Source organism: Hanstruepera ponticola, assembly GCF_002940745.1.
GTDB lineage: Bacteria > Bacteroidota > Bacteroidia > Flavobacteriales > Flavobacteriaceae > Hanstruepera > Hanstruepera ponticola.
Genome location: NZ_POTB01000002.1, coordinates 57,672 through 173,014 on the forward strand (window position 1 = coordinate 57,672; position 115,343 = coordinate 173,014).

Annotated in this window: 109 protein-coding genes, 1 other RNA gene and 1 pseudogene (2 of these 111 cut by a window edge); 53 read left to right on the forward strand and 58 right to left on the reverse strand. The window is 34.2% G+C overall.

Features of this window, described 5'->3' with window-relative positions; all coding sequences use genetic code 11:
• A protein-coding gene (locus C1S72_RS11715) for a SixA phosphatase family protein (protein WP_104735918.1) crosses the window boundary here: on the reverse strand, nucleotides 1-395 show its 5' portion. Its footprint begins 91 nt before the window's first position; the window shows 395 of its 486 coding nt (coding positions 1-395); the start codon lies at nucleotides 393-395; its stop codon lies off the left edge, out of view.
• 459 nt (nucleotides 396-854) lie between these two features.
• Between C1S72_RS11715 and C1S72_RS11720 the strand changes: the two genes are divergently transcribed.
• The 4 genes from C1S72_RS11720 to C1S72_RS11735 all read left to right on the forward strand — a co-directional run bounded on the left by C1S72_RS11720 (nucleotide 855) and on the right by C1S72_RS11735 (nucleotide 12,229).
• Complete coding sequence (locus C1S72_RS11720) at nucleotides 855-8,375, forward strand: HYR-like domain-containing protein (RefSeq protein ID WP_104735919.1); 7,521 nt, start codon at nucleotides 855-857, stop codon at nucleotides 8,373-8,375.
• Between the two features lie 11 nt (nucleotides 8,376-8,386).
• Nucleotides 8,387-9,316, forward strand: a complete 930-nt coding sequence (locus C1S72_RS11725) for a PorP/SprF family type IX secretion system membrane protein (protein ID WP_104735920.1) — start codon at nucleotides 8,387-8,389, stop codon at nucleotides 9,314-9,316.
• A 12-nt stretch (nucleotides 9,317-9,328) separates the two neighbouring features.
• A complete protein-coding gene (locus C1S72_RS11730) occupies nucleotides 9,329-11,242 on the forward strand; it encodes an OmpA family protein (protein ID WP_104735921.1) in 1,914 nt (637 codons plus the stop codon).
• A 258-nt stretch (nucleotides 11,243-11,500) separates the two neighbouring features.
• Nucleotides 11,501-12,229: a hypothetical protein gene (locus C1S72_RS11735; RefSeq protein ID WP_104735922.1), complete on the forward strand. Its 729-nt coding sequence runs from the start codon at nucleotides 11,501-11,503 to the stop codon at nucleotides 12,227-12,229.
• Between the two features lie 182 nt (nucleotides 12,230-12,411).
• Here the strand turns inward: C1S72_RS11735 and C1S72_RS11740 are convergent, their stop codons facing one another.
• A complete protein-coding gene (locus tag C1S72_RS11740) occupies nucleotides 12,412-12,924 on the reverse strand; it encodes a fasciclin domain-containing protein (protein ID WP_104736146.1) in 513 nt (170 codons plus the stop codon).
• A 284-nt stretch (nucleotides 12,925-13,208) separates the two neighbouring features.
• Here C1S72_RS11740 and C1S72_RS11745 point away from each other — a divergent pair, with 284 nt between their 5' ends.
• Entirely contained in the window at nucleotides 13,209-13,601 is a 393-nt protein-coding gene (locus C1S72_RS11745; RefSeq protein ID WP_104735923.1) for a hypothetical protein, read from the forward strand.
• Between the two features lie 237 nt (nucleotides 13,602-13,838).
• On the opposite strand, the gene C1S72_RS11750 is transcribed toward C1S72_RS11745, so the two are convergent.
• Together C1S72_RS11750 and pdxH are read right to left on the reverse strand one after the other, a co-directional pair.
• A complete protein-coding gene (locus C1S72_RS11750) occupies nucleotides 13,839-14,333 on the reverse strand; it encodes a CAP domain-containing protein (RefSeq protein WP_230401641.1) in 495 nt (164 codons plus the stop codon).
• 165 nt (nucleotides 14,334-14,498) lie between these two features.
• Entirely contained in the window at nucleotides 14,499-15,146 is a 648-nt protein-coding gene (pdxH, locus tag C1S72_RS11755; RefSeq protein WP_104735924.1) for a pyridoxamine 5'-phosphate oxidase, read from the reverse strand.
• A gap of 92 nt (nucleotides 15,147-15,238) precedes the next feature.
• Here pdxH and C1S72_RS11760 point away from each other — a divergent pair, with 92 nt between their 5' ends.
• Nucleotides 15,239-15,655, forward strand: a complete 417-nt coding sequence (locus tag C1S72_RS11760) for a hypothetical protein (protein WP_104735925.1) — start codon at nucleotides 15,239-15,241, stop codon at nucleotides 15,653-15,655.
• Here C1S72_RS11760 and C1S72_RS11765 read toward each other — a convergent pair.
• The 8 genes from C1S72_RS11765 to lon all read right to left on the reverse strand — a co-directional run bounded on the left by C1S72_RS11765 (nucleotide 15,645) and on the right by lon (nucleotide 24,761).
• Complete coding sequence (locus C1S72_RS11765; RefSeq protein WP_104735926.1) at nucleotides 15,645-16,550, reverse strand: ribonuclease Z; 906 nt, start codon at nucleotides 16,548-16,550, stop codon at nucleotides 15,645-15,647. The genes C1S72_RS11760 and C1S72_RS11765 overlap by 11 nt on opposite strands.
• A 1-nt stretch (nucleotide 16,551) precedes the next feature.
• Entirely contained in the window at nucleotides 16,552-16,884 is a 333-nt protein-coding gene (locus tag C1S72_RS11770; protein ID WP_104735927.1) for a ribonuclease Z, read from the reverse strand.
• Between the two features lie 4 nt (nucleotides 16,885-16,888).
• Nucleotides 16,889-17,818 (reverse strand): aspartate carbamoyltransferase catalytic subunit, encoded by a 930-nt coding sequence (locus tag C1S72_RS11775; protein ID WP_104735928.1) that lies wholly within the window; start codon nucleotides 17,816-17,818, stop codon nucleotides 16,889-16,891.
• A 4-nt stretch (nucleotides 17,819-17,822) separates the two neighbouring features.
• A complete protein-coding gene (pyrR, locus tag C1S72_RS11780) occupies nucleotides 17,823-18,362 on the reverse strand; it encodes a bifunctional pyr operon transcriptional regulator/uracil phosphoribosyltransferase PyrR (RefSeq protein WP_104735929.1) in 540 nt (179 codons plus the stop codon).
• Nucleotides 18,363-18,459: 97 nt separating this feature from the next.
• Nucleotides 18,460-20,310: a 30S ribosomal protein S1 gene (rpsA, locus tag C1S72_RS11785; protein WP_104735930.1), complete on the reverse strand. Its 1,851-nt coding sequence runs from the start codon at nucleotides 20,308-20,310 to the stop codon at nucleotides 18,460-18,462.
• Between the two features lie 177 nt (nucleotides 20,311-20,487).
• Nucleotides 20,488-21,183: a (d)CMP kinase gene (cmk, locus tag C1S72_RS11790; RefSeq protein ID WP_104735931.1), complete on the reverse strand. Its 696-nt coding sequence runs from the start codon at nucleotides 21,181-21,183 to the stop codon at nucleotides 20,488-20,490.
• The gene (gene porQ / locus C1S72_RS11795) at nucleotides 21,184-22,203 is read right to left on the reverse strand and encodes a type IX secretion system protein PorQ (RefSeq protein ID WP_104735932.1); all 1,020 of its coding nucleotides are present in this window, start codon (nucleotides 22,201-22,203) and stop codon (nucleotides 21,184-21,186) included.
• 107 nt (nucleotides 22,204-22,310) lie between these two features.
• A complete protein-coding gene (gene lon, locus C1S72_RS11800; RefSeq protein ID WP_104735933.1) occupies nucleotides 22,311-24,761 on the reverse strand; it encodes an endopeptidase La in 2,451 nt (816 codons plus the stop codon).
• 227 nt (nucleotides 24,762-24,988) lie between these two features.
• Between lon and C1S72_RS11805 the strand changes: the two genes are divergently transcribed.
• From C1S72_RS11805 to C1S72_RS11820, 4 genes are read left to right on the forward strand one after another with little or no spacing between them, the layout of a single operon-like run.
• Nucleotides 24,989-25,552 carry an RNA polymerase sigma factor gene (locus C1S72_RS11805; RefSeq protein WP_104735934.1) on the forward strand — a complete coding sequence of 188 codons (564 nt, stop codon included), beginning with the start codon at nucleotides 24,989-24,991 and terminating at the stop codon, nucleotides 25,550-25,552.
• Nucleotides 25,553-25,562: 10 nt separating this feature from the next.
• Nucleotides 25,563-26,120, forward strand: a complete 558-nt coding sequence (locus C1S72_RS11810) for a hypothetical protein (protein WP_230401642.1) — start codon at nucleotides 25,563-25,565, stop codon at nucleotides 26,118-26,120.
• Nucleotides 26,098-27,192: a hypothetical protein gene (locus C1S72_RS11815; protein WP_104735936.1), complete on the forward strand. Its 1,095-nt coding sequence runs from the start codon at nucleotides 26,098-26,100 to the stop codon at nucleotides 27,190-27,192. The genes C1S72_RS11810 and C1S72_RS11815 overlap by 23 nt, the downstream gene beginning before the upstream one ends.
• Nucleotides 27,193-27,214: 22 nt before the next feature.
• Nucleotides 27,215-27,940: a head GIN domain-containing protein gene (locus C1S72_RS11820; RefSeq protein ID WP_104735937.1), complete on the forward strand. Its 726-nt coding sequence runs from the start codon at nucleotides 27,215-27,217 to the stop codon at nucleotides 27,938-27,940.
• 72 nt (nucleotides 27,941-28,012) lie between these two features.
• Here the strand turns inward: C1S72_RS11820 and C1S72_RS11825 are convergent, their stop codons facing one another.
• From C1S72_RS11825 to C1S72_RS11835, 3 genes are read right to left on the reverse strand one after another with little or no spacing between them, the layout of a single operon-like run.
• Nucleotides 28,013-29,209, reverse strand: a complete 1,197-nt coding sequence (locus C1S72_RS11825) for a hypothetical protein (protein ID WP_162919980.1) — start codon at nucleotides 29,207-29,209, stop codon at nucleotides 28,013-28,015.
• A gap of 29 nt (nucleotides 29,210-29,238) precedes the next feature.
• A complete protein-coding gene (locus C1S72_RS11830; RefSeq protein ID WP_104736148.1) occupies nucleotides 29,239-30,594 on the reverse strand; it encodes an MFS transporter in 1,356 nt (451 codons plus the stop codon).
• A gap of 55 nt (nucleotides 30,595-30,649) precedes the next feature.
• Nucleotides 30,650-31,480 (reverse strand): M48 family metallopeptidase, encoded by an 831-nt coding sequence (locus C1S72_RS11835; protein ID WP_104735939.1) that lies wholly within the window; start codon nucleotides 31,478-31,480, stop codon nucleotides 30,650-30,652.
• Nucleotides 31,481-31,722: 242 nt separating this feature from the next.
• On the opposite strand from C1S72_RS11835, the gene msrB reads away from it, so the two are divergent.
• Nucleotides 31,723-32,202 (forward strand): peptide-methionine (R)-S-oxide reductase MsrB, encoded by a 480-nt coding sequence (msrB, locus tag C1S72_RS11840; RefSeq protein ID WP_104735940.1) that lies wholly within the window; start codon nucleotides 31,723-31,725, stop codon nucleotides 32,200-32,202.
• A 76-nt stretch (nucleotides 32,203-32,278) separates the two neighbouring features.
• A complete protein-coding gene (locus tag C1S72_RS11845; RefSeq protein ID WP_104735941.1) occupies nucleotides 32,279-32,833 on the forward strand; it encodes a DUF1572 family protein in 555 nt (184 codons plus the stop codon).
• On the opposite strand, the gene C1S72_RS11850 is transcribed toward C1S72_RS11845, so the two are convergent.
• Nucleotides 32,828-34,123, reverse strand: a complete 1,296-nt coding sequence (locus C1S72_RS11850) for a TlpA family protein disulfide reductase (protein ID WP_104735942.1) — start codon at nucleotides 34,121-34,123, stop codon at nucleotides 32,828-32,830. The genes C1S72_RS11845 and C1S72_RS11850 overlap by 6 nt on opposite strands.
• 133 nt (nucleotides 34,124-34,256) lie before the next feature.
• On the opposite strand from C1S72_RS11850, the gene lpdA reads away from it, so the two are divergent.
• Nucleotides 34,257-35,633, forward strand: a complete 1,377-nt coding sequence (gene lpdA, locus C1S72_RS11855; protein WP_104735943.1) for a dihydrolipoyl dehydrogenase — start codon at nucleotides 34,257-34,259, stop codon at nucleotides 35,631-35,633.
• 56 nt (nucleotides 35,634-35,689) lie between these two features.
• Here the strand turns inward: lpdA and C1S72_RS11860 are convergent, their stop codons facing one another.
• The 8 genes from C1S72_RS11860 to C1S72_RS11900 all read right to left on the reverse strand — a co-directional run bounded on the left by C1S72_RS11860 (nucleotide 35,690) and on the right by C1S72_RS11900 (nucleotide 40,705).
• A complete protein-coding gene (locus C1S72_RS11860; protein WP_104735944.1) occupies nucleotides 35,690-36,172 on the reverse strand; it encodes an outer membrane beta-barrel protein in 483 nt (160 codons plus the stop codon).
• Between the two features lie 386 nt (nucleotides 36,173-36,558).
• A complete protein-coding gene (locus tag C1S72_RS11870) occupies nucleotides 36,559-37,368 on the reverse strand; it encodes a mechanosensitive ion channel family protein (RefSeq protein ID WP_104735946.1) in 810 nt (269 codons plus the stop codon).
• Between the two features lie 22 nt (nucleotides 37,369-37,390).
• Complete coding sequence (locus tag C1S72_RS11875; RefSeq protein WP_104735947.1) at nucleotides 37,391-37,570, reverse strand: hypothetical protein; 180 nt, start codon at nucleotides 37,568-37,570, stop codon at nucleotides 37,391-37,393.
• Between the two features lie 2 nt (nucleotides 37,571-37,572).
• Entirely contained in the window at nucleotides 37,573-38,154 is a 582-nt protein-coding gene (locus tag C1S72_RS11880; RefSeq protein ID WP_104735948.1) for an RNA polymerase sigma factor, read from the reverse strand.
• 124 nt (nucleotides 38,155-38,278) lie between these two features.
• Nucleotides 38,279-38,698, reverse strand: coding sequence for a type II 3-dehydroquinate dehydratase (gene aroQ / locus C1S72_RS11885; RefSeq protein WP_104735949.1), 420 nt, complete (start codon nucleotides 38,696-38,698; stop codon nucleotides 38,279-38,281).
• 65 nt (nucleotides 38,699-38,763) lie between these two features.
• Entirely contained in the window at nucleotides 38,764-39,291 is a 528-nt protein-coding gene (locus C1S72_RS11890; protein WP_104735950.1) for an outer membrane beta-barrel protein, read from the reverse strand.
• Nucleotides 39,292-39,367: 76 nt separating this feature from the next.
• Nucleotides 39,368-39,913 carry a hypothetical protein gene (locus C1S72_RS11895; protein ID WP_104735951.1) on the reverse strand — a complete coding sequence of 182 codons (546 nt, stop codon included), beginning with the start codon at nucleotides 39,911-39,913 and terminating at the stop codon, nucleotides 39,368-39,370.
• Between the two features lie 111 nt (nucleotides 39,914-40,024).
• Complete coding sequence (locus C1S72_RS11900; protein WP_104735952.1) at nucleotides 40,025-40,705, reverse strand: porin family protein; 681 nt, start codon at nucleotides 40,703-40,705, stop codon at nucleotides 40,025-40,027.
• Nucleotides 40,706-40,921: 216 nt separating this feature from the next.
• Between C1S72_RS11900 and xerD the strand changes: the two genes are divergently transcribed.
• Entirely contained in the window at nucleotides 40,922-41,818 is an 897-nt protein-coding gene (xerD, locus tag C1S72_RS11905) for a site-specific tyrosine recombinase XerD (RefSeq protein ID WP_104735953.1), read from the forward strand.
• A gap of 60 nt (nucleotides 41,819-41,878) precedes the next feature.
• Here xerD and rny read toward each other — a convergent pair whose 3' ends face one another.
• The 4 genes from rny to C1S72_RS11925 form a co-directional block, all read right to left on the reverse strand.
• Nucleotides 41,879-43,453 carry a ribonuclease Y gene (rny, locus tag C1S72_RS11910; RefSeq protein WP_104735954.1) on the reverse strand — a complete coding sequence of 525 codons (1,575 nt, stop codon included), beginning with the start codon at nucleotides 43,451-43,453 and terminating at the stop codon, nucleotides 41,879-41,881.
• 52 nt (nucleotides 43,454-43,505) lie between these two features.
• Nucleotides 43,506-43,612, reverse strand: a non-coding RNA gene (gene ssrS, locus C1S72_RS11915) — 6S RNA.
• A 54-nt stretch (nucleotides 43,613-43,666) separates the two neighbouring features.
• Complete coding sequence (locus C1S72_RS11920) at nucleotides 43,667-43,960, reverse strand: cell division protein ZapA (protein ID WP_104736149.1); 294 nt, start codon at nucleotides 43,958-43,960, stop codon at nucleotides 43,667-43,669.
• Nucleotides 43,961-43,974: 14 nt separating this feature from the next.
• Complete coding sequence (locus tag C1S72_RS11925) at nucleotides 43,975-44,265, reverse strand: hypothetical protein (protein WP_104735955.1); 291 nt, start codon at nucleotides 44,263-44,265, stop codon at nucleotides 43,975-43,977.
• 176 nt (nucleotides 44,266-44,441) lie between these two features.
• Here C1S72_RS11925 and C1S72_RS11930 point away from each other — a divergent pair, with 176 nt between their 5' ends.
• Together C1S72_RS11930 and C1S72_RS11935 are read left to right on the forward strand one after the other, a co-directional pair.
• Nucleotides 44,442-46,133 (forward strand): M23 family metallopeptidase, encoded by a 1,692-nt coding sequence (locus C1S72_RS11930; protein ID WP_104735956.1) that lies wholly within the window; start codon nucleotides 44,442-44,444, stop codon nucleotides 46,131-46,133.
• Nucleotides 46,087-48,601 (forward strand): annotated as a pseudogene (locus C1S72_RS11935) (TonB-dependent receptor). Before C1S72_RS11930 ends, C1S72_RS11935 begins: the two are co-directional and overlap by 47 nt.
• Here C1S72_RS11935 and C1S72_RS11940 read toward each other — a convergent pair.
• Nucleotides 48,598-49,743, reverse strand: coding sequence for a cysteine desulfurase family protein (locus C1S72_RS11940; RefSeq protein ID WP_104735957.1), 1,146 nt, complete (start codon nucleotides 49,741-49,743; stop codon nucleotides 48,598-48,600). The pseudogene C1S72_RS11935 and the gene C1S72_RS11940 sit on opposite strands and share 4 nt — an antisense overlap.
• 136 nt (nucleotides 49,744-49,879) lie before the next feature.
• Here C1S72_RS11940 and C1S72_RS11945 point away from each other — a divergent pair, with 136 nt between their 5' ends.
• Nucleotides 49,880-50,860 carry a hypothetical protein gene (locus C1S72_RS11945; RefSeq protein ID WP_230401644.1) on the forward strand — a complete coding sequence of 327 codons (981 nt, stop codon included), beginning with the start codon at nucleotides 49,880-49,882 and terminating at the stop codon, nucleotides 50,858-50,860.
• Nucleotides 50,861-50,863: 3 nt separating this feature from the next.
• On the opposite strand, the gene C1S72_RS11950 is transcribed toward C1S72_RS11945, so the two are convergent.
• Together C1S72_RS11950 and C1S72_RS11955 are read right to left on the reverse strand one after the other, a co-directional pair.
• The gene (locus C1S72_RS11950; protein WP_104735958.1) at nucleotides 50,864-51,418 is read right to left on the reverse strand and encodes a Smr/MutS family protein; all 555 of its coding nucleotides are present in this window, start codon (nucleotides 51,416-51,418) and stop codon (nucleotides 50,864-50,866) included.
• Nucleotides 51,408-51,608, reverse strand: a complete 201-nt coding sequence (locus C1S72_RS11955; RefSeq protein WP_104735959.1) for a hypothetical protein — start codon at nucleotides 51,606-51,608, stop codon at nucleotides 51,408-51,410. Before C1S72_RS11955 ends, C1S72_RS11950 begins: the two co-directional genes overlap by 11 nt.
• Before the next feature lie 197 nt (nucleotides 51,609-51,805).
• On the opposite strand from C1S72_RS11955, the gene C1S72_RS11960 reads away from it, so the two are divergent.
• The 4 genes from C1S72_RS11960 (at nucleotide 51,806) to C1S72_RS11975 (ending at nucleotide 55,314) form a co-directional block, all read left to right on the forward strand.
• Complete coding sequence (locus tag C1S72_RS11960; RefSeq protein ID WP_104735960.1) at nucleotides 51,806-52,822, forward strand: tail fiber domain-containing protein; 1,017 nt, start codon at nucleotides 51,806-51,808, stop codon at nucleotides 52,820-52,822.
• 34 nt (nucleotides 52,823-52,856) lie between these two features.
• Nucleotides 52,857-54,638: a T9SS type A sorting domain-containing protein gene (locus tag C1S72_RS11965; protein WP_104735961.1), complete on the forward strand. Its 1,782-nt coding sequence runs from the start codon at nucleotides 52,857-52,859 to the stop codon at nucleotides 54,636-54,638.
• Between the two features lie 116 nt (nucleotides 54,639-54,754).
• Nucleotides 54,755-54,976, forward strand: coding sequence for a DUF2752 domain-containing protein (locus tag C1S72_RS11970; protein ID WP_394338532.1), 222 nt, complete (start codon nucleotides 54,755-54,757; stop codon nucleotides 54,974-54,976).
• A 5-nt stretch (nucleotides 54,977-54,981) separates the two neighbouring features.
• On the forward strand, nucleotides 54,982-55,314 hold the full coding sequence (locus C1S72_RS11975; protein ID WP_104735963.1) for a CCC motif membrane protein: 333 nt from the start codon (nucleotides 54,982-54,984) through the stop codon (nucleotides 55,312-55,314).
• A gap of 82 nt (nucleotides 55,315-55,396) precedes the next feature.
• On the opposite strand, the gene rocD is transcribed toward C1S72_RS11975, so the two are convergent.
• Entirely contained in the window at nucleotides 55,397-56,677 is a 1,281-nt protein-coding gene (gene rocD / locus C1S72_RS11980; protein ID WP_104735964.1) for an ornithine--oxo-acid transaminase, read from the reverse strand.
• 183 nt (nucleotides 56,678-56,860) lie between these two features.
• Between rocD and rlmD the strand changes: the two genes are divergently transcribed.
• The 5 genes from rlmD to C1S72_RS12005 all read left to right on the forward strand — a co-directional run bounded on the left by rlmD (nucleotide 56,861) and on the right by C1S72_RS12005 (nucleotide 60,561).
• The gene (gene rlmD, locus C1S72_RS11985; RefSeq protein WP_104735965.1) at nucleotides 56,861-58,270 is read left to right on the forward strand and encodes a 23S rRNA (uracil(1939)-C(5))-methyltransferase RlmD; all 1,410 of its coding nucleotides are present in this window, start codon (nucleotides 56,861-56,863) and stop codon (nucleotides 58,268-58,270) included.
• Between the two features lie 5 nt (nucleotides 58,271-58,275).
• Complete coding sequence (locus C1S72_RS11990; protein ID WP_162919981.1) at nucleotides 58,276-58,815, forward strand: DUF6452 family protein; 540 nt, start codon at nucleotides 58,276-58,278, stop codon at nucleotides 58,813-58,815.
• On the forward strand, nucleotides 58,787-59,518 hold the full coding sequence (locus C1S72_RS11995; protein ID WP_104735967.1) for a DUF6048 family protein: 732 nt from the start codon (nucleotides 58,787-58,789) through the stop codon (nucleotides 59,516-59,518). The genes C1S72_RS11990 and C1S72_RS11995 overlap by 29 nt, the downstream gene beginning before the upstream one ends.
• A 126-nt stretch (nucleotides 59,519-59,644) precedes the next feature.
• Entirely contained in the window at nucleotides 59,645-59,878 is a 234-nt protein-coding gene (locus C1S72_RS12000; RefSeq protein WP_104735968.1) for a thioredoxin family protein, read from the forward strand.
• An 83-nt stretch (nucleotides 59,879-59,961) separates the two neighbouring features.
• Complete coding sequence (locus C1S72_RS12005; protein WP_104735969.1) at nucleotides 59,962-60,561, forward strand: MarR family winged helix-turn-helix transcriptional regulator; 600 nt, start codon at nucleotides 59,962-59,964, stop codon at nucleotides 60,559-60,561.
• A gap of 310 nt (nucleotides 60,562-60,871) precedes the next feature.
• Here C1S72_RS12005 and C1S72_RS12010 read toward each other — a convergent pair whose 3' ends face one another.
• Nucleotides 60,872-61,123, reverse strand: coding sequence for a hypothetical protein (locus C1S72_RS12010; protein ID WP_104735970.1), 252 nt, complete (start codon nucleotides 61,121-61,123; stop codon nucleotides 60,872-60,874).
• Between the two features lie 486 nt (nucleotides 61,124-61,609).
• Between C1S72_RS12010 and C1S72_RS12015 the strand changes: the two genes are divergently transcribed.
• The 5 genes from C1S72_RS12015 (at nucleotide 61,610) to C1S72_RS12035 (ending at nucleotide 67,300) form a co-directional block, all read left to right on the forward strand.
• The gene (locus C1S72_RS12015; RefSeq protein WP_104735971.1) at nucleotides 61,610-62,227 is read left to right on the forward strand and encodes an SIMPL domain-containing protein; all 618 of its coding nucleotides are present in this window, start codon (nucleotides 61,610-61,612) and stop codon (nucleotides 62,225-62,227) included.
• The gene (locus tag C1S72_RS12020) at nucleotides 62,228-62,878 is read left to right on the forward strand and encodes a hypothetical protein (protein ID WP_104735972.1); all 651 of its coding nucleotides are present in this window, start codon (nucleotides 62,228-62,230) and stop codon (nucleotides 62,876-62,878) included.
• Nucleotides 62,879-63,521: 643 nt separating this feature from the next.
• The gene (locus C1S72_RS12025) at nucleotides 63,522-66,323 is read left to right on the forward strand and encodes a S8 family serine peptidase (RefSeq protein ID WP_104735973.1); all 2,802 of its coding nucleotides are present in this window, start codon (nucleotides 63,522-63,524) and stop codon (nucleotides 66,321-66,323) included.
• Nucleotides 66,324-66,638, forward strand: a complete 315-nt coding sequence (locus tag C1S72_RS12030) for a hypothetical protein (RefSeq protein WP_104735974.1) — start codon at nucleotides 66,324-66,326, stop codon at nucleotides 66,636-66,638.
• A gap of 5 nt (nucleotides 66,639-66,643) precedes the next feature.
• A complete protein-coding gene (locus C1S72_RS12035; protein WP_104735975.1) occupies nucleotides 66,644-67,300 on the forward strand; it encodes a T9SS type A sorting domain-containing protein in 657 nt (218 codons plus the stop codon).
• 100 nt (nucleotides 67,301-67,400) lie between these two features.
• Here the strand turns inward: C1S72_RS12035 and C1S72_RS12040 are convergent, their stop codons facing one another.
• Nucleotides 67,401-68,558: a THUMP domain-containing class I SAM-dependent RNA methyltransferase gene (locus C1S72_RS12040; protein WP_104735976.1), complete on the reverse strand. Its 1,158-nt coding sequence runs from the start codon at nucleotides 68,556-68,558 to the stop codon at nucleotides 67,401-67,403.
• 93 nt (nucleotides 68,559-68,651) lie between these two features.
• Between C1S72_RS12040 and C1S72_RS12045 the strand changes: the two genes are divergently transcribed.
• The 4 genes from C1S72_RS12045 (at nucleotide 68,652) to C1S72_RS12060 (ending at nucleotide 71,641) form a co-directional block, all read left to right on the forward strand.
• Entirely contained in the window at nucleotides 68,652-69,383 is a 732-nt protein-coding gene (locus C1S72_RS12045) for a class I SAM-dependent methyltransferase (RefSeq protein ID WP_104735977.1), read from the forward strand.
• Between the two features lie 2 nt (nucleotides 69,384-69,385).
• A complete protein-coding gene (locus tag C1S72_RS12050) occupies nucleotides 69,386-70,057 on the forward strand; it encodes a ZIP family metal transporter (RefSeq protein WP_104735978.1) in 672 nt (223 codons plus the stop codon).
• 3 nt (nucleotides 70,058-70,060) lie between these two features.
• Nucleotides 70,061-70,489, forward strand: coding sequence for a DUF4268 domain-containing protein (locus C1S72_RS12055; RefSeq protein ID WP_104735979.1), 429 nt, complete (start codon nucleotides 70,061-70,063; stop codon nucleotides 70,487-70,489).
• Nucleotides 70,490-71,071: 582 nt separating this feature from the next.
• Nucleotides 71,072-71,641: a GNAT family N-acetyltransferase gene (locus tag C1S72_RS12060; RefSeq protein ID WP_104735980.1), complete on the forward strand. Its 570-nt coding sequence runs from the start codon at nucleotides 71,072-71,074 to the stop codon at nucleotides 71,639-71,641.
• 51 nt (nucleotides 71,642-71,692) lie between these two features.
• Here C1S72_RS12060 and C1S72_RS12065 read toward each other — a convergent pair whose 3' ends face one another.
• From C1S72_RS12065 to C1S72_RS12080, 4 genes are all read right to left on the reverse strand, one after another.
• Nucleotides 71,693-72,253 carry a YceI family protein gene (locus C1S72_RS12065; protein ID WP_104735981.1) on the reverse strand — a complete coding sequence of 187 codons (561 nt, stop codon included), beginning with the start codon at nucleotides 72,251-72,253 and terminating at the stop codon, nucleotides 71,693-71,695.
• 114 nt (nucleotides 72,254-72,367) lie between these two features.
• Nucleotides 72,368-72,904 carry a Crp/Fnr family transcriptional regulator gene (locus tag C1S72_RS12070; protein ID WP_230401645.1) on the reverse strand — a complete coding sequence of 179 codons (537 nt, stop codon included), beginning with the start codon at nucleotides 72,902-72,904 and terminating at the stop codon, nucleotides 72,368-72,370.
• Between the two features lie 508 nt (nucleotides 72,905-73,412).
• Nucleotides 73,413-74,039 carry a PAQR family membrane homeostasis protein TrhA gene (gene trhA / locus C1S72_RS12075; protein WP_104735983.1) on the reverse strand — a complete coding sequence of 209 codons (627 nt, stop codon included), beginning with the start codon at nucleotides 74,037-74,039 and terminating at the stop codon, nucleotides 73,413-73,415.
• The gene (locus C1S72_RS12080) at nucleotides 74,039-74,716 is read right to left on the reverse strand and encodes a DUF4294 domain-containing protein (RefSeq protein ID WP_104735984.1); all 678 of its coding nucleotides are present in this window, start codon (nucleotides 74,714-74,716) and stop codon (nucleotides 74,039-74,041) included. Before C1S72_RS12080 ends, trhA begins: the two co-directional genes overlap by 1 nt.
• A 113-nt stretch (nucleotides 74,717-74,829) precedes the next feature.
• On the opposite strand from C1S72_RS12080, the gene C1S72_RS12085 reads away from it, so the two are divergent.
• The 8 genes from C1S72_RS12085 (at nucleotide 74,830) to C1S72_RS12120 (ending at nucleotide 82,899) form a co-directional block, all read left to right on the forward strand.
• A complete protein-coding gene (locus C1S72_RS12085; protein WP_104735985.1) occupies nucleotides 74,830-75,918 on the forward strand; it encodes a M42 family metallopeptidase in 1,089 nt (362 codons plus the stop codon).
• Between the two features lie 31 nt (nucleotides 75,919-75,949).
• Entirely contained in the window at nucleotides 75,950-76,501 is a 552-nt protein-coding gene (locus C1S72_RS12090; RefSeq protein ID WP_104735986.1) for an NUDIX hydrolase, read from the forward strand.
• A 27-nt stretch (nucleotides 76,502-76,528) separates the two neighbouring features.
• Nucleotides 76,529-77,200 (forward strand): PrsW family intramembrane metalloprotease, encoded by a 672-nt coding sequence (locus tag C1S72_RS12095; protein ID WP_104735987.1) that lies wholly within the window; start codon nucleotides 76,529-76,531, stop codon nucleotides 77,198-77,200.
• Nucleotides 77,201-77,236: 36 nt separating this feature from the next.
• A complete protein-coding gene (locus C1S72_RS12100) occupies nucleotides 77,237-77,719 on the forward strand; it encodes an acetyl-CoA carboxylase biotin carboxyl carrier protein subunit (protein ID WP_104735988.1) in 483 nt (160 codons plus the stop codon).
• Nucleotides 77,720-77,914: 195 nt separating this feature from the next.
• Nucleotides 77,915-79,357: an acetyl-CoA carboxylase biotin carboxylase subunit gene (gene accC / locus C1S72_RS12105; RefSeq protein WP_104735989.1), complete on the forward strand. Its 1,443-nt coding sequence runs from the start codon at nucleotides 77,915-77,917 to the stop codon at nucleotides 79,355-79,357.
• Between the two features lie 65 nt (nucleotides 79,358-79,422).
• Nucleotides 79,423-80,964, forward strand: a complete 1,542-nt coding sequence (locus tag C1S72_RS12110; RefSeq protein WP_104735990.1) for an acyl-CoA carboxylase subunit beta — start codon at nucleotides 79,423-79,425, stop codon at nucleotides 80,962-80,964.
• A gap of 38 nt (nucleotides 80,965-81,002) precedes the next feature.
• The gene (locus C1S72_RS12115; protein ID WP_104735991.1) at nucleotides 81,003-81,560 is read left to right on the forward strand and encodes a DUF1579 domain-containing protein; all 558 of its coding nucleotides are present in this window, start codon (nucleotides 81,003-81,005) and stop codon (nucleotides 81,558-81,560) included.
• A gap of 115 nt (nucleotides 81,561-81,675) precedes the next feature.
• Complete coding sequence (locus tag C1S72_RS12120) at nucleotides 81,676-82,899, forward strand: multidrug effflux MFS transporter (RefSeq protein ID WP_104735992.1); 1,224 nt, start codon at nucleotides 81,676-81,678, stop codon at nucleotides 82,897-82,899.
• On the opposite strand, the gene C1S72_RS12125 is transcribed toward C1S72_RS12120, so the two are convergent.
• The 4 genes from C1S72_RS12125 to C1S72_RS12140 all read right to left on the reverse strand — a co-directional run bounded on the left by C1S72_RS12125 (nucleotide 82,874) and on the right by C1S72_RS12140 (nucleotide 85,997).
• Nucleotides 82,874-83,506, reverse strand: a complete 633-nt coding sequence (locus tag C1S72_RS12125) for a MarC family protein (protein WP_104736151.1) — start codon at nucleotides 83,504-83,506, stop codon at nucleotides 82,874-82,876. The genes C1S72_RS12120 and C1S72_RS12125 overlap by 26 nt on opposite strands.
• 78 nt (nucleotides 83,507-83,584) lie before the next feature.
• Nucleotides 83,585-84,766, reverse strand: a complete 1,182-nt coding sequence (locus C1S72_RS12130) for a C45 family autoproteolytic acyltransferase/hydolase (protein WP_104735993.1) — start codon at nucleotides 84,764-84,766, stop codon at nucleotides 83,585-83,587.
• A gap of 24 nt (nucleotides 84,767-84,790) precedes the next feature.
• Complete coding sequence (locus tag C1S72_RS12135; RefSeq protein WP_104736152.1) at nucleotides 84,791-85,234, reverse strand: DinB family protein; 444 nt, start codon at nucleotides 85,232-85,234, stop codon at nucleotides 84,791-84,793.
• A 1-nt stretch (nucleotide 85,235) separates the two neighbouring features.
• Nucleotides 85,236-85,997 carry an NYN domain-containing protein gene (locus C1S72_RS12140; RefSeq protein WP_104735994.1) on the reverse strand — a complete coding sequence of 254 codons (762 nt, stop codon included), beginning with the start codon at nucleotides 85,995-85,997 and terminating at the stop codon, nucleotides 85,236-85,238.
• Between the two features lie 489 nt (nucleotides 85,998-86,486).
• Here C1S72_RS12140 and C1S72_RS12145 point away from each other — a divergent pair, with 489 nt between their 5' ends.
• Together C1S72_RS12145 and C1S72_RS12150 are read left to right on the forward strand one after the other, a co-directional pair.
• Nucleotides 86,487-86,858 carry a DUF2200 domain-containing protein gene (locus C1S72_RS12145; protein ID WP_104735995.1) on the forward strand — a complete coding sequence of 124 codons (372 nt, stop codon included), beginning with the start codon at nucleotides 86,487-86,489 and terminating at the stop codon, nucleotides 86,856-86,858.
• 17 nt (nucleotides 86,859-86,875) lie between these two features.
• Nucleotides 86,876-87,241 (forward strand): TfoX/Sxy family protein, encoded by a 366-nt coding sequence (locus C1S72_RS12150; protein ID WP_104735996.1) that lies wholly within the window; start codon nucleotides 86,876-86,878, stop codon nucleotides 87,239-87,241.
• Here the strand turns inward: C1S72_RS12150 and C1S72_RS12155 are convergent, their stop codons facing one another.
• Both C1S72_RS12155 and C1S72_RS12160 read right to left on the reverse strand, forming a co-directional pair.
• Entirely contained in the window at nucleotides 87,242-88,192 is a 951-nt protein-coding gene (locus C1S72_RS12155; RefSeq protein WP_104735997.1) for a phosphoribosylaminoimidazolesuccinocarboxamide synthase, read from the reverse strand. It abuts the gene before it with no gap.
• Complete coding sequence (locus tag C1S72_RS12160; RefSeq protein WP_104735998.1) at nucleotides 88,192-89,145, reverse strand: PhoH family protein; 954 nt, start codon at nucleotides 89,143-89,145, stop codon at nucleotides 88,192-88,194. The genes C1S72_RS12155 and C1S72_RS12160 overlap by 1 nt, the downstream gene beginning before the upstream one ends.
• A 111-nt stretch (nucleotides 89,146-89,256) precedes the next feature.
• Between C1S72_RS12160 and C1S72_RS12165 the strand changes: the two genes are divergently transcribed.
• From C1S72_RS12165 to dnaN, 4 genes are all read left to right on the forward strand, one after another.
• Nucleotides 89,257-90,093: an SAM hydrolase/SAM-dependent halogenase family protein gene (locus tag C1S72_RS12165; protein ID WP_104735999.1), complete on the forward strand. Its 837-nt coding sequence runs from the start codon at nucleotides 89,257-89,259 to the stop codon at nucleotides 90,091-90,093.
• Nucleotides 90,094-90,098: 5 nt separating this feature from the next.
• Entirely contained in the window at nucleotides 90,099-90,395 is a 297-nt protein-coding gene (locus C1S72_RS12170; protein ID WP_104736000.1) for a putative quinol monooxygenase, read from the forward strand.
• Nucleotides 90,396-90,466: 71 nt separating this feature from the next.
• Nucleotides 90,467-92,857 carry a gliding motility-associated ABC transporter substrate-binding protein GldG gene (gldG, locus tag C1S72_RS12175; RefSeq protein WP_104736001.1) on the forward strand — a complete coding sequence of 797 codons (2,391 nt, stop codon included), beginning with the start codon at nucleotides 90,467-90,469 and terminating at the stop codon, nucleotides 92,855-92,857.
• An 87-nt stretch (nucleotides 92,858-92,944) separates the two neighbouring features.
• A complete protein-coding gene (gene dnaN / locus C1S72_RS12180; RefSeq protein ID WP_104736002.1) occupies nucleotides 92,945-94,063 on the forward strand; it encodes a DNA polymerase III subunit beta in 1,119 nt (372 codons plus the stop codon).
• Nucleotides 94,064-94,148: 85 nt separating this feature from the next.
• Here dnaN and C1S72_RS12185 read toward each other — a convergent pair whose 3' ends face one another.
• The 5 genes from C1S72_RS12185 to C1S72_RS12205 all read right to left on the reverse strand — a co-directional run bounded on the left by C1S72_RS12185 (nucleotide 94,149) and on the right by C1S72_RS12205 (nucleotide 98,597).
• Entirely contained in the window at nucleotides 94,149-95,078 is a 930-nt protein-coding gene (locus tag C1S72_RS12185; RefSeq protein WP_230401646.1) for a mechanosensitive ion channel family protein, read from the reverse strand.
• Nucleotides 95,062-95,505, reverse strand: a complete 444-nt coding sequence (locus tag C1S72_RS12190) for a hypothetical protein (RefSeq protein WP_104736003.1) — start codon at nucleotides 95,503-95,505, stop codon at nucleotides 95,062-95,064. The genes C1S72_RS12185 and C1S72_RS12190 overlap by 17 nt, the downstream gene beginning before the upstream one ends.
• A 32-nt stretch (nucleotides 95,506-95,537) precedes the next feature.
• Complete coding sequence (locus tag C1S72_RS12195) at nucleotides 95,538-96,008, reverse strand: hypothetical protein (protein ID WP_104736004.1); 471 nt, start codon at nucleotides 96,006-96,008, stop codon at nucleotides 95,538-95,540.
• Between the two features lie 146 nt (nucleotides 96,009-96,154).
• Entirely contained in the window at nucleotides 96,155-96,493 is a 339-nt protein-coding gene (locus C1S72_RS12200; RefSeq protein ID WP_104736005.1) for a DUF4870 domain-containing protein, read from the reverse strand.
• A gap of 73 nt (nucleotides 96,494-96,566) precedes the next feature.
• Nucleotides 96,567-98,597, reverse strand: a complete 2,031-nt coding sequence (locus tag C1S72_RS12205) for an adenylate/guanylate cyclase domain-containing protein (protein WP_104736006.1) — start codon at nucleotides 98,595-98,597, stop codon at nucleotides 96,567-96,569.
• A gap of 123 nt (nucleotides 98,598-98,720) precedes the next feature.
• On the opposite strand from C1S72_RS12205, the gene C1S72_RS12210 reads away from it, so the two are divergent.
• The 3 genes from C1S72_RS12210 to C1S72_RS12220 all read left to right on the forward strand — a co-directional run bounded on the left by C1S72_RS12210 (nucleotide 98,721) and on the right by C1S72_RS12220 (nucleotide 104,820).
• Nucleotides 98,721-100,571 carry a sigma 54-interacting transcriptional regulator gene (locus C1S72_RS12210; protein ID WP_104736007.1) on the forward strand — a complete coding sequence of 617 codons (1,851 nt, stop codon included), beginning with the start codon at nucleotides 98,721-98,723 and terminating at the stop codon, nucleotides 100,569-100,571.
• Nucleotides 100,572-100,757: 186 nt separating this feature from the next.
• On the forward strand, nucleotides 100,758-101,312 hold the full coding sequence (locus C1S72_RS12215) for an OsmC family protein (protein ID WP_104736154.1): 555 nt from the start codon (nucleotides 100,758-100,760) through the stop codon (nucleotides 101,310-101,312).
• An 82-nt stretch (nucleotides 101,313-101,394) separates the two neighbouring features.
• Nucleotides 101,395-104,820: a 4Fe-4S binding protein gene (locus C1S72_RS12220; RefSeq protein WP_104736008.1), complete on the forward strand. Its 3,426-nt coding sequence runs from the start codon at nucleotides 101,395-101,397 to the stop codon at nucleotides 104,818-104,820.
• 197 nt (nucleotides 104,821-105,017) lie between these two features.
• On the opposite strand, the gene C1S72_RS12225 is transcribed toward C1S72_RS12220, so the two are convergent.
• From C1S72_RS12225 to mnmE, 8 genes are all read right to left on the reverse strand, one after another.
• The gene (locus C1S72_RS12225) at nucleotides 105,018-105,659 is read right to left on the reverse strand and encodes a DUF6266 family protein (RefSeq protein ID WP_104736009.1); all 642 of its coding nucleotides are present in this window, start codon (nucleotides 105,657-105,659) and stop codon (nucleotides 105,018-105,020) included.
• Nucleotides 105,660-106,015: 356 nt separating this feature from the next.
• Nucleotides 106,016-106,750: a hypothetical protein gene (locus C1S72_RS12230; protein WP_104736010.1), complete on the reverse strand. Its 735-nt coding sequence runs from the start codon at nucleotides 106,748-106,750 to the stop codon at nucleotides 106,016-106,018.
• An 842-nt stretch (nucleotides 106,751-107,592) separates the two neighbouring features.
• Nucleotides 107,593-108,726, reverse strand: a complete 1,134-nt coding sequence (locus C1S72_RS12235) for a hypothetical protein (RefSeq protein ID WP_104736011.1) — start codon at nucleotides 108,724-108,726, stop codon at nucleotides 107,593-107,595.
• Between the two features lie 140 nt (nucleotides 108,727-108,866).
• Nucleotides 108,867-109,715, reverse strand: a complete 849-nt coding sequence (locus tag C1S72_RS12240) for a nucleotidyl transferase AbiEii/AbiGii toxin family protein (protein WP_104736012.1) — start codon at nucleotides 109,713-109,715, stop codon at nucleotides 108,867-108,869.
• Between the two features lie 163 nt (nucleotides 109,716-109,878).
• Nucleotides 109,879-110,679: a type IV toxin-antitoxin system AbiEi family antitoxin domain-containing protein gene (locus C1S72_RS12245; protein WP_104736013.1), complete on the reverse strand. Its 801-nt coding sequence runs from the start codon at nucleotides 110,677-110,679 to the stop codon at nucleotides 109,879-109,881.
• Nucleotides 110,680-111,414: 735 nt separating this feature from the next.
• A complete protein-coding gene (locus C1S72_RS12250) occupies nucleotides 111,415-111,600 on the reverse strand; it encodes a hypothetical protein (RefSeq protein WP_104736014.1) in 186 nt (61 codons plus the stop codon).
• Between the two features lie 580 nt (nucleotides 111,601-112,180).
• Nucleotides 112,181-112,501: a hypothetical protein gene (locus C1S72_RS12260; RefSeq protein WP_104736016.1), complete on the reverse strand. Its 321-nt coding sequence runs from the start codon at nucleotides 112,499-112,501 to the stop codon at nucleotides 112,181-112,183.
• A complete protein-coding gene (gene mnmE / locus C1S72_RS12265) occupies nucleotides 112,502-113,893 on the reverse strand; it encodes a tRNA uridine-5-carboxymethylaminomethyl(34) synthesis GTPase MnmE (protein WP_104736017.1) in 1,392 nt (463 codons plus the stop codon).
• A gap of 109 nt (nucleotides 113,894-114,002) precedes the next feature.
• On the opposite strand from mnmE, the gene C1S72_RS12270 reads away from it, so the two are divergent.
• Entirely contained in the window at nucleotides 114,003-115,130 is a 1,128-nt protein-coding gene (locus tag C1S72_RS12270; RefSeq protein ID WP_104736018.1) for a TlpA disulfide reductase family protein, read from the forward strand.
• A 51-nt stretch (nucleotides 115,131-115,181) separates the two neighbouring features.
• Here the strand turns inward: C1S72_RS12270 and C1S72_RS12275 are convergent, their stop codons facing one another.
• Nucleotides 115,182-115,343, reverse strand: partial view of a rhomboid family intramembrane serine protease gene (locus C1S72_RS12275; protein WP_104736019.1) — the end only. 489 nt of this gene lie beyond the right edge of the window; the window shows 162 of its 651 coding nt (coding positions 490-651); its start codon lies off the right edge, out of view; it ends in the stop codon at nucleotides 115,182-115,184.

Here is a 115,343-nt window from a genome sequence, read left to right on the forward strand (position 1 = left end):
CCACTTGTGGGTACATTATCAATGAACTTACTACCATAACTATTCACAAAATTAGTTAACGCGTAATTATGACCAAAAATCATTAATGAGTCAATATTATTATTACAATTCTTTATAACATTTACTAAACTCTCACCTGAAAAATCGTAGAGTGCGTGTTTCAAACTAAAATCAATTTCAGAAATTTTTAATACATCTTTAAATATTTCCGCTGTGGTCATTGCACGTACAGCATCACTTGAAAACACAGCATCAATTTGAAAATTGTAAGTATCAAAAGACTCCGCTATCAATCTAGCATCATTAAAGCCTCTTTCCTTTAAAGGCCTATTGATATCACTCAAATCGTGCTTCCAAGATGATTTAGCATGTCTAACTAAAATTAATTTTTTCATATTCAATCGATTAAATTCAAAAAATATCGATAAAGTGTTTGATATATCAGACAAATGACATATATTGGCCCAATAAATTAAAAGTAAAAAAAATATTAACCAAATCTAGAACTAATTTATTAACCAATGGTAACATCCTGTATTATAGACTGCAAAAAAGTCATCCGTTAAATTATCTCAATAATCCGATGAAAGGTTTTTCTCATACTTTTTATCGAATTTATGAGTTATTTGGCATTTTTATTTGATTTGATAGCAATATCGCTATTTATTTGTGTCGTAAGCTATTAATTAATTTATGACCCCAAATCAAAATGAAATATCTTAATCCATTCGCATTATTACATAATGCACTTCCCTCAATAACATTTTATTATATCATTTATTTGTTCAACAACTAACATTGTTTTAGCATTTAAATAAAAACAGTTTTTGCAGTAAATACAAATCTACAATCTTATGAAGACAATTACTCATAAAATTAATCTGCCTAGCTATGTGATAATATTTATATTATTTGTACATAGTTTCGCAATGGGGCAAACACCAAGTAAAGAAACCACACTGTTGGTTGATTCAGGTGTTACTAACACGGATTCGCTATCATCAGCACTCAATGTTGATTCATGTTCAGCGAACGATTTTACATTAGGTAACTTTTATCTAGCAGACATCAATGGTAATCCGTTAGACAATAACTGTACACCAGGCACACCACAGACTGCCTATATTTTTGCATTCTTTAATGCGAATACAGGTGCTGGTCGTTATAGTCTATATATAGATTATGATGTATTCATTAATGGTGTTTTCAGTTATCATGTAAACGATTGTTTATATGAGGGACAAGCTTTACCAGTTGGACAAAATGTGCAAGTCCAACAAGTAAACTGGAATTGTGGTGATCAAATACAATTACGAAACTTTTACATGTCATGGCAATCAAATGCTGGAAGAGCATGTGGTCCGAATCCATCTAAGTGTTACTTTGACGCAAATGGTTTTCAGGTTAACGCACCTTTAATTGCGAACTTCAGTTCTGCAATTGTTTGTAATTCGTACCAAATACAATTTACTGATGGCACTACGGGAGGTGATGTTGATAATCCATATAATTATGTATGGAATTTTGGTGATGGTAGTCCAAACTCTAATGCTCAAAACCCATTACACACATTTCCTGGTCCAGGTGATTATACAGTTACCCTAACAGTTACAGATAATGATGGTGTTATAGATGATCAATCTTATGTAGTCACGGTTTATCCGTTATTAGTTGGATTGACTCTTGATGTTACGCATACACCTTGTAATGGCGGAACCACTGGAGCAATAACTGCAAACGGTGTTTCAGGCGGTTTTGGTGCTTATACCTATAGTATCAGTCCTCAACCTGGAGGTTCTGTTCAAAACGGAAATGAATTCACAAACCTACCATCAGGTACTTATACTGTTACGGTTACAGATGAAAATAATTGTTCAATAAGTGAAGATGCTACAATTGTAGTTGGTGACGATACGGCACCAATTATTGACGCACCTGTTGATATAAATGTTGAAGGATGTGATGCCAATGATGTTACGAATGGCTCATTGACCTCTTTACCATACAGTACAACACCATCAGTTATTTCTGAATTGCAATTTTTAGCAGAAGGCGGAACTTTTACTGAAGATAATGTTGCTGAAATTACATATCAAGATTCAGCTTCAGGTACTTGTCCAACAATAATTACAAGAGTATTTACTATTTCTGATGATTGTGGACAATCTGCTTCAGATACGCAAACTATTACAATTGATGATACGGTTGCTCCATCTGCACCAAGTGCACCTGCTGACATCGCTTATCAATGTTTGACTGACGTTCCTGCTCCAGGAGACTTAACAGCCACTGATGCATGTGCAGGAGATATTACGGTAACTGGTGTAGATTCAACTGATAATTCTGATCCTTGTAATGTGGTTATTACACGTTCTTGGACATTTACTGATAGCTGTAATAATGAAACAGTTATTTCGCAAACTATTACAGTTGCTGATACTATTGACCCTGTGGCTCCTAGTGCACCTGCTGACGTTGCATACCAATGTTTAACAGATGTTCCTGCTCCTGGTGATTTAACGGCTACTGATAATTGTGCTGGTGACATTACTGTGACTGGTTCAGATTCAACTGATAATTCTGATCCTTGTAATGTGGTTATTACGCGTACTTGGACGTTTACTGATAACTGTAATAATGAAACAGTTATATCGCAAACTATTACGGTTGCTGATACTATTGATCCTGTGGCTCCTAGTGCACCTGCTGACGTTGCATACCAATGTTTAACAGATGTTCCTGCTCCTGGTGATTTAACGGCTACTGATAACTGCGCTGGTGACATTACTGTGACTGGTTCAGATTCAACTGATAATTCAGATCCTTGTAATGTGGTCATTACGCGTACTTGGACGTTTACTGATAGCTGTAATAATGAAACAGTTATTTCTCAAACTATTACAGTTGCTGATACTATTGATCCTGTGGCTCCTAGTGCACCTGCTGACATTGCTTACCAATGTTTAACAGATGTTCCTGCTCCTGGTGATTTAACAGCTACTGACAACTGTGCTGGTGACATTACTGTGACTGGTTCAGATTCAACTGATAATTCTGATCCTTGTAATGTGGTTATTACACGTACTTGGACATTTACTGATAACTGTAACAATGAAACAGTTATCTCTCAAACTATTACAGTTTCTGATACTATTGACCCTGTGGCGCCTAGTGCACCTGCTGACGTTGCATACCAATGTTTAACAGATGTTCCTGCTCCTGGTGATTTAACAGCTACTGACAACTGTGCCGGTGACATTACTGTGACTGGTTCAGATTCAACTGATAATTCTGATCCTTGTAATGTGGTTATTACACGTACTTGGACATTTACTGATAACTGTAACAATGAAACAGTTATATCGCAAACTATTACAGTAGCTGATACTATTGCGCCTACTATTACAACTGTTGGTGCAGATCAAACTGTATTATGTGATGGATTAGGTAATACGAATGAATTCCAAGCTTGGTTAGATACAAATGCTGGAGCAAATGCTACAGATAATTGTGGAACAGTGACTTGGACAAATGAAATATTAAATGTTATAGACCAATGTGGTGAAACATCTAGAACATTAGTTCGATTTACAGCTACAGATGATTGTAACAATTCTAGTTCAACTACAGCATTATTTACTATTATTGATTTAGTACCTCCTACTTTAGATTCTCCAGCAACTGATTTAACAGTTGAATGTGATGGATCTGGAAACACAACCGATTTAAATGATTGGCTTAATACTAATGGTGGTGGAACAGCAACTGATATATGTGGAAATGTAACATGGACTAATGATTTTACTGGATTATCTGATGATTGTGGAGAAACTGGTTCAGCTACAGTGACATTTACTGCTACTGATGACTGCGGAAACGCTGTTTCAACTTCAGCAACATTTACAATTCAAGATACTCAAGCCCCAGCAGCTCCTAATGCTCCTGCCGATATTACTTATGAGTGTATTGGTGATGTACCTGCAGCTGGTGATTTAACTGCTTCAGATGATTGTTCAGGTAACATTACGGTTACTGGTGTTGACGTTACTGATAATTCTAATCCTTGTAATATAGTTATTACACGTACTTGGACGTTTACTGATGATTGTAATAATTCATCTTCAGTATCGCAAACTATTACAGTAACTGATACTATTGCGCCAACCATTGATACACCTGCTAGTGATATTGCAATTGAATGTGATGGTTCTGGTAATAACGGTGCTATTGAAGATTGGTTAAATAACAATGGTGGTGCAGTTGCTTCTGATAACTGTAGTACGGTGACTTGGACTAATAACTATGGCGGAACAGCTTCTGATTGCTCTGCTGCTATTGAAGTAATATTTACAGCTACTGACGCTTGTGGTAATTCAATTTCTACGACTGCATCATATGCTATTCAAGATACTGAAGCACCTGAAATTACTCCAGCTTCCGATGAAACTGTTGAATGTGATGGTTCAGGTAATTTAACTGATTTAAACAATTGGTTAGATACTAATGGTGGTGCAACAGCAACTGATGATTGTTCTGCTGTTTCATGGTCAAACGATTTCACTGGATTATCTGATGACTGTGGCGAAACAGGTTCTGCTACGGTTACTTTTACAGCTACTGATGGTTGTGGTAACTCAAGCTCTGTAAGTGCTAATTTCACAATAGAAGACACAACACCTCCAACTGCACCTAGTGCGCCTGCCGATATTACTTATGAGTGTATTGGTGATGTACCTGCTGTTGGTGATTTAACAGCTACAGATATTTGCTCTGGCGACATAGTTGCCACTGCTGTTGACAGTATAGATAATACTAACCCTTGTAATATTGTAATTACACGTACTTGGACATTTACAGATGACTGTAACAATTCATCTTCTGTATCTCAAACAATTACAGTGGCTGATACGATTCCTCCAGTAGCACCTGGTGCTCCTGCTGATATTACTTACGAGTGTGTGGGTGATGTACCTGTTGCTGATGATTTAACTGCTGTTGATAACTGTGCTGGTGATATTATTGCTACCGCAGTGGATGCTACTGATGATACAAATCCTTGTAATGTAGTGATTACGCGTACTTGGACGTTTACTGATGATTGTAATAATTCATCTTCAGTATCGCAAACTATTACAATAACTGATACGATTCCTCCGGTAGCACCTAGTGCTCCTGCCGATATTACTTATGAGTGTATTGGTGATGTACCAGCTGCTAGTGATTTGATTGCTGTTGATAACTGTACTGGTGATATTGTTGCTACCGCAGTGGATGCTACAGATGATACAAATCCTTGTAATGTAGTGATTACTCGTACTTGGACGTTTACTGATGATTGTAATAATTCATCTTCAGTATCGCAAACTATTACAGTAACTGATACTATTGCGCCAACTATTGATACACCTGCTAGTGATATTGCAATTGAATGTGATGGTTCTGGTAATAACGGTGCTATTGAAGATTGGTTAAATAACAATGGTGGTGCAGTTGCTTCTGATAACTGTAGTACGGTGACTTGGACTAATAACTATGGCGGAACAGCTTCTGATTGCTCTGCTGCTATTGAAGTAATATTTACAGCTACTGACGCTTGTGGTAATTCAATTTCTACGACTGCATCATATGCTATTCAAGATACTGAAGCACCTGAAATTACTCCAGCTTCCGATGAAACTGTTGAATGTGATGGTTCTGGTAACTTAACTGATTTAAACAATTGGTTAGATACTAATGGTGGTGCAATAGCAACTGATGATTGTTCTGCAATTTCATGGTCTCATGATTTTACAGCATTATCTGATGATTGTGGTGAAACAGGTTCTGCTACAGTTACTTTTACAGCTACTGATGGTTGTGGTAACTCTAGTTCTGTAAGTGCTACTTTCACAATTGAAGACACAACACCTCCAACTGCACCTAGTGCACCTGCTGATATTGCATACGAGTGTATTGGTGATGTACCTGCTGCTGGTGATTTAACAGCAACGGATGAGTGTTCTGGAGATATTACGGTTACTGGTGTTGATGTGACAGATGATTCAAATCCTTGTAATGTAATTATTACACGTACTTGGACATTTACAGATGACTGTAACAATTCATCGTCTGTAACGCAAACAATTACGGTGGCTGATACAATTGCACCAACAGCATCTAACCCAGCTGGTATTACAGTTGAGTGTATTGGTGATGTGCCTGCTGCTGATATTTCAGTAGTAACGGATGCAGCTGATAACTGTTCAGTACCTGTAGTAGCATTTGTTAGTGATAGCTCGGATGGTCAATCTTGTCCTGAAACGATTACAAGAACATATAGTGTTACTGATGATTGTAACAACTCAATTAACGTAACTCAAACTATTATTGTTGGTGATACTATTGCGCCTACAGCTTCTAACCCAGCTGGTATTACAGTTGAGTGTATTGGTGATGTGCCTGCTGCTGATATTTCAGTAGTAACGGATGCAGCTGATAACTGTTCAGTACCTGTAGTAGCATTTGTTAGTGATAGCTCGGATGGTCAATCTTGTCCTGAAACGATTACAAGAACATATAGTGTTACTGATGACTGTAACAACTCAATTAACGTAACGCAAACTATTATTGTTGGTGATACTATTGCGCCTACAGCATCTAACCCAGCTGGTATTACAGTTGAGTGTATTGGTGATGTGCCTGCTGCTGATATTTCAGTAGTAACAGATGCTGCCGATAACTGTTCAGTACCTGTTGTTGCTTTTGTTAGCGATAGCTCGGATGGTCAATCTTGTCCTGAAACGATTACTAGAACTTATAGTGTTACAGATGACTGTAACAACTCAATTAACGTAACGCAAACGATTATTGTTGGTGATACAATTGCGCCTACAGCATCTAATCCTGCTAGTATTACAGTTGAGTGTATTGGTGATGTGCCTGCTGCTGATATTTCAGTAGTAACGGATGCTGCTGATAACTGTTCAGTACCTGTTGTTGCTTTTGTTAGCGATAGCTCGGATGGTCAATCTTGTCCTGAAACGATTACAAGAACTTATAGTGTTACGGATGATTGTAACAACTCGATTAACGTAACGCAAACTATTATTGTTGGTGATACAATTGCACCTACAGCATCTAACCCAGCTGGTATTACAGTTGAGTGTATTGGTGATGTGCCTGCTGCTGATATTTCAGTAGTAACAGATGCAGCCGATAACTGTTCAGTACCTGTTGTAGCTTTTGTAAGCGATAGCTCGGATGGTCAATCTTGTCCTGAAACGATTACGAGAACATATAGTGTTACAGATGATTGTAACAACTCAATTAATGTTACTCAAACGATTATTGTTGGTGATACAATCGCGCCTGCTGAACCTGATGTACCTGCAGATGCTACATATAGTTGTATAGTTGATGTGCCAGACATGATGCCGTTATCAACAACTGATAACTGTGATGGTGAATTAACATCGCAAGGTGTTGAAACCATGGACAATTCCGATTTATGTAATGTCGTAATTACACGTACATGGGAATTTGTTGACTCATGTAATAACATGACAAGTGTATCACAAACTATTAACGTGATTGATACGACGCCTCCATCGGTGACAAATGATTTATCTGATATTACAGTAAGTTGTGATGCTATTCCAGAACCTCCTGTTCTTGATTTTGATGAATGCTCTACTAATGTTGTAATAGTTGGTGACAACCCACAAGTAACAAGTACGTTTGATATTAACAACCCTGGTGATTACCAAATAGTTTGGACTTGGAATGTTATTGACAATTGTAACTTAAAAGCAGTATTCGTACAAAATGTTTTTGTAACTCTACAAGATTTTGTGACAACGGTTACAGATGATAGATGTACAGATGACGGAGCAATTGATTTATTTGACTATTACTCTGGTAATGATACCTCTGGCACATGGGAAGTGATTTCTGGTGACACAGTATTAGACGAAAGCATATTTGATCCGTTAGAAGTTGAGCTTGGAGATTATATATTCAGCTATTCTGTTGAAGACAATGGTTGTTTAAGTACTACTGAAGTTGTTATCACAGTTAATGATGATTGTGTAGTATTACCTTGTAATGATATTACGTTCTCAACCGCAGTAACACCTAATGGTGACCAGTGGAATGAATACTTTGAAGTACTTGGTGTGGAAGAATGTGGTTTTGACATAGATATTAAGATATTCAACCGCTGGGGAGCTGTCATCTTTGAAGCCAACAGCTATCAAAATGACTGGAACGGTACGGCTCATAACTCATCGTTTGGAAATTCAGATAAAGTCCCAACAGGAACATACTACTATATTATTAATCTAAAGAATAGTGGATTGAAACCTTTCACAGGTTACTTCTACGTAGGAACCAAATAAAACTTAGACCTATGAAACTTATAAAACATTATATAATTGCATTGGCATTATTAAGTTGTACGGTTGGAATTGCACAACAGTTACCGCAATTCACTCAATACATGTATAATACCATCTCGATTAACCCAGCCTACGCTGGTAGTAGAGAAACTTTAAGTGTAGTTGGTCTACATAGAAGTCAATGGGTTGGCTTTGATGGTGGTCCAATAACCCAAACCCTTTCTGTTCATTCACCTTTAAGAAATGATAAGATTGGTATAGGAGCTTCATTTATCAATGACAAATTGGGTGATGAGCGATTCAGCTATTTTTATGGTGATTTCTCATATACTATTAAAACAGGTGAGCAAACTGAATTAGCCTTTGGTGCTAAAGCTGGTCTTACTAGTTATAGTCTTGACAGAGCTAATACAGATCCAACGGGACAAGATCCTTTGGTTTTTGGAGTTGAAGATCGCATGAACTTTAACATTGGTGCTGGTTTGTACTGGCACAGCCAACGTTGGTATTTAGGACTTTCAGCACCAAGACTTCTAACTAATGATTATAGTAATGAATCACCTGATGGACAAGAATACCAAGCTTTAGAACGTGTAGGTTATTATTTTACAGGTGGATATGTGTTTGACCTAGGTGAAAATACAAAATTAAAACCCGCTTATTTATTAAAAGCAACCAATGGTGCTCCGCTATCATTTGACATCACTGCTAACTTTTTGTTTTACGAAAAGTTCTGGTTAGGTGCTGGTTACAGAATTGATCAAAATACTTCAGCTTTAGCTGGTATTGCTGACTTCCAAGTATCAAAACAGTTACGTATTGGATACTCATATGAATATCCTTTGTCTGACTTAAATGATTACACTGGAGGAACCCATGAAGTTTTAATAATGTTTGAATTATTTAAAACAAAACGAATTAAATCACCTAGATATTTCTAAAAATAAAATCGTATGAAAACTAAAGTAATATTCACAATAATTGCATTAAGTAGTACTTTTCTATTTTCGCAAAAAAAAGTAGCTGACAGATTTTTTGACAACTACGCTTACCTAAAAGCGGCCGAGTTGTACGAAGAAGCAGTCATGAAAGGTGATAGTTCAGAACACGTTTTGACTAGATTAGGAGATTGTTACTATAACAATTCGTTAACGCAACAAGCTTCAAAGTGGTACAACCTGGCTCTACGAAAGTATGAAAAGGTTAACCCAGAATACATTTATAAATATATTCAATCCCAACGTAGTTTAGGAAACTATGAAGAAGCTGACAAGTGGTTGGTAACATTTAAAGAAATACAGGATGATGATAGTCGTGCTGAAGAATTAGATGGCAGTAACATTCACTTATACAAAGAATTAGAATCTAAAAAAGGTATTGTTGTTGAAACTAAAAACCTAGACGCTAATTCCAGTTATTCAGATTTTGGTGGTTTTGTACATGAAAACAAACTATACTTTGCTTCAGCTAGAAATACTGAAAATGACATTTATAAATGGAATGGAGAGCCGTATTTAGATATCTATTCAGGTGAAATAAGTAATGATGAAGAAAACAAATACGAACTTGGCGATGTTACAGGCGTAGAGTTTGACGAAGTAAAGCGTGATGATATTCACGAAGCTAGTGTTTGTATTACTAATGATGGTAACACCATGTACTTTACAAGAGATAATGTTGATAAAAGAAATAAGCCTCGATATGACAAAAAAGGAACTTCTCACTTAAAAATTTACAAAGCCACAAAAACCGACGAAGGTTGGGGCGAAAGTGTAGAATTACCATTTAATGACGAAGTATTTTCTACAGGTCATCCAACATTGAGTCCAGATAATAAAACGCTTTATTTTGTTTCTGACCGTGAAGGTGGTTATGGACAAACTGATATCTACAAAGTATCCATTGATGGTGACAGCTATGGCACTCCAGAAAATTTAGGAGAGTCAGTAAATACAGAAGGACGTGAAATGTTCCCATTTGTTGCTAAAGATAGTACCTTGTACTTCTCTTCTGACGGATTCTTAAATTTAGGATTATTAGATATTTTTAAATCTAATATTATTAAAGACGACTCTGCGGAAACAGAAAACCTTGGTGCACCATATAACAGTGGTTACGATGATTTTGCTTTCTACATCAACAGTGATACTAAAGAAGGTTATTTTACATCAAATAGACCAGGTGGTAAAGGTGGTGACGACATTTACAGTTTAAAAGAAATGCCTTGTAAACAAATGATTAAAGGTATTGTAAGAGATAGTTTAACCCTAGTGCCATTGGTTGGTGCTAAAGTTCAACTTATTGACGAAGCTGGTAAAATTGTTTCTGAAACTGAAACCAATGAAGAAGGCGAATACGAAATTGAAGCCGATTGTGATCAGAAATATACCGTTCTTGGTAGTATGGCAGACTACAAAGATGACAAGAAAGATGTAACGACTTCTGATGTTAATGGTGAAGAAAATGAAGTTGATTTAAACTTAATACCATTAATTATTGGTGGTGAAATAGTAATCAACCCAATATTCTTTGACTTTGATAAGTGGAATATACGTCCAGATGCAGCCTACGAACTTGAAAATATCGTATCTGTAATGCGTGCACATCCAAATATGGTTATTAAAATTGAATCGCATACTGATAGTCGTGGTAGTGACCGTTACAACATGAAATTGTCTGACAGACGCGCCAAATCAACTCAAAAGTATTTATACTCTAGAGGAATTGAAGAGGAACGCATTGAAAGTGCCATTGGTTATGGTGAAACACAATTGGTTAACGAATGTTCTAATGGTGTATCATGTACTAAAGAACAGCACCAAGCTAACAGACGATCTAAATTTATCATCTTAAGTGATAATCAATAACATACCCTTATGAAACGCTAGTTAAGCTGCTACAAGCAGTTTAGCTGGTGCTTTCAATTACAATACTAGTTACATAAGATTTAAGTAAATTGATTTAATATGCTTACAATATTAAAACCTTCCTAACAATGATCTTATTAACTAAAAAGCCACTCCTAGCGAGTGGCTTTTGAATTTTAAAAATATTAGATTTGTAGGTACATGGAATAAATATAACATTACGAGTAATGTTATTTATGTGTTTTACAACATTAGAAAATGACAAAAAAGTTACTGATAATAATAATTTCGGGAATTCTATTTCATTCTTGTCAAGAGAAAGAACAATCGAATCCGGTTGTTCAAACAGTTAAAGAAGAGAATTGGGATATTGAAAAGTTAAACAATAGAGCTGTTCAACATCTAGATACTACTAAATGGGATATAAAGCTATTTAATCAAGACATTGAAACATATAATAAGTATTCTAAAATTTTTCAGAGTTATCCATTAAACAAATCGCCTTTTCCAGTAGCTGAATATGATTATGCTGTATCCAGTATTCCGTTTGTAATGGACATGGACTCTACAGTTTTTAAAGGTGTTAGAATTGGAGAGTATGAAAACCCAGAAAGTGAAATAATAATCGATAAACTAACCTTAATTATTTTAACAAATGACAAGGATGCAGAGGAAACCACATTGGTTGATTCTCGTAATTATCCGTATTTAACAGCACAAGGAATATTTAAAGTAAAAAACAATGAATTTGATTGGGTGTTTTCCGCAAGTCCAGATAGATATTCTACATTGCTTATAAATATGAAACTTTTTGATTTAAGATTTGGAGAAACAATCATAATTTATCCCCAAACGGACAAATCATTCCTATATGATCAAATAAAAGATTCACCGAATAACTATGGAAATTTTAAAGACTTCAAGAAATCAATAATGACTAATCCAAAAGTGAACAAACAATTGATTTCTAAAAAAAATATTAAATAAAAACATTGAACAACAGTGGCAATAAGTAATTCTTCTTCTAGCCTACTTTGGTCTTTGTTTGTAAAGTTAAGTGCTAACCCACCTAACGAAAATATGGCTAAGCCGTTGGCTATATTTTTTAAAAAAAGTTAAAAAAACCTCGAATTATCGAGGTTCTTTTATTAATATCAATGTATTGCTGATTATTTTGGCATTACCACTGTATTTATTACATGAATGACACCATTGCTACCCATAACATCTGTGGTAGTAATTTCACTGAAATTTCCATTTGAGTCTTTTAGCCAAATTTTGCCGTCTTTTTCCAAAACAGTAAGCATCTGACCATTTAAAGTTTTTAGTTCAACCATGCCATTACCTTTCTTCAAGGCAGCAACTACATCAGTCGCAGTAATTTTACCAGGTATTACATGATAAGTTAAGATATTAGCTAATGCTTTTTGATTTTTTTGTTCTAAAAGAGAATTTAATGTTTTTGAATCAATTTTAGCGAACGCATCGTTTGTTGGTGCAAAAACTGTAAAGGGTCCATCTCCTTGTAAGGCACTAACTAAATTCGCAGCCTTTAAAGCTGTCACTAATGTTGTAAAATCTTCATTACCAACAGCAACTTCGACTATCGATTCTTGGGCACTAGCATTGGCAGTAACACCTAATGTCAGAGCAATTGTTAAAATAAGAACTAATTTTTTCATAATATTTTTTTTTAAATTCATGTAAAGATATAACTAATATTATTGTTTGTCTAACTTTTTAACTTATATTTTAGACAAAAAAATAAATGACTTATTATAAACTTCAGTCATAAACGTTTATTATTTAATTCTACTAGTCTCCTACTTACGAAATTTATAGCGTCAGCTTGAATACGCTTATTTAGCGAACTTACTATCTGTGATTTATTTATTAACTTTAGAAGATCAACACACAACGAAATCATACACAAATACTTCTTGCTTCATTTAGAAAAATTTAAATTATGATAAGAAAACTTAAAATTATCTGTTTACTTTTATTACTGCCAATTTATTTAGTTGCACAAGAACCAAGTACTAATTCATCTAATCAAAATGATCTTTTAACTGGAAAATGGAAAGTTGATTTGCGACCTGCACCGAATTCTGATGAATATTATCAACCCTTTTTAGTAAAATCTATAAATAATAATACGTTTACAGGAACATTCTATGGTAGTGACATAAAAAATGCCCTGATAAATGAAAATTGGTCAAAACTTTATTTCGCATTTTCTACATCAGATCAAAGTAATGACTATTATCACTCCGGTTATCTCGAAAATGGTAAGCTCTATGGAATAACATATTGTCCAAATCGAGAATTTACTGCTCCTTGGACAGCGACCAGAGATTAAAACGAGCGTTCAATAACACGTTCAGTTCGTTGTGTAAAAATTTCTTCTCGGATATCCTGCGTATTTACTAATTGTATTTTACGACTGAAAAGTCCGCTAGACATTTTCTAAAAAGTGCCATACAATATATAGTTGAGAAAACATAAAAAAAGACTACCAGAACGGTAGTCTTTTTCAGTTAAGTAAATTGATTTAGGTTGCTATTAATCTATCTATATACTAACAATTATGAGTCGGTTATTTCTTTACAAAAATATTGGTATAATACCATCTACCTTCACTATTCTGCTCGGCAGATATTTCAAAATCTGTGTAATTTCCTTCAATGTTTTCTCGGTGACCATCACTATTTAACCAGGCATTTACAACAGACTGTGCAGATGTATAGCCATAGGCCACATTCTCCGATACTCTATTGGCTCCTACACTATTTACCAAATAGTTTTTACGTTGGAAAAAATTATCGTGTGAGACGTTATTTTGAGCAATCATATAATCCGTATGACTATAAGCTTGGGCCTTTATAACGTTCATATTATCTAGCGGGTTTAATCCAAGACTTAATCTGTGATCATTAATAAGTTCCATAATCTCCACTTCAATAGCTTTGGTTTCAGGAACAATTAATTCAGCATGTGCGTTGTTTGCATTTTCATCTAATGATTCTGATGAACACGAGGTTGCGAGCATGATAAGCAATACCATAACAGGCAATAAAGTAGGTCTTTTCATTGTTAGGTTATTTAGATTTGGGATAGTAAAATTAACTTCCTAACCGAAAGAGAGTGTTAAAGAAATGTTAAAATCGATAAAAGACATGCTTTTTGTCGATTGTTTATGTTTTTAATCGATGAAATGCACGTTTTGAAGTGAAAATAGTGTTTTTAATCGGTTTTTTTATGGCGATAATCGATTTTTTGACCAATTGAATTCTGCATCTAGTTTATAGCGAATTCGATCGTGCAATCTATTAGGTCTCCCTTGCCAAAATTCTATTTCAACAGGTTTAACAAGGTAACCACCCCAAAAGTCAGGACGTTGAATAGTTTTACCTTCATACTGCTTTTCAAGTGCTTTCAATTCACTTTCAAGGGTTTCTCTGTCTGAAATAACAGCACTTTGTTCAGATACTATAGCACCTAACTGGCTACCTCTAGGACGTGACTCAAAATAGCCATCACTTAAATTTTCAGCAATTTTTTCAGCTTTACCCTTAATAATAATCTGACGTTCGGCCCCATGCCAAAAAAAGGATAGGCTTACATTTGGATTATTAGCTATTGCCCTACCCTTTTCACTATTGTAATTTGTAAAAAATATAAAGCCTTCATAAGTATAACGCTTAAGCAAAACAATTCTATTTTTGGGATAACCATCCAGACCAATAGTAGATATGGTCATAGCATTAGTTTCATCTTCTGGAAAATGGGTATCAACCTCATGAAACCAAGTACTAAATAACTCTAATGGATTATCAGGTGATTGCTCCAGTGATAGTTCTCCTTTTTCGTAAGATTTTCTGTAATTGCTTAAGTCTGCATCCATTAGGAATACTGGTTATTTAAATTAATAATTAATTAAGGTCTATATTTTTTAACTACTGAAATTTCTTATAAATTTAAGCAATATTTGATGAAATGAATTTTGAAAAGAGTAATTATTTTAAGCTTTTAAATCACAAGAAATTAGCGCTTTCTTTTGGTGATTTTTATTTAATGGATAGATTTATTATTTCAGAATTACATGAAGGTATTCACTTTGATTGGGATAAAATTCAAGTTTTAGCTGCCGAGCTCATTAGACATTATGGCTACGGACTGAAAATTGGGTATATATCAAATAGAATAAACCCTTACTCGCTTGATCCGCATTTATGGACACAATTTAATCAAGAGTTTGGATTTATTATAGCCAGTGCTGCAGTTGTTTATGATGATATAAGCTATATGAATGCTACTTTAGAAAAGCAGTTTACAAGCAATAGTTTAAAACGTTGCTCTAGCCTAGAGGAAGCTATTTATTGGATGCAAAATATTGAAGAGTTTAAAATTTAAACACTTTTCCAGCTTCTGCTAGTTCAACATTTTCAAAAACGGTTTTTGCTTCTTCTTTAAAACTTGAGATATCGTCATACCGTGTGGAATAGTGCCCCAGTATTAAAGTACCAACTTCTGCCTTTTTTGCAATAGTGGCTGCTTCAATGGCACTGCTGTGCTTTGTTGGGTTTGATAAATGTGCGTGTTTTTCTAAAAATGTAGATTCATGATACAAAACATGAGCCTTTTCAATTACAGGTAGAATGGTTTCTGTATAAGCCGTGTCACTACAATAAGCATAACTTTTAGGAGTATTTGGCTCTTTGGTAACAGTCGCATTTTTAATTAACACACCATTTTCATTGGTTACATCAAAACCTTGCTTGAGTTTTCTATAGTAGGCAACATCAATATTAGCATTTAAGACGGCATTGATATCCAACTTGCGTTCTCCCAATTTTTCCTGAAACAAAAAACCATTAGTATAAATCCTATGCTTTAACGGGATAGTGCGGACTAAAACTTTGTCATCTTCAAAAATGATTTCTGATTCTGTAGATGTCAACTCATGAAAAATAAGTTGGTAATTAGTCCAAGAATTGCCAAGCTTTAACTGTAGGGTTATGGCTTCTTTTAATCCTTTAGGTCCATAGATATGTAAATCGGTTTCTCTGGTCAATAATCTAAACGTAGATATCAGGCCAATCAATCCGAAAAAGTGGTCTCCATGCAGATGGGAAATAAAAATGTGCTTAATCCTGGAGAATTTGACTTTATTTCTGCGAAGTTCCACTTGAGTCCCTTCACCACAATCAATTAAAAAGATATGGTTTTTAATTTCTAAAACCTGTGACGTTGGGTTTGTATCAATACGAGGTGTTGCACTATGACAGCCTAAAATGGTTAACTTCATTTTAAAATCCTAAATCGCGCTCCATTTCCTCCATTTCTATGATATCATAAGCTTCCTGCATGGTAGGTACAACAACCAATTCATCTGGCATTTCGTCTAAATTGACTTTATCCGTAACAATGACAAATGAGTTTTTGGCTTTCCTATGAATGTTTGAAATTTTTAAAAATTCAACTATTTCATTTAGCGCAATTGGTTTTAAACTAGTTAAAGAAACGATGACATTATCATTTTTGAAACGATTGTATAAAACATCTAGCTTTTTTACTAATTCTACAATTGAAGCTTTCTCTTGAGTAATAATTGTAATATTGTCTTTCTTGTCAAAAATCATAATACTATTGTTTAATTTTTGATGCTAATAAATAAATAACAGCCATTCTAATTGCCACACCGTTTTGTACTTGGTCTAAAATAATGGCTTGATCTGAATCTGCAACATCGCTGGTGATTTCAACACCACGATTAATAGGTCCTGGGTGCATAATGGTAATTTCTTTATCCAAAGAATTCAGTAATTCCATATTTACACCATATTGTTGGGTATATTCTCTAGCCGATGGAAAATAGCTCACAGCCATACGTTCATTTTGAACACGAAGCATGTTGGCTACATCACACCAGTTTAAAGCTTTTCTTAAATTGGTTTCAACCGTTACACCAAGTTTATCAATATATTTTGGTATTAAAGTTTTGGGACCACAAACCATGACCTGTGCGCCTTGCGTTTTTAATGCGAATATATTTGATAAGGCCACACGACTATGCAATATATCTCCAACTATTACAACTTTTTTACCCTTTACTTCCCCTAATCTCTCACGAATGGAATACGAGTCCAATAATGCCTGTGTAGGATGTTCATGCGCACCATCTCCTGCATTTATAATACTTGCATTTACATGATTAGACAAAAATACACTGGCACCAGGATTTGGGTGTCTCATGACTACCATATCCACTTTCATGGACAGGATATTGTTAACGGTATCAATTAAAGTCTCTCCTTTTTTTACGGATGATTGTGATGCCGAAAAATTAATAACATCGGCCGAAAGTCGCTTTTCAGCTAATTCAAATGATAACTTGGTTCTAGTTGAGTTTTCGAAAAATAAATTGGCAATGGTGATATCACGAAGTGAAGGTACTTTTTTGATTGGTCTATTAATAACCTCTTTAAAATGGTCAGCAGTTTCAAAAATAAGCTGAATATCCTCCTTGTTAAGATATTTAATTCCCAATAAGTGATTAACACTTAACTCGCTCATACTATTATTTATTAATTAAGTAAACAGCATCCTCTCCTTGTTCTTCTTGCCAATGCACAATTACTTTTTCTTCGTTAATAGCATCTACCTGTCTCCCTTTATAATTTGGCTGGATAGGCAAATGTCTGCTAAAACGTCTGTCAATTAAAGTTAATAATTCTATTTCGTTTGGTCTTCCAAATGATTGAATAGCCGTCAAAGCTGCTCTAATACTTCTTCCGGTGTACAGAACATCATCAATAAAAACAATTTTTTTACCTTCTACAAGAAAATCAATTTTGGTGGTATTAGCTTCCAAAGGTTTGTCACTTCTTCTAAAATCATCTCTAAAAAAAGTGATATCTAAATGGCCCAATTGCACATTTTTCACCTTATAATCCGTTTTTAGCATTTGCGTCAAACGATTGGCTAAATATTTACCTCTTGGCTGAATACCAATTAAAACCGTATTAGTAAAGTCGTTGTGATTCTCAATAAGTTGCCAAGCCAATCGATGAAGAATGATGTTTACCTCTTTTGCGTTAAGTAAAACTTTTTGACTCATAAACTACCCAAACGTGTTTGGAGTACAAAGATAATGCAAAAAAATAAAAAAGCCTTCCAAAAATTGGAAGGCTTTTACTTTATAATAGAATGGGATATTATTTCCCTTCCATTTTATCTTTAAGAGCTTGCAATGTGTCATTAGCGTCACCAAGTGTTGGTTTTGCTTCAGCAGCAGCATTATTAGCAGCAGCTTTTACATTGGCAGCTTCTTCTTCTCTAAAGATAGCCGTATGCGATGCAACTACACGTTTAAACTCTTTGTTAAATTCAATGATTTTGAATTCTGCTTCTTCACCTTTCTTAAGTTTCTTACCGTCTTCTTTTTCCATATGACGAGAAGGAACAAAAGCTACAATATCTTCATTAAAATCAATAGTAGCACCTTTGTCAACTATTTCAGTTAATTCAGCTTTATGTACAGTACCTACAGCGAATTCTTTTTCATATTTATCCCAAGGATTGTCAGTTGTTTGTTTGTGACCTAAACTTAATTTACGTCCTTCAACGTCTAATTCTAGAACCACAACGTCTAACTTATCACCTACGTTACAAAACTCACTTGGATGCTTAATTTTCTTCGTCCAAGATAAATCTGAAATATAGATTAATCCATCAATACCTTCTTCTAACTCTACGAATACACCAAAGTTAGTGAAGTTACGTACAGTTCCAGTATGTTTAGAACCTACAGGATATTTTTTAGTAATATCTGTCCATGGATCTGGCGTTAATTGCTTAATACCAAGTGACATTTTACGATCTTCTCTATCTAAAGTTAAGATTTGAGCTTCAACTTCATCTCCAACAGAAACGAAATCTTGTGCTGATCGTAAGTGTGTTGACCATGACATTTCAGAAACGTGAATTAATCCCTCAACACCATCAACAACTTCAATAAATGCACCGTAGTCTGCAATAACAACTACTTTACCTTTTACTTTGTCACCAACTTTTACGTCTTCGCCTAATGCATCCCATGGATGTTTAGATAATTGCTTAAGACCTAATTGGATTCTTGATTTATCTTCATCAAAATCAAGGATAACTACGTTTAATTTTTGATCTAACTCAACAATCTCATTTGGATGGTTAATACGTGACCAAGAAAGATCGGTAATATGGATAAGACCATCAACACCACCAAGGTCAATAAACACACCATAAGAAGTAATGTTTTTAACAATACCTTCTAATACTTGTCCTTTTTCTAACTGACCAATAATTTCTTTCTTTTGCTCTTCAATATCCGCTTCAATAAGCGCTTTATGAGAAACAACAACGTTTTTAAATTCGTGGTTGATTTTAACCACTTTGAATTCCATTGTTTTATTTACGTACTGATCGTAATCGCGAATTGGCTTAACATCAATTTGAGAACCTGGTAAGAATGCTTCAATTCCAAAAACATCTACAATCATACCTCCTTTAGTTCTACACTTAACAAAACCGTTAACGATTTCTCCAGTATCATGCGCAGCATTAACACGATCCCATGCTTTGATAACACGAGCCTTTCTGTGTGATAATACTAGCTGACCTGTAGCGTCTTCACGAACATCAATTAATACTTCTACTTTGTCTCCAACTTTTAAGTTAGGATTGTAACGGAATTCGTTTAATGAAATAACACCTTCAGACTTAGCATTGATGTCAATTATGGCATCACGATCTGTAATGTGAATAACTTCACCTTCAACAACTTCATCATCTAAAGTGTCAACGAAATTTTCTGCTACTAATTTTTCAAATTCTTTTAATTGAGAATCTTCAACTTCATCAATACCTTCTTGGTAATTGTGCCAATTAAAATCTTTTAAGAATTTTTCGGGATTTTTTTGAGCTTCAGATACCTCTGGAGCTTCAACTGTTTGAATTTCAGTTTCAGTTGTTTCAACTGCTTGTGCTTCAGTTGCTTCAACTTCCGCTTGTTTTGCTTTTTCAGCCATGTGCTGATAATAATTTGTATTCTGTTATGTTTTGGAAAATTTAAGCAATTAACACACAGAAGTGTTATGTTTTATTTAGTTTTTCCTTTTCAATTTCCAACGCATTGCTAAAAAGGAGTGCAAAAATACTACTTTTTACTTAATAAAACAATAGCTTAATTACTGAAAATTAATTATTTATTCTAAATCCTTTAAAGTCTTAAGTGTAAGTTGCAACACTTTTTGAAATTGTTCATCTAAAGTCATGTCTGAATTATCAATTTCAATAGCATCATTTGCCTTGATTAAAGGGGAATCAGCACGATGCGAATCAATGTAATCGCGCTCTTGAATGTTTTTTAAAACAGCCTGGTAGTCCACATTATCACCTCTATCTATCAATTCGTTGTAACGTCTTTGCGCTCGTTTTTCGGCTGAAGCAGTCATAAATATTTTCAATTCTGCATTCGGAAACACTACCGTTCCTATATCGCGACCATCCATAACAACCCCTTTCTCCTCTCCCATCTTTTGTTGTTGTTTTACCAACATACTTCTCACCTCTGACACTGCAGCTACTTGACTTACAAAATTTGAAACTTCTAATGTTCTTATCTTCTTTTCAACGTTGATACTATTTAAATAAACATCAGCAATTTGCGTATCCTGGTTTAAGGCAAAAGAAATTTCAATAGTATTTAAATTCAAAATCAACCCTTTAACATCAAAGTTATCCTCATTAATATATCCTTCTTCCATTGCAAACAACGTTACTGCACGATACATAGCTCCAGAGTCCACATATATGTAACCCAAAAACCTCGCAAGTTCTTTTGCTACAGTACTTTTACCTGTTGATGAAAAACCGTCAATTGCAATGGTAATTTTTCGCATTTATCTCAAATCTATTTGCATTCCAAAAAAATTAGCGTTGGATGCACTCGTATAACGTGCATGGGTAAAGCTAAATCTAAATTTATTAAGTTTTAATCCAATACCTGCAGAAATTCCTGAAAAATTTCTTTGGTCAACTATTCGTAACTCCTCACCTCTTCTAAAATTATAACCCAGTCTAATATTAAAAGCTCCAGCTGGAAAAATTTCTGCACCCAGAATTGTATGACGTAATACATTTCCAAAAAAACCAACTTCCTCCTGTGTTTGATTACCTTCCAAGTCAGTTTCTGCTCTTGCCGGATTACCAACACCTATAGGCCATTGTTGAAGATTCTCAAAAGTCAAGTGCCATCTTAACGGTACATTTTCTAGTGTTTGAGACATACCAAAAGCAATTTCAAGTGGTAATGGTTCATTTTGACCAGCATATGTTGTGATTTGCATTCCCAAATTTCTAACAACTAGTGTTGCTTGAAATTCAATATCTTCATCAACATACATTAATGCAGCATCAATAGCGCCACCAAATGATGAATACTGCTCCAGCTTTGAAGTTATCAATTTTACAGTACCTCCAAGATAAAAATCAGAATAACCAATTTGTCTGGAATGTCCAAATGATAAGGATGCTTCGCTTCCGCTGAAAGTCCCGGTTGAATTCCCTAATTCATCATAACCGTCAAAACTTCCGTAATTAATGTAAGAAATTCCACCAAAAAATGTTAACACACGTCTATCCCAAGTGTAACCATATGCAGCCGTTCCGTAGCTAATTCCTCCTAAATAACTAGAATAATTGACAGCCAATTGATTATCCATTTCTACATTTATGGCAGACGGATTGGTCAATGCTTGGGACACATCATAATCAATGTTGGTAAACACTTTTCCTCCTAATGCAGCTTGCCTTGGAGATGCAATTAAGTTTAAAAACTGGTAGGTTGATTCACCACCAAGTTGCGCACTCGTGTATGTGCTTATTAGTAAGCAAAATAAGGTGGTAATTCTTTTCAACATAAACGCTGCAAAGTAACTAAATCTATATTAAAACGAATGCAAGAATAATTTATTTTTGGAGTAAGAAAAAACCTCGAAAAATATCCGAGGTTTTATATTCATTTATATTATAATTTCTTGGCGTTTTTAACCTTTTGATTTGTCAATGCCAATTTAATTACATCGCTCATGTCAGTAACATAATGAAAGGTTAAGCCTTTTAAATATTCAGGTTTAATTTCTTCTATATCACGCCTATTATCCTCACATAGCAAGATTTCTTTTATTCTAGCGCGTTTAGCGGCTAGTATTTTTTCTTTAATACCACCAACAGGTAATACTTTTCCTCTTAATGTTATTTCACCAGTCATAGCGATACTTTTCTTTACTTTTCGTTGTGTAAATAGAGATACTAAAGACGTTAACATGGTAATACCTGCACTAGGACCATCTTTTGGTGTCGCTCCTTCTGGAACGTGAATGTGTACATTATATTTATCAAAAATATCTGAATCAATACCTAGTTCATCTGCATTGGATTTTATGAACTCCATAGCAATGGTTGCCGATTCCTTCATAACTTTACCCAAGTTTCCAGTAATATTTAAATTACCCTTTCCTTTGGATAATATAGACTCAATAAATAAAATATCACCTCCTACTCTTGTCCAGGCTAATCCTGTGACAACACCAGCCACATTATTGTTTTCATATTTGTCACGCTCTAGTTTTGGACCACCAAGCACTTCAATTATATCAGCATTAGTTACTTTTATGTTGTAATCTTCTTCCATGGCAATATTTTTCGCTGCATGCCTCACCATCTTGGCAAGCTGCTTTTCCAAACCACGAACTCCTGATTCACGTGTATAACCTTCCACAATTTTTTCCAATTGTGGTTTTGCAATTTTAAGGTGTTTTTCAGTCAAACCATGTTCCTTTAACTGCTTTGGTAGTAAATGACGCTTGGCAATCTCAACCTTTTCTTCAATAGTATAACCCGTGACATTAATAATCTCCATTCTATCTCTTAACGCAGGCTGAATGGTAGATAAACTATTGGAAGTTGCTATAAACATAACTTTAGATAAGTCATAGCCCATTTCCAAGAAATTATCATAAAACTCACTATTTTGTTCTGGATCTAAAACCTCTAACATTGCTGAAGATGGATCACCTTGATGTGAATTTGACAATTTATCAATTTCATCCAATACAAATACTGGGTTTGAAGTTCCAGCTTTTTTTAAATTTTGCAAAATACGTCCTGGCATGGCACCAATGTAGGTTTTACGATGTCCTCGTATTTCAGCTTCATCACGTAAACCACCCAAAGACATGCGCACATACTCTCTACCCAAGGCTTCAGCAATTGACTTTCCTAAAGATGTCTTACCAACTCCTGGAGGTCCATATAGACATAAAATAGGCGATTTCATATCATTACGCAGTTTAATAACTGCTAAATGTTCAATAATTCTACGTTTCACATCATCCAATCCGTAATGATCACGATCGAGAATTCGTTTTGCACGTTTTAAATCAAATTTATCCTTACTGTACTTATGCCATGGTAGATCTAAAAATAAGTCTAAATAATTTCTTTGAATCGAGTATTCTGCAACTTGTGGATTCATACGTTGCATTTTGGCCAATTCTTTTTCAAAATGTTTACCAACTTTCTCTGGCCATTTTTTCTTTTTGGCTCGTTTCTTCATTTCCTCCAACTCTTCGTCATGACTCACACCACCCAATTCTTCTTGGATAGTTTTCATTTGTTGATGTAAGAAATACTCACGTTGTTGCTGGTTCATATCACTTTGAACCTTTAACTGTATATCGTTTTTTAGCTCTAATTTCTGGAACTCAATGTTCATATATCTCAACGTTTCCATCGCACGTTCTTTCAAATCATTTATCTCTAATAACTGTTGTTTTTCAGTTACTGAAAGATTCATGTTTGAAGACACAAAATTGATTAAAAACGAATCACTTTGTATATTCTTTATGGCAAATGATGCTTCACTAGGAATATTTGGACTATCCTTGATTATCTGCAGCGATAATTCCTTGATAGAATCGATAATGGCATTAAACTCTTTATTTTTTTCAGCAGGTCTGGCTTCGGGTACTTCACTTATTGTAGCCTTTAAATAAGGTTCTTCTGAAACAACATCGTTGATTTGAAAACGCTTTTTACCTTGTATAATAACAGTCGTGTTACCATCTGGCATTTTAAGCACTTTTAAAATACGCGCTACAGTACCTGTTTTGTAAATATCTTTTCCTGTTGGATCCTCAACAGATTCGTCTTTTTGTGAAACAACACCAACAACCTTACTGCCGTTGTTTGCATCCTTTATGAGTTTGATAGATTTATCACGACCAGCAGTTATAGGGATTACAACTCCAGGAAATAATACCGTATTCCTCAAAGATAGTATTGGTAAAGAATTTGGTAAGTCTTCTTTTCTGATTTCTTCTTCATCTTCAGGAGTCATTAAAGGAATTAACTCCGAATTTTCATCAAAATCTTGTAATGACAAACTGTCAAGGCTTAAAAAATTAGATTTCTTCATAGTTCTATTTAGGTCATTCTGTCATTAATGTACGTAATAACAAAATTTCTATTGTATTTTTATTAATTATCAATATAGCTATAAGTTTGATTCTCAATAATTTAAACTAAAAACAATTCAAATAGCCACTCTATTAGTTCAATTAATGTGCCATGACTTAAAACTTTTTTATCGAAAAGTGTAACAATTAAATAAATATATAATCTTTATAATAACAATTTGAATTTTTGACACTAACCACCAAAAATATCGAAGAACTCGTTGAGTTGTGTAAAGCTGGCAACCAATCCGCGCAATTGGAAGTTTACAACCGATACTATAAAGCTATGTACAACACAGCTTTAAGGATTGTAAAAGACAGTTTTGAGGCTGAAGATATCATGCAAGATTCATTCTTGTCTGCATTTACAAAACTTGACAGCTTACACGATACAGTGACTTTTGGTTCATGGTTAAAACGAATTGTTGTTAATAACAGTATTTATCATTTTAATAAAAATAGTAAATACCAAAACGTTCCTTATGAAAATGTGATGTATAAAGTTGAAGATGATAATCAGGGAATAGAATCTGAATTATCAACCTCCAACGAAAAAGCGAAATTAGTATTAAGTACTATGAGCCAATTAAAAGACAATTACCGTGTTGCCTTAACATTACATTTAATAGAGGGTTTTGATTATGAGGAGATTAGTTCATTTATGAAGATATCCTATGCTAATTGTAGAACAACAATTTCTAGAGCAAAAGAAAGCTTGAGACAAAAATTACAACCTATGGTTAACAATTAATTGTAGCATTATGAGTGATAATTTAGAAAACATATTTAAAAAGCTGAATGACAATTTTGATATTGAAGAACCAGCTGCTGACCATAAACAAAGGTTTGCATCAAAATTGAACAATCAAAACTATGTAATTCGTATAAATGATAAACCTAGCTTTAATTGGAAGCCTCTCGTTGGGATTGCCGCATCAATAGTTCTCATTATAGTGTTAGTCCTTGGCAACAGTCATGAAGTTAATGCCAAAGGCCTGGCAAGTGTTTCACCAGAAATGGCAAAAACACAAGATTTCTTTACATCAACTATTTCTGTTGAGTTAAAAAAATTAGAGAATGCCAAAAACCCACAAACCAAATTGTTGATTCAGGATGCACTAAACCAATTAAAACGATTAGAAATTGAATATGAATCCCTTATCAATGATTTATCGCAAAGTGGTAATGATCAACGTGTGATTTATGCCATGATATCAAATTTTCAAAACCGAATAGAAGTATTACAAAATACTATAAAGCAAATTGAAATTGTAGAACAATTAAAAAACAGCAACAATGAAAACAACAATACTATCTAAAACCCTTTTTCTCCTTTTACTGATACCTTCCGTTATCTTGGCATCAACAAATCCAAATAGTGTTGCCAAACACAAAAAGGAAAAAACTATTAAAAAGTCATTTAATGTCAATGCCAATGCTGAATTAAAAATAGATAATAGTTACGGCAATCTAGATATAGTTACTTGGAATGAAAATCGTATTGAGATTGAAGTTACTATTACAGTTGAAGGCAGCAATGAAGATAAGGTTTTAAAGAAATTAGACGAAATTACTGTTGATTTTGAATCTAGCTCTAATATGGTTTCTGCAAAAACTATATTTAATAAAAATAAATCAAAATCTTGGTGGAATTGGAATAGCGGAAACAACTCAAGTATGAGTGTTAACTATGTTATAAAAATGCCCATGACAAATTCCGTAGATTTAGATAATGATTATGGAAGTATCCATTTAGATAAATTAGAAGGTCGTGCTAAAATTAGCTGTGATTATGGAAAAATTACTACCAAGGAACTAATGGGCACAAACAATGTTTTAAACTTTGATTACACTCAGAATTGCTATTTTGAATTTATAAATGGTGGAACTATTGATGCTGATTACAGTGGTTTTACCGTAGCCAAAGCAAAAAACATAACCCTTTCAGCTGATTATACCAAATCTGTTTTTGAGATAGCTGAAGACATTACTTATGACTGCGATTATGGTTCACTTAAAGCTGATAAAGCGAATAGCGTAACTGGAAATGGTGATTACCTAACTGTTGTATTAGGTGACATTTATAAGAACGTCACTATTGATGCTGACTATGGATCCATTAAAATAAAACGCATGACTGCAAATGCAGGAAACATCACTATTAATTCTGATTACGTTGGCATTAACATTGGCTATGACAGCGGTTATAATTTCAATTTTGATATCAATCTAGATTATGCTTCATTGCGAGATGCTGATGGCTTTGAGTTTAACAAAAGACGCGAAGAATCAAGCGGTAAATATTATTCAGGTTATCACGGCTCGCAAAACTCCGGTAACCTAGTAAAAATTAATTCAGACTACGGAAGTGTGACTTTCAACAAAAACTAATAACAATCAAAAAACTTAAACCATGAAAAACAAAATTTTATTTACGGTATTCCTATTGAGCGCCATTTCGTTTAGTTGTGCCCAATCTTGGAAGAAAGTATCTGGAAACGGCAACGTAACAACTATTAATCGAACAACCAGTGATTATGATGCTATTAGTTGTGCTGGTTCTTTTGACTATATATTGGTATCTGGAACCGAAGGCCAATTAAAAATTGAAGGCGAGGAGAATTTATTAAAGCACGTTATTACTGAAGTTAAAAACGGAAAACTTGTGGTAAAAACTGAAAGAGGTATTAATCTTAAAACGAGCATGGGCAAAACCATAACTGTTACAATTCCGTTTAGGGATATAAATGCCGTATCCCTCTCTGGCTCCGGTGATTTATGGACAGAAGATACCATATCGACCACAAGTTTAGATGTTTCACTTGCTGGATCAGGTGATATGAAATTAGATATCAAAGCAACCTCTGTTGAAAGCAGTATAGCTGGTTCTGGCGATATTGATTTAAAAGGTAAGACAACTAATTTGGAGGTCAGTATTGCCGGATCAGGAGACTACAGTGGATTTGGTCTCGAAGCGGATAACACTGAAGTATCTATTTCTGGGTCTGGTAATGCTGAAGTGGTTAGTAATTTAAGTCTTAAAGCACGAGTGTCTGGTTCTGGAGACATAGAATACAAAGGTAATCCTGATAAAGAAGATACTAAAGTATCGGGTTCAGGAAGTGTGAGTAGTCGATAATAATGAGATTATATGAAATAAAAAAAGCCACTTTATGAGTGGCTTTTTAATTTTTTTACACCAAAAAAGAAATTAATAATAATAGTATTCAGTTGTAAAAGTGTTTTCTTCAGCTGTGCCTTCGTTTTCGACAGTTGTTGATGTTAATGGATAATCATCTGAATTATAAGTGTAGGTAATGTTTTGATTATCTGGATAAGAAGAACCACCTGTATCAAGTTTAGTTAATAGGTTATTAGATCCTGTACGTTCAGAAAACAATCCAATAATCTCACGAGCATAAACATTCTTTCCATATGAATTTTTATTGTCATAGGTATTGACATAATAACCTGGACCATTTGTATGATATTGAGTAACTAAATTACCATTCCCATCAAATGTCAATATATATATTTCCTCTCCTCCTTCTGTTAAAGTAATCGTTCCATCACTATTATGCTCATATGTGTCTACCTGCGTATTTGTAGAAAAATAAATGGTTTCAGATATCAATCGATTATTGGAGTCATATTCAAAAATGGAGTAACTAGTTTCAGGATTACCTCCTGAATCAGTAGTATTTTCATCTATTCTAACCAATAAATCGTTCTCATAAGTATAGTCATAGACTTCCATCTCGCTTGGCGATCCCACATAATTATATGTAATTTCCCATTTAACCAATCTATTTCCAGTAAAAGTGAAATTTTGAATAACTGTAGAGCCATCACCATAAGTTTCTATTATCTGTCTAGGCAAAAGTCCATTGTTGGAGCTGCTACAATCCAATCCATCAATAATAGCCTGTAATTCACCATTGGCATCACCACAAAATGAAATCTCTGCTTGAAGAGCAGCTTCATATGCATTACACAAAGCCGAATTGGAAGTGTCAGCATTATACGCAGCTTCTGCTGATTGTGTAGTTGCTTGAGCCGATTCACAATCATCAGGCGGATTACCTGTACAATCTAAACTATCTATAATAGCTTGTATAGTTCCAGAAGTGTCGCCACATAAGCTTTGAAATTCCTGTAAAGCTGTTATGTAATCGTTACATACAGTACTATAATTAGGGTTTGAACTGGAAATTTGATTAAAATTAGTGGTAGCAGTCGCCAAATTATTGGTAGCATCTGCACAGTTCGTAGCATTTCCATTGTTGTCCCCTCCTCCATTTTCTGTACCATCACTAAACTCACCTTCTAAAGGTTCATTATCACAAGATGTTATTGAAAACATGACAAACGCCATGATGAAAATGGAAACAAATTTTATATTCTTCATATCTAGATTAATTAATTAAAGCAAACATATTAATTTTTTAAAAATTCATTTTTACTATCCTTTGGAACTCTGAATAACAATAAAATGCCAACCAAAAAGAAAAGAAACAAAAACAAAATAGCATTACGCATACTTCCTGTTATTTGATCAATAGTACCATAAATTATCATCCCAATAACAATACCTACTTTTTCTGCAACATCGTAAAAACTGAAAAAGGATGTAGTATCATCTGTTTCAGGTAAAAACTTTGAATATGTAGATCGTGCCAATGATTGAATGCCTCCCATGACTAACCCTACCAAACTGGCAGCTATATAAAACTGCATGGGTGTTTTCATAAAATAGGCGTAAAAACATAGAGCCATCCAGATAAAGTTAACCGCTATAAGTGTTTTTATATTTCCAAATTTTGCAGATGCTCGTGAGGTTAATATAGCACCCACAATAGCTACTAATTGAATAACTAAAATACTAACGATTAATCCCATGGTTTTTTCACCATCGGTGCCCCAAGAAATCTCTTCTTCACCAAAGTAAACAGCTACCAGCATTATGGTTTGAACCGCCATACTGAATACAAAAAAAGCATATAGATAGCGTTTTAATCTTAAGTTTTGCTTTAGCTGCTTCCAAACTTGACGCAATTCTCTAAAACCATCAAATATAATTGCTCTCGTAACTTTGTGACCTGATGAGGAGCCTTTTGGCAAAATATAAAATGTGTACTGACTAAATAATATCCACCATAAGCCAACTGTGATAAATGCAATTTTCATAGCTTCAAACTTGGCTGTATTCAATTCTTCTTCAGTAGTACCAATATCAAAACCAAACCATTCAGGCTTCATAACCATTGCCAAATTGATTATTAGCAAAAGAACACTTCCCAAATATCCCAGACTAAAACCCTTGGCACTAATAGCGTCTTGTTGTTCCTTGAATGCAATATCTGGCAGATACGAATTATAAAACACCAAACTACCCCAATAGCCTATTAAACCCATAAAGTAAAATAGAAGGCTCAAATAAATACGACCAGGTTCTATACTAAACCAATACAAGCCAATGCAGCCCAAACCTCCAACATAACAAAAGAATTTCATAAAATTCTTTTTATTACCTACATAATCAGCTATGCCTGATAGAATTGGTGATGTGAAAGCAACTACCAAAAATGTAAAAGCAGTTACGAAAGTTATCAAAGCGGTGCTTTTGAACTCGAATCCAAATGCCATAACTGTTTTACTATCACCAGAAAATAAAGCTGAATAAAAAATAGGAAATATTGAAGATGCTATAGTTAATGTATAAACCGAGTTTGCCCAATCATAAAACGCCCAAGCATTGAGTAATTTTTTACTTCCTTTTTGTAATTCTGCCATAAAAAAAGCTGCTCTTTTTTGAGCAGCTTCTAAAGTAAACAAATATTTTTAAAATCTAGTATTTTCCAAGTGGCCTAAAAGAGTTGACGCCAAATTTTCGGGCTTCGGCTTTAGCTTGAGGTGCTAATGCTGATAAGTTTTGAATTCTACTTTCATTGGCAGGGTGCGTACTTAACATTTCTGGTGGAGCTTGTCCATTACTCATCGCTTCCATACGTTTCCATAATTCAGCAGCTTCATCTGGATTATAACCAGCTATAGCCATTAAATACACACCTATTTTGTCTGCTTCAGTTTCATGTGCGCGACTAAAAGGCAACACACCTCCTACTGTGGTACCTATTCCATAAGCTTGATTGTATAGTGCAATGTTTTCAGAATCTTGCAAAGCCACATTCAAACCAATAGCTCCAGCTTGCTGTAACAATCCAGCGCTCATTCGCTGTTGCCCATGATTAGCCAATGCATGTGCGACTTCATGACCCATAATTGCAGCAACACCAGTTTCGCTTTCAGCAACAGGCAAAATACCTGTATAAAAAGCAATTTTTCCTCCTGGCATGCACCAAGCATTTACAGTTTCTGATTCAATTAAGTTATATTCCCATTTATAGTCTTTCAAATAACCTTCGTAACCATTAGCATTTAAATAGCGTTCTGCAGCTATAGCTATACGCTGTCCCACTCTTTTTATCATTTCAGATTGAGCCGTTCCTTTTATTACTTTATTTTCTGCCAAAACTTGATTGTATTGCTGAAAAGACGTAGGGAACAACTGATCATTGGAAACAAAAGCCATAGTTTGTTTTCCTGTAAAAGGGTTTGTTGCACAAGATAAAAACAGTGCAGTTACAACTAGTGTGATAATAATATTTTTAGATTTCATTGAGTTAATGGTTTTTATGTAATTCAAATTTACAATTATTTGTAATTTAGATTAACACATTTAATTTATATTTTATTTCATTTAAGATTTAAATAGTCATTTGTGTTTAAGACACATAAAACATAATTAGTCACATACAGGAATTCAAAAAACAATATGTAATTAATATACGGTTGAAACTATTAATTAGGACTTTGTAATCATTTACTAATCGTTTCGACTTAATACAAAAATTGAATGTTATGAAGAAAATATTCCTGATAGCAATAACGACGGTATTTTTTAGTTGTAATTCATCAGCTCAAAAAAAAGAAGCCAAAGAAGAATTTCCTATTTCAAAAACAGAAGCCGAATGGCGTAGCGAATTAACCCCTGAAGAATATTACGTTTTGCGTGAATCAGGTACAGAACGATCCTTTTCAAGTCCATTGAACAAAAATTATGAAAAAGGCACATATGTTTGTGCTGCATGCCAAACACCTTTATTTAAAAGTGAACATAAGTTTGATTCTGGTACAGGCTGGCCAAGTTTTGATAGAGAAATTCAAGGTAATGTTGCCTACACCAAAGAGGGTTCTTCAGAGTTTTATGGTATTGAAGAACATTGCGCTACCTGCGGTGGACATTTAGGTCATGTGTTTAATGATGGCCCTAGAGATACAACCGGAAAAAGGCACTGCATTAATGGAGTTGCATTGGATTTTGTTCCCAGTGAAAAATAACAGTTGCTAATTATGTGATAAAATGTATTTATAAAATTGCATTATTTCATAAACTATCTCTACGTATATTTATAATATGGAAGGAGCCTATATTGCCGGTACTGTTAAACAGTTTAAATATTACAAGTCTTTAGGTGATAAAACCATTTCACAACTCTCTTTTAGTGAACTTCAGTGGTCACCTAATGTTGAGTCCAACAGCATTGCAATTATGGTCAAGCATATTGTAGGAAATATGTTAAGTAGATGGACTCATTTTTTGACTGAAGATGGTGAAAAAACTTGGAGAAACCGTGATGATGAATTTGTAGATTCCTATAATTCAAAAGATGAACTTCTAGAAGCATGGCATAATGGTTGGGATTGTCTTTTTGAAGCAATCATGCCTTTAAATGAAATAGATTTAGAAAAAATAATATTTATACGAAATCAAGGTCACACTGTTACCGAAGCCATTAACAGGCAATTGGCACACTACTCCTATCATGTGGGACAAATAGTGTTTTTAGGAAAACTCATTAAAGGTTCCCAATGGCAATCATTGTCGATTCCTAAAGGAAAATCGACAAACTATAACCAAGAAAAATTTAGTAAACCAAAAGGCAAACGTCATTTTACAGACGATTTATAACTTTATTGATTGATTTTTAAGCCTATCTTTCAAAATAGATTTCACCTCATCTGCGCTTGGATCAACCGCTAAAATTTTTCCTGAACCATCAATCAAGAACATGCCGCCTCCACCATTCATAACATTGTACTTTTCCCAAATTTTATTTCTTTTGTCCAATTCAATTAAACTTTTCCAAGGCCATTGTTCTTTAGCCATAAATTTCTTGTAAGCATTCAGATTTTTGTTCTCTCCAGCCACACCAACGATTTCAAATCCTTTATCTTTATATTCATCATAAACAGGTCGCATTAATCTGGATCGTGCAATACAAGGCCCACACCAAGTAGCCCATAAATCTAATAGCACGATATCATTTTTATCTACAAAAGACTTGAGTTCATAAGAAACATCGTTTATGTCTGGCGCATTAAAGTTTATATATTGTCCTCCAGGTTGCAATTCAGTAAATCCAATCCACAAATTTTCGGCTAAAGCAGAATAAGTATGATTCGGGTACTTGTTCTTTAGTTCATTTAAAGCCGTGATAATTTTTTCCTTTGGAGCAGGATTATATTCCAAACTCATGATATCGTCAATTAACAATGAATAAGAAACAATTGATGGGTTTTTACTAATGAAGGCATACTTTTTATCCCAATAGGCGTTTTGAATCACATTAACTTGTGAATCTATTTGTTTTCCAAAATCACTTCTATGCAGATTATTAGCTTTAAGGTCGTCCATACTTTTGTATAAAACAACTTTTTCCTCTTGCATTTCTGCTATTTGTAATTTATTTACAAGGTCATTATAGGCTGACGAATTTACGGTATTATAAGGAATACTGTCAAATATTTTATAAAACTCATTCAATTCAGTCATATATGGTATTGAAATCTCTTTTTGATAATTATCATACATGATATTTGATTTGCCACCAGTAATTTCAGTATTTCGATAAGCATCCATACTATACAATGTCATAATAATGGTATCCTTTTCAGGAAAAAACCTAATTGGCATCCAACCGCCATTATCAAACTCATCTTTAAATATCAGGTCGTAGGCTTGGATAGTGTCTGTTTTAAACTCAAAATTAAACTCCCAATTAACTATAGGAATGCTAGCCAAGGTTTCGCTCCGAGCGTCACCAATAGACTTGACCAACAACAATGTATCACTATCCCTTCCTATGACACAACCTTTCAAAATAGTTTTATCTAACTTGGGTGTTTGTTCTCTATCAACTTTTTTACAAGAAAAAACAATGAAAGTCAGTATTGAAAATAAAAAAACAAGACGCTTCATTTTCTAAATTTTATTTAAACATAACTTAAAAGTAAGGGTTTTCGTATAGTATAATTTTAAAAATGATAAATATTTATTATTCAATTACGATTTCGTAAATTCGTAGCTTCAAAAAACGATTAAAAATAGACGAATGAGTAAATACGATATTATTGTTCTTGGAAGTGGTCCTGGAGGCTACGTGACTGCCATACGCGCATCACAATTAGGTTTTAAAACAGCTGTTGTAGAGAAAGAGAGTTTAGGCGGTGTCTGTCTGAATTGGGGTTGTATTCCTACTAAAGCCCTTTTAAAATCGGCTCAAGTATTTGAGTATTTAAAACATGCTGAAGATTATGGCTTATCTGTAAAAGATGCTGACAAGGATTTTGATGCTGTTGTAAAGCGTAGTCGTGGCGTTGCAGATGGTATGAGCAATGGTGTTAAGTTTTTAATGAAAAAGAACAAAATTGATGTCATTGAAGGTTTTGGAAAACTAAAAACTGGAAAGAAAATTGATGTTGATGGAAAGGAATATAGTGCCGACCATATTATTATAGCTACTGGAGCACGTTCTCGTGAATTACCTAGCTTACCACAAGATGGTAAAAAAGTAATTGGCTATAGAGAAGCCATGACGCTACCTAAACAACCTAAAAAAATGATTGTTGTGGGATCTGGTGCCATTGGTGTTGAGTTTGCTTACTTCTATAACTCTATGGGTACCGAAGTAACTATTGTAGAATTCTTACCCAACGTTGTTCCTGTTGAGGATGAAGATGTATCTAAACAATTAGAGCGCTCTTTCAAGAAAAGCGGCATCAAAATCATGACGTCATCTGAAGTAACCAAAGTAGATACTTCTGGTAGTGGTGTAAAAGCCACTGTTAAGACAAAAAAAGGTGAAGAAACACTTGAAGCAGATATTATTTTATCGGCAGTTGGTATTAAATCAAATATCGAAAATATTGGTTTAGAAGATGTTGGTATTGCTGTAGATCGTGATAAAATTTTAGTAAACGATTATTACCAAACCAATATCCCTGGTTATTATGCTATTGGTGATGTAACACCTGGTCAAGCTTTAGCACATGTGGCTTCTGCTGAAGGTATCTTATGTGTTGAAAAAATTGCTGGACAACATGTTGAAGCATTAGATTATGGAAATATTCCTGGTTGTACCTATTGCTCACCGGAAATTGCTTCAGTTGGTTTAACTGAAAAACAAGCTAAAGAACAAGGTTTAGATATAAAAGTTGGTAAATTCCCGTTCTCTGCATCTGGAAAAGCTAGTGCTGGAGGAAATAAAGATGGATTTGTAAAAGTTATATTCGATGCCAAGTATGGTGAATGGTTAGGTTGCCACATGATTGGTGCTGGTGTTACTGATATGATTGCCGAAGCTGTTTTAGGAAGAAAACTTGAAACAACTGGTCATGAGGTGCTTAAAGCAGTTCACCCTCACCCTACTATGAGTGAAGCGGTTATGGAAGCTGTAGCAGATGCCTATGGTGAAGTTATTCACTTATAAAAGAAAGATACATATTTGTAATATAAAAGTGGTTCAAGATAGTTGAGCCACTTTTTTTATAATCTAAAACCTAACCCTATAAATAAACCATTAGGTGTGACCTCTTCAAAACCTAATGTATATTTCATATGCACATCTAAAGCTTTTGTGAATTGATAAGCAACACTTAAGTCGGCTCGGACTTTAAACTTATTTGAGAAGAAATCGAAAAAATAATTCAGACTAGGTCCAATTAAAATATAAAACCTATTAGCTGCTTGATAATTTAAATAAATAGGTGCATTGATAAACCTAAAATCATTGAGACCAATATATAATACTTCGGGCTGAATTGACAAGTTATTCTCAATAGGTACATCCACAAACACACCTCCATAATATCCAGCTTTAACTTCAATATTATCACCAAAATTTGCTTCTTGTACTTTTATAAACGTAAGGTTTAAACCACCTTTTATTCCAAAATCTGTCGTTGATTGTGAATAACTGAAATGACAAAAACACACACTTATTAATAGCAAATAAACAAATGATTTCATAATCGAATCAAATTACTTTTTTATTAAAGTAATGTTTTATTTTAAAAAATGATGATTTAAAATAAAAAAAGAGCCTAGTTTAGGCTCTTTTTATTTAATAACATCCATAAGATATCGCCATATCATAACATCTTCATTCAGATAGTTATTTTCCTTTTTTCTTTGATTTATTTGGTAGTTTCTTATCTTTTTCTTCGATAATAGATTTATAAAATTTAAATGATGATTTATGGTCTTTTAAAACTTTAATGCTTAAAACTAGTAACATTATTAAAACGGCTATCAATAAAAAAATAATAACGATTTTAATAATTGTATTTACAGCCATAAATGCTTTAAAGATTGGTTATAATTTTTAGACACCCAACAATCTTCAAAGTCACATTTTAATCGATAATTTCAATCTTTTTATTACTTATATATTTAATTGGGTAAACCACTTTTGCATCATTAAAAACAACTACCATACTTATGTTATCAATAGCATCAATAACACCTTCTTTATCATCCAGCACTATTTTTTGTCCCACCGAAAAATTACGCTTCGAATAAAAGCCTAACAACAATCTATATACTATATCGCGTGATCCAAAACCAAATGCTATTGTAAAAGAAGCCAGAATGGCTCCAAGAATTAAAAATAGATTATTCGTTATGATGTCCGTATTAAAACCTGCCTGATTTAAAGCCATTATTGACACCATTACCACCAAAATTAGAAAAAGAATATTACTAATTACTTTAGAGCCATTAATATCAATAGCTTTCAATAAGGTACGTAGCGTCTTTTTTAAATAATTGGCTCCATATATTCCTAGTACAAAAATTAATAATGCACTAAAGAATTTTGGTAAATAATGAATAAGCTTACCTACTTCATTAGATATTAAATTAAAGTTTAATATTTCGGCACCTACTATGATAAAAATTAATATTAAAAACCATTTAACAAAAACGAGTATGATTTTTTCTGGATCAATTTTGAAATCAGCATTCAAAAATGATATGCTATTTAACTTTTCTGTCAAAAAACTAATTCTCGTAAACTTCAGCGATTTTTTTACTATAAACAGTAAGAGTTTTAATAAGAGCCATGCTAGAACTACAAACAGTACTCCAAAAATTATTTTTGGTAAAAACTCATAGGTATTTCTCAATAATTCATCTAAAAGATTAAAATTTAAATCGGTTTTCATGGTATACTAATTTAGTTGGAAATTACTTTTTGTTTTTTCTAGAAAGGTTAAAAATATCATTTATCGCTTCAGGGTATTTAATGGTAAGTAAATCCGTAACATCAAGGGCCAATTTAACCACATTGATGTCATCCATTACCTTTTCCTTAATAATGTCTGGCAGTTTTTCGCTGTTTATTACTTTTTTAAACGGATTTTCCATAATCAAATGTTTTCATAAACTTTAACCAGTCTATTTTTAGCTCTACTCAATCGCATTTTTACAGCGCTCTTCCCCAAGTCTAAAACTTCTTGAATATCTTCAATACTCATTTCGTCTTGGTATTTCATAAATAAAATAGATTTATCATTTGGATCAATTAACTCAAGAGCTTTGGTTAACTTTTCCGAATCCATATTACTTATTATTTCATCATTAATTTTATTTTGTACCGCATTCAGGTAATCTTGTTCCGTTTCGCTATCAGTATATATAAATTTACTTTTGCGCTTGTTCAAATCACGTTGTACATAATTTACACAGTGATTGTATGTAAAGGAATAAAGCCAGGTAGAAAATTTAGATTTATGTCCAAAAGTTTTAATCTTTATAAAAAGTTTGACAAAGATATCATGTGTTAAATCTTGAGCCTCTTCCTTGTTCTGCACAAAACTTATGCACTTATTATAGACCAAATGAGCATACCTGTCATATATAATTGAAAATAACTCTGAACTTTTAGTTTTTACTATAAGTTCTACAAGTTTTTCGTCGGAAATTGAGTTGTCTATTTTTAAATCTTCCAATTATGAAAATTATAATCATTCATTTAGACACAAAACATAAAATAAAGTCACAGGTATGTATTAATAGTTATGTCCTTATACTAAATTAATGATTTGACACGAAATTGAATTTTGTAGAAATGAATTAACCAAGAAAACTTTGAATGGCCAATTCGTAGCTTTGTAAACCAAAGCCAACAATTACACCTTTGGTATGTGGTGCTACATAAGATTGATGCCGAAATTCTTCTCTATCAAAAGTATTGGATATATGCACCTCAACAACAGGTGTTTGAATTGCAGCTACGGCATCGCCAATTCCTACTGAAGTATGTGTATAAGCCGCAGCATTTAAGATAATGCCATCATATTCAAAGCCAACTTCATGTAACTTATCAATTAGTTCACCTTCAATATTAGACTGAAAATGACTAATAGATACGTTTTTATATTTGTTTTTAACTTCGTCTAAAAACTCTGTGAAAGATAAACTACCATAAATTTCAGGTTCGCGCTTACCCAATAGGTTTAAATTTGGACCATTTATAATCATGAGTTTCTTCATAAAGTAAAGGTATAAAAAAAACCGAAGCATAAACTTCGGCTTGATGAATTATATACATTCCATTATTAGTTAAGATTAACCATAAAGCCTAGGTTAAAGGCTGAATAGTAGAAATAATCATCACTTATTCCAATATAATTGATATTCAGCTGCATCTTATCATTTAAATTGAAGCCTACCATAGGTCTCCAATAAAAACCACCAGTATAATAATCTCTGTTAAAGCCATCTTTGGCGCTGGAAACTGATAAGGCATAACCTACATCAGCACCAAAAACAAGGCGACTATTTAAGTTAAAACGTGCTGCTGCAGCTAATGGTACGTATTGGTAGTCTGGTGTTTCAAAATTTATTGGTCCAAAAAAGAAGTCTTCACCAAAGGCTTGACCATAACCCGTTGCGAAACCCAAATTGAAGGCAGAATTGACTTCAAATAAATAATTAGCATCAATATTAAAAGCAAAAGAATAATCATATCCTTCATAATTCTCGTAAGGAAAGCCTATACTCACACCTAAATTCAATCCAGATTGAGCATACGTACTTAAACTTAATAATAATGCGGCTACTATTGTAATAACATGTTTTTTCATGATTTTTCAATTTTAATTAAAAAAAAAGAGTAAACACAAAATTTGATTACTCTTTTTATGATTAAACTTTTATTTATTAAAATCCGAATTCAACACCAAAATTAAATGATGTAAAACTACTATAAGATCTGTAATAGTAAGTTCCGTTGTTTCTATAATCTGTACCACCTGATATACTTTGAAAAGAGGCAATTAATGCTACAGTTCCTAAATCAAATCCAAACTTTGGACGTGCATAGAAACCAGATTTAGCATCACCAGCAGCATTGATTCCGACACCTAAATCGACACCACCAAAAAATCGATGGTTAGCAAAATAGTACCTCGCAGAAGCTGCAATAGGAATGAATGATGCATCTTCATATTTGGTGCCAAAAAAGTCGTCACCAACAAAATGGGTATAGCCAAGTAAACCACCCACTTCTAAATTATCAATAAGTTCAAACAAGTAAGCAACATCAAAACCAAAATTAAACGTAGAAATATCACTTGCACCACTTATTGGTAACCCAATGTTTGCACCAACGTAAAAGCCACCGCCTTTTATTTTTTCTTCAATATCTTGTGCTTTAGCATTCAAACTAAATATTACAAGAGCTACAAATAGTAATAATTTTTTCATAATTGTTTTAGTTTTAATTGATTAATATTACTAAATATAAGATTTAAAAGTTAAAACAAAAAAAAACCGAAGTGATTAACTTCGGTTTTTTTTTGTTTTATTATAAAAATATTAGAACATAAATCCAACAGAAACTTGAATGACACCATTAGAAATTTTAAAGTCATCAGAATCATCTGCATCATTAACGTTAGATAATCCTAAATTATAACGTGCTCCAAAATTTAAGCCATTATCCATTTTGTAGCCTAAACCAAAATTTAATCCAAAATCAACTGAAGAAACCTCATCATCAATATCTACTTCAGCCGAACCACTTTCAGTAGTAGTACTTCCACCTATCGTAGTTCTTTCTTCATATTCAAACTCTGCTTTAGCTGATGCTAAAATACCTACTTGAGGACCAACTTCAACATTAAATCCATTAACTATATAATATTTAAACATTACTGGGATATTAATATAGCTCAACTTTACCTTTTCTTCTTCTTTATAGTAAAATTCATTACCTCCAACATTACCGCTTTCAGTGTACTCATTTTTCGCACCTTGAGTAGAGAATAATAATTCAGCCTGTAATCCCATGTTTTCATTAAACATGTATTCTGCAGCACCACCAATGTGGAAGCCTAACTTCATTTCGGCGTCTTCAATATCGCCTGTTAAAGTTGCGAAGTTAACACCAGCTTTTGGCCCAAAGCTAAAACCTTGACTAGCAGCACCTTCTTCTTGAGCATTAACATTTGTAAATCCAAATACTGCTAAAGCAGCACATAAAATTAATTTTTTCATAATCGTTAAGTTTTTATAATTGATTTGATGCAAACTAAATACTTTTTTTTGAATTATTAACAACCGATTTTGAGTTTATTAACATTTTTATAAACAATCAAGTTCAAACTATTGATTTATAATATTTTAAAAATTATAGTTATTAACAATTTAAAAGATGTCATACTATTCATCAGCATTTTCATACATTTATATGCTATTTATAATTACTGCTGAATGAATTGGAATAATGCCATCAAAGATTATCAAATGTACTTAAAAATTGAGCGTGGACTTTCTTCTAATACTATAAGTAGTTACTCACTTGATATTGAAAAGCTCATTGAATTTCTTGATGCCAAAAAGATTACTGAAAGTCCTTTAAAAATAGACGCTGAAGTTATCCAACAGTTTATTCATGAAGCTGCAAAGCATTTGAATGCCCGATCAAGAGCACGCATTATTTCTGGGCTACGCAGTTTTTTTAATTATTTGGTTTTTGAAGATTATAGACAAGATAATCCACTAGATCTTATAGAATCACCTAAAATTGGCAGAAAACTACCTGACACCCTAAGTGAAGAAGATATAAACAACATCATTGCAGCAATTGATTTAAGTAAGCCTGAGGGTGAACGCAATAGAGCGATTTTAGAGACCTTATACAGTTGTGGTTTACGTGTAAGCGAGTTGACCAATCTTAAAATTTCAGATTTATTTTTTGATGAAGGCTTTATAAAAGTCACTGGAAAAGGTGATAAACAGCGCTTTGTACCAATTGTAAAATCTACCCAAAAATACATTACTATTTATATCAATGATATACGACGGTTAATGCCTATTAAAAAGGACTATGAAGACACGCTTTTTTTAAACCGAAGAGGCAGACAACTCACTCGCGCTATGATATTTACTATTATAAAACAATTAGTTGAAAAAATAGGCTTAAAAAAGACTGTATCGCCACATACTTTCAGACATTCCTTTGCAACACATCTTTTAGAAAATGGTGCTGATTTAAGAGCCATCCAATTAATGCTTGGTCATGAAAGCATTACTACTACTGAAATTTATATGCATATAGATAGAAGCCAACTGACCAAAACCGTGGAGACTTATCATCCTAGAAAATAAAAAAAGCCCACATTTAGTGGGCTTCTCAATAAAGTGCTGCATTCGTAAAAATGACAAATATTATTTTGCAATATTTACTGCTCTGGTTTCTCTAATTACTGTGACTTTAACCTGTCCTGGATATGTCATATCGGTTTGAATTTTTTGAGAAATACTGAAAGAAAGATCGGCTGCTTTTTGATCATCAACTTTTTCACTTTCAACTATAACACGCAACTCCCTACCTGCTTGAATGGCATAAGCTTTTTTAACACCTCCAAAACCAAAGGCTATATCTTCTAAATCTTTTAAACGTTGGATATAGCTATCAAGCACTTGACGTCTTGCACCTGGTCTCGCGCCAGAAATGGCATCACAAACTTGTACAATTGGTGCCAATAGTGATTTCATTTCTATCTCATCATGGTGAGCACCAATAGCATTACACACATCATCTTTTTCACCATATTTTTCAGCCCATTGCATTCCTAATATAGCGTGTGGTGTTTCCATATCTGCTTCAGCATCTGGTACTTTTCCAATGTCATGTAAGAGTCCAGCTCGTTTGGCCAATTTTGGATTTAAGCCCAATTCGGCTGCCATAACACCACAAAGTTTTGCTACCTCACGTGAGTGTTGCAGTAAGTTCTGTCCATATGAAGAACGATACTTCATACGTCCAACAACTTTTACCAATTCAGGATGTAGATTATGAATACCCAAATCAATAACGGTACGCTTACCTACCTCAATTATCTCCTGCTCTATTTGTTTAGTTGTTTTCTTAACAACCTCTTCAATTCTAGCAGGATGAATACGACCATCTGTAACTAATTTGTGTAATGATAATCTAGCTATTTCACGTCTTACGGAATCAAAACAAGACAATATAATTGCCTCTGGAGTATCATCAACAATTATTTCTACACCTGTTGCCGCCTCAATCGCTCTAATGTTTCGTCCCTCTCTACCAATAATACGACCTTTAACATCATCTGACTCAATGTTGAAAACAGACACGCAGTTATCTACAGCTTCTTCTGTTCCAATTCGCTGTATGGTATTTATAATTACTTTTTTAGCCTCTTGTTGTGCTGTAAGCTTCGCTTCTTCCAAAGTACTTTGAACATAAGCCATGGCATCATTCTTGGCTTCCCCTTTAAGAGATTCAACCAATTGGGCTTTAGCATCTTCAGCGGAAAGACTAGAAATAACTTCTAGTTGTTCTACTTGACTTCTGTGAAGCTTCTCTAGCTCATCTTTTTTCTTCTCTATTAAATCAAGCCTATGATTGTAATCTTTTATTTTAGCCTCTAGATTATCGTTGAGCTTTTTGTTTTTAGACAACTCACCTGAAACTTGTGATTCTTTGTCTCTTGTACGTTTTTCAGCTTCAGCCATTTTTTTGTCTCTTGACAAAATAACCTTCTCGTGCTCAGACTTTAATTCAATAAACTTTTCTTTTGCTTGAAGAATTTTATCCTTCTTTATTGATTCTCCTTCACTATTGGCTTCCTTAATTATTGAAGCTGCTGTTTTCTTGGCACTTTTCACCAATTTTGATGCATTGTTTCTTTCTAAAACTTTTGCAACAATAAATCCTATGATTATTCCTAATAATATTCCTCCTACAATTAATATAATTGTGTTATCCATATTCACTTTATTAATTTATAAAAAAAGCCTGCACCAGTATAAAGTTTTGTATAAACTCCTTAAAACAAGTTTAGGGATACCAAGCTGATCAAGTATCTGCTCAAAGACAGCTCGCTTTTACAACTTAAACTCACCCTTTTTAAAGAATTAGTGTTGAGTTTATCAAAAAAAATAACTAATGCAGGCAGTAACCTTAGTCTATTTTAAAGAACGTTAAGAGTTTAAATGATCTTTTAACAGGCTGTTTAAAGCATTTAGCTTTTGTTCAACATGTTCATTCACATTTTCTTTATCTATTGATTTCTGTTCAACTTGTGACGCAAATTGTAAAGCGCACATAGCTAAAACATCTTGTTTATCTTGAACAGAATAACTTCGCTCAAATTGTTTAATCATAGATTCAATATTTTTAGCCGCTTTTCGTAAACCTTCTTCCTGACTAGGTGTAATAGTCAACGGATATACTCTATTGGCTATAGAAAGCCTTATTTTAAGCTTGTCTGACATGTAATCTATGTGCATTATTCAGAAAGTTGGGCAATACAATGATCAATTTCCCTAATTAATGCGTTTATTTTAAGCTTTGTTTCTCTTTTATTATTATCACTGCCAAGCATGGTATTTGCAAATTTAAGCGCTTCATACTTTTCTTGCCAAGAAACTAAATCTTGTTTCTGTTCTTGAAGCGATTTTTGAGTTAATTGTAATTCTTGCTCTAATTTTAGATTAGCTTGTTTTAAAACTTCCTGTTTGTGTAAAACTTTGCTGATTTTATTCTCTAAAGCATCTACAATTTCTTCAATATTACTCATTTACAATATCAATACTTATCTCACAAAGTTAACATACCTAAAGATAAATAACAATAGTTTTTCAATAAAAATTAATATCTAGACGTTATTATTCATAATCAATGCGCTAGCACAGAAACTGCATTTGCTTTTGGAAATTTAATTCAAATTAATACTTTAGCATCAACAACATTTTTATGCAAAAAAACCTATTTCTACTATTTTTAATTTCATCTTTTTGTTTTTCGCAAAACCCTTATCCGCAAGATTATTTTAGGGCACCATTAGATATCACTTTAATTCCTTCTGGCACATTTGGCGAACTACGCTCAAATCATTTTCATTCCGGTTTAGATATAAAAACTCAACAACGAGAGGGTTTGAATGTTTATGCTGTTGCTGATGGTTATGTAAGTCGCATAAAGGTATCACACTATGGCTATGGTAAGGCTTTATATATTACCCATCCAAATGGCTACGTGTCGGTTTACGGCCATTTGCAGAAATTTTCACCAACTATTGAGGCTTATATTAAAAAACTTCAATACGAGCAGGAAACATTTGAGATTGAAGTATTTCCAACTGCTGCTGAATTACCACTTTCAAAAAATGATATCGTTGCCTTTAGCGGTAATACAGGTGGTTCTGGCGGTCCACATTTGCACTTTGAAATAAGGGATAATGAGGAAAGACCTATTAATCCTTTGTTATTTGGACTAGACATACAAGATGGTGTTAACCCAACTATTAAAAATGTTTATGCATATCCAATATCCAAAGATGCTCATGTGAATAAATCTAGGGAGAAACAAAAATTACGATTGGTCGCTCTACAAAATGGTGATTACACTGTTGAAAATATTGAAGCGTATGGGAAAATTGGTTTTGGAATAGAAGCTATTGACAGGCAAGATTTAGCAACTAATCAAAACGGTGTCAGCAATATTCAAGGTATTTATAATGGTAATTTAAAATTTGAAATGGATTTTAAACGTTTTTCATTTGATGAAACCAGGCATTTAAATCGTTTTATTGATTACGAGCATTATAAGAATAAAAAAGAGCGAATTCAAAAACTTTTTGTTGAGCCTGAAAATCCGTTGAGCATGTATACAAATTTGGATAATAATGGTTTTATTAATGTGGAAGACAGCACAAGTTCAGTTTACAAAATAAAGGTTGGTGACTTCCATAATAACAACTCGTGGCTTACCATTAATATTGAAGGGAAGCAAGCTTCAGAAATGAAAGCAAAACCAGATTCAGTGACACCTTATTTTATTTATGCTAAAAAAAACAACGAATTAATTAACAAACACATCTCTGTCAATATCCCTGAAAATACGTTTTATGATGATTTTTTCATAGATTTTAAAGTAAGTAATGATACGCTTTCGCTCCATGATGATATCATTCCTGTAAGAGATAATTTCTCAATATCCTACGACATTACAGGCTATAAAAACCCCGAAGCCGAGAAACTCTACATTGCCAGATTGGTTGGTTATAGAAATCAATATGCATTATATTCTCAAACCTATAAAAAGGAAAATGTTTTAACAACTTATACCAAAACGTTGGGTACTTATGCTTTGGTTATGGATACTGTAAGTCCAAAAATTAAGCCTTTAAATTTTTCTAAAGGAAAGTGGTTAAGCAAGTATCGTTTTTTAAAAGTAAAGATTGAAGATGATGAATCTGGCATATCAAATTATAGGGCTACTATTAATGGGAAGTGGATTCTTATGGAATATGACTATAAGAAAAATGAGTTGACTTATGATTTTAACGATGCCATATCTCAAGAAACCGAAAATAATTTAAAGATAATTGTAACCGATAATGTTGGAAATAGTTCTACTTTTGAAACACTATTCTACAGAAAATAAAAATACCTTGATTACAAAGTTAAATTTTTGCTTGTTCTTATTGTTTTGCTTACCATTACTAGTTGTAGCGCAAACGGGAACACTAAAAGGTGTTGTTTTGGATCAATCCAATGTACCTATTGCCGATGTTAATATTTCCACAAATGATATTGGAACCACAACCAATGAAAATGGTTTTTTTACATTAAAAATTCCAGCAAATCAAGAAGTTACTGTTGTTTTTACCCATTTATCTCATGAACGTATTGTAGCTACTTTCAATTTAAAAAACGGTGAAGAAGTTGAGTTTCATCCCGTGATGGATGAATCTGTTGAACAAATAGCTACAGTAGTTATAACCAGTAAAAAACGAAAAGATGTTGAAGGCATTACAACCCTTGAACCCGAAACTATTAGAAAAATACCTGGAGCGAATGCAGGTGTTGAAAACCTCCTAAAAACGCTCCCAGGTGTTAGTAGTAATAACGAATTAAGTACACAATATTCAGTACGTGGCGGCAATTACGATGAAAATTTGGTCTATGTTAACGGCATAGAAGTGTATCGTCCATTTCTTATTCGATCCGGTCAGCAAGAAGGTCTAAGTTTTGTAAATACAGATATGGTTCAAAATGTTGATTTTTCAGCAGGTGGATTTCAAGCAAAATATGGTGATAAATTATCGTCTGTTTTAGACATTACCTATCGTAAACCTTATCGTTTTGGTGTAAATGCTGATTTAAGCTTATTAGGTGGTAGTTTATCTGTTGAAACAGCAAGCAAGGATACGCGTTTTACAGGCATTGTTGGCGTTAGATATCGTGATAATAGTTTATTGGTTGACGCTCAAGAGACTGAAGTTAACTACGACCCTAAATTTGCTGATATACAAACCTACTTAACGTATAAATTTACAGATAAATTCCAATTGAGTTTTTTGGGAAATGCCTCCATAAACAAATATAATTACCAACCCAAAACCCGACAGACTAATTTTGGAACACTACAAAACCCGTTAGCGCTTTTAGTTTTTTATGAGGGTCAAGAGCGTGATTCTTACCAAACCTATTTTGGAGCTTTAAAAGGCACTTATTTTGCCAATGATGATCTAACACTAAACCTTGTGGCTTCAGCATACCATACCATTGAAGAAGAACATTTTGATATTTTAGCACAATACCGACTTGGGGAAGTAAATACTAATATTGGTGACGAAGATTTAGGTGAGGTGGAGTTCAGCGAAGGAATTGGCGGTCAATTAAACCATGGTAGAAATGATTTGGATGCTTTAATCACAACCATAGAACATCAAGGAAATTACACCCTAGAAGATCATGATTTTGCATGGTCAATAAAATATACAAATGAAGACATAAGAGATCGCCTAGTTGAGTGGGAAGTTATTGACTCTGCTGGATTCTCAATTAATCCACCAAGTAGTGATGCTTTTAATGAGCAACCCTACACACCTTATGAAGGCCCTCTTGTACCCTTTCAAAATGTAAGAGCAAAAAACCAAACACAAATAGACAGGGTTCAAGCATATATTCAATGGAGTAAACGTGCTGATATTGGCGAACATGAAGCATGGTTTAATGTTGGTGGTCGTGTTCATAATTGGACCGTAAGTGGTGTCGGAATAGAAAGTGTTAATCAAACTGTGATAAGTCCCAGAGCACAATTTGCCATCAAACCTAATTGGAAGCATGATATGCTCTTTAGAATTGGTGCTGGCTTATACTACCAACCGCCCTTTTATAGAGAATTACGCGATTCATCTGGAACAGTGAGACCTGACGTAAAAGCGCAAAAATCTACGCACATTATTAGGTAATGATTACAGTTTTAAAATGTGGGAACGGCCATTCAAATTGACTACAGAGGTTTACTACAAGAAGTTAGATGATGTAAACCCTTACACCATTGAAAATGTACGTATTCGCTATCGTGCAAGAAATAATGCTACAGCTTATGCATATGGTTTAGATATGCGCTTAAATGGTGAATTTGTTCCTGGAACTGAATCCTGGTTTAGTTTTGGATATCTTAAAACAGAAGAAAACATTGATAATCGAGGTTATATTTCAAGACCAACTGACCAGCGATTAAAATTTGCAGCCTTATTTCAGGATTATGTGCCCAATTTACCCAAACTTAAAATGTATTTAAATTTGGTTTACAACACAGGATTACCAGGTGGTTCTCCTAGTTATGCTGATCCTTATCAATATCAAAATAGGCTTCCTGATTATCGTAGGGCTGATGTTGGTTTCCAATATGTCATTGTTGATGATAAGGATGATTATCAAAGTGGCTGGCGAAAACCCTTCAAATACTTGTCACTAGGGGTTGAGATTTACAACATTTTCGACAACCAAAATTCAATTACCAATACTTGGGTAAGAGATGTTTACAGCAAGCGTCAATATGCTATACCAAACTATTTAACACCTCGTGTATTTAACATAAGAACGACTATGAAGTTTTAAGAACTTACAAATTCTTCTAATACTTTAATCAAATAATCAATTTCAGTTTTGGTATTGTATTTACTAAATGAAAACCTTACTGAAGGCCTAGTCAAAGTATCTGTCTCTAAAATTTCCGCTAAAACATGAGACCCTTTAGCGCTTCCACTTTGACAAGCACTTCCTTTAGAGCAAGCTATGCCTTTTAAATCCAATTGAAACATAAGCATCAACGCTTTTTCAGCTGATATTGGTAAACATACATTCACTAACGTATAAGTGCTTTTTTCCAAATCACCAGACAGACCATTATAAGACACTTCAGGGATGGTTTTGTTCAATTGCTCAATAAAATAGGTTTTCAAACCTAATACGTAATTACGCTCATGGTTCAAATTATCATAAGCGAATTGAAAGGCTGTTTCAAGTCCAACAATATTATGAACAGCTTCAGTTCCTGCACGTACACCGCGTTCTTGTTCGCCACCAAATATCAAAGGTTTTAAGCCCGTATTTTTTCTAATAAACGAAAACCCAACACCTTTTGGCCCATGAAATTTATGAGCACTAGCAGCGAGGAAATCAATGTGAATATCTTGTAAATCCCATTTAAAATGCCCAATTGATTGTACAGCATCGCAGTGAAATAATGCTTTATAAGATTGACACAAATCGCCAACACGTTTCACGTCTAAAATATTGCCTATTTCGTTATTGACGTGCATAAGACTCACCAAAGTTTTGCTCTCTGACCCAAGTAATCGCTCTAAATCGTCATAGTCTATTTCACCGTGCTTATTTAGTTGAACAAAACTTAATTTTACATTATGCGCCTTGTTTAACTGCTGTACAGTATGCAAAACTGCATGGTGTTCAATTTTGGAAGTGATTATATGTTTGACACCTAAATCACGAACAGCACATTGAATAGCCAAATTATCAGCTTCGGTACCACCTGAAGTAAAAATAATTTCACTTGCTGAAGCATTTAAATAACGCGCAATTGTTTTTCTAGACTGTTCAATTAAAACTTTAGATGACCTTCCAAAACTATGTGTTGATGAGGCATTTCCATATTCATTTTTCATGACTTCAATCATACTATCAATCACCTCATCACGTACTTGTGTCGTGGCTGCACTATCAAAATAAATTGGTTTCATATTCAAACTATAACTTCTAAAACAAGTAGCTTTATTCCTATTAAAAAGACAACTGTTAATTTGGTGCAAAAATACTTGAAATAAAATTATTTATCAGGGCTCACGTTGTATATTTAGCAAATCTTTTACTTTTGTAATGAATATGAATACACCAAGTATTATGCGTAAACTGATTGCCCTTTTTCTGTTAATTTGTGTGTCATCTTGTGATGATGGTGATATCATAACCGTTGAGTTTGATTTTGATGATACGTTTTCAGCATGTGGTGAACTCGTTTTTTACAAAATCAAGTCTGACCCACCGGAATCTTTATCATTACTTATTGGTGACCCAAATATAACTCTTGAAGACTTATTGGAAGTTGAACAAATTGAAGGAGATACGATGCGGGTGCAACTAGTCACTACCGAATGGATTATAGATATTGATGATCCTGATAACCGCTTTAATTATCGTTCATACAATACAAATCCTACTGGTTTTTTCTGCACTGATGTTCCACCAGCTGATGTCATTGTACAGGAAAATTTAGTAAGTGCAGGCGGTCAAGCCCTAATAGAAGTTACGCTTATTGAAGATGACAACGATGGTATTCCTGCAGAATTGGAAGACCGCAATGGAAATGGCGATTTGACCGATGACGATACCGATGGTGATGGTATTCCAGACTATATAGATGTTGATGACGATGGTGACAATGTCTTAACCCGAGTTGAAATTGACACCGATAATGCTGACGGTGATGACAACCCATTAACCAACCCATTAGATACTGATGGTGATGGAATCCCAAATTATTTAGATACTGATGATGACGGTGATTTAGTTGATACTATAGATGAAGAAGAAGAAAATAATAATGGGGAAACTGACAATAATCCACATAATGATTATTCAGATCCCGACAACCCAACTACTCCCAACTATCTTAATCCTGATTGGTCAGTTTTAGTAGCTGCAACAGCATATCGAGAGCACACTATTGGGCAAGTGTTCACAGTAGAAATGACTGTAACAGGTCTATCCTTCTCTACGATAAATCAGGATTTTTTTGATTTCGGTACGCTAGAAGATTCTAGGTTAAACGCAACAAGATTGGTTACACCTGAATTTTAAAATTTAGGGATTAGCATTTTGATAAATATATACTTCTGTGGCGCCTAAACCATATTTTTGATAGTTGGCATCATAATATTTCACATTGTTATACCTGCCAAATAAGTACTCCAGTTCTGTTTTAAGTACACCAGCTCCTACTCCATGGATAAAAACCACTTTTTGAATACGCTTTTTTATAGCAAAATCTAATTGCCTTTGAGCCGTTTCCAGTTGTAAAGAAAGCATATCGTAATTACTCATACCTTTTTGATTCGTTAATTGATGGATATGTAAATCAACTTCCATTGGTGGCTGAAGGCGTTCTTTGCTTTTTGTTTTCTTTTGAGGATTTCGTTTGGGACGCTCTTTTTCATGAACAATTTCAACAATGGAAGATTTAGAAAAAATATCACCTGATAATTCTGAAGTGTTTACAAGAACCAATTCACGCTTGTTAAACTCCAGTTCAAAACCATCGTCTGTTTCAATAATAACAGCAGCTCCTTCAATCCTTACAATAGTTCCTGTTATGTCTTCATCTAAAACTGATACGTTATCTCCAATTTTATACTTCATGATTATCTTCCTCGTTGTCTTGTTGTTTTTCGCTCTTACTTGGTATTTGACTTGCGATTCTGTAGATACCAAACATAAGGATTACCATTCCTAGAATTAAAACTACAGTGTTTTGTTCTTCAGTCGCTTGTGCATAGATAGCAACAACACCTCCAGTAAGAATTAACAAATAATTGAGCAGATTCTTCATTAAAAAGTGGTTGAATTCATTTTATGATTTTTATGCAAAATGCAATTTCTTTATTTATGAGCAAAGAAAAAACCTATAAAATTATGTGTTCAACCGTCTGAATTTACTTTTAATCGAATAATCAAAAATTTGGTTTTATAAAATTAGCAAATAAGTTGATTAAATCCTTATTTTTAGTCCTACCTAAATGCTGTATTATGTTGAAAATTAACGAAATAATTCAGCCTCAAATCTTAATTATATTTTTTTTAGTGTGCTTACCTAATTTTGCCCAAGTTGGTATTGGTACGTTAAATCCTACTGCTTTATTAACCGTTACTGAAGATGCTATTTTTAATGAATCCGGTGGTTCATTTGATTTTAGGGTTGAATCTGCTGACTCTGAAAATATGTTTCTGGTCAAAGGAAGTGATAATCGAATAGGAATAAATAATGACAACCCTGCGTACCCCATTCATTATAGAGCGTTTTTATTAGGAGGTTGGCATAGCTATTACGAAAACAACAACACTACTTTGGGAGCTGTTGCTTTGTTTCAAAATACAAATGCCAATAATGGTCAACGTGTTGTGCTAGGAGCGACCAATTATCAAGGTAGCTCTTTTGAAGCACCAGGGATTTTAGGTATGAGCTTAAATGGAACTACAACCGGAAGAGGTGGTATTGGCGTTTTAGGTTCTGCCAATAATGAACGTGGAAATGCTTTTGAAGGTCAATTATACTTTTCAGGAAGTTATTGGGGATGGGCTGGTTACTTTAATGCTGATTTGTATTGTGCTGGAACATTCTATGGGTCAGACAGAAGACTTAAAAGAGACATATTACCTATCACTAACGCTTTAGATGCCATTAATGAATTGGAGCCAGTTTCATACTTTTACGATACTGAAACCTACCCAGAAATTGGTTTAGATGAAAACAGAAAATCTTTTGGTTTTATAGCTCAAGATCTTGAACTTATTTTCCCTGAAATGGTAAAGGAAAAATTATTAGTAACAAATTCTAATAGAAAAAAAGATTTAAATACGGTATCTGAGAGAGAAACGGATTTGTTTAAAGTTGTAAATTACACTTTGTTAGTGCCTATTTTAACACAAGCTATTAAGGAGCAACAAACCATCATCCAATCTCAAGAAAATAGAATTCAAACTTTAGAGGACAAGGTGAATCTTTTAGAAAGTCGTTTAAATCAACTAATTGATAGTCAGAATTAATTGACTAACTTTATGATGTAAAAACAATAATGACATGAATAAAATTTTATTATTTTTTATGCTTCTCTGTTTTGAAATTTCATTTGCACAACTTTCAGTGCGTAACAATGCCTACGTTTATGTTAATGATTTAGTCCTTTACGTTGAAGATGATGTCAATATTGAAGAAAGCACGGCTCATGTTTATCTGCGAAATGAATCACAATTAATACAAGGATCAGGGACCACAGGAAATTCAGGTGTTGGAAAATTAAGTATTTATCAAAACGGTAAAGCGAGTGCTGCAGCATACAATTATTGGTGCTCTCCAGTGGGTAATGTATTAGGTGATGATAATAACAACAGACCATTTAGAGCTAATAATAATATATATGATGTTGTTTCATCACCAATTACCAGTAATTTAGCTACTTACATGCAAGCACCAAACTACAACGGAACAACAGCCCCTTTGGTTATTGCCGATTATTGGTTATGGTCATATAACCCAGGAACGCAATATAGTGAATGGGATCATGTTTTATCTACCGGTGATGTTGCTTCTGGTTATGGGTTTACCATGAAAGGCACTCTAGGATCTAGCAACAACCAATTGTACGATTTTAGAGGAAAACCTAATAATGGTACGATTTTTACAAGTGTTCTTAATGGTCAAGAAACTTTAGTGGGTAACCCCTATCCTTCTGCTCTTGATGCTAGAGATTATATCCATGACTCTAATAATGCATCACTATTAGATTCTGGTACACTTTATTTTTGGGAACAAGATTTAACCATAACATCCCATGTAATAATCAATTACAGAGGCGGCTATGCAACATACACCATAAATTCAGCAGGTACGGTTGAAACATTCATCCCTGCAACATTTGATTCTTATAATTATGATGGCACGCTAAATACAGGAGGCTCATCCAGTACAAGTGGCAAAGCTGTATTCAGATATATACCAGTTGGTCAAGGATTTATGGTAAAAGGCTCTGGGAGCGGAAATCTAAGAACCACAAATTCAATGCGAAAGTTTGAAAAAGAAGCACCAAATGTTAGTGAATTTTTCAGACAACAGCAAAACAACAGCCGTACTGATTATATTCAATACAACGACGAAGGTTTACAAGTTGTACCTGATGACTATAAACGTTTTAGAATAAATGTTGATTTCAACGACACTTATACTAGACAACTTTTACAAAATTTTCATCACACAGCATCCGCTGAAAAAGATTATGGTCTTGAAAGTAAAAGTCCTGAATTAATTGAATCTGATGCGCATTGGATACAAGATGGTGAAGCTTATTCAGCTCAAGCATTTAATTTTAATGTTGATTTGACTATTCCACTTCATGTGATAATTGAAAATCAGCAATTGGTTCGTTTTAGAATTTTCGACGTACAGAATTTTGATGATTCGCAACCAATCTTTATTCATGACATTGAAAACGATTTGTATGTTGATTTACGATCTCAAAATTATGAGTTGAACTTGGAACCTGGTAATTATACTAACCGTTTCGAAATCACTTTCACTTCAAACGCCTTAAGCACTGAAGATGTAACTATTCTAGATGATTTTTCGGTATTTCAAAACAACAACTTGTCTGAACTCCACATTCTAAATCCTAATCAAATAGAAATCAAGAGCGTTAACCTTTTTGATGCCAATGGCAAACAAATTTTTAATAAAATTGATTTACCTATTGATTCCAGCTACATGTATTCTACCAAAGGCTTAAGTAATGGTGTTTATATTGTAAAAATAACATTTGATTCTGGTCAAGATTTAAGCAAAAAAATAATCATTGCAAATAAGCAATAAACTTTCTATTTTCTTTTTTACTTTTGAGTAATTAATTTCAAAAACAGCCTTTCATGTCTTCATTGGAAGATTACATGTTACCGTGTTTAAACAAAAAACTGTTGGGTTTTGATTGTATGGGATGTGGACTCCAAAGATCCTTACTGCTTATTTACCAAGGTGAATTTGTTTCAGCTTTTTATATGTATCCTGCAGTTTATACCCTAATCCCTTTGTTTTTACTCATAGGCCTTAATTTATTCTTGAAAGTTAAACGCTTAAACAAAATCATTAATTTATTAGCCATACTTTCAATCTCTATAATTATTATTAATTTCATCCTTAAATTTTTAAACTAACTCAAATGGAAAAACAGAAACTACCCAATGCAACAGTCGGACTTATATTAGGAATATTATCATTTATTGGCTGTTGTTGCACAAGCGGTTTTGGTGGTGTATTACTCTCAGGAATTGCGCTATTTTTAATTAATAAAGACAAAAAGAAATATATTGAAAACCCTGAACTTTACGATAATTACGGCCAACTGAATACAGCGAGAATTATTTCTATTATTGGACTGGTTTTAAGTTTAATAATTGTTGGTGTTTATATTTACTTACAAGCAACAGGTCAGTATGACGATATGCAAAATGAGTATATGAAAATGCTGGAAGAGATGCAGGAGAATCAATAATCAAAGAATCCTATATAAAAAAGCGACTGGTCACTGAAGTTCTTTTAGTGCAGTCGCTTTTTCTTTATAATTAAATTACAGATTAATCTTCAAATTGTTTAAGCGTTTCAGTAATAATTCGTACACAATCTAACAGCTGGTCTTCTGTCATGACTAAAGGTGGTGCAAATCGAATGATATTACCATGTGTTGGTTTTGCCAACAAACCATTATCACGCAGTGCTAAACAAATATTCCAGGCCGTATCACTTTCTTCGTCATCGTTTATTACAATGGCATTCAATAAGCCTTTACCTCTTACCAAATTTACAATTGAACTTGATTCAATATACTTATTAATTTCACTTCTAAACAGTTCACCAAGTCTAAACGCGTTTTCAGCTAATTTTTCATCTCTTACAACTTCTAAAGCCGCAATAGCCACGGCTGCAGCTATAGGATTACCTCCAAAGGTACTGCCGTGATTTCCTGGTCTGATAACCTTCATAATAGGGTCATCAGCCAAAACAGCACTCACAGGGTAAGCACCACCACTCAAGGCTTTTCCTAAAATTAGAATATCTGGTTTTACTTCTGGTTCATTAGAACAATTTTTATTGGCACAACTACAATTTCCGCAAGTAGCTAATAAGCGACCTGTTCGCGCTATACCTGTTTGCACTTCATCAGCAATAAACAAAACATTAAACTGCTCACATAATGCTTTTGCTTTACTTAAATAATCTTCACTAGGCACATAAACCCCAGCTTCACCTTGAATAGGTTCAACCATAAATCCAGCTACATTGGGGTTGTTTTTTAACGCCTCTTCCAAAGCAACTAAATTATCGTACTCAATTTTTATAAAACCTTTGGTATAAGGACCAAAGTTTTTTCTGGCCACAGGATCATTTGAAAAAGAAATAATAGTTGTTGTACGCCCGTGAAAATTGTTTTCGCAAACAATTATTTCTGCTTCATTTTCTTCTATACCTTTTACTTCATATGCCCATTTTCTACAAAGTTTCAAAGCTGTTTCTACAGCTTCGGCACCTGTATTCATAGGTAACAATTTATCAAATCCAAAAAACTCACAGGCAAACTTTTCATATTTACCCAGCATATCATTGTAAAATGCTCGTGATGTTAATGTTAATGTTTGAGCCTGACTGGTCATAGCACCTACAATTTTAGGGTGACAATGCCCTTGATTAACTGCCGAGTAAGCCGAAAGAAAATCATAATATTGTTTTCCTTCAACATCCCAAACGTGTACACCTTCTCCTCTACTTAATACTACTGGTAATGGATGGTAATTGTGTGCGCCATACTTGTTTTCTAAATCTATCGCCTGTTGCGAATTTAATTGGTCTAAAACAGCCATTTTAATTTGTTTTAAATTAATAAATAACCATTCCTTATCTACCTTTATCCTTTCGAAAAGATTCGAAAATTCAGCGTGGGAAAGAAATCATCCCTAGGGCTTGCAAAATACTAAATATCTGCTGCTTCTTAAAATTATTATGAGTTGATTTTTTGCTTAAGAAAAAGAAACTACTTTTGCATCATGTCAAGAAGAAACAAAAAACAGGTATTCACAAACCTTGAAGTGATTGATGCAGGTGCTAAGGGCAAAACTATTGCCAAGGCACCAGATGGAAAAGTAATTTTTTTACCCAATGCTGTTCCTGGCGATGTTGTAGACGTTCAAACGTTTAAAAAACGTAAGGCCTATTATGAAGGCAAAGCCACCGTTTTTCATAAGCTTTCAGACAAACGTACTCAACCCGTTTGTGAACATTTTGGTACGTGTGGTGGTTGTAAATGGCAAGATATGGGCTACAAATACCAATTGTTTTATAAAGAAAAAGAAGTCATTAATAACCTTACGCGACTTGGGCATATTGAATTACCTGAAACCACACCTATTCTAGGTTCAGAAAAACAGTATTTCTACCGTAATAAAATGGAGTTCTCTTTTAGTGACAGTCGATGGCTTACACTAGAAGAAATTCAATCGGATAAGGATTTAGGAGATAAAAATGCTCTGGGGTTTCATATACCAGGTATGTGGGACAAAATTTTGGATGTCAAAAAATGTCACCTACAAGCGGATCCGTCTAATGCCATCCGTAATGCTGTAAAGCAATTTGCAATTGATAATGATTTAGATTTCTTCAATACCAGAAACCAAACGGGTTTATTACGGACTATGATGATTCGTACGGCTACAACTGGTGAGATTATGGTTTTAATTCAGTTTTTTAAAGAAGACCAACACAAGCGCGAATTATTGCTCGATTTTATTGCTGATACCTTCCCAGAAATAACCTCATTGCAATACGTTATAAACGGCAAGGCTAATGATACCATTTACGACCAGGAGGTTATTTGTTATAAGGGCGAGGATCATATTTTTGAAAATATGGAAGGCTTACGTTTTAAAATAAACGCCAAATCCTTTTATCAAACTAACTCAGAGCAAGCCTACGAGTTGTATAAAATCACTCGTGAATTTGCTGGATTAACCGGAAGTGAATTGGTTTACGATTTGTATACCGGAACCGGAACCATTGCTCAATTTGTATCTAAACAAGCTAAAAAAGTAATTGGTGTTGAAGCGGTTCCTGATGCCATAACTGCGGCTAAAGAAAATGCCGAACGCAATAATATTACCAATTGCGAGTTTTTTGTGGGTGATATGAAAACCGTCTTTAACCAAGATTTTATTAATGACCATGGTAATCCAGATGTGATTATTACCGATCCACCTCGTGATGGTATGCATAAAGATGTTGTTAATCAAATATTAAACATAGCACCAGATAAAATAGTTTATGTAAGTTGCAATAGTGCTACGCAAGCCCGTGATTTAGCGTTAATGGATCATATATATAAAGTAACCAAGGTACAGCCTGTAGATATGTTCCCGCAAACGCATCATGTTGAAAATGTTGTACTTTTGGAAAGAAGATAATGTTTATGAAAAAAAGACTTATAGCTTTCATTTTAATTTCCTGTATCGCCTTTAGCTGCGAACGCGATGACATTTGTGATAGCGATAATACAACGCCAAGATTGGTTTTGGCTTTCTATAATATTGAAAACCCTGAAGATTTAAATCCTAAAAATGTCGTTAAATTTAGAGTTCAAGGTGTTGATAATGACGAAACCTTACCAGATTTGGACGGTACAAAACAAAGACAAGAAATATTATTACCACTAAAGACCACTGAAAACATTACAGAATACAAACTCCATAAAAATTACAGTGTAAATGATAATGGTACTCCAAATGACCCTAGTGATGACACCTTGCGTGGCAATGAAGACATTATTACTATAGAATATGTAAGAGAAGAAGTTTATGTGTCACGAGCATGTGGATTTAAAACCGTATTCAAGAATATAAGGATAACTGTTGCTGATGATGGTGACCGTTGGATTCAAAATTATAGATCAGTAGATGATAATCAAATAGTAGAAAACGAAGATGCACCACATTTCAGATTATTCCATTAAGACACTACTATTATGCCTTTTTTTGAGTGTTGTTTCCTATGCTCAAAATGATAGTATTCCTGAAGTAAAACAAACCGTTGATACCCTTAAAATCAAACAAAAATACGGTATTCGTATTGGTGGTGATTTAAGTAAATTAGTTCGTTCATTTATTGATGATGATTACAAAGGTTTTGAGGTAAATGGTGATTACAGACTTACTAAAAAATGGTATTTGGCAGGTGAAATAGGTGTTGAAGAAAAAACCACTGATGCCGAATTTATAAATGCCACAACCCAAGGCACCTATTTTAAAGTAGGTGCTGATTATAATGCCTATGAAAACTGGTACGGTATGGAAAACATGATTTACGGTGGTTTGCGAGTTGGTGCCAGTACCTTTAACCAAACTCTAAACAGCTATGGTGTGTATTCTGATACCCAATACTGGACACCGCAATTTGCCACAAGTGAATCTATAGAATTCAGTGGTTTGAGTGCTATTTGGGCCGAAATAATTACAGGTATCAAAGTAGAGGTTTTAAATAACCTGTATTTAGGTGCCAACTTACAGTTCAAGTATATCGTTACACAAGACCAACCTGATAATTTTGAAAACCTGTACATTCCAGGTTATAATAAAACCTATGACAGTGGTAACTTTGGGTTTGGTTATGGCTACAATATTTCCTATTTAATTCCTTTGTTTAAAAAGGATAAATAAAAAGACGATAACTTAAAAAACATCCTAACACTACTCTATAAACTGTTAAAATTTCAACAATATTTTTATTAGTTAGGATTCCTTACTATATTTGTTAATGAATAGTAATCATTAAAATAAAACATTATGAGTAAATCCATTTTTTATCACGCAGGATGTCCTGTTTGTGTTAGCGCAGAACATGACATTGTAGAATTAGTTGGTGCCAACAATGTAGAAGTCGTTAATATTGGTGAAACCAGAAATCGTATTGCAGAAGCCGAAAAAGCAGGTGTACAATCAGTGCCAGCAATGGTTACGCCAAACGGTAATGTGCTTCACATTAATTTTGGTGCTTCTATGGCCGATGTTAAAGGCTAATTTTTTTAGATTTATTTGTTAGGAATCCTAAATTTATTAGATTTGCCTATCGACTTTATGAGTCGATAGGCATTTTTAAAATTATGAGTCACAATCCTTTTAATCCAGATAATCAAAGCACCAACAGTAAAATTGTGGTGGCATTGCAACGTATTTCTGAAGCGTTTAAAGTATTGCTTTGGGATAAGGCCAAGGCGTTAGGCTTAAGTCCTATTCAAATTCAAATATTGTTGTTTGTTGACAATCATAAGGATGCCTTATGCAATGTGAGTCATCTAGCGGACGAGTTTAATGTTACCAAGCCCACTATTAGTGATGCTGTGCGCGTTTTAAACAAAAAAGGATTAACCCAAAAAGGTCTTTCTACTTCTGATAGTCGTAGTTATAGCATTCAATTAACAGCAGCAGGAAAAGATATTGTAACACAAACCGAACAATTTGCCAATCCTATTCAGGCTACGTTACATGGTATGGGTACTGATTCTCAAGAAGCCTTGTTTAAAACTTTAAGCGACGTTATTTACAAGCTCAATCAACATGGTATTTTAACCGTACAGCGTACCTGCTTTGGTTGTAATTATTATACAAAGCATGGTAGCTCCCATTTTTGTAATCTTTTAAATAAGCCGCTTTTAGATAGTGAGATTCGTTTAGACTGCCCAGAATTTGAGAGTACCGTTTAGGACGACAACCCCATGTTAATGGTTTTGGGTTCTCGATACCTGTCTACCGACAGGCAGGCATTCCGACGCTGCGGTCGTTACACTCGAACTGACGTGGCACATAAACTTAAAAACAACTTGTCATCCTGAACTTGATTCAGGATCTAATGACCTTATTTACATTTACTGGATTCCGCATCAAGTGCGGAATGACAACGAGTATGGTTTGGTGTTTTGTAGGATTTTTCGATAGCAAACACCAACTAAATACCAAGTAAATACCAACTAACTACGACGGAGATATGGAGGAAGTATTAGAATACCTTTTTGCTTATTGTTTTCTGTTCTCTATCTTTTTTGCATTGCCCAAAAAAGAAACAAAAAACGCTAGACTTACTAAATCTTGTCTAAATAGTCCAACGTATCCTAAACCTTCTGACCTTTTCAGCTTGCGCTGAATTCGAACAAGCAGAAGTTTTTTAATGTTTTCTTTTGGACTATTTTTAACGACTAGATTTAGTAGGTCGCTTTTTTCCTGCTGCGCAGGAATTGAGGTTTTGGGTTCTCGATACTTGTTTGCCAACTGGCAGGTTTGATATGACAAAGGTTACTAAACGTCATTGCGACCATGAGGCACGAAGTGGGAAGCCTATCTGCCGACAGGCAGGCAATCTCATTGGGATAGGTTGAATAAACAGATTACTTCGTCGCAGGCTCCTCGTAATGACAACGGGTTTGGCTTGGTGTTTTGTAGGCGTTTTCGATAGCTGACCCGAAGCACACCCGAAGGAAACCCGAAGGAGATCGCAAGGAGCACCTAGGGAAACACTTTTAAAATGCATTTTTTGTAGGAATTTTCACGAGTTGACCTGAAGGAGACCTCAATTAGACCTTAATAAAACCTGACGCAGACCTTACGGAACTATTAACCAAAATTACGTACAAGTACGTATTGAATTTTAGGTTTTAAAAACCTAAATTCGCTTAATGGTGGATATGTTTCCTTAAAACAAAGGCATATCCCAAATACTGTCAATACTAACTCAAATTAAATATAAAGAATAAACGAATGAAAAAAGCAATTCAAATTCTATTCCTCACTCTACTAGTTTCATCATTTTCTTATGCTCAATCTACTGAACGATTCATAAGAATTATTGGGAATGCTAAAAAAGAATTAAGTGCGGATAAAGCAAAAATTCAAATTACCATAAGTGAACAAAAAGCCAATAAGTATCAAGAGGACAAAAAAGATATTTCCTTTGAGGAAGTTTATAATTCGGTTATAACAGAACTGTCAAATATTGGTATAGAAGAACGTGACCTAGAACTAGTTATCCAAAACAAAGGCTACTCAAGATTGACTAGCAAAAGTTATTACGTTATTACTGATTTTGAGACGCTAGAAATGATTTCAAACCTTCAAGTTGAGGGATTCAGAGTTAAGCAGATAAGCTATTTATTTGATATATCTGATGAAAATTTAGAAACTGAATTAAGCCTTTTGGCTATTAATGATGCAAAACGTAAAGCAAAGGCGATATGTGACGAGATTGATATGGAGGTTGGAAAAATATTAAACATAGAAGTTAAAGAATCTAGCTATGGTACGGACAAAATTGAGAATAAAAAAGAAGATATAATCAAGTCGTACCGAGTTGCTATTACATTTAAACTTGTTGATTAAATGAAACTATTCTTTCTATTTATATTTTTTACTATAACTGTTAATTATGGTTTAGCTCAAGACATAACTTTACGTGTTTTAGGCTACTCTAGTTACACTGAATATGCAGAAAGTAATGTTGCACTCATATCAACTAATGATTCAAGTCTTGTAAAAATCAATAAACTTAAAGACTCTATTTCAGCCTACAGAATAAATAGTGAATTGATAGAAATCAATAGTTTAAAAAATCAAAATAGCAGTCACTTTAAAATAGAACATGCGGACATAAACGAATTTGACAAACTATTGGTTTTGTGCAGTGCATTAGAAATATCCGTTAATAAGGTGTATTTTAAAATGCCCGAACATATTTTTGAAGAAGAAGATCAAAAAGCAGTCTTGGCTCTGAATAATGCCAATTCTAAAGCAAAACTCATAGCCAATCATTTAGGCTATAAAATTGACAACATACTAAATATAGATGACGATACGACTTATGCCAGTTCAATATATGATGCCGTAGATTTTGATAGTGAGCGAGTTGAAGTCGTGTTAAGGTTACTGGAATTATTAGGTAGCGGTAATTCACAATATGAAACCGAAAGCTCAAAACCAATTAGAAGCGGTGGCTATAATTTATGGGTAACGTATAATCTAAAAAAGAAATAAGACTCAAAAATCTGCTATATTCATTGCACTGGTAACGCATGCATGAATTGGTTTTGGGTTCTCGATACATCACGCCTTTGGCGTGACACTCGAACTGACGTGGTATGTAAACTTAAAAACAACTTGTCATCCTGAACTTGATTTAGGATCTACTTCCTAACTTATGCTTTGAGATTAGCTTCGCTGAATCTTCGATTTCCTGCCGGAGTTTATCTTGAGCGTTTGTCGAAAGGCAGGAATTGGGTTTGGTGTTTTGTAGGATTTTTCGATAGCTGACCCGAAGCACACCCGAAGGAGACCGCAAGGAGCACCTAGGGAACCCGAAGTAGCTCTATGGGAAACCTATTTAAACAACTTGTCATCCTGAACTTGATTCAGGATCTACTTCCTAACTTACGCTTTGAGATTCCTGCCTTAGCAGGAATAGCAACGGTTTGACCTTAAGGAGACCTTAATAAAACCTGACGCAGACCTTACGGAACTTTTAAGCAAAATTACGTACAAGTACGTATTTTATTTTTGGTTTTAAAAAGGTAACTTACTTACTTGTGCTGAACGAACTTCAGTATCGAAACGATTTCATATCAAGTGTTATCCAACGTGCAGGAAACAAAAAAATAACTAACTTTAAAAAATCTGAATTATGAAAAAACTAGTACTCGTGATTACTCTTCTTACATTGACAACAGTTTCAATATTTGCACAAAGCAACTATTACTACTATTACAAAGGAGGGAAAGTTTTTTTAAATTTAGATAAGTCCTCATTATACATTAATACTGACAATACATTCCTAAAATCCTCTGTGGATAATCAGAATCTTTTAGACTATAACTTAAAAACCGAAAGTAGTCCAATAAATGGTGAGATAAACAAGTGGTCTATTATCGATTTTGCAACCATACCGACTGATATAGAATACTACCAAAAAATAAACACCATAAAAAGTGTAAGTACCGTAAATGTAGTCGCGCCAAGTTTTACAACCATGACTGGAAAGAGAATAGTTTTGTCCAGACATTTTTTCGTAAAACTCAAACAAGCTAGTGACTTAAATTTATTACAACAAAAAGCAAGTGAAAACAATATACTTATTAAAGGCCAAAACCCTTTTATGCCACTATGGTACACATTAGTTTGTACTAAACACACATTAGAGAATTCTTTAGATATAGCAAATCAATTTCATGAATCCAATTTTTTTGAAACAGCCATTCCTAATTTTATTTCAAGACAAAACCAACTCAATTTAGACGCAGCAGAAGAACCTTCTAATTCTGCAAGTACATGTGTCAACGACTCATATTTTGGTAATCAGTGGAATTTAGAAAACACTGGGCAAGTAGTATCTACAAATCCTACAATTAACGCAGTAGCAGGAATTGATATAAATGCCTGTGATGCTTGGACATTAACAACAGGAAATAGTTCTATAAATATTGCTGTTTTAGATAGTGGTGTAGATTTAAACCATCCTGATTTAATCAACGCAATTAACGATACTTCTCCAAGTATTTTTGATTGGTTTCATGGCACAGCATGTGCGGGAATTATTGGAGCTACTCAAAATAATACTATTGGTGTTTCTGGTATAAGTCCTGATTGTAAAGTGATGTCAATCTACATCTCACTTTTTGACCAAGAAAGTATTGCCAATGGTGTTAATTGGGCTTGGGAAAATGGCGCTGATGTTCTTAATAATTCATGGAAAACATTTACACAGTCGGATTTGGTTGATGAAGCATATGAAAATGCTTTAACACAAGGTAGAAATGGAAAAGGATCTATCATTGTTTTTTCTTCTGGAAATAATGAAGGCCTTATTACAGAATATCCTGCCAATTTAGATGAACGCTTTATTGTTGTTGGTGCAATATCTCCTTGTGGTGAAAGAGCCAACCCAAATTCATGCGACCAACAAGATTCTTGGGGAAGTGCTTATGGAATAGAATTAGATGTAATTGCTCCTGGCGTTTTTATACCAACTACAGATATCTCAGGAACAGATGGATTAGATAATGGAGATTATATCTTAACTTTTAACGCAACTTCTTCTGCTGCACCACATGTAACTGCTATTGCAGGCCTGATTCTGTCTGTTAATCCTTGCCTAACCAATATTGAGGTTAACAACATTATAGAAAGTACAGCCCAAAAAGTGAATGAAAATGCTCCTTATTCCTATCAAAACCATCCTGAAAGACCCAATGGCACATGGAATAATGAAATGGGTTATGGTTTGGTTGATGCTCATGCTGCCGTGGTCATGGCGCAAAGTATGTACTCAACAGATTTGGATTTATATGTTAAGGACAGTCCAGACGATGATGGTTCAGAACCCAATTCAGTCACCCAAAATATGTGGACCAGTCAGGATATTTGGGTAAGAAATGTCAATGATGATGGTTTAACCCATCAAAATCCCGAATATAAAAGTAATAATGAACCTAATTTTATAAATGTAAGGGTTATTAACAAAAGTTGTGTAGCTTCCACAGGCAGCGAAACACTTGCAATAAATTGGGCTAAAGCCAATACTTCTCTTGCATGGCCTGAAAATTGGGATGGTACTTTAACTAATTCTGGAAATTATTCTTTAGGTGGAGCATTACCAGAAGTTTCCATTCCTGTCATTCAAGCAGGTAGCGAAGCCATTGTAAAAATTCCTTGGGTGGTTCCCGACCCAGAAAATTACACAGATAACCCCAACCCTTGGCATTTTTGTTTATTGGCTAAAATTAATGCAACCGACGACCCACTCGCATCTCCCATGACATCCAATCCCAACTACATGGTTAGGAACAACAACAATTTAGCCTGGAAAAACCTAACGGTTGTAGATTTGGAAACAGAAACAACAAGTGCTATAGTCATGGTATCCAACCCTTTAAACATACCTAAAACATATTATTTTGAACTTCACAAAGAAATCAACGAAGGAGGTAAGGCTATTTTTGATGAAGCAGAGGTCACCTTAAAAATGGATGATGTTTTATTTAATGCTTGGGAGCGTGGTGGCAAGAAATCACAATTGTTGGATGATAAGCCAGATGAAAAAGTTAAATTGGTAAAAGGTGATAATGTTGTATTAGATGATATATTGTTCGAACCCAATGAAATGGGATTGTTAACACTGAAATTCAATTTTTTAACCGAAGAGTTAACTGATAAAACAAAATATACCTATCATATAATACAAAAAGAAAAATCTACAGATGAAATAATTGGTGGTGAAACCTTTGTAATTAAAAAAATACCTCGTCCACTTTTTTTGGCCAATGCTGGCGATAACCTAGCAATAAACCAAAACGAAACCATAACCTTAAGCGCAGAACAGATTAATGAAGCTGCTGTTTATAATTGGTATGATATGGAAGGTAACTTAATTTATCAGGGTAAGGATCTAACGGTTTCGTCAGATGTTACAAAAAAGTATAGATTCTAGGTGGTCGCAGAAACTGATGGTTATAAGGACTATGATGACATAGAAGTAACATTAAATCCAAGTGTTATAGAGATGATTTATCCTAACCCATCAACCAGCGAAATACAGATAGATTATAAGCTTAATGGTGTGGATTCTGCCTATTTGATGATAATTGGCCAATACGAAACCAATGGAGAATCAAACAATTACATATTGGAACCAGACTCTGCTCAAACTGTTATCAATATTTCAAATTATTTACAGGGTTTTTATACCATTGCATTGGTTTGTGATGGTACAATTGTTGATGTAAAAACATTACTTAAAAATTAGAACTTATGAAAAATTTACTTTCTACTTTATTTATTTTATTTAATTGTTGGTTTATTAATGCACAACTTATATCTAGTTTAAATATTTCACCGACTGTTGATGATGCAATTGTTGATGTGAATATAGACGTTTTTATTAGTACTAGTCCATCATCATTTATTATTAAAGAACATTCAATAGAGAACAATATTATCACTATGAATATCTGCTATTTTGTAAATGGATTTCAAGTTCCAACGCCAGTCTACAACCATACTTTCCCTGTTACTGTGCCTACAAACAACAATTACAGTATAATTATAAATTTATATCGGTCTGAAACAGAAACTGTTTGCGATTATACAGAACTAACAGACACGGCAACAATGCAGTTTACAACCCCTCTAACCGAAACTATCTATTTGGGCATAGAGGACTTTGAACTTTTGGAAAACGAAATTAGTTTATATCCAAATCCAGTAAAGGCAGTATTATTCATAGATACCCCAGAGGATTTAATTGTTAGCAAAATATCTATATACAATATACTTGGTACAAAAATCAAGAACTATTTCACCGATTTTGAGAGTCTGGATTTTAGTAATTTTAACAGTGGAATATACTTCTTGGAACTCAATACAAACAAAGGAATGATAACAAAAAAAATAATTGTGAACAACTAAAAAAATGAGTTGGGTAACAATATATATAATTAATTACTTCTTTAAGGCTTATACCTTTGGCTATTGTGTAGTTGAAAACCGATAAGCTTAACACTAAAAACTACTCATTAAACTTCGCCTTTTTACTCCCTTCGTACATGACGTACTTAACCAAACGGGATTCCAGTTTGGCATTAAACAAATGGATTTTTCGGGAGGGTCGCAACCCTACATGTTTTAGAGCATCGAGATTGGAGGTAATAAACCAGGCATCGGTACCTGGGTAGCCTTGTTTAAGGGTATCGCCAATGTCGACATAGAATTTTTCCATATCAATATCCAGACGCTCGCCATAGGGTGGGTTAAACAGCATATGCAGCTTTCCCTCACCTGCTTTTTGGGTTTTAAAGAAGTCTTCGTGCTGGATGGTGATAAACTCGTCTAAATGGGCATTTTTAATATTGGCTTTGGCTTTGGACACCGCAGATGGTGATTTGTCATAGCCTATCATTTTATAATGGAAATCGCGTGTTTTCTTTAATAGGGATTCTTCAATGGTTTCAAATAATTCGACATCCCAATCTTGCCAGCGTTCAAAGGCAAACTCTTTACGCATGAGGTTTGGTGGAATGTTACAGGCTATCATAGCGGCTTCTGCTAAAATAGTACCACTACCACACATGGGATCCATAAAATCACACTGGCCATCCCAACCCGACAACATGACCAAACCTGCTGCCAATACTTCATTTATAGGTGCTATGTTGGTGGCTGTTTTATACCCACGTTTGTGTAAGGACTCACCAGAACTATCTAAAGATATGGTGCATTGTTGTCTGTCTATATGCACATTGATTTTTAAATCGGGGAAGCGTAAATCAATATTAGGACGTTCTTTGGTGGTATCCCGAAACTTATCGACAATAGCGTCTTTGGTTTTAAGGGCTATGTATTTGGAGTGGGTGAATAATTGAGAATGTATCGTAGCGTCAATAGCCAAAGACCCTGTTGGTTTGAGGTATTGTGACCAGTCCATCTTATAGACCTTGTCATATAAATCCTGTTCGTTATTAACCCGAAAGGATTCAATAGGTTTTAAAATTTTAATGGCTGTACGCAGGCCTAAATTGGTTTTGTACATAAAGCCTTTGTCTCCTACAAAGCTCACATTTCTAACTCCTTTTTGGATGTCTTGAGCACCTAACTGCAAAAGTTCTTTTTCTAACAATTCTTCAAAACCAAATAAGGTTTTTGCCACCATTTTAAAATTATTCTCCATCACGACTATTAAATAGATTGCAAAAATACAGTATTTTTGTTGCAACTTTAGAGTATCTAAAATTAAAAGATTCTCATTTTTGTGGGACATACTATGACAAAAGACACAACAGCTTGGTTTGCATCTTGGTTTGACACACCTTTTTATCACATTCTTTACAAGGATAGGGATTATGAAGAGGCGCAATTGTTTATGGACAATCTTACGGAATACCTGAACATTCCTGAACAGGGCTCTATTATGGATTTGGCTTGTGGCAAAGGGCGTCACTCGGTGTATCTCAATTCATTAGGTTATGATGTTACTGGTGTTGACTTGTCGGAAAACAGTATAGCCCATGCCAAACAATATGAGAATGAGAGCTTACACTTTCAGGTGCATGACATGTGCAAACCGTTTGGCAAACGCTTTGATGCGGTTTTTAATTTGTTTACCAGTTTTGGGTATTTTGAAAACGAAGTGGATAATTTGAAGACTATTCAGGCTATTCAAGCCAATTTGAAACCTTTTGGATTTGGCGTGATTGATTTTATGAATACGGATTTTGTGATTGACAACCTGGTACCAAACGAAACTAAAACGGTTGATGGTATTGATTTTAATCTGAAGCGAACTGTTGAAAACGGCTATATTATTAAGGATATTTCATTTATACATGATGGCGAAGCATTTCATTTTCAGGAACGTGTGAGAGCCTTTACACTAGATGACTTTGAAGCTTTATTTGAGCAAGCAAACGTTTATTTGCTGGATGTTTTTGGCGATTATAAATTGCGTAAGTTTGACAGGAAAACTTCTGAACGCCTAATCATGATTTTTAAATAAACATGCTCAATTACTTACTACCCATTATTTCGGTGCTTTTAGGCTTTTTTGTGGTGCTTGTTTTAAAGCCTTCAGATGTTAGGCATTTAAAATTGTTATTAGCCTTTAGTGGTGCCTTTTTATTATCTATTACGGTATTTAGTTTTTTACCGGAAGTTTACGAACACAAAGATTCCAACGTGGGCATTTTTATCATGATGGGTATTCTGTTCCAAATTATTCTGGAGTTTTTCTCAAAAGGTGCCGAACATGGGCATATGCATCTGGATAAGTCTAAAACTATTTTTCCTTGGGTATTGTTCATTAGTTTGAGTATTCATGCCATTTTAGAAGGTATTCCTATTGAAGCGCATGACAATTTGGTATATGGTATTATTGTACATAAGCTTCCTGTTGCTATTATATTGGCAACGTTTTTTATGCAATCGCAACTATCAAAGCTTAAAATAGCCTTGTTTTTAATCTTATTTGCATTGATGACACCTCTGGGTGTTTATATGTCAGATTCCATTGGTTTTATAAAAGATTACTACAATGAGATTTCGGCTATTGTGATTGGTATCTTTTTGCATATCTCTACAACTATTCTTTTTGAAAGCAGTGAAGGACATAAATTTAATTTAACCAAAATTCTAACCATTATATCAGCGATCATTATTGCCTATTTTATCTAAATCATGTTTAGTAAAGAAGAAAGTCGGAAATTACGCGAAACGTTTTGGATAAGCTTTGGAAAATCATTCCCGAGAAAGTGGCTGTTATACAATACCAAAATAAAAGGCTTTAGTTTTAAGTTTCATTTTGATACCAAAGAGGCTTTGGTGGCTTTGGATGTAGAAAGTGATTTGGAAAACCGTATTAATTATTGGGAAAAACTACTGGCATTAAAAAGTATTCTCAAATCTGAATACCTTCCCACTGCCCTATTTGAGGAAATCTATTATTTGGAAAACGGTAAGGAAATATCACGTATTTATGTGCCGCTGGATGCCAAGGTGAGTATTCATAATAAAAATAGCTGGCAACAGGTGATGGTGTTTTTTAATGAAACGATGGGTTTGTTTGAGGCGTTTTTTGAGGAGTATAAAGATGTGATAAAGGGTTAGATTTGTTCTTGATGCATGCTAATGATTGTGTGGATTTTTAATGTTCTTTTATAAGCACACAAAAGAACCAAAAGGTGCTTTTGCTATCGTAGGTATTTTTTCGGTAAACCGAAAAACCAAGCATCCATACCTAAATTTTACTCATGAATGTTTATTTAATAAGTATTCGTGAATCTTCGATTTTTCCAAGGCTTCAAAAATTATTAACGGTATGTATGCTTATATACTGACGATAGCATGGGTTTAGTCTTATTGGAATACCTAGATAGGTTGATTTATATTTAATAATGCGCTCCGCAGGAATTAGTGTTTTGTGTTATCTATACTGACTACAGCGGGTTCCTGCTTCGCAGGAATTAGGTTTTAACTTACTTCTCATCCTGAACTTGATTCAGTATCTAAAAATGGATTAGCTTAATTGTATGTTCGATCTTCAAAACTGATTTGTGTTTGTAACAGACCACTCCAAAAAACAAGTAAAAGAAGGCTATTTTGTTTCATAAATTTTTAATTTACCGAAAATTAAAATTGTTTAACTCAATGATAAGGGATATCCGCTAATTATTTTTAAAGTTGCATGATATGAGTCTTCAGATTAATGATTCCGTTTTTGAAGCGTTTCCCGAATTGGAAAGCGAGAGACTCCTTTTTCGTGATTTTCAGGCACGTGATGCTGAAGATCTATTCTTTCTGAAAACGGATGATCAGGTTATGGCGCATATGGATTCTAAAAAGCATCAAAGCCTTGAGGACACTTTAGAGCTGATTCGTAACAATCAGACTTCATTTGTTGAGCAAACTGGCCTTAACTGGGCTATTATTGACAAGGCTGCGAATAGATTTATTGGTTATTTTGGTTATTGGCGATTAGACAAAGCCAATTGTCGTGGTGAGATTGGGTATAGTCTGCATCCCGACTATTGGGGACACGGTTATATGAAGGAAACCTTTTCAACCCTCATTCCATTTGGATTTAAAACCTTACACCTGCATAGTATTGAAGCCAATATCAATCCTAATAATGCAAACTCTGAAAGGCTTTTAGTTAGTTTTGGGTTTCAGAAAGAAGCCTATTTCAGAGAAAACTATTTGTATAATGGGGTGTATTTAGATAGTATAATTTATTGCCTGTTGGAAGAGGATATAAAATAACTAAAAAACCACCCTTTCAGGTGGCTTTTCAATGACATTGTTTGCTATTAATTAGAATTGCAAGTCAGCTATGATATCAAATTCATCATAGATTACTTTGTCCTGTAAATTGTCAAAAAAGCTACTAGATCCGTATCTAACATCATACTTGCTACGATCAATTTTTAAGTTTGCTGTAGCTTTACTTCCATAAACCGAAAGTGTAAATGTTACTGGATGCGTTGTTTCTTTAATTGTTAAATCACCTGTAATTTGGTAAGCGTTTTTCCCACTTGCTTGAACTTCTGTAAAAATCAAACTTGCTGTTGGGTATTTTTCTACACCAAAAAAATCATCGGATTTTAAGTGTCCATCCAATTTACCTTTATACTCCCCAGATAAATCAGTTGATCCGATAGTGGTCATATCCATGACGAAATTTCCTCCTGTAAGAGTTTCACCATCAAATACCAAATTACCTGATTTAATGGCTATGGTACCTTCATGTGAGCCAGTAACTTTATAACCTTTCCAGGCTACTTCACTTTCTGATTTCTTAATATCTTTTTTTTGAGCATTCATAGTTGCTGTAAAGGTTGCAAATGCAACAATAATTAAAGTTGATTTTTTCATTTTATTTTTATTGTATATGATTTTACCTTACAAAGGTGCAACAAGAGTAGACTAAAAAAAATGAACTGGTTTATTAAAAAATATTAAACTAGTTTAACTAAATTATAAAACAGCCTATTGGGAAGCCAATTGGCTTTTAATTTTACTCAAAAACTCTTTGGTTATACCTAAATAAGATGCCAATAAATATTGTGGAATACGTTGCTCAATGTTTGGATAGGTATTTTTGAAATATAAATAACGTTCTTTGGCAGTCATACTGAAATTTCTAATAATACGCTTTTGGGAAGCCGCCAAACCACGCTCCAGTAATTTTCTGAAAAAGCGTTCCAATGCTGGTATTTTATGTAAGACTTCATCAATAGTATCGACATGAAACTGTGCCAGAACTGTATCTTCTATGCATTGTATATTGAATTGGGCTGGCTTTTGTTCAATAAAACTACCAATATCCGAAACCCACCAATCTTCGACGCCCAACATTATGATGTGCTCCTGACCTGTATCATCAACATAGAACATTTTAGTACAACCCTGTAGAATGAAGCTGCTATGCTTGCAAACGTCTCCTTGCTGCAAAATATATTGTCCTTTTAAATATTTCCTTTCAGCAACATAATTGGATAAGGTATTGATCTCCTCTGAAGTCAAATCAATATATTGTCTGATATAGTTTAGTAATGATTGAATAGTAGTGAGCTTATTTTATATTATTTCAAAAATAGTAAAATAACATGATTAAAAATCAAAGTTTTTCTACCGCTATTTACGTAAATTCATTAATTCTAATTTTGATGTTTTAAATAAGATTCCAAATGGTTACTAGTTCTTATATAGTCGTTTTGAAACTTTCGTAAATGGGTTAAATTCGCTACCCAAAAAGGAAGCCTATTTTAGAGAGAATTATCTTTTTGAGGGACAATTTCTAGATAGTATTATTTATTGCCTGTTGGAAGAGGATAATACAGAATTTCTATAAACAAAGTATATTGCAAGTAAGTCTTAAAGGCATTCCACTCTTTTTATTTTTGAACTGAAGGTCATAAAACGACATTCTGTTATTTAGATTCCTGCCGTCATTTCGACAAGCTCAATATGACAGGCAGGAATGACAGTTTTATCGCAAACCACGACGCAAACGTCGAGGAATTCTTTTCGATTAAATGATATATAGAAACACCATAAAGAAATGGCTAATAGCACCACCTAAAACAAATAGGTGCCAAATGACGTGGTTATACGGAATGCGCTCAATGGCGTAAAAAACAATTCCTAAAGTATAAAACAAGCCACCAGCAAATAACCACAAGACACCATTGGGACCAATAGATTCTGATAAGTAAGTGAAATCAAAAACCACCAGCCAGCCCATAGCCAAATAGAGCAATACCGATAAGAACTCAAATTTCCCTGTAAAGAAAATTTTTAAGATAAGCCCAAAAGCTGCGATACCCCAAACAACCCAAAACATTGACCATCCGTGACTGTTTTCAAGAGCAATGAGCGTAACTGGCGTATAGGTTCCCGCAATTAATAAGTAGATACTTATGTGGTCTAAAATTCTAAAATAGTGCTTGTGCTTTTCACGTTTAATGGCGTGATATAATGTAGAGGCTGAAAAGAGTACCACAATGGAAATACCATAAACTATCACACTAAATAAGCTCCAATCGGTTTTATTAGTGTTATAAACCACTAACAATACTAATGCAAGAATACCCAGAAGCGCACCTATGCCATGGCTCCAAGCATTCAGGTTCTCTTCAAGTTGCGTTTGCTTTCGCATTAGGGTTTGTTCTTTTCATTCATCCACTTTTCAGTCAGTTCCAAAAAGTCAAAATTTAAAGCCGATTGTTGTTCTTCCAATCGCCCACTCTGAAAATTTCGTTGTAATATATCTTCAATTAAGTAGTCTTCTTTGTTATTTAAAGGATCAAACTCTTCCTTTAAGGAAATATCAAACAAACGCGCTGTATTGTTAAACCAAAACGCACGCCAGCCACTTCGCAAATCTTTTATTAAATCGAATGTGGTTTTTCCTGTTTGCCTGTGAATAAGCTTTACAAGAATTTGTCCTTCGGTACGGGTTAACTTTTTCAGTTCTTCCGAAAACTCTTCCTCAATATATTTCTGAATGATTTTGGTGTATTTCTTTTTGTCACTCTTGCGCTCCATGGATTCAATGCGCTCATTAAGTGCCTCCAAACGTTCAGCCGCAAGCTTGGCATACGGATAGACCTTAATGGTTTTTCGTCTTAAAATCAAGTATCTTCTTCGGTCTTCATTACTATCAAACTTCAGCTTGTGTAATAAGGTAATTTCATTGAGGTTTATAGCTGTTTGTGGTATAGAATCGCCTTCAATAATTATATACATTACATCCGTGGAATCCTGTTCAACTGTATCCACTTGAGCAAACAGTAAACCTGGTATTAAGTATAAGAAGTAAAAGAAATATTTCATTAAAAACTAGCTATCTAAAATCGTTCCAAGATGAACGTCAAAATTAATAATTTACAACCTCTAAAACCTTAAAATCGTATTAATATTATTATTTTAGTGCAAAATATTTAAACATGGCAAAAAAGAGTGTATTGAATAAGAAGTCTATGGACTTTTTAGAGAAATATTTAAATAATGCATCACCTACTGGATATGAGTGGGATGGGCAAAAACTATGGATGGACTATTTAAAACCTTATGTTGATGAATTTATAACCGATACCTACGGAACGGCCGTTGGCGTTATTAATCCGAAAGCAAAATATAAGGTAGTTATTGAAGGCCATGCCGATGAAATTTCATGGTACGTCAACTATATTGCTGATAATGGTTTGATATATGTAATACGAAATGGCGGTAGTGACCATCAAATTGCGCCGAGTAAAATTGTAAACATCCACACCAAAAAAGGCATCGTGAAAGGTGTTTTTGGATGGCCAGCTATTCACACCAGAAACAAAGCAAAAGAAGAGGCACCAAAACCAGATAATATTACGATAGATATTGGTGCAAAAGATAAGGCTGAAGTTGAAAAAATGGGTGTGCACGTAGGTTGTGTGATTACCTACCCTGATGAATTCCATATTTTGAACAAAGATAAGTTTGTCTGTCGTGCTTTAGATAATCGTATGGGTGGCTTTATGATTGCTGAAGTGGCTCGTTTATTACATGAAAATAAAAAGAAACTACCGTTCGGTCTTTATGTCACCAATTCTGTTCAAGAAGAAATTGGATTACGTGGTGCCGAAATGATTACACAAACCATCAAACCCAATGTGGCTATTGTAACTGATGTGACGCATGATACTACAACACCCATGATTGAGCGTAAAAAAGAAGGGCATTTAGAAATTGGATTAGGGCCTGTAGTCGCCTATGCGCCTGCTGTTCAGCAAAAACTACGTGATCTGATAACTGATACGGCTGAAGACAAGAAGATACCTTTCCAAAGATCGGCACTATCACGTGCCACAGGAACAGATACCGATGCCTTTGCTTATAGTAATGGTGGTGTGGCATCGGCTTTAATATCGTTGCCTTTACGCTATATGCATACAACGGTTGAGATGGTTCATAAAGATGATGTGGAAAACGTTATCCGCTTGATTTATGAAACCTTGTTGAAGATTAAAGATGGTGAAACGTTTTCGTATTTCAAATAACATAAAGCCTCTACAAGAGGCTTTTTAATTTATGGATGAATTAATTGACATTGTTGACGCCCTTGGAAAGCCAACAGGACAATCTGCTTTAAAATCAGCTATTCACAAGCAGGGTTACTATCACAATACGGCACACGTATGGTTTTACACCAAACATGGTGATATATTATTGGCTCAACGTGCCGCTACGAAAGCTATTTGCCCCTTGCTTTGGGATGTTTCTGTCGCTGGACATGTTGATGCTGGTGAAACTATTGAAAAAGCCGCAACTCGAGAAACACAAGAAGAAATAGGATTAACTATTAATGAGTCTGATTTAAAGAGAATAGGTGTCTTTCCTTGTTTTCAAACATATGATAATGGTATCATAGATAATGAGTTTCACTATACATTCATCGCTTTATTAAACGATCCTATCGCATCACTAACGCCTCAACAAGGTGAAGTTGAAGCACTAAAACTTGTTTCAATTACTGCATTTAAGTCACTATTGAAGGATAGTGAGAATAATAATCATTTTGTAGCAAGCAATCGCCCCTATTATCTATCGGTTTTAGATTCCATTCAAAAACAATTATTATAACATTACTTTTTTTATTAATTTCCATTTATGGATTTAGCTTTACTTTCAATAGCGCCAGTCATCATCATTATTTTATATGTTTACTTAAAGGACAAGTATGATAAAGAGCCTAAACTCTTACTGTTTTTTTGCTTTTTATTTGGTGCCTTTGTGAGTATTTTTATCACAACCTTATTATACATCCTCTTCGATTATATTATCATTCCAGAAGAAAATAATATTGTTGAACAATTTATTAAGGCCTTCTTCATTGTTGGCTTTACCGAAGAATTCAGCAAGTACATTATTGTACGTTACTATGCGCAAACACGGGAAGCTTTTAATGAACCCTATGATGGTATTATTTATGCCGTAATGGTTTCTATGGGTTTTGCTGCCACTGAAAACATTTTTTATGTTATGGCTGGTGGTTATGAAGTCGCTTTATTAAGAGCTGTAACTGCTGTTCCAGCCCACGCTACATTTGCCATACTAATGGGTTATTATATGGGAAAGGCCAAATTTTCCAAAAATAGGATGCAATTGAATTTAATAGGCTTACTTCTTGCCATTATTTTCCATGGTGCTTATGATTTCTTCTTGTTTATAGATTTTATACCAGGTGTTTGGATTGGCGCCTTTGTTTCGCTAGCTTTTGGCATAGTGCTATCAAGAAATGCCATAAAAAGCCATCAAAACAACTCCCATTTCAAAGCTTAATAATTATTATCTTTACATCTCAAAAAAAATAATTTCATGACAAACTATAAAGCATCTGTAAACAATACAGATCATTTTGAAATTTCCGCAGAAACCATTCATAAGTTAGATGCTGTAGCTACTTCAAAAAACACCTATCATGTTTTAGAAAATAACAGCTCATACAAAGCAGAAATATTGAATGCAAACTTCAATAATAAAACCTATGAAGTTAAAGTCAATAATACAGTTTACAATGTTGAAATAAGTGATTTTTTAGATCAGCTTATTAAAGACATGGGCTTTGAAATTGGTGCTACAAAACATGTAAATGACATTAAAGCGCCTATGCCTGGATTGATTTTAGACATCAACATACATGTAGGACAAGAAGTAAAAGAAGACGACACGCTCTTAATCCTTGAAGCTATGAAAATGGAAAACGTACTAACATCACCTCGTGATGGTGTTATAAAAACCATATCTGTAGCAAAAGGCGATGCTGTTGATAAAAACCAACTGTTAATTGAATTTGAGTAATTGTTAAGACAAAAGACTGAAAGAGTCAAGAACCAAGACATCTTTACAATTGAATCTTTATTCTTTTATTCAGAGCCTAAAAAAAATGACAAAGTAAATCTCAAATAGGGTGACACAAAAAATTTATAAAACACAAAACCAAGAAATCTTTGTTCTTGCAGCAAAGCAGTCTTTGTTCTTTATTCAAGAGAAAATATGAAAAAAATACTAGTAGCAAACCGAGGCGAAATTGCCATTCGTGTGATGCGAACTGCCAAAAAAATGGGTATTAAAACGGTTGCCGTTTACTCTACTATAGACCGAAATGCACCCCATGTAAAATATGCCGATGAAGCTGTTTTAATTGGAGAAGCACCTTCTAATCAATCGTACCTATTAGGTGATAAAATTATACAAGTTGCTAAAGACCTGAACGTAGATGCCATTCATCCTGGTTATGGATTTCTATCTGAAAATGCTGACTTTGCTGAATTATGCGAAGCCAACAACATTACGTTTATAGGACCAAAAAGCAAAGCCATAAAAATTATGGGAAGTAAGCTTGCAGCAAAAGACGCTGTAAAAGCTTATGATATTCCTATGGTTCCCGGAACCGATGAAGCCATTACAGATATTGCCGAAGCCAAAGACATTGCCAAAGGCATTGGGTTTCCTATCTTAATAAAAGCCTCTGCTGGTGGTGGTGGAAAAGGCATGCGTATTGTTGAAAAAGAAGCCGATTTTGAATCGCAAATGGATCGTGCTATTAGTGAAGCTGTTAATGCCTTTGGTGATGGTTCCGTATTTATTGAAAAATACGTGGCATCGCCTCGTCACATTGAAATTCAGGTGATGGCAGATACGCATGGCAACGTGATTCATTTATTTGAGCGCGAATGTAGCATTCAACGTCGTCATCAAAAAGTGGTTGAAGAAGCGCCTTCGTCTGTACTAACTCCAGAATTACGTGCTAAAATGGGTGAAGCTGCTGTAAAAGTGGCAAAAGCCTGCGATTATATTGGTGCTGGAACAGTTGAGTTTTTATTAGATGAAAACCACAACTTCTACTTCTTGGAAATGAATACGCGTTTGCAAGTAGAACATCCTGTTACCGAATTAATCACAAAAACCGATTTGGTTGAACAACAAATTCGTGTGGCTCGTGGTGAAGTTTTGGCCATAAAACAAGCCGATTTAAGCATTCATGGTCACGCTTTGGAGCTACGTGTTTATGCCGAAGATCCGCTGAATGATTTCTTACCAAGTGTTGGTCATTTAGATGTGTACCAATTGCCAGTTGGTGAAAACATTCGTGTTGATAACGGTTTTGAACAAGGCATGGATATTCCTATTTATTATGATCCTATGCTTTCCAAATTAATCACTTACGGAAATACACGTGATGAGGCTATTCAATTGATGATAAAAGCGATAGAAAACTATAACATTGAAGGTATTCAAACCACGCTCCCATTTGGTACGTTTGTTTGTGAGCATGACGCCTTCCGTTCAGGAAATTTTGACACACATTTTGTTAAAAAACATTACTCTCCTGAAGCCATTAAAGCCAAACAAGAAGCTGAAGCTAACATTGCTGCACTTATTGCTGTAAAACAGTATCTGGAAGACCAAAACGTATTACGATTACCGATTAATTAGTTGTTAGTATTTAGTGATTAGTAATTAGAATAATTTAGACCACATAGATTGCAAAAACAAAAACTATGCAAGACAAAATAAAAGACTTAAACGAAAAATTAGCCCAAGCCTATTTAGGTGGTGGCGAAAAACGTATAGCAAAACAGCATGCTAATAAAAAACTTACCGCTCGCGAACGTGTACAATATGTGCTAGATGAAGGCTCGTTTGAAGAAATTGGTGCTTTAGTTACGCATCGTACCAAAGACTTTGGTATGGATAAACAACAGTTTTATGGCGATGGTGTTGTAACAGGGTATGGAACTATTGATGGTCGCTTGGTTTACATCTTTGCTCAAGATTTTACGGTGTTTGGTGGTTCACTTTCTGAAACTCACGCCGAAAAGATTTGCAAGATTATGGACCTAGCTGTAAAAGTTGGCGCGCCATTAATTGGATTGAATGATTCTGGTGGTGCACGTATTCAAGAAGGTGTGCGCTCTCTTGGTGGTTATGCTGATATTTTTTACAGAAACGTACAGGCATCAGGCGTTATTCCGCAGTTATCTGCCATTATGGGACCTTGTGCTGGTGGTGCTGTATATTCTCCTGCCATGACCGATTTTACCCTTATGGTAGAAAATACCAGTTATATGTTTGTTACTGGCCCAAATGTTGTAAAAACGGTGACTAATGAAGAAGTCACTAGCGAGGAACTTGGTGGTGCTTCTACCCATGCTACCAAATCTGGTGTTGCGCATAAAACCGCATCAAATGATGTAGAATGTTTAGAAGACATTAAAAAACTATTGAGCTATTTACCACAAAATAACCAAGAAAAACCTAAAACCTTACCCTTTGAATTAGGTGATGAATTACGAGAGGAATTATCTGACATTGTTCCTGATAATGCCAACAAACCTTATGATATGCACGAGGTGATTTCTGGTATTATCGACGAAGATTCATTTTACGAGATTCATAAAGACCATGCCGAAAATATTATTGTAGGTTTTGCTAGACTAGGCGGAAAATCTATTGGTATTGTTGCCAATCAACCCATGTTTTTAGCTGGTGTATTAGATGTAAACAGTTCTAAAAAAGCAGCGCGTTTCGTGCGCTTTTGTGACGCTTTCAATATTCCGTTGTTAACGCTTGAAGATGTTCCTGGATTCTTACCTGGAACCGACCAAGAATGGAATGGTATTATTGTACATGGTGCTAAATTATTGTATGCCTTTAGTGAAGCCACTGTACCAAGAATAACGGTTATCACACGAAAAGCGTATGGTGGTGCTTATGATGTAATGAACTCTAAACACATTGGTTCTGATATGAACTTTGCCTGGCCAAGTGCTGAAATTGCCGTGATGGGTGCCAAAGGTGCTGCGGAAATCATCTTTAGAAAAGAAATTAAAGACGCTGATGACCCTGAAGCAAAGTGGAAAGAAAAGGAAGCCGAATATGCTGAAAAGTTTGCCAATCCTTACAGCGCAACAGAACGTGGTTTTATTGATGAAGTCATTCTACCCAAAGATACACGTCGTAAGCTGATAAAAGCCTTTGCCATGTTGGAAGATAAAGAGGTAAACAGACCCAAACGTAAGCATGGTAATATTCCACTGTAATTTAGTATCTTTATTAAACTAATTAATCTATAAACAACATGAAAAAACTAATCCTTTTAAGCTTGGGCTTATTTTTAAGCTTCACAGCTTTTTCACAAACCCCAGAAGAAATGAAAGCCTGGCAAGAAAACATGACACCAGGAGAAAACCACAAATGGTTAGCCTCGATGAATGGTGATTGGGATGCCACTGTAACTATGTGGATGGATCCGTCACAACCACCAAACATATCAACAGCTACTACTAAAAATGATATGATAATGGGCGGTTTATATCAACGTTCACAACATTCAGGAAACATGATGGGCATGCCATTTATGGGTGAGAGTATCACTGGTTATGATAATGCCAAAAAAGAATTCATTGCCACATGGATAGATAATTTTGGAAGCAGCATTATGCTTTTGAAAGGGCAGCTAGATAAAGATACATTGACTTTGCGTGGCTCTATGTTGGATCCTGCTAGTGGTAAGGATATGCAAGTTAAGGAAGTATTTACCAAACTTTCTGAAGACTCTCATAAATTTGAAATGTTTATGGTAGTTGACGGCAAGGATATTAAAAACATGGAAATTAATTATACCAGAAAAAAATAATACTCTAATTTTCTACTATTAAACGCCTTAATCACGAATTAGGGCGTTTTTATTTTTAAGAATCCTTTAATATTTTACTTGGTGAGATTACAATTGAAGGGAGTACCTTTGTGCCATGCTAAAAACATCATCTCCCAACGGTTCCGTTAATATTGAGTTTATTGCCTTAATGGCTTCATTGATGGCCATAGTTGCTTTATCCATAGATGCCTTATTACCTGCTTTACCCGATATTGGAAACGCTTTAGGCGTTGTAGATGTCTCCAAAAATCAGCTATTGGTCACCATGATATTTTTGGGATTAGGTTTTGGTCAGCTTATTTTTGGTCCTTTGTCTGATAGTTTTGGGCGTAAACCCATAATTTATACTGGTTTTATGCTGTTTGTGGTTGCTAGTATTATCTGTGTGACAACTAAAAGTTTTGAAATAATGATTTTAGGACGCATCCTTCAAGGTGTCGGGTTGTCTGCTCCTCGTACTATAAGTATTGCTATGGTTCGAGATACTTACAGTGGTGATTACATGGCAAAGGTGATGTCCTTTGTCGTGATGATTTTTATTCTAGTACCTGTTGTTGCTCCAACCTTCGGACAGTTTTTAATTACTTTCTACGACTGGCAATCTATTTTTTATTTTAATTTGATATTTGGTGTTTTAGTGATGCTTTGGTTTTGGAAGCGACAACCTGAAACGCTTCCAGTACAATCACGAAACAACATATCAAACAAACAACTTATAGCTGGAACCATTACCTTTTTTAAACAAAAAGACGCAGTAGCCTACACGTTTATATCGGGATTAATTACAGGTTCGTTTATGGTGTATTTAAGTACCTCCCAACAAATATTTGAACATCAATATGATCTGGCAGATTTGTTTCCCTATATTTTTGCTAGTCTAGCAATTGCTATTGGCTTTTCAACATTTATAAACAGCACATTGGTATTACGATTTGGTATGAAACGTATTGCCATCATTGCAGCTATCGCCTATTGCGTAATTTCTATTTTATATGTCATTCTATTTTCATCAGGTATAAACCCTGATTTATCGGTATTGGTCATGTTTTTTGGACTTCAATTTACTGCTATAGGTTTTCTATTTGGTAATCTGCGTTCTTTAGCTATGGAACCACTAGGCCATATTGCAGGTATAGGTGCTGCCTTAAACGGTTTTATTTCAACTATCATGGCTGTTCCTATTGCAAATTTTATAGGTAGCTTCGTAACAGATAGTGTACTACCGTTGTTTATTGGTTTTTCAGTATGTGGGTGTTTATCTGTTCTCCTATTCTTTACAGTAAAAAACAGTTCTATAAAATCGCCTGCGACAAAATAGCGATTACAGAGCCAATAATGTATTCGACACCAATGGCTATTACTATAAACCCAATAATACGTGATAACGCGTTGATGCCAGAAGCTCCTAAAAACTTAACAATAACATGTGCCGATTTTAGAATCAGATAAATGGTTACTGTTACTAAAACCATGGCGCCTAAAATGGTGCCTATTTGAAAAGCTGTTTGATACTCTTGATTATAGGTGATTAATAATGAAATAGTTCCAGGTCCAGCTAACATGGGTATTGCCAAAGGTGTTAGAGAAATAGCATCACGTGTTTGAATATCTTTTTGTACTTTTTCACGTTTCATTCCTTTGTGCTCTTTAAACTTGCCTGTTAAAAGCGCAAAACCTGATGAGGCTATAATTAAACCTCCGGCAATTTTAAGAGCATTCAAGCTTATTCCAAAAAAGGATAAAATGTACTTACCAGCGAAAAAGGATAAGAGTAAGATTACAAACACATCAATTGCTGTCCAAAACGCGGTGACTGCTCGTTCTTTCTTTGTGTTTTCTTGAGTTAATCCTACAAATACCAGAACAGTTCCCAAAGGGTTCATGATGGAAAATAAAGCACCAAAACTAATTAAAAATAAGTCCATAGTTTTTGATGCAAATTCCGTTCTTTTTGCTAAAACAAACGTTACCAAATATTTAATCTATGGTGAGCAAATGGTCAATTATTTACTACTGAATGTTACCGATTTGTATTCGGATTCATCTGGCGGTCCTGCCGTAATTTGAAAATTGAGATCGCCCGTTAAGGTCATAATTACCGATGCAAAGGTAAAGCCACTTCCATCCTGATTATTAGTATTACAAACCGGGTTATCTGGGTTGTCTTTAGAACGTAAGGCTTCCATAATAATGTTGTCATCAATAAGCGGATTTCCTACCATGCGTTTTTCTAGAGCTGTCAATCGCAAATAGCTATTGGAATTCTGTAGTAGTTTGCTTTTATTTTCTTCGGTTGGCTTATAGTCAGTGTACCATTCTTTTACATCGGTATTTACAATGGGATGATTGGTGTGATAAACTGTACCATTGGTGTTTTTGGGGTTGAAACGAACGACTTGATTTGCCGATGCTTCAAAATCATACACATCGCCTCGAATTCCTATAATATAGTTTTGTCCGGAAGCATGATTAACCGTTTGTATAAAGTTGATTAAATCATCTTTTTCCGTTGAATTGATAATGCGTCTGACCACAAAAGCCACTGGTAAACCGGAAGACGACGCATTCAGTTGCATGATAGTATTAACGACTACACCTACCCCAGTTTCGTTCATGCCATTAAGAGCAATTAAACCTGGATGCGTTAATATTAATTGTTCGGGTCTGCTTGCGGTTCGTTCCAACCGTATTAGGGTTTGATAACCATCGGTATAGTTTTCAATATCCATATTTTGGGCAATATAGCTAGTACTACCATTAATAGATGGAACTCCAACATCACTACAATGGTGATTGTATAACTCGTCAATATATACCCAAAATTCATCTAGAAGATTTAGAACTAAAATATCTCTAAAGGCTTGACCAGAACCTTCTGCAATACCTCTCACCTCTTCGTATAAATCGGGAGTCCATTTTTTTATGGCAGCTTCATAATTGGCTTGCTTATAAAAGTCGTCCAATGTTAATTCAGCATCCTTTTTAAAATATTTTGTGGTATTGGCTTTCCATTTGGTAACAATCTCACCAATTTCAGTCTTAAGCATTTTACCATGTTGTAAGCCTAATTCGTAGCCTGTTCCTGTGAGGGTCATTTCTTTTAAAACGCGACTAGTAGGTTGTTCTTGAGCCACCATATTCAATGTACATATGGCAATTAGTGAGATTACGATTCTTTTAAACATGGTTTTTCGTTTTATGTTAGATTACTAGTTTATTAAACGACGATGGTAATTTATTTGCCCTAAATGATACGCTAAATGCATACTTAAATGTATTAAAAAAAACTCGGTTGTCATATAATCCTCAAAAGGGCGACGCTTGTATTCTTTTTGTAAATCTTCTTCAGAAAGGTTTTGGAGCGTACTTTCAATCATGGTTTTAGTATTTTCTATTTGATTGACAAGCGTATCTCGCGGAATGTTTTTACTTGAAAACTCCAAATCTCGCTGTCGTACATAACCAGTAGCGCCTAATTCAGCACCAATAAAATGATTCAGATTGCCTACTAGATGTAAGGCTAAATTTCCTGCGGAATTTGAAATGCCACTTCTAATAGTCCAGAGCTGACTGTCATCTTCATACATTGCTATTTCCTCTTGTAACTTGGTAAGATCTCTTTGAAAAAGCTTAATGAGTGTATGGCTTAACATATTACTTTCTGTTTCTACGGGTTTTACGTTGTTTTTTGCGAACATATACCAATTTAAAACGGCCATTACCACTCTCGCGTTTGTCTATCTCAAAATCCTTTATAGATTCAATAAGTGGTGTGAGTTTTTGAAAGCCATAATTACGCGAATCAAAATTGGGTTGCTTTTTTTGAAGCAAGCTACCTACATCACCCAGAAAGGCCCAGCCATCATCATCAGCTAAATCTTGAATGGTATGTGAAATAAGCTGAATAACTTTTGGTGTTACTTTATCATAATTAGGTTTAGAAGCCGTAGTTGCATCTTTGGTTCCAGAATCACTATCAGTAGCTTGTTGTTTTAATATTTCAATATAAATAAACTTATCACAGGCTACAATAAATGGTTCGGGTGTTTTTTTCTCACCTATGCCATACACTTGCATACCAGCTTCACGCAATCGGGTTGCCAGACGTGTGAAATCAGAATCGGACGAAACAAGACAAAAGCCGTTAACTTTCTCACTATAGAGAATATCCATAGCATCAATAATCATAGCAGAGTCAGTGGCATTTTTACCTTGGGTATAGCCATATTGCTGAATAGGTGTTATGGCATTTTCTAATAGCATGTTTTTCCATTTGGAAAGATGTGGTTTGGTCCAGTCGCCATAAATACGTTTGATTGTTGGGTTGCCATATTTGGCAATTTCTTCCATCATTTCTTTAACGTAAGCCGATGGGATGTTGTCGCCGTCAATAAGTACGGCCAATTTAATATCCATAAGGGTATTTTAATTTTGTTGGTTTTGGTAAAGTTAGTGAACTGTGATTAAACCATTAATACTTTGCACAGAATGTTTTGCATGAACAGCTTTTACTCTTTAAAGAGTATTATTGCTTTTTAACAACTTTTTATGGATAATAACTTTGTGGTGTTCTATATTGGCAGTACCATAACATAAGTAGGTTAAGTTTATGGTAGATTTGGGGCAAAAGGTAAGCACACGTGCTTACCTTTTTTTATTGGTATTTTTTCGATAACATCTGAACTAAGAAAGATTGACCTATAGTTAACCCAAAAAAGATTTCAAGTAGCTTTTGGCGTCCTTTACTGTAAAAATGTGGATAGTTCAACATGACAGATTCCCTAGCTTGAATTGTTTTGACTTATACCTTACTCAATGTCTCTCAGGTTTTTTATTCAGCTTTTATTTACTAAATTAGTTGCTACAAAACTCAAAAACTTTAGCATCAATTAATTACAATAAAAAATGAAAGTAACAGCTAAAAAAAATGAACAAGTTGCTAATATGATTTTTGGATCTATTTATCCACTTTACTTGAATAGATTGGAAAAAAATGGCAGAACGAAAGCAGAACTCAACGAAGTCATCGAATGGTTAACTGGTTTTGATGACAGCAAAATACAAGCTCTAATTGATGAGAAAGCTACTTATAGAACATTTTTTGAAGAAGCAAACATGCATCCTAATGCCCACATGATTAAAGGCGTTGTTTGTGGTTATCGCATTGAGGAAATAGAAGATGAATTTGAATTGTACAAACAATGTAGGCAAATGGAAAAGCTGATTGATGAATTGGCAAAGGGCCGGAAAATGGAAAAAATTAAACGCACGGCTTAACCAACAAGATTCACATCATGGCTTATGACGACTATCTAGCTGATAGAATTAGAAACCAACTTAAAGAAAAGCATCAACATTTTTCTGAACTTAAAATGATGGGTGGACTATGCTTTAAGGTAGATAACAAAATGCTTTGTGGTATTCATTTAGACAAAAAGTATGGTGACAATTTACTTATGGCTAGAATTGGTGAAGATGCCTACACCAAAGAATTGGAAAAAAAGCATTGCCTACCTATGGACTTTACAGGAAGGCCTATGCGTGGTTATGTTTTTGTGACGCCTGAAGGCTTTGATACCGAAACAGATTTATCGTATTATTTAGATTTGTGTTTGGCTTTTAATCCGCTAGCTAAAGCTAGTAAGTCTAAAAAGAAGTAATTAGGCTTTTAAATACAACTGAACGTTGTGCTCAATCCGTTTTTGAATATTGGACACATCTGCCTTAATAAAAGTTTCTCCCGTAATATTTTCGTATAATTCAATATAACGTTCACTAACGGAATTAATATATTCATCAGACATTTCAGGAACCTGTTGTCCTTCCAACCCTTGAAAACCATTGGATATTAACCATTGGCGTACAAACTCTTTAGACAATTGTTTTTGAGTCTCTCCACTATCTTGACGGTCCTGATAGCCATCAGCATAAAAATAACGCGATGAGTCTGGTGTGTGAATTTCATCAATTAATACAATTTTACCGTCTTTGGTTTTTCCGAATTCGTATTTGGTATCAACTAAAATTAAACCGCGTGAAGCCGCTATTTCTGTTCCTCGTTGAAAGAGTTTTCGCGTATAATCTTCAAGCACCAGATAATCTGCTTCAGATACAATTCCTCTTTTTAAAATGTCTTCTCTTGAAATATCCTCATCATGGTCACCCATTTCTGCCTTGGTAGCAGGTGTAATGATAGGCTCTGGAAACTTATCGTTCTCCTTCATACCTTCAGGCATTTCAACACCACACAAAGTACGCTTTCCAGCTTTATATTCACGAGCAGCATGACCAGACATATACCCACGAATGACCATTTCCACCTTAAAAGGTTCGCATAAATGACCTACAGCTACATTCGGGTCTGGTGTTGCTGTTAGCCAATTTGGCACCAAATCTTCGGTAGCCTTCATCATTTTTGTTGCAATTTGATTTAGTATTTGTCCTTTGAATGGAATACCTTTAGGCATCACCACATCAAAAGCACTTAACCTATCGGTAGCAATCATGACTAGTTCCTCATCATTTATGTTGTAAACTTCTCTGACTTTTCCTTTGTAAACACTTTTTTGACCTGGAAAATTGAAATTGGTATCTGTTATGGTATTATTCATTACTCTCTATTCTCAATGCTTTTGTAGGCTTCAATAACTTTCTTAACTAATTTATGACGAATAACATCTTTATCATCCAAAAATATCATTCCTACGCCTTCTACATTCTTTAATATCAATAAAGCTTCTTTTAGTCCAGAAATGGTACGTCTTGGTAAATCAATCTGCCCTGGATCGCCCGTTAATAAAAACTTGGCGTTTTTACCCATACGTGTTAAAAACATCTTCATTTGCGCATGAGTCGTATTTTGACCTTCATCTAAAATCACGAATGCGTTGTCTAAAGTACGGCCACGCATAAATGCCAATGGTGCAATTTGAATAGTTCCATTTTCTATGTAATGAGCCAACTTTTCAGGGGCAATCATATCGCGTAAAGCATCATACAATGGTTGCATGTAAGGGTCTAACTTCTCTTTTAAATCACCTGGTAAAAATCCTAAATTTTCACCTGCTTCAACGGCCGGACGTGTTAAGATAATACGCTTAACTTCCTTGTTTTTCAAAGCCTGAACAGCCAATGCCACACCTGTGTAGGTTTTTCCCGTTCCAGCAGGTCCTATAGCAAAAACCATGTCGTTTTTACGCATGCTCTCAACCAATTTGCGTTGGTTGGCAGTTTGCGCTTTTATCAATCTTCCGCTAACACCATGGACTATAACCTCACCACTAGCCTCACTAGTTGTATAATCATCTTTACTTTGACTGGTTAAAACACGTTCAATTGTATTTTCATCTAGTTTGTTGTACTTCATAAAATGCTCCATAAGCATATTAAATCTGCGATCAAATTCCTCTAGCAGGTCTTCATCTCCGTAGGCCTTTATTTTATTGCCTCTGGCTACAATTTTTAGTTTTGGAAAATATTTTTTAAGGAGTGTAATGTGGGCGTTTTGAGCACCAAAAAAATCTTTTGGTGATACCTCTTCAAGTTCGATTATGATTTCGTTCAAAAGCTAGTTGATTTAATTAAAAATATCTATTAAGTTTTATTAGATTTGTGTTTAAACAAAACTACACATTTTTAATATGTGTTAGGTTAAAAAAATATCAACAATTCCTATATGGCAATAATCACTTTGACGACTGACTTTGGAGAGAAAGATCACTTTGCTGGTGCGACAAAAGGAGCTATTTATAATGAATTACCTGATGTAAAAATTGTTGATATCTCTCATTCTGTTTCTCCTTTCAGTATTCCAGAGGCAGCTTACATCATTCAAAATGCTTATGTCAGTTTTCCTAAAGGAACGATTCATATTATTGGTATTGATTCTGAAATTAATGTTGAAAACAAACATATTGCTGTTTTACTGGATGGCCACTATTTTATTTGTGCCAACAATGGTATTATGAGTATGATTTGTGCTGAAATAGCTCCTGAAAAAATTGTTCAAATAAACATTCATGATAAAATTCAAACCAGTTTTCCGGTACTGGATGTTTTTGTGAAAGTGGCTTGCCACATTGCTCGTGGTGGGACATTGGAAGTCATTGGAAAAGTTATTGACCATATTAAGCCAATAAAAAACATCATTCCTTTTGTTAATGACGATCAGACCCAGATAATAGGAAGTATTATTTACATTGATAATTACGGAAACGTTATTACGAATATTAAAAAGCCATTTTTTGAGACTATTCAAAAAGGACGCTCATTTATTATTTCAGCAAGGAATAATAAGTTTAAAAGGATTCATGAAAAATATAGTGATATAGTAGATTTTACTATACCTCACGAAAAAAGAAACGATGAAGGTCGAGGACTTGTGGTTTTTAATGCCTCCAATTATCTTGAAATTGCAGTTTACAAAAGTAACATGGCTACCGTAGGAAGTGCCTCAACGTTAATGGGATTGAATTTGATGGATACGGTAACTGTTAACTTTGAAAAAATTTGACACACATGTTTGTACGCATTGTTAAAATGAGTTTTGAGCCAAAACATATTGATGAGTTTTTGAAAAACTTTGAAATGAACAAAACTAAAATACGTCAGTTTGAAGGTTGCCAATTTCTGGAATTATATAGAGACAAAAACAATACAAACGTGTTTTTCACGTATAGTTATTGGAATTCTGAAGCCGATTTGGAAAGTTACAGACATTCCGAATTATTTAAAAATGTTTGGTCTAAAACGAAACCACTGTTTAATGCCAAACCCGAAGCATGGAGTGTTGATAAATTAGTTTCACTTACATGATAACATAATAATAGTCTATGTCATTTCGAACTTGTTTAGAAATCTCATAGCATTTTAAATTAGAATTATATATGCTTGCCATTTTAAGAAAAGAAATCAATAGTTTTTTTGCCTCACCAATAGGCTATTTGGTTATTGCCATATTTCTAACTTTAAATGGGCTTTTTCTTTGGCTTTTTTCTGGAGAATTTAATATTCTTTATACCGGTTTTGCTGATATGTCTAGCTTTTTTCTATTAGCTCCATGGATTCTTATTTTTCTTATTCCTGCTGTTACCATGCGAAGTTTTGCTGATGAAAAGAAACAAGGCACTTTAGAATTGCTTTTAACCAAACCTATCAGCGAGCTAAAAATAGTTTTTGGTAAATATTTTGGAGCCATTTTGCTAATCATTATCGCCATATTACCGACGCTTCTTTATGTTTATACTGTTTATAAATTAGGAAACCCTGTTGGAAATATTGATTTTGGTAGTACATTGGGCTCTTACTTCGGATTGCTTTTTTTAATCGCCGCATATACTGCTATTGGTGTGTTTTCATCCAGTATTACAGACAATCAGATTGTCGCCTTTATTACAGCTGTTTTTCTGTGCTTCTTATTCTACATTGGTTTTGAGGGTGTAGCTGATATTCTATCGAGTAATTTTGTAGAACAACTAGGTATGAGTGCCCATTATAAAAGCATGAGTCGTGGTGTCATTGATACTCGAGATATTTTATATTTTGTGAGTATCACCTTGTTTTTTATATTGTTGACAAACCTCAACATTTCTACCAAAAAATTTGATAAAAAAAGACTTACAAGCATCGTTATCTTGTTTTTGGGGTTATTGGTTCTAAACATTTTCACACAATCTATTTACAAACGATTTGATTTAACTTCAGATAAACGCTATACCTTAAGTGATGCTGCTAAACAAACTATTACAACGGTTGAATCACCAATTGTTATTGATGTATTTTTAGACGGAACCAATTTACCTTCGGAGTTTAGAAGACTCCAAATGGAAACTAAACAACTATTGGATGAGTTTGTTTCAGAAAACAACCAAATCATTTACAATTTCATTAATCCATTAGAAGACGATAATTCCAGAGAGCGTAATATTCAGCAGTTAACCAACCGAGGGTTAACACCTATGCAGGTGACCGTTCAAGAAGCTGGAAAAAGTAGCCAAGAGGTTGTTTTTCCTTGGGCATTGGCAAGTTATAATAATACAACCGTTAAAATACCTCTAGTAAAAAATAAAATTGGAGCAACAATTCAAGAAATAGCTATCAGCTCCATTCAGCATTTGGAGTATGCTTTTGCAGATGGGTTTAGCAAGCTCGTAAACCCTAAACGACGTAAAATTGCTATTTTAAAAGGCAATAATCAACTTCAGGACCCTTATCTATTTGATTTTGTAAAAACCTTAAAAGACTATTATTTTATTGCGCCATTTACCCTTGATAGCGTTGCTAAAAGCCCTCAAAAAACCTTAAATGAGCTCAAGGCTTATGATTTAATTATTTCGGCAAAACCTACAGAAGCATTTAGTGAAAAAGAAAAGTACACATTAGATCAATACACAATGAATGGTGGAAAAAGTCTATGGCTTATTGATGCCGTTGCCATGGAACAGGACAGTCTTTATAATGCTTCTGGGAAAGCCATAGCCACTACTCGAGATTTGAATTTAACCGATTTCTTTTTCAAGTATGGGATTCGTATTAACCCTGTTTTAATAAACGATTTATATTCAGCCCAAATAACTTTAGCCACTGGTGAGGGTAATCAATCACAGTTTCAGCAATTTCCATGGTTTTATTCACCTTTGGTAAATCCCACACTGAAACATCCAATAATTAACAATCTCAACTTAATTAAGTTTGATTTTGCTAATCAAATAGACACCTTAAAAAATCCAACATCTGTCGATAAAACCATCTTATTACAAAGTTCAATCCTTTCTAAAATAGATGGTACCCCTCGAGAAATTAGTCTGGAAATGACTACTCAAGAACCAAACCCTGAACTCTATTCAAAAGGAAACCAGAATTTAGCTGTTTTATTGGAGGGCGAATTTACTTCGGTTTATAACAACCGAGTGAAACCTTTTGAGATATCAAATGACAAATCAAGCAGTATGCTTACAAAAATGATAGTCATGGCAGATGGTGATGTTATTAAGAATGAAATTGGCAGAAATGGCCCACAAGAACTAGGGTTTGATAGATGGAATGGGCAAACTTATGGTAACAAAGAACTTTTGTTGAATGCGGTAAATTATTTATTGGATGATGATGGACTTATAAACATTCGTTCCAAAGAAGTCGCAGTAGCTTTTTTGGACAATCAGAAAATAGCAGCTGAAAAAAGTAAATGGCAAGCCCTAAACATAGCATTACCATTAGTGTTTTTGGCTATATTCGGATGGTTATTCAATTATTTCAGAAAGAAAAAATATGCGCACTAAATGTTAATAAGTTTGTTTCCTATATTAATAGCTTTAGGATATATTTGTAGTTATTAAACTATTGAACGTTAAACGTATATTATTTAGATGAAATTTATAGTATCAAGTACCTATTTACTAAAACAATTGCAAGTTCTTGGTGGTGTTATAAATAACTCAAACACCCTACCAATTTTAGATAATTTTCTTTTTGAATTAAATAATACTGAACTCATCATATCGGCAAGTGATTTAGAAACCACTATGTCAGCTAAACTAGAAGTAGAAAGTGATAATTCAGGTAGCATTGCTGTTCCTGCTCGATTATTGTTGGATACTTTAAAAACTTTTCCAGAACAACCCCTAACTTTTGTGGTTGAAGACAATAATACTATTGAAATAAGTTCTAACCATGGTAAGTATGCTTTGGCTTATGCTGATGGTAATGAGTTTCCAAAAGCTGTTAGTTTAGAAAACGCTAGCTCTACAACTTTAAATGGTGATATTTTAGCAACAGCAATAAACAAAACTATTTTTGCTGCAGGAAATGATGATTTACGTCCTGTAATGAGTGGCGTATTCTTCCAGTTTTCGACTGAAGGATTAACCTTTGTGGCTACTGATGCTCACAAATTAGTTAAATATTCGCGTGAAGATGTTAGTGCCAGTGAAGTAACAGAATTCATTATGCCTAAAAAACCTTTGAATCTTTTAAAAGGGATTTTATCAGCAAGTGATGAAAATGTAACCATTGAATACAATGATTCTAATGCTAAATTTTCTTTTGAAAACGTTGAATTAATTTGCCGTTTGATTGATGGAAAATACCCTAATTATGAAGCAGTTATTCCAAAAGAAAACCCTAATAAGCTAACAATAGATCGTACACAATTTTTGAATTCTGTAAGACGTGTGAGTATATTCTCTAATAAGACCACTCATCAAATTCGTTTAAAAATTGCAGGAGCTGAATTAAACATCTCTGCTGAAGATATTGATTACAGTAATAAAGCTGAAGAACGATTAACTTGTGATTATCAAGGTGATGATATGCAAATAGGTTTTAATTCGCGTTTTTTAACTGAAATGTTGAATAACTTAACATCAGATGATGTACAGCTTGAAATGAGCTTGCCAAACCGTGCAGGTATTTTAACACCTGTTGATGGCCTAGACGAAGGTGAGCAAGTAACTATGCTCGTTATGCCAGTAATGCTGAATAATTAATTATAATATCACTTAAAGAGATATTATATCAAAATAAGTAAACGCCCACAATTGTGGGCGTTTTAATTTACTGAAATATCAAAAATCAACTTTCATTTTTAGGTTCATGATTTACCGTTACTGGTATGCTTGTTTGCGAGCCATAAAGTTTTATTTCCGTAATATCGGCAGGCATATTTAAGCCATTTTCAATTATTACGTTTTTGACGTTTCTTATGACATCACTTCGCACATCCAAAGCTCGTTTTCGGTATTCTTTAGTAAGTGTCCAAAATAACACCTTTAAATTAACAGTACTTACTCCTAGCGAATCGACTGCAACGAAACATTCGTGCTCTTCATCTTCAATGACACCTTCGGAGTTTCTTACTGTTTCAACAATGACGGTTTTGGCTAATTCAATATCGTCTTCATAATCAATTCCCACTATAAAATCCAATCTAAAGAAGCCATCTTCGGTATAATTATAAACGGCTTTTTTAATAATATCACTATTTGGAATGTAAACATCGCGACCGTCAAAAGTTTTTAATTTCGTATACCGAAATTCTAGAGCTTTCACCTTTCCGAAAATATCATCTACCTTAACCGTATCATTAACATCAAAAGGCCTATTAAATGAAAGAATAATGCCTGAAATAAAATTCTCACCAATATCCCTAAAGGCAAAACCAATAACCACAGCAGATGCTCCAGCAGCTGTTAATACACCTGCTGCTACACCACCAAGACCAGCAATTTTTAAGGCAAACATTATAACCAAAAGCACCACACAAAACTTCACTGCTTTGGTTAAAAAATTAATCATTAATGGATCACTAGCTCTTATGGAAATAGCTTTTTTAAACAATCTTGATATAAACTGCGATAACAGAAAACCGATTACCACAATTACAATGGCAAGGATAATATTAGGAACACTCTGTATAAACTCGTTCCAATAAGTTACGAGTGATTCTTTAAGCGTGATAATACTTTCATCGCTCTGTTGGACATTATTAAGTGATACTATCAAAAATTTGTTTTTTTAGTGTTTTATTAGAAGATAAAGCTTGTTCAATATATGGTATGCTTGGTGCTATTTTCATTTGTTTGACATTTTCTAAATTGGCAATTTTATAATTCAAAAGTCTATTTAAGGATGCCAAAACGCCTTGACCTTTAACAACAGATTCTATGTTTTCACGTGATGATTCAATTATGTTTTTTAAAATTTCTTCAGCAACACTATCTTTGGTGTTTCCTAAATTATAATTGTTATCACTTACCGATTTCTTAAATAAATTAATATCTCGACTATTTACCGAATTAATTGCAGAAACCAATTTTTCTTCTTTATGTGTAAGAAAATCATCTTTTAATTTGGCTAGAGCATCCTCAATTTGTTTACACAATGCTAATAAATTTAAGAGTTCTTTTCTATATAAATCGTTTTTATCCATTATACTTAATGAATTTGGTATGTTTTAGATAATTAAGCACTTGCTTGTCGAATTCTATTCAAATATATTGAGCTATTATAACTGTTATAGCTAGACTGAATTTTAATAACATGCTTTTGCAGTAGCTTTCTTAATTCTGGATAAAATTCCAATTCATCAATTAATATTTGATAATCTCTAATCGTTCTTTTATCACTCTCTTTTACAGCTGCCATAAGAGTCTCCTTATTTTGTATCTCATGAAGAATAGGGAACTGTAACCATTGCATTTCAAACATTACGGAATCTGAATCTGAAATTTCTATAGCTATATCAGATTTTAAGAAGAAATTTGTTAATTCTATTCTAAATTTAAATCGTTCCAATGCTTTTGCTACAAAATATTCACGTAAAATAGAATATTGAATGTTTTCTGACAATCGCAGTAAACCCATTTCTGCCTGATAACCTTGTATTTGTAACTGCCGAAGTTTAGTTTTAGAAGTTTTTAAAAGTGAAGTCATAGCATTACAATCTTTTAATTATAAATTTTAATACTCTAAATTAAATTTTGAAGATTTAGGATGAGTGCTTAGATAAAATTTTTATTAACTCAAATAAAAAACGCTCACCATGCGGTGAGCGTTTTAATTATCTCGATTTAATCTAACTAACTAATAAAATTAAGAGATAATGGGTATCGTGGCGTTTCACCATTACTTGCTTTAATGGCATTTATAATTGGAAATGCTAGGGAAATTAAGCCAATTATTATTAAACCAATTATTCCAAGACCTAAAAGTAAAATAGCTGGAATACATATAATGGCATATACTATTAAGCTTAATTGAAAATTAATAATTCGCTTTCCTTGCTCATCCATGGCATATACATTGTTTTTTTGAGTGGCCCAAATGATTAACGGTACAATAAGACCTCCAAAGCCAGTTATAAAAGTCAATAATTGACTTAAGTGTGTCAAAACCAAAAGTTGATTGTCTTGTCTCATGATAATATATTTAAAAAGATTGATGTACTTATGTGACGCTAGAATCTACAATTCGTTACAAAACATCAAAAAATTAATCTTGAATACCATGATCCTTCAAAATTTTAATAAATCTCGGGTCATCCTGCAAATAATCAAAAAATGCCTTTTGTTCCCTTTTAAATGTTCGAGTTTGTTTATTCCTAATCGTGTCTAAATAAAACAATACACTATCGGTTTGTTTTAAACTGGAATACACCACAGCTAGTTGGTGGCTCTTTTCTCTTTCGGTTGAATTTTTTCGTATAGAATCTATAATCCTATATGTACTAACTGTATCACCAACTTTTGTATAACAATATCCTAAAAATCTATTAAATACATTTTGCTTTTTGACCAATTCACGTAATGGAACAATGGCTTCATTATATTTCTCTTGATCCATATACAATCTGAAAAAATTTCTGTTAATGACAAACTCGTTATTGCCCGAATCTTCCTTTTGAATCTTTTTCATAAGTTGCTCGGCCTCGTGGTATTTATAATTCGACATTAAAGCCGTGAAATATCCGCTAGCAGTCGCAAATGACAATGGATCCAACCTATAGGCTATTTCTGCTTGCTCCAATTGTTTTTCATATTCTTGATTGTAATAAAAAAATGTAGAATATTGATGTCTTGCTGTTAAATCATTAGGCGATAAAGCAATGGCTTTCTCAAATGCAGCCTGTGCTTCTTCTTTTTTACCTTCAATATTATAAATCAATCCCTTTACAGAATATATTCGTGACACTTTATTATTTATTTTTTCAGCTTTGTCCAAATACTCATTTGCCAGGCTAGAGGCTTCTTGTGGATCTCTGGAAGAGTAATAAGTTTCTAAATAAATAGAGTTCGCTATTTCAGCATAGGCTTCAGCATAATTTGGGTCAATCTCAATAGCTTTTTCGTATAATTCAATACTTTTTGCCAAACTTTCACTGTTTCGCTTATCAGCCTCCTTTTTGCCCATTAAAAAGAGCTTGTAGGCCTCAATATCACGTATAGGAACCGTTGATAATTCCTTTTGTTCCTCAAAGGAAATACTCATGTCCAATGCTTCAACAATTTTTTGAGAAACTTCGGATTGAACTTTAAAAATATCCGTCAAAACGACATCGTATTTATTACCACTGATAATTTTATCGGTATTAACTTCAATCAATTGCGTGTTAATTCTCACATCATTACCATATTTTAAAATGCTACCTACAAGAACATAGGAAACCCCTAATTCTTTGGCTATTTTATCCAGACTCTTGTTGGTGTCTTTATAACCCATTACAGAATTTCTGGAAATAACATGCAAATCCTTAATTTTAGATAAATTGGTAAGAATGTCATCTGTCATACCATCCCTAAAAATTTCAGCGTCGTGGTCATCACTCAAGTTATCAAATGGCAGCACAGCAATAGACTTATCTTTAGCAGGAATGGTGCCCTTAAGAATATCCAACTTGTAAAACGTAAAAACTAAAGCTAGTATAACCATTAATGCTGCCAGAATCTTTACTCCCAAGTGTTTCTTTTTTTGAGGAACAGAGGCTTTTAATTTTTCTTTTATTGTTTCCTTTTTGGGTATTACCAAACCTTTATTGGATATGGCAAATATGGGAACCGTATCATTAACGTTCTTCAGTTCGAAAGCATCAAGAAATTTAGTTTCAATATGGCTATGGCTTCTTATTTGGTCGTGTACCCTATCAGAAATCAATATGCTGCCAGGCAATGCACAGGACTCAATACGAGAAGCCACATTTACCGCATCTCCTATGATATCGTCTTTAGAGTATACAATGTCCCCTACATGAATACCAATCCTAATTGGAATTTTGGGTTCTTTTAAAAACGCCATCTGCAATTCAATGGCACAGTCTACAGCTTCAACAGTGCTTTTAAATGTACTTAATGTACCATCACCAAAATACTGAACAATATGGCCATTATGCTTTGCAGTAATTTTTTTAAAAGCTTCGCGATGTCTATTTCTAATCAAAATTGTTTCGGCCTCATCACGCTGCATTAAGGAAGTATAACCCTCAATATCCGTAAACATGATAGCGGCAAGCAACCTTTGTTGTGACATCTATATGAAGAATTAATTAATCGATTAAATTTAAGTAAATATTCTGAAACTAAACTTTCTAATTATGAGATGATGAAATAACTACAATAAATATTAATATATTTATGGTACAATTTTTAGAAAATGTCTAAACCTGCAACAGAAAGTTTAATTGAGTTTTTATCAAACATCCCTATCTTTTCTGAAGTTAACAAAGAATCGCTCAAGCATTTATCAATAGTACTTGAAGAAGAAACTTTTAGAAAAAACAAATTGGTTTTTGAAAAAGACAGCATAGGTGAGTACATGTATATAATTGTTTCAGGAAGCGTGAAGGTTCATGAGAAAGATCATGTATTTGGCCATATGCATGCAGGTGAATGTTTTGGAGAATATGCCTTGATTGATAACAACAAACGCTCTGCGTTTATTACAACACTTGAAGATACCACTGTTTTAAAAATTAACAGAGAACATTTTTTTAAACTTATTTCAAATGATATCGGCTTTTCGCAAGGCATTCTCTCTGTACTCATTAAAAGGCATCGCAACATCGATATCATTCAGGAAAATTTAGCCTCTTCAAAAAAAGCCCTTGAAATAGCCAACTCTAAATTAAGCGGCTTGATTAATGGTGCCATGGATGGCATCATCATGTTTGACGAAAAGTTTAGAATTTTATTGACGAATCCTTCAGCCAATGTGTTGTTTGAAAACAATGATGTAATTCAACGTAATCTCCTATTCTTTTTGGATGACAGTAGTGCCGATCGTATTCAGAATCTTATAAAAAACGATTTGAATAACGATCAACCCTTAAGTAGCAATTATTTACCGGATATCATCAAGGTCATAGGATCCAATGAAACGGAAACCTTAAACGAAGGAACTATAAGTAAATGGGGAGATAATACAGCTTCGTTCTACACATTAATCTTAAGAAACATACAAGATAGGCTTCAAGCTGAAGATAAAATTGAATTTTTAACGTCACAAACCGAGTATCTCAAGGAAGAAATTAAAGAGCTCACTAGTGATCATGGTATTATTGCAGAAGACCAAAGCATGAAGAAAGTGATGCAATTGATAAACAAAGTGGCTGGCACCCATGCTACGGTCCTCATAAATGGCGAAACAGGCACTGGAAAAGAACTTGTTGCCCGTGCCATACACCAATTAAGTGATAGAAAAGATAAACCATTAATACGTATTAATTGTGGTGCCATACCAACCAATTTAATTGAAAGCGAACTCTTTGGTCACGAAAAAGGAGCGTTTACAGGTGCTACCACAACTAGAAAAGGCCGTTTTTTGTTGGCTGATAAAGGAACCATTTTTTTGGATGAGATTGGCGAATTACCGTTAGATCTGCAACCCAAATTATTACGGGTCATTCAAGAAGGCGAATTTGATGCCGTTGGTAGTTCAGAAACCATTCAAGCTGATGTACGTATCATAGCTGCAACACATCGTGATTTAATGCAACATGTTAAGGATAAAAAGTTCAGGGAAGATTTATTTTATAGATTAAATGTGTTTCCCATTACGGTTCCACCTCTTCGGGATCGTGGTAATGATATCTGTTTAATTACCAATCACATGATTTCAGAATTTTCACGTGAGTTGAATAGACCCATCAATCTATTGTCTGAAGATGATAAGACTGCCCTAATAAACTACAATTGGCCAGGCAATGTTCGTGAACTTCAAAATTTAATTGAACGCGCTATTATTATTTCACAAAACAATACCATTTCTTGGCAATCTATCATCCCTCAAGGTGGTATTGAACAGGAAGTAACTACGCTACAAACATCCAATACAATCTATACAGCACCAGAACTTATAGAAATTGAAAAAGCCAATATTGAACGTGCACTTAAACATACCAAATGGAAAATCTCTGGCGAAAATGGTGCCGCCAAACTATTAAAACTACCACCAACCACACTTTCTTCAAGAATAAAAGCTTTAGGTATCGAGAGACCCATCTAAACCTCTCAAAATTCACGAAATCTCGGAAATAAGTTCACGAAAATTCGTTAATAAACGAAATGTCGTCATAATTCAATATAATAAAACCTTATATAAATATTTGATTATCAATTATTTACAAAATATGGCACAGTAACTGCCTATATATTGGCAACAAAAATGTTTAACAATTTAAATTTTAAAAAAATGATTACAACAGCAAATGTTAAAAACGGAGTAAACGTTGACCAATTAGTAGAAACAATTAGTCACATTCAAGAACAACCAGAATTAGCTAAATTTCAATTTAGAGCTAAAAACAACTGGATTGATGGCGGACATTGTGTATCGAGCATCAAAAGCTTTTACGGTGCAGGTGCAGAAGATTCATCACGTGAAGAAACCTTCACCATGGAATGCAGTCACCCACAAGTCCTTTTAGGCCAAGACGAAGCAGCTACACCACCAGAAGTATTATTACATGCTTTAGGTTCTTGCTTAACTGGTGCTATGGTCTACCATGCAGCCGCAAACGGAATTGACATCGAGAGTGCTTCCTCTTCTTTAGAGGGTAATGCCGACTTACACGGATTCTTAGGATTGGATCCTGAAGTACGTACAGGATTTAACGGTATTACTTTTAAATTAAAGGTAAAATCTGATGCTTCAGCTGAACAATTGGAAAATTTAGCCAAATTTTCTCCAGTGTTCGACATGATTACCAATCCTACTCCAGTTTCGATAGAAATTGTCAAGGAGTAACAAATCTCTAAAAAATGGCTGAATCGAGACTTTGATCAGCCATTTTTTGTTTTAACCTTCAGTCATTCCATAATTCGAAAAAATGAAAACCGTACTTCAAGCTATATTAAATGCCAATCAAGCTGTAGCACAGATAGCTTTTAAAACAAACGATATATTTCCAATATACCCGATTACGCCTGCTTCGGAAATGGGTGAATTAGTAGAACAATGGTGTGCAGAAAATAAAGTAAACCTGTTTAACAACACACCTTTAGCGTTCCAAATGCAGAGTGAAGCCGGAGTTGCCGGCACTATGCATGGTGCGCTGCAAACAGGTTCATTAGCAACAACATTTACAGCGTCACAAGGTTTACTATTAATGCTTCCAAACATGTTCAAAATTGCTGGTGAATTGACTCCAAATGTTATTCATGTTGCCACAAGAAGCATTGCTACCCATGCACTTTCTGTTTTTGGTGACCATAGTGATATTATGGCTGTACGTCAGTCTGGTTATGGCCTATTAGGTAGCTCAACAGTTCAAGAAGCCCATGATTTTGCCCTCATAGCACAGACAGCAACATTAGAATCCAGAATTCCTTTCGTGCATTTTTTTGATGGTTTCAGAACCTCCCATGAAACGAATACAATAAGCTTGATATCGGATGATGTTATTAAGAACATGATAGACAATGACCATATAGAACAACATAGAAACAGGGCTTTAAACCCCAACAAACCTGTTATTAAAGGCACATCTCAAGGTCCCGATGTGTTTTTTCAAAGCCGAGAAGCAATAAACACATACTACAATCGATGTCCTGAAATAGTCCAAAAACATATGGACACATTTGCCCACTTAACTGGCAGACATTACAAACTTTTTGACTATGTAGGTCATCCCCAAGCCGAACATATAATCATCACAATGGCTTCATCGTGTTCTACAATCGAAGCAACTATAAACCAATTAAACAACAGTGGCAACAAATTAGGACTGATTAAAGTGCGTTTGTTCAGACCTTTCAGCACAATACATCTCTTAAAAGCCCTACCCAAAACTATAAAATCCATTGCTGTTTTGGATAGAACCAAAGAACCAGGCTCAACTGGTGAACCCTTGTATTTAGATATCGTACAAGCCTTAAATCAGGCTTATCAAGAAAACAAAATCACATTAATGCCTAAAATTGTTGGAGGTCGTTATGGACTATCCTCAAAAGAATTCACACCACCTATGGTCAATGCCATATTTCAAAATTTAAAACATGACCAACCTAAAAATAATTTCACCATTGGAATAACCGACGATGTCACGCATTTAAGCTTGGATTATCCAAAAACCTATGATTTAAATAACAACTATTACGAAGCTATCTTCTACCAGGAAAAAACCAAGGATAAAATCCAAAGCTTCAATATCATAACCAAGCTTTTAGGTTATCAAAAAAACGTCTTTGTTCAAAGCTACACGACTACAAGCTATAAAAAATCAAACACTTACAATGAAGCAAATTTAAGAATTGGCAACAACCCTATAAACTTGCCTTTTCTCATAAATAAAGCCAACTTTATAAGCTGTACTGATAAACAAATATCCCAAAATGATTCCATCATTACAAAAACCAAAATAGGCGGAACAATTTTGGTCAATACACTGCAATCCACAAAAGGGCTCTGGCAAATGCTATCAGCCAATAAACAATATCAAATCATTGAAAAAAACATCAATCTATTGACAGTTAATACCGAAGAAATTAAAGTTTCCGATGTACTAAAAAACAATTCGGTTTCTGCTATTCATTCCTGCTTTCTCGCGTTAAAATATGATTATGCGTTTAAAAATGAATTTTCAAAATATAAGGATTTCATCTATGAAGTAGACAAAACAATAGATAACAAATTTGATGATATTACAGCGGATTTTGACACAAACTTCAACCAAACACTGCTAGGCCAACTATTACTAAACAAAGGCAACGAGGTTCCAGTAAGCCTACTTCCTACTAATGGTACCTACCCAACAAACACCTCACAATTCAATTTCCCAGTAGATAACCAGAAAACCATTTCATGGCATGCTGATGCTTGCACCCAATGCGGTGCTTGTAGTATGGCTTGCCCCTTATCGGCATTACGTATTAAAGTATATGATGATACATACCTTAAAGGAAAACTTGATACTTTAAATCAGGCGGTATCCAATGAATTTGATTTATTAAGCTATACCATTCAAGTAAATCCATCCCAATGCAATAATTGCAATAACTGCTTGGATGCTTGTCCATCAAATGCGCTTTCAGAAACCAATTTGTATACAAGAGAATTATTCAATTGGAAACATTTTGAAACTGTTCCAGAATTTGATAGATTAAAGATCAATACAGAAAAAGTCAGTCAGCAACAATTACAGGAACCTTTGTTCAAATATGCCAATGGCGACAAAGGCTGTGGCGAAATGGCTTACCTAAAAGTAATGTCTCAATTATTCGGTGATCGCTTACTAGTTGCCAATGCCACAGGTTCTAGCTCCATATTTGGCGGTGCCTTACCCACTACACCATGGTCAACAAACAGTAAAGGACATGGACCTGCTTGGTCAAACTCCCTCTTTGAAGATAATGCCGAATTCGGACTAGGCTACAGAATGTCCATAAACCAATTGGAAAAACAAGCTAAAAATCTATTGGAAACCTTATTACCAGTTTTAGATTTAGATTTCGATTTGGCTTACGATATACTAAAAGCAACTCAAAACAACGAAAAGGAAATTAACGAACAACGTGAACGCATTGATGTTCTAAAAGAAAGGCTACAACAAATCAATTCACCAGACGCAAAAAGACTACTGAACATAGCTGATAACTTGGTCAAAAAGAGCATATGGATTGTAGGTGGCGACGGTTGGGCTTACGACATTGGCTTTGGCGGATTAGACCATGTTATGGCATCTGGCGAAAACGTCAACATACTCATTTTAGATAACGAAGTTTATGACAATACAGGTGGCCAAGCCTCTAAAGCCACACCACTAGGAGCACAAGCCAAATTTGCTTTTGGTGGCAAACACAAACAAAAAAAGGATTTAGGCTGGCATGCCATGAATTATGACAATGTATATGTGGCATCGGTAGCCATAGGTGCCAACCAGGAACAAACCCTTAAAGCCTTTAACGAAGCCGAAAGTTTTAACGGACCATCCTTAATAATAGCCTATTGCCATAGTAGCAATCATGGTATTGACATGAAAAGCACTACCAAATATCATAAAGCTGCTGTAGCTTCAGGACAATGGTTGTTATATAGAAACGACCCAAGAAGAAAAGAGCAAGAATTAAATACCTTACAATTGGATTCTCAATATCCAAGCATACCAATTGAAGATTATTTAAAACTAGAGAGCAGGTTTTCTAAAATAGCAGACAATAAGCAATTTATTCAACAATTACAAAAAGCCAGTATTACACGTTTTCATAAATATACTGCATTGGTGTTATCCAAACCCCAAAAAAGTATTGATTATTAAGAATAGGAGAGATTACTTACCGATACAATATATAATTATCCTTGATTTTACGATAGTTACAGCATTTGGGCAACAAATAGGATACAAAAAACACATAAAAAGAGCAAATCAAGAGCAATCATTAATAAATTCATTTACGAATATAGCATAAAAAAACCGCTCGAATTGAGCGGTTTTCAAATAAAAGCACCAAGCTATTAATTGGCTGTCCCAGACCCTAAATAAGTACTGTTTGATACTTGATAACCATCAGCAGTTACAAATGCCATAAAAAGCCCTACTGTGTCCCCTGCATAGGTACTCGGGATAGTAACTATCTGGGATCCCACAGTTCTATCTGCCCCATCAAGAATATAAATTGATTCTTTCTTACTTGGATTGTAAACCAATAACATTGCTTTATCAGTAGCAATGGCGTTACCTTCGGCAGAGTTATCATCCCAAGTAAATTCAACTTGTCCAGCAGTGGCTAAATCAGTTGCAGGGTTTAATGCACCGGAAAGATTTCCTCTACTTAACAGAGCTAATGAATAATCAACTGTAAAGTTTGGTGCAGTACCACTAATCGCATTATTTAAAACATAGGACATTGCAGCATTAAAAGCAGACTTCTGTACTGCATAACCCTTATAACCTACTTGTATGAAGCCCAAGTTTGGCTGTAAATACTCCAAAGTAACAGTAAACTTGTTTCTTTGGTTAACCTGTCCTTCTGTGCGTGGATTTGCCACATGAGAAGGCTTAATTCTCAAGTAATCGATACCCTTCCAAGATGCACCGACTACGTTTCCTACTTTACCTGAAACACCGCCCAGGATTCCTTGTGAAATAATACCCATAACATAAATATTTAAAAGTTCATAACTATTCGAAGTTGGTACGGACTTGGTAATAAGCTGTACCTCCTACTGAAATATATGGCAACTTTTATGCTATTCGTTTGATGTGGATTATGTTGCTTTAGATTGCTTCCTTTTGCATCAGAAATAAAAAAAATGATTTTTTTTTACAAAGAAAAAGAGAAAAAAGAAAGCCGTTACTTTGATGGCGTTGACATACTGTCAAGTTTTTTGGAAAAAATATTGCTGACGGAAAGGGTTTTGAAATTTGCGCCTGACCAAAGGGGCAAGATTTTTTTCAAAACCCGTAGGGCTTGAACTTTATAGTATGATGAGCGTGGGATGAAGGAAGCCAGCTAACTTTGCAAACTTTTTTCTTCTTGTTTGTTCAGATAAGGGTGTTTAAGTCGCTCAAACATTAGTTGTCTAAAAGGTAAGGTTTCTTCAGTTGGATATGCATCTAGGTAATTATACATTGCAATTGCCATATTCTTTGCAAAGCGATTGTATCTTCTAATCGGAATAAAATAAACACCTTTTAGATGTTCAAACTTATATATGAAGCCTTGAAGTGATAAATGACCTTTATTATACTTATATGCGATTAAAACTTCATCTGAATTTAAATCTGATTCTTCAAGGTATTTGAAATTATCTGCTATTAAATTCCAATCGAAATTTTCTCTAAATTTCCACGGTCTGCCTTTTCCTTTACGTTTTTGATAAATAATTTTTTCTTCAGAATCAACCGAATCAGTAAAAGTATTAATGATTAGTTTATGCTTTTTTAACTTTCCAAGATTAGTTTTGGATGATAGGATAAGGTTGACAATACTTTGATTGTAGAATACTTCAAAACGTTTTAAAAACAAGAAAAAACGAAAAGCAGACATTGCAAATATAAACTCCCTTCGTTTTGCACCTGGTTCATTTATGTTTTCATTGGTAAAATGAATATTGAACTCTTTTCTTTTATTATCAAAACCCAATGTTAAGTGTTCTCCATTATTTAAAGATGGAACATTAAGGATGAAACCTTTTTCATCGGTATAATTAAAACGTAGAAATAGCTTTTTTAAATCATCAATCATATTTCAAAGTTACTCATTTTAGGCAGGTAATCGCGTAGCGTATGGCGATAGCCATAATAGCGAGCCGCCAGCGAGTTGAGCAAGGGTGGTGTGGGAAAATAGCCCGATAGGGCTACCACGCCTACGTTGAAAACGCAAGGGTGGCGCAGGTTTTTGATGCCGTTGGATAAATCTTGGGTGCAGCGTTGGGAAGCAAGTGTAACAATTGAATGAAGCTATTGAAGGATGGATACCGTTTTTAAATTTTAGCAATTGTGAGAGTGCTTATTGTTATTTAATATTTAAGGATTTAAGTATATTAAGGAAATTGAGGGTTTTGGATTATACAGACGAGCAATTGCCAATTTAAAAATGGGTTGTATGGTGGCTGAAATAGCTGACTGAATGCGTTACTCTTGCAGTGCGTTTGCAATATAGAATAATCCGCTTTGTGATTTAAAGACTGTTTAAACAGCATTTAAAGAGATTTTAAAAGTATTCGAATACTTCAATTTACTTGAAGCGGTTATTGTATATGCAAAATGGCTGCGATCAAAAACTGTGACACCCGTGCATGCCCGCAGCGAACAGCAGGCGAGCCAAATTATTAAGCAGCGGTTGTACCCTAATTATTTTTATATGCGCCATAAGCGCATACATTATTGGGTTTTAGGGTGCAAGAGTAGCTGCGGGTGAGGAAGTTGTGTAGTGTGTGAAGTAAAGCAAATATATAGTGCTAACGAGGATGTGTCACCGCAGTAGTGCTATGTATGGTAAGCACCAATGCAACGCATTTGTGATTATGCTTTATGGAACAAAATGGAACAACTGACGAACACCTTATTACCTGCTATTTATATTAATTAATACCAGTAATTCTTTTTTGATTTTAACGTGTCTCGATCTATATCTTCTAATAGTTTTACTTCTCTTTCAATGAATGGGTCGTACCAATCTGCTTTTTCCTTTGCCCATTCTATCCATTGATGTTTTTCTTCATCTAACGTATTATTTTTCTCATTAAATTCTTGAAACTCTCTGATGTAATTCCTTAAATATTGTGCCTTGTGCCATCTAGTAGCCTTGCCAAAGAGTTTTTCGAAGCCTTTAAATTCGTTTTCTTTTAACTTTTTATATTCTTCTTCCTTTTGGCGTTGCTTTTCCCACAGTTTATGCTGAATTTCTCTTTCTATTCTTCTTTCTTTGTTCTCTTTAGCTTTTAATTCAAGGGTGGCAAGTATAGTTGATAACTTCGTTTCAATTTGAGAGTTTTTTCCATCTCTCCATATTTTTTCAGGATATGTATCTTCTAATCGAAAAGACAACTCCCCTGTTGGTCTATAACCTGAACGTTTCCAACCGTTATCATTGATTTCTTCTCTTTTTACAAATTCTCTTATTCTAATTTTTAAGTTTTCTCCATTGATAACTACAATTGTTCCATCAGTCACTTTAATACCATGGCCTCTTTTTTTGATTAGCTTAATAAAAGCATCCATAAAACGTAATGCTCTCGATATATTAGACTTTGAAACTTGTAGATTAATAATTCCTGATGATGTAGATAATAAACCTTCAGAAGTACCCCAAGTTGATGGTTGTTTTTCTTTCAAATCTTCCCTTGCCTTAACAATCAACTCATCAGGTTTTGACAACCTATCTTGAACTACTAAAGGCAATTCACTATTTTCAATTTCTTGTTTGATTTTTGCTCTTTCGGAATTTGGATGATTAATGAATTCTTGACCTTCTTTACGAATGTATAATTCAATTTCATGAGATTCATTTGCTTTAGGTAGTTTCTCCTTTTTTACTTTTTTATTGAATTTTATTTTTGACCAATAACCAGATTTGGGTAATGGGATATTATGCTTAATACAGATTTTACGCAAGCCATTATCTGAATAAGCATATTCTTTGGCTAAAGTTGTTAATGGTTTAGACCAAACCAAATTATATAATTCTTCTCGTGATAGTATTTTAATCTTTTCGGACATAGTTATAACTTTAATGTCATTCCATCATATTCAATTGGACTATTACCAAACCTTTCAATAAGTGTTTCCCATAATACTATGAGAAACAACTTTTTCATCATAACACTTACAATACTCATTTTTAAAAATTTTTAAATCAATTACAAATAAGTTTTAATACGTTCTGCTACGGTTTTAATTATTTCATCTGCCTCTGGTTGATGGTCTTTTTTTATTTGATGCTCTACACTATTTTTCCAAGCCCGTTCTGCATTGGCCAATTTAGAATCGTCTATTAAATCTTCCGGTGCTTTGTACTCCAGATTTTTATGTTCCATTTTCTTTAGAAATATAGGCTTGATGTTTTCCCAATCTGATTTAGCAAACTCTTGTGTTAGATGGTAGAGGTCATAAAAATCTCTTGGCGCTGTATATGAACGCTGAACCAATGCTCTTAATTTTTCGCTGACTATTTCGTTAATACTATAGCAACTACATTGTTTTTCGCCTGTTAATTCATCAGAATACGGATGCATTATGTTTCTCATTTCGGTATCCAACAGCATTAGCTCATCGGTACTGACTTCCAGTTTTATTTTGGTGTTCCAACGGTTGAGTGGTGGTGGTAGTTGGTTCCTGGAATGGTTGGCTCCCCAATATTTTATTTTTACTTGAAAGCCTTTAGGTTGGTCTTTAAAAAGTACTGGCCTCACAGGTTCTATAAAGAATTGGATACCTGTTTGTTTTGTTACTTCTTTAGCCACCGCTTCCAGTGTTTTTTGTTCCAACACAAAATTCTTATTTACTGCTGTAAAATCTAAATCTTCGGAAAAGCGGTAGTTTTCAATGTAACACTTGCGCAAACACGTCCCTCCTTTAAATATCAAGGTGTCTTTATGGTATTTTACAAATACCGATAAAAAATGTCCCAATGCATAGTCTTTATCTACTGTATCTGAAGGCACTTTCCATTCCTGGGCTTTGTCTGTTATTTCTTTTTGAAGAATCATTTGATGAACTCATTTAAACTTTTCTAATTGGCTAAAAATTGGCTCTTTCACGCCTACTTTTCGCTTTTTTTTCTTTCCGTAACGCTGCTATGCAACTCAAAAAAAACCTTCAACTAAACGCAAAATATCTCATTTTCGTTTCAATAAAAAAGGTTAATTGAGTTCAATAGTCATTTTGAGCCATTTGCAACAGGTCATTATAATCAACGTTCATCCGCAATTTCCAATCGCTTACAAACTCTCCTTGTTGTAAACCACCTGCATCTATTAAACTGTATTTTTTGTTTACCTGTGTTTTGGCATAATTGATAAAGCTATTGAGCCTATTACCGTGAAATACCTCTGCCAAAAAACCCAATCGTTTTGTGACTGCTATATTATTGTAGGCTTTGGTATATTCAATTAGCTTGTTGTTGGTAAGATTTGCTGTAGCAAATGCCTTTATCAAGTCTGCAAAATCGCCTGCATAGCGGGTTTGGTCAAAACAATCTATCAATGTCATTTCTATATCGGTTATTGCAAAACTATTATCACCATAACCTTCCTGTATTGTACCCTTATTTTTATATTCTTTAACCGTTACGAATTTTATAGATGTGCCCAGTATTTCTGTACTTCTTTTCCGTTGGGTGGTTTTTACAAACACTGTATTAGGGAAACGTTCTGTAAGCCCATGGTAATGCAATGCCGACCAATAGGCAATGGCACTATTTTTAGCAATAAAGGTTGCCAGTACGTTTATATTGGTATAATTACTCAAGGCATAGACGCCTCTTTCTATGCGAACCAGTAATTCCTTATCTACTAAATTTTCGAGAATTTCGTTTAGGTTTTCAAACTTTTGGTTGAGCTGTTCTTCAATAGCTTGCATGTTGAAATATAATAGCTCATGAGCTTCCAGCAACTTCATGAACTGAAGTTGATTAGCATCTAAATTTTTGGATATGTATACACTGTCTGCCATTTCTTTTTGTGTAGCGATAAGACCCAAAAATTAGGTCTTTTTGTTACATGAATGGTAAAGTTACTAAAAACCAACATCATTATCAAAAAAAGCAGCTATCAAATTACCTTTTACGTTGTAATAAACCCTAAAAATGGGGCCTGTTGTTTTATGTAAAAATTCTTTAATATCATTTATTCCATATATGGTCAAAGCCGTAGACGTAGCATTATTTTGAGATTGCTTCACTATGTTCGCAATGACATTGCGATTAGTTGCGAGATTTAGCTTCGCTGAACTTACGTTTTTCTCGTAATGTCCTTATATGCTCCCCGAAGTTTATCATAGGAATAAATTAGACTTGTCGATATTTGTCTAATTTAAGAAAAGCCAAGTAAAGGAAAAGAAAAAGATATTAACAATTTTACATTCTTAATGAATTATGATTTTTTGAATGTAATGCAGAGTAAATTAGCAAGTTAATTCTTTTTAGTATTAGTGTCATTAAATTAATAACCCTGTAGTTTTCTATTCATTTTCTTTGCTCGTCCAAAGAAAACGAACCAAAAGAAAAGACGCCTTGTCGAGAGGTATTTTTGCTTCGCAAAACCATAACCCAATACCTAAATTTTTCCCAAGGCTTCAAAAATTTTAACGGTGCCTTACCATTATACTGCCGACAAGGTAAGACATCGAAAACGATATGAACTTACTAAAGCAATTTTAACAAATACTCAATTTCCTTAATTTCCTTATTTATGCTTTTGTAGGATTTGAATACCTATTATGAGCTTCTCTATGTATTAATCCTGCTTCTACAAATTTGGTGATGTAGCTTTCTGCTGATTTTTGTGAAATGTTTTGTTTGGTTGCTAAATCTAAATACTCCTGCCTATTGAATTGCTTGGGTAGGCTTTCTAAAAAGCGTACTTTACAATTCAAACATTTTACAGCTTTTGTTCAATGGGTAAATCATTAAATAACTTACTATTATGTTTTACTAAAATAGAAATAATAGTTAGCGCATTTTGAAAATCATTATTCTCACATTCTTTTATTGGTTGACATCATCATCTTCTATAATGCGAAATGCTGTGAATAGCATCATTAGCCTAAATGCTATCAAACCTAATCGCCTTATGGCTGCAATATACTCTTCGGGCTGTAAGTTGATGTATTAGTCTATACGGATTCAAAAAACGTATTGAATTGCTGCTGCTGCGATACTGAAAGCCTTACTTCAATTTCAGGACTACTTTTTACGAACTACAACGTTAAGTAATTAAAACAAAAGTCCTTGTATTGCGTCTTGTGATTCTTCTCCTAAAAATGAAAAAGTAGCGATGACATGAAATTGTTTACGTTCCTCGTTGAAACAGCGTAAAGCAATTGTATCACAAATAAAGCTAATGTTTGGATTTTTAGAGAATAAACTTTTTGCGACTTCAATATTTTCGGGTTGAATCCTTCTACCGATTGACATATGTGGTTCGTAACTTTTAATATTTGTAGGATATGAAAATTATTGATGAACCGAAGTCATAATTTCTTTTAAATAGTGTCTTGAAGTCACATTAGGTTTCAAAAAGAAAGCACCATTTGGAAAAACATCAAAACTGGTAAACTGAACTTCTTGAGATTTTAAATAAGTAGTAATCTTTGTTAACTTACCGTTTATATGTTCTAATTCTATTTCTTCTCGTTCAAATTCATTTATAGTAATATGAGCTAAAGAATTTTTACTGTTATACCAACCAATTTTTGAAGCCAACAATTCTTTCATCTGCTTTACTTCTTCAATAACTGAATTACTTGGTTGAATAACCATTGAGTATCTTTTCATTTATTTCCCGATGCAAAAGTTAGCAAAAATATTACCTAATAGGTCGTCATTGGTAACCTCACCGGTTATAAGCCCAAAATAATATAAAGCCTCACGAACATCAATAGCCATTAAATCACCAGATAATCCAGAATCTAAACCGTGTTTTACCTTTTGTATTTCTTCAAAAGCTTTTAGGAGCGCATCATAATGACGTGTATTAGTTACAATGGTTTCATTATTCCTTAAAGCACCTGTATTAATTAATTTCAATAATGAATTTGTTAATTGCTCAACACCAAATCCTGTTTTAGCTGATAGTAGTTTTACCTCTGGAATGGCTTCCTGCAAAGATGCCAATTGGTTGTCATCTAGCTTATCTATCTTATTGGCAATAATCAATAAAGGTTTTTGCGGATATTTGTTTTTAATCTTTTCAATTTCAATTTGAATAGTCTTGAGATCAGAAATCCCTTTTTCACTATCAAAAAGATATACTGTTACTTGCGATTGTTCTATTTTCTCAAAGGTTTTTTTAATACCAATACTTTCCACCACATCTTGTGTTTCTCGAATACCTGCTGTATCAATGAACCGAAATCCAATACCACCAACGGAAATCTCATCCTCAATAGTATCTCTGGTTGTGCCTGCTATTTCACTTACTATTGCTCGCTCCTCATTCAACAAGGCATTCAATAAGGTAGATTTCCCAACATTAGGTTCACCAACAATAGCAACTGGAATACCATTTTTAATCACGTTACCAACCGCAAAGGAATCGATTAAGCGTTTTAACACAAATATGATTCTATCAATAAGATCCCTGAATTGCGTTCTATCTGCAAATTCAACATCTTCTTCTGCAAAATCTAATTCCAATTCTATCAAGGATGCAAAGTTCAATAGTTCTTCACGAAGTTTGGCAATTTCAGAAGAAAAACCACCACGCATTTGCTGCATGGCTATTTGATGAGAGGCTTCATTATCACTAGCAATTAAATCGGCTACAGCTTCTGCCTGGCTTAAATCTAATTTACCATTGAGAAAAGCACGCAAAGTAAACTCACCAGCATTGGCCATTCTACAGCCTTTACGCAAAAACAACTGAATTATTTCTTGTTGGATATATGGCGAACCATGACAGCTAATCTCTATCACATCTTCACCTGTATAGGAATTGGGGTTTTTAAATATCGATACCAATACCTCATCCATGGTTTTGTTAGCATCTACAATGTGCCCTAGATGAATGGTATGTGTTTTTTGAGAAGATAACTTCTTACCATCCGTAACTGATTGAAAGTTTTCGGATACTAACTTGACAGCATCAATACCAGATAAGCGTATAACGGCTATGGCTCCAGCTCCTGATGGCGTTGCCAATGCAATAATAGTATCATTCTGAATCATGCCACAAAAGTAGTAAATAGATTGCATAAAAATCTCCTGTTTATTAGGTTAATCTTAACATCACATATTGGCTTTATCTATTATATTTGCACATCTAAAAAAAGATATTATGATTAAAAAGCTTTTGATTTTAGTTTTAGTAATTGGTTTTGTATCCTGTGAAAAAGAAAGCAAACCTGAAGGATTTGTTGTTAATGCTAGTATAGATGAATCAGTAAATGGCAAGGTTGCTAAACTAACTAATGTAGACCCCAAAAACCCGTATGTTTTAGATACTGCGTTAGTAAGTAATGGCAATGTAACTTTCAAAGGGAACGTAAAACAACCAGACATGTTTGTTTTAACTATTGATGGTGTTTCTGGTTCTCTACCTATGATGATTGAGAATAAATCTATTGAAGTTAATTTATATGAAGGTGAATTACACAACTCAATAATTAATGGTAGTAAAGAAAATGATATTTACAAAACTTTTAGAGATAATACAGGTCCGCTTAGAGAGTATAATCAAACATTAGGTGAGACATATAGAAAAGCTCAATTAAGTGATGATAAAGCCACTATGCAGGCAGTTAAAAAGAAATTTGACAGTTTAGTTGAAATAAACACACAAGAAAGCATAAAAATTATAAAAGAAAACAACGATTTAGTTATAAGCGTTTTTATGCTTCAGAACTTTTTGCAATCAAAAAAGATAGATTCTAAACAAGCCAGTGAAATATTAAATAGTTTTACCGATGAAGTGAAAAAAAGTCGTGCTGCCCAGGAAGTAAAAGATATAATTGAAGCTAGTCTAACAACTGAAATTGGAAGTGTTGCCCCTAACTTTTCTGCTCCCGATCCAGATGGTAAAATTATTTCGCTACAAGATATTAAAGGAAAAGTAACCATTATTGATTTTTGGGCAGCTTGGTGTGGACCTTGTAGAAGAGAAAATCCAAATGTGGTTAAAGTTTATAACAAATATCATGACAAAGGTCTGGAAATTATTGGCGTGTCTCTTGATGGAACTAAAAGACAAAATAATCCTAAAGACGCTTGGGTTAATGCTATTGCTTCAGATAGCTTGAATTGGCATCATGTTTCTAACTTAAATTATTTTAATGACCCTGTTGCAAAATTGTATAATATCAACTCAATACCTGCTACATTCATTCTTGATGAAAATGGTAAAATCATAGCCAAAAATTTACGAGGTAGCGCATTGGAACAAAAAATTTCAGAACTTCTGGATTAATTGAACAAGACTAATTAAAAAAAGCCTTTCTAGTTAGAAAGGCTTTTTTATTTATAGCTTGCCGAGTTTTTTCAATACAAATAGTAAGATAATTGGCAAAGCTAGTAAACCAATCATTAAAAGGTTTTCTTTAAATAACCATGAGGCTAAAATTAAGGTGATAACATATCCACCTATTGCGCCACCAAAGTGTGCATCATGACCTATATTACC

Excerpts from the sequence above, each read along its gene's own strand:
- C1S72_RS11720 (WP_104735919.1), top strand. The coding sequence starts at position 855 with ATGAAGACAATTACTCATAAAATTAATCTGCCTAGCTATGTGATAATA.
- C1S72_RS11725 (WP_104735920.1), top strand. The coding sequence starts at position 8,387 with ATGAAACTTATAAAACATTATATAATTGCATTGGCATTATTAAGTTGT.
- C1S72_RS11730 (WP_104735921.1), top strand. The coding sequence starts at position 9,329 with ATGAAAACTAAAGTAATATTCACAATAATTGCATTAAGTAGTACTTTT.
- C1S72_RS11735 (WP_104735922.1), top strand. The coding sequence starts at position 11,501 with ATGACAAAAAAGTTACTGATAATAATAATTTCGGGAATTCTATTTCAT.
- C1S72_RS11740 (WP_104736146.1), bottom strand. The coding sequence starts at position 12,924 with ATGAAAAAATTAGTTCTTATTTTAACAATTGCTCTGACATTAGGTGTT.
- C1S72_RS11745 (WP_104735923.1), top strand. The coding sequence starts at position 13,209 with ATGATAAGAAAACTTAAAATTATCTGTTTACTTTTATTACTGCCAATT.
- C1S72_RS11750 (WP_230401641.1), bottom strand. The coding sequence starts at position 14,333 with ATGAAAAGACCTACTTTATTGCCTGTTATGGTATTGCTTATCATGCTC.
- pdxH (WP_104735924.1), bottom strand. The coding sequence starts at position 15,146 with ATGGATGCAGACTTAAGCAATTACAGAAAATCTTACGAAAAAGGAGAA.
- C1S72_RS11760 (WP_104735925.1), top strand. The coding sequence starts at position 15,239 with ATGAATTTTGAAAAGAGTAATTATTTTAAGCTTTTAAATCACAAGAAA.
- C1S72_RS11765 (WP_104735926.1), bottom strand. The coding sequence starts at position 16,550 with ATGAAGTTAACCATTTTAGGCTGTCATAGTGCAACACCTCGTATTGAT.
- C1S72_RS11770 (WP_104735927.1), bottom strand. The coding sequence starts at position 16,884 with ATGATTTTTGACAAGAAAGACAATATTACAATTATTACTCAAGAGAAA.
- C1S72_RS11775 (WP_104735928.1), bottom strand. The coding sequence starts at position 17,818 with ATGAGCGAGTTAAGTGTTAATCACTTATTGGGAATTAAATATCTTAAC.
- pyrR (WP_104735929.1), bottom strand. The coding sequence starts at position 18,362 with ATGAGTCAAAAAGTTTTACTTAACGCAAAAGAGGTAAACATCATTCTT.
- rpsA (WP_104735930.1), bottom strand. The coding sequence starts at position 20,310 with ATGGCTGAAAAAGCAAAACAAGCGGAAGTTGAAGCAACTGAAGCACAA.
- cmk (WP_104735931.1), bottom strand. The coding sequence starts at position 21,183 with ATGCGAAAAATTACCATTGCAATTGACGGTTTTTCATCAACAGGTAAA.
- porQ (WP_104735932.1), bottom strand. The coding sequence starts at position 22,203 with ATGTTGAAAAGAATTACCACCTTATTTTGCTTACTAATAAGCACATAC.
- lon (WP_104735933.1), bottom strand. The coding sequence starts at position 24,761 with ATGAAGAAATCTAATTTTTTAAGCCTTGACAGTTTGTCATTACAAGAT.
- C1S72_RS11810 (WP_230401642.1), top strand. The coding sequence starts at position 25,563 with ATGAGTGATAATTTAGAAAACATATTTAAAAAGCTGAATGACAATTTT.
- C1S72_RS11815 (WP_104735936.1), top strand. The coding sequence starts at position 26,098 with ATGAAAACAACAATACTATCTAAAACCCTTTTTCTCCTTTTACTGATA.
- C1S72_RS11820 (WP_104735937.1), top strand. The coding sequence starts at position 27,215 with ATGAAAAACAAAATTTTATTTACGGTATTCCTATTGAGCGCCATTTCG.
- C1S72_RS11825 (WP_162919980.1), bottom strand. The coding sequence starts at position 29,209 with ATGAAGAATATAAAATTTGTTTCCATTTTCATCATGGCGTTTGTCATG.
- C1S72_RS11830 (WP_104736148.1), bottom strand. The coding sequence starts at position 30,594 with ATGGCAGAATTACAAAAAGGAAGTAAAAAATTACTCAATGCTTGGGCG.
- C1S72_RS11835 (WP_104735939.1), bottom strand. The coding sequence starts at position 31,480 with ATGAAATCTAAAAATATTATTATCACACTAGTTGTAACTGCACTGTTT.
- msrB (WP_104735940.1), top strand. The coding sequence starts at position 31,723 with ATGAAGAAAATATTCCTGATAGCAATAACGACGGTATTTTTTAGTTGT.
- C1S72_RS11845 (WP_104735941.1), top strand. The coding sequence starts at position 32,279 with ATGGAAGGAGCCTATATTGCCGGTACTGTTAAACAGTTTAAATATTAC.
- C1S72_RS11850 (WP_104735942.1), bottom strand. The coding sequence starts at position 34,123 with ATGAAGCGTCTTGTTTTTTTATTTTCAATACTGACTTTCATTGTTTTT.
- lpdA (WP_104735943.1), top strand. The coding sequence starts at position 34,257 with ATGAGTAAATACGATATTATTGTTCTTGGAAGTGGTCCTGGAGGCTAC.
- C1S72_RS11860 (WP_104735944.1), bottom strand. The coding sequence starts at position 36,172 with ATGAAATCATTTGTTTATTTGCTATTAATAAGTGTGTGTTTTTGTCAT.
- C1S72_RS11870 (WP_104735946.1), bottom strand. The coding sequence starts at position 37,368 with ATGAAAACCGATTTAAATTTTAATCTTTTAGATGAATTATTGAGAAAT.
- C1S72_RS11875 (WP_104735947.1), bottom strand. The coding sequence starts at position 37,570 with ATGGAAAATCCGTTTAAAAAAGTAATAAACAGCGAAAAACTGCCAGAC.
- aroQ (WP_104735949.1), bottom strand. The coding sequence starts at position 38,698 with ATGAAGAAACTCATGATTATAAATGGTCCAAATTTAAACCTATTGGGT.
- C1S72_RS11890 (WP_104735950.1), bottom strand. The coding sequence starts at position 39,291 with ATGAAAAAACATGTTATTACAATAGTAGCCGCATTATTATTAAGTTTA.
- C1S72_RS11895 (WP_104735951.1), bottom strand. The coding sequence starts at position 39,913 with ATGAAAAAATTATTACTATTTGTAGCTCTTGTAATATTTAGTTTGAAT.
- C1S72_RS11900 (WP_104735952.1), bottom strand. The coding sequence starts at position 40,705 with ATGAAAAAATTAATTTTATGTGCTGCTTTAGCAGTATTTGGATTTACA.
- xerD (WP_104735953.1), top strand. The coding sequence starts at position 40,922 with ATGAATTGGAATAATGCCATCAAAGATTATCAAATGTACTTAAAAATT.
- rny (WP_104735954.1), bottom strand. The coding sequence starts at position 43,453 with ATGGATAACACAATTATATTAATTGTAGGAGGAATATTATTAGGAATA.
- C1S72_RS11920 (WP_104736149.1), bottom strand. The coding sequence starts at position 43,960 with ATGTCAGACAAGCTTAAAATAAGGCTTTCTATAGCCAATAGAGTATAT.
- C1S72_RS11925 (WP_104735955.1), bottom strand. The coding sequence starts at position 44,265 with ATGAGTAATATTGAAGAAATTGTAGATGCTTTAGAGAATAAAATCAGC.
- C1S72_RS11930 (WP_104735956.1), top strand. The coding sequence starts at position 44,442 with ATGCAAAAAAACCTATTTCTACTATTTTTAATTTCATCTTTTTGTTTT.
- C1S72_RS11940 (WP_104735957.1), bottom strand. The coding sequence starts at position 49,743 with ATGAAACCAATTTATTTTGATAGTGCAGCCACGACACAAGTACGTGAT.
- C1S72_RS11945 (WP_230401644.1), top strand. The coding sequence starts at position 49,880 with ATGAATATGAATACACCAAGTATTATGCGTAAACTGATTGCCCTTTTT.
- C1S72_RS11950 (WP_104735958.1), bottom strand. The coding sequence starts at position 51,418 with ATGAAGTATAAAATTGGAGATAACGTATCAGTTTTAGATGAAGACATA.
- C1S72_RS11955 (WP_104735959.1), bottom strand. The coding sequence starts at position 51,608 with ATGAAGAATCTGCTCAATTATTTGTTAATTCTTACTGGAGGTGTTGTT.
- C1S72_RS11960 (WP_104735960.1), top strand. The coding sequence starts at position 51,806 with ATGTTGAAAATTAACGAAATAATTCAGCCTCAAATCTTAATTATATTT.
- C1S72_RS11965 (WP_104735961.1), top strand. The coding sequence starts at position 52,857 with ATGAATAAAATTTTATTATTTTTTATGCTTCTCTGTTTTGAAATTTCA.
- C1S72_RS11970 (WP_394338532.1), top strand. The coding sequence starts at position 54,755 with ATGGGATGTGGACTCCAAAGATCCTTACTGCTTATTTACCAAGGTGAA.
- C1S72_RS11975 (WP_104735963.1), top strand. The coding sequence starts at position 54,982 with ATGGAAAAACAGAAACTACCCAATGCAACAGTCGGACTTATATTAGGA.
- rocD (WP_104735964.1), bottom strand. The coding sequence starts at position 56,677 with ATGGCTGTTTTAGACCAATTAAATTCGCAACAGGCGATAGATTTAGAA.
- rlmD (WP_104735965.1), top strand. The coding sequence starts at position 56,861 with ATGTCAAGAAGAAACAAAAAACAGGTATTCACAAACCTTGAAGTGATT.
- C1S72_RS11990 (WP_162919981.1), top strand. The coding sequence starts at position 58,276 with ATGAAAAAAAGACTTATAGCTTTCATTTTAATTTCCTGTATCGCCTTT.
- C1S72_RS11995 (WP_104735967.1), top strand. The coding sequence starts at position 58,787 with ATGCACCACATTTCAGATTATTCCATTAAGACACTACTATTATGCCTT.
- C1S72_RS12000 (WP_104735968.1), top strand. The coding sequence starts at position 59,645 with ATGAGTAAATCCATTTTTTATCACGCAGGATGTCCTGTTTGTGTTAGC.
- C1S72_RS12005 (WP_104735969.1), top strand. The coding sequence starts at position 59,962 with ATGAGTCACAATCCTTTTAATCCAGATAATCAAAGCACCAACAGTAAA.
- C1S72_RS12015 (WP_104735971.1), top strand. The coding sequence starts at position 61,610 with ATGAAAAAAGCAATTCAAATTCTATTCCTCACTCTACTAGTTTCATCA.
- C1S72_RS12020 (WP_104735972.1), top strand. The coding sequence starts at position 62,228 with ATGAAACTATTCTTTCTATTTATATTTTTTACTATAACTGTTAATTAT.
- C1S72_RS12025 (WP_104735973.1), top strand. The coding sequence starts at position 63,522 with ATGAAAAAACTAGTACTCGTGATTACTCTTCTTACATTGACAACAGTT.
- C1S72_RS12035 (WP_104735975.1), top strand. The coding sequence starts at position 66,644 with ATGAAAAATTTACTTTCTACTTTATTTATTTTATTTAATTGTTGGTTT.
- C1S72_RS12040 (WP_104735976.1), bottom strand. The coding sequence starts at position 68,558 with ATGGAGAATAATTTTAAAATGGTGGCAAAAACCTTATTTGGTTTTGAA.
- C1S72_RS12045 (WP_104735977.1), top strand. The coding sequence starts at position 68,652 with ATGACAAAAGACACAACAGCTTGGTTTGCATCTTGGTTTGACACACCT.
- C1S72_RS12050 (WP_104735978.1), top strand. The coding sequence starts at position 69,386 with ATGCTCAATTACTTACTACCCATTATTTCGGTGCTTTTAGGCTTTTTT.
- C1S72_RS12055 (WP_104735979.1), top strand. The coding sequence starts at position 70,061 with ATGTTTAGTAAAGAAGAAAGTCGGAAATTACGCGAAACGTTTTGGATA.
- C1S72_RS12060 (WP_104735980.1), top strand. The coding sequence starts at position 71,072 with ATGAGTCTTCAGATTAATGATTCCGTTTTTGAAGCGTTTCCCGAATTG.
- C1S72_RS12065 (WP_104735981.1), bottom strand. The coding sequence starts at position 72,253 with ATGAAAAAATCAACTTTAATTATTGTTGCATTTGCAACCTTTACAGCA.
- trhA (WP_104735983.1), bottom strand. The coding sequence starts at position 74,039 with ATGCGAAAGCAAACGCAACTTGAAGAGAACCTGAATGCTTGGAGCCAT.
- C1S72_RS12080 (WP_104735984.1), bottom strand. The coding sequence starts at position 74,716 with ATGAAATATTTCTTTTACTTCTTATACTTAATACCAGGTTTACTGTTT.
- C1S72_RS12085 (WP_104735985.1), top strand. The coding sequence starts at position 74,830 with ATGGCAAAAAAGAGTGTATTGAATAAGAAGTCTATGGACTTTTTAGAG.
- C1S72_RS12090 (WP_104735986.1), top strand. The coding sequence starts at position 75,950 with ATGGATGAATTAATTGACATTGTTGACGCCCTTGGAAAGCCAACAGGA.
- C1S72_RS12095 (WP_104735987.1), top strand. The coding sequence starts at position 76,529 with ATGGATTTAGCTTTACTTTCAATAGCGCCAGTCATCATCATTATTTTA.
- C1S72_RS12100 (WP_104735988.1), top strand. The coding sequence starts at position 77,237 with ATGACAAACTATAAAGCATCTGTAAACAATACAGATCATTTTGAAATT.
- accC (WP_104735989.1), top strand. The coding sequence starts at position 77,915 with ATGAAAAAAATACTAGTAGCAAACCGAGGCGAAATTGCCATTCGTGTG.
- C1S72_RS12110 (WP_104735990.1), top strand. The coding sequence starts at position 79,423 with ATGCAAGACAAAATAAAAGACTTAAACGAAAAATTAGCCCAAGCCTAT.
- C1S72_RS12115 (WP_104735991.1), top strand. The coding sequence starts at position 81,003 with ATGAAAAAACTAATCCTTTTAAGCTTGGGCTTATTTTTAAGCTTCACA.
- C1S72_RS12120 (WP_104735992.1), top strand. The coding sequence starts at position 81,676 with ATGCTAAAAACATCATCTCCCAACGGTTCCGTTAATATTGAGTTTATT.
- C1S72_RS12125 (WP_104736151.1), bottom strand. The coding sequence starts at position 83,506 with ATGGACTTATTTTTAATTAGTTTTGGTGCTTTATTTTCCATCATGAAC.
- C1S72_RS12130 (WP_104735993.1), bottom strand. The coding sequence starts at position 84,766 with ATGTTTAAAAGAATCGTAATCTCACTAATTGCCATATGTACATTGAAT.
- C1S72_RS12135 (WP_104736152.1), bottom strand. The coding sequence starts at position 85,234 with ATGTTAAGCCATACACTCATTAAGCTTTTTCAAAGAGATCTTACCAAG.
- C1S72_RS12140 (WP_104735994.1), bottom strand. The coding sequence starts at position 85,997 with ATGGATATTAAATTGGCCGTACTTATTGACGGCGACAACATCCCATCG.
- C1S72_RS12145 (WP_104735995.1), top strand. The coding sequence starts at position 86,487 with ATGAAAGTAACAGCTAAAAAAAATGAACAAGTTGCTAATATGATTTTT.
- C1S72_RS12150 (WP_104735996.1), top strand. The coding sequence starts at position 86,876 with ATGGCTTATGACGACTATCTAGCTGATAGAATTAGAAACCAACTTAAA.
- C1S72_RS12155 (WP_104735997.1), bottom strand. The coding sequence starts at position 88,192 with ATGAATAATACCATAACAGATACCAATTTCAATTTTCCAGGTCAAAAA.
- C1S72_RS12165 (WP_104735999.1), top strand. The coding sequence starts at position 89,257 with ATGGCAATAATCACTTTGACGACTGACTTTGGAGAGAAAGATCACTTT.
- C1S72_RS12170 (WP_104736000.1), top strand. The coding sequence starts at position 90,099 with ATGTTTGTACGCATTGTTAAAATGAGTTTTGAGCCAAAACATATTGAT.
- gldG (WP_104736001.1), top strand. The coding sequence starts at position 90,467 with ATGCTTGCCATTTTAAGAAAAGAAATCAATAGTTTTTTTGCCTCACCA.
- dnaN (WP_104736002.1), top strand. The coding sequence starts at position 92,945 with ATGAAATTTATAGTATCAAGTACCTATTTACTAAAACAATTGCAAGTT.
- C1S72_RS12190 (WP_104736003.1), bottom strand. The coding sequence starts at position 95,505 with ATGGATAAAAACGATTTATATAGAAAAGAACTCTTAAATTTATTAGCA.
- C1S72_RS12195 (WP_104736004.1), bottom strand. The coding sequence starts at position 96,008 with ATGACTTCACTTTTAAAAACTTCTAAAACTAAACTTCGGCAGTTACAA.
- C1S72_RS12200 (WP_104736005.1), bottom strand. The coding sequence starts at position 96,493 with ATGAGACAAGACAATCAACTTTTGGTTTTGACACACTTAAGTCAATTA.
- C1S72_RS12205 (WP_104736006.1), bottom strand. The coding sequence starts at position 98,597 with ATGTCACAACAAAGGTTGCTTGCCGCTATCATGTTTACGGATATTGAG.
- C1S72_RS12210 (WP_104736007.1), top strand. The coding sequence starts at position 98,721 with ATGTCTAAACCTGCAACAGAAAGTTTAATTGAGTTTTTATCAAACATC.
- C1S72_RS12215 (WP_104736154.1), top strand. The coding sequence starts at position 100,758 with ATGATTACAACAGCAAATGTTAAAAACGGAGTAAACGTTGACCAATTA.
- C1S72_RS12220 (WP_104736008.1), top strand. The coding sequence starts at position 101,395 with ATGAAAACCGTACTTCAAGCTATATTAAATGCCAATCAAGCTGTAGCA.
- C1S72_RS12225 (WP_104736009.1), bottom strand. The coding sequence starts at position 105,659 with ATGGGTATTATTTCACAAGGAATCCTGGGCGGTGTTTCAGGTAAAGTA.
- C1S72_RS12230 (WP_104736010.1), bottom strand. The coding sequence starts at position 106,750 with ATGATTGATGATTTAAAAAAGCTATTTCTACGTTTTAATTATACCGAT.
- C1S72_RS12235 (WP_104736011.1), bottom strand. The coding sequence starts at position 108,726 with ATGTCCGAAAAGATTAAAATACTATCACGAGAAGAATTATATAATTTG.
- C1S72_RS12240 (WP_104736012.1), bottom strand. The coding sequence starts at position 109,715 with ATGATTCTTCAAAAAGAAATAACAGACAAAGCCCAGGAATGGAAAGTG.
- C1S72_RS12245 (WP_104736013.1), bottom strand. The coding sequence starts at position 110,679 with ATGGCAGACAGTGTATACATATCCAAAAATTTAGATGCTAATCAACTT.
- C1S72_RS12260 (WP_104736016.1), bottom strand. The coding sequence starts at position 112,501 with ATGAAAAGATACTCAATGGTTATTCAACCAAGTAATTCAGTTATTGAA.
- mnmE (WP_104736017.1), bottom strand. The coding sequence starts at position 113,893 with ATGATTCAGAATGATACTATTATTGCATTGGCAACGCCATCAGGAGCT.
- C1S72_RS12270 (WP_104736018.1), top strand. The coding sequence starts at position 114,003 with ATGATTAAAAAGCTTTTGATTTTAGTTTTAGTAATTGGTTTTGTATCC.